The sequence below is a fragment of the Pseudomonas sp. GW822-FHT03F04 genome, assembly GCF_058801405.1.
The window spans coordinates 283,881-397,794 of record NZ_JBXANF010000007.1; the positions used below are offsets into that span (position 1 = coordinate 283,881).

Here is a 113,914-nt window from a genome sequence, read left to right on the forward strand (position 1 = left end):
TTTTAGCCCCGTCTCCGTCATTCGTCCAGTGCCGCGCCGCTCTGCCACCGGGTTATGCCGCAACGCATTGGTCGCTGTCGGGCCTTATTCCCGTGCGCTTCAGCAATTTTTGGGCGCAAGCCTATACTGGCGTCTACCAGAAGTGATTCGGGGGCCTGCCGATGTTCGCTCTCATGCAAAGCACTCGCCTGGAATCGCTGCACCTTAGCGTTGATCCGGTCTCCGGATTGAAGGCGGTCATTGCCATCCATAACAGTCGCCTCGGGCCCGCCCTGGGCGGGTGTCGTTATCTTGCCTACCCGAACGACGAATCCGCTGTCGAGGACGCCATACGCCTGGCCCAGGGCATGAGCTACAAAGCCGCGCTGGCCGGTCTGGCCCAGGGTGGCGGTGTGGCCGTGATCGTGCGCCCGGCCCATGTGGAAAACCGCGCCGCGTTGTTCGAAGCTTTCGGCCGTTGCATCAATCAGCTCGACGGCCGCTACATCACTGCCATCGACAGCGGCACCTCGGTGGCGGACATGGATTGCATCGCCCAGCAGACCCAGCACGTCACCAGCACCACCTCTGCCGGCGACCCTGCGCCACACGCGGCAATGGGTGTGTTCACCGGGATTCGCGCCACCGCCATGGCGCGGTTGGGCAGCGACAACCTCGAAGGCTTGCGCGTGGCGATTCAGGGGCTGGGCAATGTCGGTTATGCCCTGGCCGAACAACTGCACGCCGCTGGCGCCGAACTGCTGGTCAGCGACATCGACCACGGCAAGGTGCAACTGGCGATGGAGCAGCTCAACGCCCACCCGATCGCCAACGACGCATTGCTCAGCACGCCGTGCGACATTCTTGCGCCGTGCGGCCTGGGCGGTGTGCTCAACAGCCACACCGTCACCCAGTTGCGCTGTTCGGCGGTGGCGGGATCGGCCAACAATCAACTGACGCATCTGGATGTGGCCGATCAACTGGAACGGCGCGGCATCCTGTATGCGCCGGATTACGTGATCAATGCCGGTGGCTTGATCTACGTTTCCCTCAAGCACCGTGGCGAAGAGCTGACGACCATCACCGCGCACCTGTCGAAGATCAGTTCGCGGCTGACGGAAGTGTTTGCTCACGCCCAGGCAGAAAAGCGTTCACCCGCGCGGGTGGCGGACGAGTTGGCGGAGAAGGTGTTGTACCGCTGAGGTTTTTCCGGGCATGAAAAAGCCCCTGAGTCTTGCAACTCAGGGGCTATTCAATTCAGGTATCGATTACTTTGCAGCCTTCGCCGCTTTGGCAGGTTTGGCAGGCGCTTCTGCCGCTTCGGCCGCGTCAGCTGTCTCGCTCGCCACAACCGGTTCGGCCGGTGCGTTGATCAGCTCCGACAGGGCATCAGGCTGGCTCTTGAACGCTCGGGCGAACACGTCGCGGTTCTTCGCCATGAAGATCCCGACTTCTTCCACTTGCTGCTCGCTCAACGATGGAACGGCTTTTTCCAGCACTTCGGCCAGCAACTCGGCCAATTCGAGCATTTTGTCATGACGGTCAGCTTCGGCTTTATCCATGAACAAGCGCTCCAGATCTCGGCTGCTGCGGTATACCACTTCGACGGCCATTCACCACCTCACATGCCTTCACATTAAGTTGTCTTTGCGACTACTGTATCTATATACAGCGAAAAGGATAAGCGAATCCCTGCGCTTTGGGTAGTGGCTTTTTAATGTAGACCGGATTCGGGTTTTGTCAGGCCTAATGCGCCGCGCAGGTGCGACCAAACGCCACGGCGCGGGTTTCGCGGCGCCTCGCCATGATGGCGTGGCCTCTTTTCTGCATGCATCCGTGTGCGTGCGCAATAACCGTCACATCCAAGCGTGCAACATCCGCTCGAACCGGGCTAAGGAACCTTCATCGTGAAAATCAACTGGGCCGAGAAACTGCGGCAAAACGTGCACCAACTGGCCGAGTCTCTGGGCAACCTGTTCGTCGAGACCTTCCACTACCTGGCGCTGTTCGCCATTGGCGCGGTGACCGCCTGGGCGGCAGTGATGGAATTTCTCGGGATGCTCGAGGAAGGGCACATCAAGATTGATGACATTCTGTTGCTGTTCATCTATCTGGAACTGGGGGCGATGGTCGGGATTTACTTCAAGACCAACCACATGCCGGTGCGCTTCCTGATCTACGTGGCGATCACCGCACTGACGCGGCTGCTGATCTCCAACGTCTCGCACCACAACCCGCCGGACATGGGCATCATCTACCTGTGCGGCGGGATTCTGTTGCTGGCGTTCTCGATCCTGGTGGTGCGTTACGCCTCGTCGCAATTCCCTTCAGTGAAAATCGAGAAGCCGCAACGCAAGCTCGGTGCGGGCTCCGGTGAACACCCCGAGATCGAGAAGGGCGAGCTCTAAAGACTGATCGATGGCCGGTGCTGGCCCTTGATCTGACGCGGTGGCGGGGCGAGCCCGTCGCCGCGGGTCATGGCTTCCAGGATCGCCATGGCGCTGTGGCCCTGTTCAATGGCGATGCCGAACTGAATGCTTTGCACCAGTCGTTTCAATCGTTTGGGGTCGTTGCGCTGGTCGGCGCTGATCATCCGTTTGGCGACGATTCGGCCGCTGTTGGAAAGGGTCAGCATGATGCTGCCGTCGAGGCCCTGAATGCTCAGGTTGATCTGATAGTCCGGCGCGAAGGCATCGGTAATGATCTGAAAAGGATTGTCCATGATGCGTCACCGCCTGATTGAACGTGCAGTTGTTGACCGGCCTTGATCGGGTTGGTTCGCCAAACCTGACCGTCGGCCATTCCGTGGTCCTGTCTCCTCCAGGGATGTAGCAAGGGACATGCCGGGAATTTTGTCGAACAATGAAATCGGCCAAAAAGAAGGCGAGCTCATGGCTCGCCTTCTTCGTTTGCGGCCCGTTTCAGGGCAGAACCGAGTAGATGATCGCTGACAGTGCAATCAGGCCGATCAGCACCACGAACACGTTCGACACCTGGCCCGAATACTGGCGCAAGGCTGGCACGCGGCGGATCGCGTACATCGGCATCAGGAACAACAGGCAGGCAATCACCGGCCCGCCGAGGGTTTCGATCATGCCCAGGATGCTCGGGTTGAAGGTCGCCACGGCCCAGCAGCTGAGGATCATGAACAACGCGGTCGCACGGTTCAGCCAGCTCGCCGACATCACCCGGCCACGGCCGCGCAGGCTTTTGACGATCATGCCCTGGAAGCCTTCGCTGGCGCCGATGTAGTGGCCGAGGAAAGATTTGGTGATCGCCACCAGCGCAATCAGCGGCGCGGCGTAGGCGATGACCGGGGTCTGGAAGTGGTTGGCCAGGTACGACAGGATCGAAATGTTCTGCGCCTTGGCCGCTGCCAGATCAGCCGGCGACAGTGCCAGCACGCAGCTGAAGCAGAAGAACATCACTGTCACCACCATCATGCCGTGGGCCATCGCGAGGATGCCGCTGCTCTTGCGTTCGGCCTGGTCGCCGTAGCGTTGTTTCTGCTCGACGGCGAACGCGGAAATGATCGGCGAATGGTTGAACGAGAACACCATCACCGGGATTGCCAGCCACAGGGTCTTGAAGAACACCGACATCGGCATCGCTTCCCGGGCGCTGGCGAAGAACGCGCCGTTCCAGTTCGGAATCAGGCTGATACCGAGCAACAGCAACGCGGCGACGAACGGATACACCAGCACGCTCATGGCTTTGACGATCACGCTCTGACCGCAACGCACGATGGCCATCAAACCGAGGATCAACGCCAGCGACAACACCGCGCGCGGCGGCGGGGCGATGTGCAACTGGTGTTCGAGGAAGCTGCTCAGGGTGTTGGTCAGCGCCACGCTGTACACCAGCAGGATCGGGAAGATCGCGAAGAAATACAGCAGCGTGATCAGTTTGCCGGCACCGACGCCGAAGTGTTCTTCCACCACTTCGGTGATGTCACCGGAGCGGCCCGACAGCACGAAGCGGGTCAGGCCCCGGTGCGCGTAGAAGGTCATCGGAAACGCCAGCACCGCCAGGATCAGCAACGGCCAGAAACCGCCGACACCGGCGTTGATCGGCAGGAACAAAGTGCCGGCACCGATGGCCGTGCCGTACAGGCCAAGCATCCAGGTGGTGTCGAATTTGCTCCAGCCCTTGTGGGCGATTTCGCTATTGCGTGTGCGGTCTACAGCGGGGGTTTCGGCAGCAGGTGTGCGTACATCGGTCATCGTTTTTGCCTCGTTATTATTCTTGCTCGGGCTCACGTGTTACAGGCGGTCAGGGAGCGCTCCTCAGCACTCCACCCAGCTCACGGCCAGGCCGCCCCGTGAAGTCTCTTTGTATTTGTCATGCATGTCGGCGCCGGTATCGCGCATGGTGCGGATCACGCGGTCGAGCGAAATGAAGTGTTTGCCGTCACCGCGCAGGGCCATTTGTGTGGCGTTGATCGCCTTCACCGCAGCGATGGCGTTGCGCTCGATGCACGGCACCTGCACGAGTCCGCCGACCGGGTCGCAGGTCAGGCCGAGGTTGTGCTCCAGGCCGATTTCGGCGGCGTTTTCCAGTTGCTCCGGGGTAGCGCCGAGCACGTCGGCGAGACCAGCAGCGGCCATGGCGCAGGCAGAGCCGACTTCACCCTGGCAGCCGACTTCGGCGCCGGAAATCGAGGCGTTTTTCTTGCACAGGATGCCGACCGCTGCCGCGCCCAGAAAGAACGCGACCACGTCATCGTCGGACGCATCCGGATTGAATTTCATGTAGTAGTGCAGGACGGCCGGAATGATCCCGGCGGCACCGTTGGTCGGCGCGGTGACCATGCGCCCGCCGGCGGCGTTTTCTTCGTTGACGGCGAGGGCGAACAGGTTGACCCACTCCATCGCCGACAGGGTCGAACTGATGACGTTCGGTTTGCCGATTTCCAGCAGGCTGCGGTGCAATTTCGCCGCACGACGCGGAACATTCAGACCGCCCGGCAGGACGCCTTCGTGACGCAAACCTTGCTCGACGCATTCGCGCATCACCGACCAGATATGCAGCAGGCCCTGACGTATTTCCGCGTCGCTACGCCAGGCCCGTTCGTTGGCCATCATCAGTTCGGAAACACGCAAGTTGTGTTTGTTGCACAGCGACAGCAGTTCAGCGGCGCTGGAAAAGTCGTACGGCAACACCACGTCGCCGGCCGGTGCTACACCGGATTCGGCTTCGGCCGCTTCGATGATGAAACCGCCGCCGACTGAGTAGTACGTCTGCTCGAACAGTTGCCCGGATGCACCGAAGGCTGTCAGCGACATGGCGTTGGGGTGGTAGGGCAGGCTCTCGTCCAGCAGCAGGAGATCGTCTTGCCAGTTGAAGGCAATCGAGCGTGTACCTGCGAGGGACAGTTGGCCGGTCTCGCGCAGTTGTTGGATGCGCGGTTCGATGGTCGACGGATCGATGCTGTCCGGCCATTCGCCCATCAGGCCCATGACCGTTGCACGGTCAGTGGCGTGACCGACGCCAGTGGCCGAGAGCGAGCCGTACAAACGGATTTCCACCCGCTGTACGTCGAGCAGCAAATGCTGGTCGATCAGGGCTTGGGCGAAGGTCGCGGCGGCGCGCATCGGGCCGACGGTGTGGGAACTGGACGGACCGATGCCGACTTTGAATAGATCGAAAACACTGATAGCCATGCTAAACCCTTACAAGCAATGGAGTAGGAATCGCTGCCATTTTTTGTAGGACAAGCGCAATGTCGGCGATACTGCCTACCTCGCTTCAACGTGACTAACGAAACTTCCTAAGTAAGCCTTTAGCAGGACTAAACCATGAGTCGTCAATTGCATGCCCAGACTTACGTCTGGCTGCAGGTGTTTTCCTGTGCCGCGCGGCACCTGTCATTCACCCGTTGTGCCGAGGAATTGCACATCACGCCGGGGGCGGTGAGCCAGCAAATCCGACAGCTGGAAGAGCGTCTGGGCTTTCGCCTGTTTCACCGTCGCGCCCGGGGCGTGGAGCTGAGTGCGGAAGGGCAGCGACTGGCGATCACGGTCAACGAGGCTTACGGCAGCATCGATGCTGAGCTGCGTCGTCTGGATGCGGGGATGATCAGCGGGACTCTGCGGGTGCGCTCGATTCCGTCGTTCCTCAGCAAATGGCTGACCCCGCGCCTGCCGCGTCTGCAACAGCGTTACCCGGACATCCAGTTGCGACTGGTGGCCGAGGACAGCAGCGTGCCGTTGCATGAAGGGGATTTCGACCTGGCCATCGACTTGAACGACGGCAGTTATCCGGGATTGTTATCCACAGCCTTGCTCGACGAGCAGATTTTCCCGGTGTGCGCGCCGAGCCTGCTGCGTGGACGGCCGCCACTGCACGGGCCGGCGGATCTGGTGCATTTCCCGCTGCTGCACGACATCACGGCCTGGCGCGGCAGTTATGAATACGCGGAGTGGGAGTTTTATCTCAATGCCATCGGATTCGATGGTGCCGACGTACGGCGTGGGCACACGTTCAATCGCAACCACCTGACCATCGAAGCGGCGATTGCCGGCATGGGCGTGGCGATTGCCCGGCGCACGCTGCTCAACGACGAACTGGAGCGGGGGACATTGATCGTGCCGTTCGGGATTTCGGTGCCCAATCACAAGCGCTATGTCTTGCTCTACGCGCCGGGGGCGCTGAGCCATCCGGGTGTGCGCGCAGTGCATGACTGGCTGGTGGAGGAGGCGGAGATTTTCCGTGGCCTGCACCCGTTGAGTGATGGCCAATTGTGAGCAGATTTTGCAGGGAACTGAGGCGACCCAACTCCCGACCTTACCAGCGCTTCACTCGGTTGTCCGGCTTTTTTTGCGTATGAATATTTATCTTTTTTCAGGGGTTGAAATGTTCGTCACACGGGCCGATTGTTGTAATCAAGAGGTCACGAAATCCTGTTCAAGGCCTCTTGCGAGCTAGCTGAAATAAGGGATGAACTATGCAAATCCAAGTCAACAGCGACAACCATATTCAAAGCAGCAAACGACTGGAGGAGTGGGTACGAACCACAATTGAGAGCACGCTCGACCGTTATGAGGAAGACCTGACCCGTGTCGAAGTCCATCTGAGCGACGAGAACGGTGACAAACCGGGTCCCCATGATTTGCGCTGCCAACTGGAAGCGCGGCCAAAAGGCCATCAACCGATTTCCGTCACCCACAAAGCCGATTCGCTGGAACAGGCGATCGATGGTGCAGCCGAAAAACTGGAGCACGCGCTGGAGCACCTGTTTGGCAAACTGCGGGGCAAACCGCGAGCCGCAGTGGTGCCATTTACCAGCAAGGCGAATGACGCGCTGCTGGAGGAAGAATTTCTGGAAAACGAACAGGCAGCGATCAACAGTTGATGCGCTGATTTTATAAGTCACCCAATGAGAACGGGCCTGCAATTGCAGGCCCGTTTCGTTTCTGGTGGGTTTTGTGAGTGGATCAGATATGAAACCCCTCTCCCTTCGGGAGAGGGCTGGATGCATGTAGATCTCAGAAGGCAACGGAAGTCTGCACATACACCGTGCGCGGCTCACCCACGTATTTGCCCTTGTTGTTGTCATCGAACGAACGGGTGAAGTACTGGGTGTTGAAGATGTTCTTCACCCCCACCGCCACGTTCAGGTCCGACAACTGCGGCCCGAAGTCATAACCGGCGCGGCTGCTGAACAGCATGTAGCCCGGAATCTTGCCGGTGCTGCCGTCGGCGCTTTCTTTCGAGGTGTTGGCGTTGTCGGCGAACTGGTCGCTCTGGAAGCTGCTGTCCAGGTTCAGCTTCCACGGCCCTTCGGTGTAACCGACGCCGATCGTGCCTTTGTGTTTCGAGGAGAACGGCACACGATTGCCCTTGTTCGGCCCGTCTTCGCGGATGGTCGCGTCGACATAGGCGTAAGTGGCGTAGACATCGAAGCCGGCCAGCGCCGGGCTCAAGTCATCCAGCGCGTAATTGACGCTGGTCTCGATGCCCTGATGGCGGGTTTCGCCACGGGCGATCACCGAATCGTTGGTCTGATTGCTTTCGTACTGGTTGTCGAAGTTGATCAGGAACGCGCCGATTTCCGCTCGCAGGGCACCGTTGTCGTAACGGGTGCCGAGTTCCCAGGTGCGAGCCTTCTCCGGTTTCACTTCACCGCTGCTCACGCGGTTGGGCATCTGGCTGTATTGCACGCTGCCGAAGGAGCCTTCGGTGTTGGCGTACAGGTTCCAGGTGTCGGTCAGGTGGTACAGCACGTTCAACGCCGGCAGCGCGGTGTTGTAGTCACCCTTGTATTTGACGTTGGTCAGATTGTTGGTCTGCTGCGACTCGATCATCTCGTAGCGCACGCCCGGGGTGATCGTCCACTTGCCGATGTCGATGCGGTCATCGACGAAGAACGCATTGGCTTCGGTACCGCCACGGGTGTCGCGGTCGTTGCGGCTGTTGGTGGTCGGGTATTCGTTGCTGGCGATCGGGGTGCGATAGCGCAACTCGTGGCCGGCCTCATTGATGTAGCGATAGCCGACGCCAACTTCATGGCTGGTCGAGCCGAGGTCGAAACCTTGAGCGAAACGGGTTTCCAGACCGCGAACCCAGTATTCGCGCGGCGACAGCGACAGGAATGTGCCCTGATCCAGATAACCGCTGCGCAGGGTCTTGGTGAAGAAGGTGTTGGCGGTGAATTCGCGGCGATCTTCCTGATAGCGGTAGCCGAAATTGAACATCGTGCGACGGCCCCAGAACTGGTCTTTCGGTCGGGTCGACTGATACGGATCGGCATCGTAGTCGGCGACGTTCAGGCCGCCGGGCATGTCAGCCTTGCCTTCGTAATACTGGGCCATGGCGTTGAAGCTGTTGGCTTCGTCGAGCTGGTATTTGCCCTTGAGGATCAGGTCGTCGATTTCCGTGTCGCTGTGTTCGCGCCAGTCGCCACCGCGAGTGCCGGAGTACAGCAGCGCGCCGCCCAGACCGTTGGCATTGGTGCCGCCGGCCAGCAGGTTGGCGCTGGTCTTGAAGCCGTCATGGCTGGACGAAGGACTGGTTTCGGTCTGGAAACCGCCCTTGACGGTCGGCTCGTCAGGAATCGCCCGGGTCACGAAGTTGACCACGCCGCCGACGTTCTGCGGGCCGTAACGTACGGCGCCGCCGCCTCGCACGACGTCCACCGCGTCCATGTTGCCCATGCTGATCGGTGCGAACGACAACTGTGGTTGCCCGTAAGGCGCGAAGGGCACCGGGATGCCGTCCATCAACACCGTCGAACGTGCAGCCAGGCGTGGGTTGAGGCCGCGAATGCCGAAGTTCAGCGCCATGTCGTGGCTGCCGGTACCGTTGTTTTCCGGGGCGTTGACCCCGGGAATGCGATTGAGCACATCGCGGGCCTGGGTCGCGCCCTGGCGTTCGAATTCTTCGCGGCGGATCACGTCACGGGCGCCGGGATGTTCGAAGACGTTGACCTGTGCGGCTTCACCCAGCCAGTCGCCGACCACTTTCGAGGTGTCCAGCTCCAGGGCGCTGTCGTTCGACGGTTGCAGGCTGAAGGCATTGCCGCCCTCGGCGCGGGCTTGCAGGCCGGTGCCTTCGAGCAGCGCGTTCAGACCTTGTTCCGCTGTGTAGCTGCCTTCCAGCCCACGGCTTTGCACACCGCTGGTGACCTGCGAGCCAAAGGAAATCAGCACCCCGGCTTCACGGCCGAACTGGTTGAGGGCGTTTTCCAGCGACGACGGGGCGATGTGATAAGCCTTGGTGTCGGCAGCCAGCGCATGGGGCAGGGCGCTGAAGCTCAGGCTGGCGCCGAGGATGAGATTGCGCAGGGTTCGGGCCAACGGCGTGAGGCGGGTGGGGTGCATGGAGGACGGTCCTGAGAAGGTTGAATCAAGGGGGGCTTTCCTTCTCTGTCACGCCAGATCTGAAAAACGGCTCATTTATTTTTACGGTTGATCAAACCTTGGCTTCGACCGTCACCCAGTAGCGAGTAAAACGCTTCACTTTTACCGGCAGGCTGATTTCCAGCAGATCGAGAATCCGCTCGCTGTCGTCCAGTGGATAAGTCCCGGAGATCAGCAAGTCAGCCACTTTTGCATCGCAATTGAGCTGCCCGCGACGGTAGCGACCGAGTTCGTCGAGGAAGTCGCCCAGGCGCATGTGGGCGGCCACGAGCATGCCGTCGGCCCAGGCGCCGCTGTTGGCGTCCAGCGGTTTTGCTTCGCTGATGGAGGTGGCGCTGAAGCTCAATTGTCGGGCGACCGGCAGCAACATCGGCGAGCGACCTTGTGCGTTCAACTCGACCCGACCTTCAAACAGCGCAACCTGCGTGCGGTCGGCAAACTGCCGCACGTTGATCCGCGCACCTTGAGTTTTCAGCACGCCTTGCGCGGTTTGCACTTCGAAGGATTGAGTGGCGGTCAGCAGCATTTCGCCTTCGAGCAGACGGATCAGTCCATCTCCCCGGACATCCGCCGCACTCGCGGTGTTGAGCTGCAACTGGCCACCCGCGCCGAGCGATATCTTGCGGCGCTGACCGATCGGGCTGCGGTAATCGGCCAGCAGCGACGGCAACGGATTGTGCTCGCGCATCCCCCAGGTGACTGCCGAACCGGCGCCGAGAAGCAGCAACAATTTGAGAGCCTGACGCCGACTGCCGGACTTTGGCGCGTTTAACGCGGCATGGGCCAGTGGCGATGACAAACCCCGCAACCGCGAATTGACCCGCTGAATGTGTTCCCAGGCGCGGCGGTGTTCGCTGTGGGCATCGATCCACTGTTGCCAGGCTTGTTGTTGACGCGGATTCAACGGGCCCTGCTGCATTTCCAGCAGCCAGTGCACCGCTTGCTCGGCAACCTGCGCGGAAAAATCCATCGGCGGATTCACAGAGCAAAGTAGCAGCGCATCGCTGCCTTGTTCAGATGACGTTTGACCGTGGCCACGGAGATACCCAGTTCGGCGGCGATCTGCGGATAGGTCAGGCCATCGACCTGCGCCAGCAGAAATGCACGTTTGACCGCACGCGGCAGGCCATCAAGCAACTGATCCAGCTCCATCAGGGTTTGCAGGATGATCGCTTTCTCTTCTTCCGAAGGCGTCACCATTTCTGGCATCTGCGCGAGGGTGTCGAGGTAGGCGCGCTCCAGATCCTGGCGACGGTAATGGTTGAACAACACACGCTTGGCTAGCGTGGTGAGGAACGCCCGAGGCTCGATGATGACCGGCGGTTCTCGTGCGGTCAGCACCCGAATGAACGTGTCCTGGGCCAGATCGGCGGCGCTGTCCGGGCAGCCGAGTTTGCGCCGCAGCCAGCCAGTGAGCCAGCTGTGGTGGGCCTGATACAGCGATTCGACGGGATGGGCGGACGACAACGGCATCACTCCGGGCGCATACGGATGCGTTAGAGAACAAGAATGGTTCGCATTGTAGGGCCGCGAATGCATGCCGGCAATCAGACTCTTTTGCGTATGAGAATATTTATCATTAATATTGCATGCCTGTCGTCTCGGCCTGTTGGCCGGGCGTTAACCGTTTCAGGGTCGAAACATGAAAGCCAAACTCGCCACACTCCCCATGTCCTATCGTCTGGCCGTCACTTCGCGGGTGCTCGCGGCAGTGTTTGGCGGCTATCTGGTCGCGGCGCTGGCCAGTGTCACGCTGACAATGTGGTTGCCGCTGAATCGCGCCGAAGCGGTCATCACCGGCATGACGGTTTCGTTCCTCGTGTATCTGGTGGCCGTGCTCTGGTGCTTCGCCTGCCGTAGTGCCTGGGCGGCGTGGGTCGGTTTGCTGGTGCCGAGCGTGATTCTGGCGACGATCTCCGGCGCCGCTCGGGGTCTGGGTTACGCATGAAAGAGGGTTTCCGGCAGGCGATGGCCTGGCTGCACACCTGGACCGGGCTGGTCTTCGGCTGGCTGCTGTTCGCGATTTTCCTGACCGGGACGCTGGCCTATTTCAAGGACGAGACCAATCACTGGATGCAGCCGGAAGTCCCGTCGCGCCCGCTCGATGCCGAAGCGAGCCTGACGCTGGCGCAAACCTATCTGCAACAGCGCGCGCCCGATGCGCCGAGCTGGCAGATCACGCTTCCCGATGCACGCGAGCCCGGGATCTCTGTCGGTTGGCAAGCCCCGACCCAACCCGGCCAGCGCGGCCGATTCACCGAAAAAATCCTCGACGCCCGGACCGGTGCCGAAGTGCCCGTGCGCAAAAGCTTCGGCGGCGAATTCTTCTACCGCTTCCACTTCCAGCTGCAAATGCCTTATCCGTGGGGCCGCTGGCTGGCGACCAGCGCGGCGATGGTGATGTTCATCGCACTGATTACCGGGATCATCACCCACAAGAAAATCTTCAAGGATTTCTTCACCTTCCGTCCGCGCAAAGGCCAGCGCACCTGGCTCGACGGGCACAATGCGGTGGGCGTGCTGGTGCTGCCTTTTCACCTGATGATCACCTACAGCAGCCTGGTGATCTTCATGGCGATGGTTATGCCGGCGAGCCTTTTGGCGTCCTACGGCAGCGATCGCAGTGCGTTTTACGATGAAGTGTTTCCCGAAACGCCGGCCCCGGAGCGCGCAGGCATACCCACCATGTTGCCGCCGATGGCACCGCTGCTGGCACGTGCAAGCGAGCACTGGGGCGGCGGACATGCCGCGCGGGTGACGGTGAATAATCCCGGCGACGCCAATGCCTCGGTGCAGGTGTCGCGTGCCAGCTCCGACAAGATCACCTACGAATACGGCAGCGACGTGACCTTCAATGGCGTGACTGGGCAAATCCTCGGTGCGACCCCGGCCAAACCGCTGCCGATGACGATTGCCGGCGGTTTCTATGGTCTGCACATCGGCCATTTCGCCGGCCCGGTGCTGCGTTGGCTGTATTTCATTTGCGGCTTGGCCGGCACGGCAATGATCGGCACCGGACTGGTGATCTGGCTTGGCAAACGTCAGCTCAAACATGCCAAGACCGGGGTCATGCCGTTCGAGTTGCGGCTGGTCGAAGTGCTGAACATCGCCAGCATGGCCGGGCTGGTCAGTGCGGTGGCGGCGTTCTTCTGGGCCAACCGTCTGTTGCCACTGAGTCTCGACGGCCGGGCCAAGTGGGAAGTGAACGCGTTCTTCATCGCTTGGGCTTTGAGCCTGGTGCATGCCTTGCTCCGACCCGGTCGCAAAGCCTGGGTCGAACAATTGACACTGGCAGCGCTGCTGTTCACCACGGTGCCGTTGCTCAACGCATTGACCACTGCGCATCACCTCGGCGTCACGCTGGCCCAGGGTGAATGGGCATTGGCCGGTTTCGACCTGACCTGCCTCGGCACCGGTCTGTTCCTGGGGTGGGCCGCCTGGAAAATGCAGCGTGCCGGCCACACCGTCCGCGTGAAAAAGACACCTCGCGAAACGCCCCGGCCGATCACGCTTGAGCAGGGGACGCACTGATGCTGCTGGCGCTGTTGCTGTGTTACGCCGGATTTACTGCGCTGTGTCTGTCGATGCCGCGACATCACGATGAGCTGCTGGGTCACAAGCCTTCAAACCGACGCGCAAAAAGTCTGAAGCTCGCCGGTTGGTTGCTGCTGTGTCTTTCACTCTGGGCCGCCGTGGCTGCCAACGGCTGGGGTTTCGGTCTGGTCGACTGGTTCGCTGTGTTGATGATCAGCGCATTGTTGCTGGTGCTGCTGATGCCCTATCGACCGAAACTGGCAATGGCGATGGCGGCGTTGAGCCTGTTGGCGACGCCGGTCGCCGCATGGGCGTGGTGATGCAATGCTGATCGGTCATCCCCCGGAATCCCGCGACGACGAACCGAGCGGCGCGCGCGCGCATTTTCTTCAGGTGTTCCTCTCGCAGCGCCCGCAAATGGAAGCGCTGGTGAACCGTCGCGTCGGTTGCCGGGCGACGGCAGCGGACCTGGTGCAGGATCTGTTCCTGCGATTCTGGCGCCGGCCGTTGGTACAAGTCGAAGAGCTCAGCACCTACCTGTTGCGCTGTGCCGGCAACATCGCCATCGATCATTTGCGCAGCGAAGGCACGCGGGTTCGGGTCAATGAAGGCTGGCAACCGGATGAACCGGACAGCAGCGCCAGCGAGCCGCAAGCCGCACTCGAAGCAGGCAATGATCTGCGCCACGTCGAAGCGGCGTTGCGTGCATTGCCCGAGCGCACGCGGCAGATCTTTTTGCTCAATCGCATCCACGGGCGCAAGTACGCCGAGATCGCCAAAGCCATGGGCCTGTCCCAAAGCGCTGTGGAAAAACATATGATGCGCGCCCTCGAGGCCTGCAAGGCCAGCCTGCGCGAACCCGCGCCACGCCTGCCAGGGAAAGCACCGTGAATCACACCGACCGCGTCACCCCGACGCCCGCTCAGGAGCAGGCGGCTTTTGCCTGGTTGAGCCTGTTGCACGACCGCCCCAGCACCGGTGACCAACTGACCTTCAGCCAATGGCTGCGAGCCGACCCGGCCCACGCCGAGGCTTACGCCCAGGCGCAAGTCATCTGGGAATTGAGCGAAGGGCCGGCCCGCACTCTGGCGGATGAAGAGTCGTTCGCCTTGCAGGGCTATCTGAATGCGATGGACCGGCCGCGCCGTCCGCAGATTCGACGTTGGGCCGGAGCGCTGGCAATGGCGGCCTGTCTGTTGTTGATGATCAGCCTCGGCACCGGTTGGCAGCCGCAGCGCTGGGTCGATGATCTGGGTGCTGATTATGTTTCGGCCCCCGGTGAAATCCGCACCGTGACTTTGGCCGACCAATCCCAGGTCACGCTGGATGCCGACAGCGCCATCGCCGTGGATTTCAGTCATGGCGAGCGGCATGTTCAGGTACGTCGAGGCGCCGGGTTTTTCAGCGTGACCCACACCGGCGAGCCGTTCGTGGTAGAGGCTGAAAAGGGCCAGGCGCGGGTGCTCGGCACGCAGTTCGAAGTGCGCCTGCAACCGCATGGCGCACAAGTCACCGTGTTGTCCGGGCGCGTTGGCGTGACGGCGGGGCGGGATACCGAACAGCAGATTCTCACCGCCGGCCAGCAAGTGGCGTATGGCGAAGGGACCGCGCAAAAACTGCACGCCGTGGACAGCGAAGCGCAACTGGCCTGGCGTCAGGGCTGGCTGACTTACTACAAGTCGACACTGGCGGATGTGGTGCAGGATCTGCGGCGTTATTACCCGGGACGGATCATGTTGCTCAATGATGAACTCGGCGCGCGCAAGGTCAGCGGAAGCTTTCCGAGCAAGGATCCGCAAGCCGTGCTGAATTCGCTGCAGGGGGTTCTGGGATTCGAGCAGCATCAGGTGCTGGGCAAGCTGATTATCCTGCGCTGAAAATATTTTCAAATTTGTGGTGAGGTAAATCCCGACGCCATCCGTGTAGTGACTGAAACTGCGAGTCATTCGCATCCGTTGCGGTTCTACACAGGTCATGAGCAATGAAGTCCAGGGCAAAATCGGGTTCGGTCAAACAGTGGTTCGGTGCCTCGGCGCTGAGTTTTGCGGCGTTGGCGTTGTTGCCGATGAGCGTGGCGCAGGCCGCCGAAAGCAACAGCAGCCAGCCACAGAAACAGTTCAGTTTTTCCCTGGCCGCCAAACCGCTGCCGCAAGCCTTGAGCGACTTCAGTCGCGTGACCGGCCAGAGCGTGGTCTACACCGTTGAAGCGCCGTACGGCCTCGACGCCCCAGCGGTCAACGGGCAGATGAGCGCGGAACAGGCGTTGCAACGTCTGCTCACCGGATCCGGCCTGACCTTCCGCCGCACCGACAGCCATACCCTGGCACTCGAACCGCAACCGACCGCAGGTGCGTTGAACCTCGGTGCGACCAACATCACCTCGGTTATGGATCAACCGATGAGTTACCAGCCACCGGAAACCAGTTCGGTGATGCGTTCCTCGGCCTCGCTCCAGGAAATTCCGCAGACCGTCAACGTGATCCCGGCCCAGGTCATTCGCGATCAGGCACCGCGCAACCTCGATGATGCGCTGGCCAACGTCAGCGGCATCACCCAGGGCAATACTTTAGGCAGCACCCAGGATTCGGTGATGACCCGTGGCTTCGGCGACAACCGCAATGGTTCGATCATGCGCGACGGCATGCCGGTGGTGCAGGGCCGTGGCATGAACGCGACCGTGGATCGCGTCGAAGTGCTCAAGGGCCCGGCCTCGCTGTTGTACGGGATTCAGGACCCGGGCGGCGTGGTCAACATGGTCAGCAAGAAACCCGAACTGACCCAGTACAACGCCCTGACCCTGCGCGGTTCCACCTACGGCGATGGCAAGAACGGCAGCGGCGGCTCGTTCGACAGCACCGGTGCGTTGGGTGATTCCGGACTGGCCTATCGCATGGTGCTCGATCACGAAGACGAAGATTACTGGCGCAATTTCGGTACCCACCGTGAAAGCCTGATCGCGCCGTCGCTGGCCTGGTACGGCGAGCGCACCAAGCTGTTGTTTGCCTATGAGCATCGGGAATTCCTGACGCCGTTCGACCGTGGCACGCTGATCGATCCACGCACCAACCATCCGCTGGACATCTCGCGCAACGAGCGTCTCGACGAGAAATTCAACGACATGGAAGGGCGCTCGGACCTCTATCACTTCGAGGCCGACCACGAACTCAACGACGACTGGAAAGCCCATTTCGGCTACAGCTGGAACCGCGAAACCTACGACGCCAGCCAGGTCCGCGTGACTGCGATCGACACCAAGAAAGGCACCCTGACCCGCAGCATGGACGGCACCCAGGGCGCGATCAGCACTGACCGTTTCACCACCGCCAGCCTCGAAGGCAAGGTCAACGTACTGGGCATGCAGCATGACCTGGTGTTCGGCGTCGATGACGAGTACCGCAAGATCTACCGCGCCGACCTGATCCGTCAGAAAAGCCTGAGCACCTTCAGCTACGTCAATCCGGTCTACGGCCGCGAAGTCGCCGGCACCACCGTCAGCCCGGCGGACAGTGCGCAGACCGATCTGCTGCGCAGTGACTCGGTGTTCCTGCAGGACTCGATTCACCTCAACGACCAGTGGATTCTGGTGGCCGGCGGGCGCTTCCAGGAGTACGACCAGTACGCCGGCAAAGGCGTGCCGTTCAAGGCCAACACCGACAATAACGGCCAGAAGTGGGTGCCGCGTGCAGGCCTGGTGTATCGCTACACCGACGCGTTGTCGTTCTACGGCAGCTACACCGAGTCGTTCAAACCGAACTCGACCATTGCTCCGCTGAGCGGCAGCAGCACCGTGCTCGACGGCAGCATCGCGCCGGAAGAAGCCAAGTCCTGGGAACTGGGCGCACGCCTCGACATTCCGGGGCGTGTCACCGGCAACATCGCTTTGTTCGACATCAAGAAACGCAACGTGCTGGTGGCCAACGCCGAAGGCCCGACCACGATCTACAGCGCCGCCGGTGAAGTGCGTTCCCGTGGCCTGGAAATGGACCTGACCGGCCAGCTCAGTGATCGCTGGAGCATGATCGGCAGCTACGCCTACACCGACGCCGAGGTTACGGAAGATCCCGACTACAAAGGCAACAAGCTGCAAAACGTGGCGAAGAACACCGGCTCGTTGTCGGCGGTCTACGACTTCGGCAGCGTGATCGGCGGCGATCAACTGCGCGTCGGTGCCGGTGCGCGGTATGTCGGTGAGCGAGCGGGTAACGCGGTGAATGATTTCGAGTTGCCGAGCTACACCGTGGCCGATGCGTTCGCCACGTACGACACCAAAGTCGAAGGGCAGAAGGTCAAGTTCCAGCTCAACGTGAAGAACCTGTTCGACCGCACCTACTACACCTCGGCGGCCAGCCGGTTCTTCGTGTCGATGGGCGATTCGCGGCAGATTTCGTTGTCGAGCACGCTGGAGTTCTGATCAGCGCAAAAACGCCTGGCGATACTCGCCGGGCGTTCCACCCAGCACCTGGCGAAAGCGGTTGGTGAAGTGGCTGGCACTGGCAAATCCACACGCCAGGGCAATCTCCCCCAACGGCAAAACCGTCCCTCGCAACAACTCCCGCGCCCGGCTCAAACGCCGCGCAAGCACATACTGATGCGGTGGCAAGCCGAAGCTCACCCGGAACATCCGCGCAAAGTGGTATTCCGACAACGCACACAACCCGGCCAGTTGCCCGAGGCTGATCGGCTCGGCCAATTGACTGTCGATGAACTCCACCAGTTGCCGGCGCTGGTGCGGCGCCAACCCACCTTTCAGACGCAAACCCTGACGCACGCCGACCTGGCTCAACAGGGTATGGCTGATCAATTCGTGGGCCAGGCTGCTGGTCAGCAAGCGCTCGGCAGGCTCGTCCCAATTCAAGGTGAGTAACTGGCGAAACCGTCGGGCCTGTTGCGGATCTTCGAGAAAAGTCTGTTCGCGCAACTGCATTTCCCGGGGCTCGCGATCCAGCAGGGTGACGCAACCCAGGGCAAATTGTTCGGCGCTGAAATACAGGTGGGCCAGACGAATATCGCCATTGATCACCCAACCCGATTCGTGGTCGGCCGGCAGGATGCACAGCTTGTCCGGGCCGCCCTTGTGGCCGGGTTCGCCACGGCGAAAAGTGCCGGTGCCGCCGGCGATGTAGCAGGAGAGGGTGTGATGGCTAGGCGCTTCGTATTCCTGGGCGTCGTGGTGGTTGGTCCACAAGGCAGCGGACAGGCCGTCACCCAACTCGGCGCTGTGCACAAGGCGTGCATTGGGCGAATTGTTGAGGGCTTGGAAGACTTGCAGGGTATCGATGGCGGCCATGATCGGTTCTCTTCAACGCCTTGCATCCTACTCCGTAGATTTCGCGCTGCCAGCCTGCGGTCCGACAAAAGCGCAAGTTTATGCAAGCGCGGGCAGAGGGGACGGGCGGACACTGAAACCCAATCGAGGAGTGTCTGCCATGAACCTGTCGTTGTATTTGTTGACCGTGCTGATCTGGGGCACCACCTGGATTGCCCTGAAGTGGCAACTGGGCGTGGTGGCGATTCCGGTGTCGATCGTCTATCGCTTCGGTCTCGCGGCGCTGGTGTTGTTTGCGCTGTTGCTGCTCAGCCGTCGTCTGCAACCGATGAACCGGCGCGGGCATCTGATCTGCGTGGCGCAGGGCTTGTGCCTGTTCTGCGTCAACTTCATGTGTTTCCTGACCGCCAGCCAGTGGATTCCCAGCGGTCTGGTGGCGGTGGTGTTTTCTACCGCAACGTTGTGGAACGCGCTGAATGCGCGGGTGTTCTTCGGCCAGCGCATCGCGCGCAATGTGCTGATGGGCGGGGCGCTGGGGCTGGGCGGTCTGGGCCTGTTGTTCTGGCCGGAGCTGGCCGGGCACCACGCCAGTCCGCAAACGCTGCTCGGCCTTGGCCTGGCACTCTGCGGCACCTTGTGTTTCTCGGCGGGCAACATGTTGTCGAGCCTGCAACAGAAGGCCGGCCTCAAACCTCTGACCACCAACGCGTGGGGCATGGCCTACGGCGCGGCGATGCTGTCGGTGTGGTGCCTGGTCAAAGGCATCCCGTTCGAGATGGAATGGACGTCGCGCTATATCGGTGCGCTGTTGTACCTGGTGATCCCCGGTTCGGTCATCGGTTTCACTGCGTACCTGACCCTGGTCGGTCGCATGGGCCCGGAACGCGCAGCGTATTGCACGGTGCTGTTCCCGGTGGTGGCGTTGAACGTTTCGGCGTTTGCCGAAGGTTATCAATGGACGGCGCCGGCGTTGGCGGGGTTGGTGCTGGTGATGCTGGGCAATGTGCTGGTGTTTCGCAAACCAAAACCCGACATTGCAATGGTCGCCAAACCTGCACATTGAATACTAAATGTTCAACTGTCGACTTTCATGACCAGGAATATAAGTGCCGGTAACAGGAAGTCGACAATACTTTGTGCCCACTTCATGGCATTCCAGTCTTTTGATTGATCCATGTCGAACCATTCATTACCAATGACTTGCAGGCAGAAGTAATAAATGAACAGCGCCACGAGAAACCCCAGCACGGCATATTTCTTGGCTTCATGAAACTGCTCGTCTGACGCGTTTATATTCTTTGCGAGTTGATAACCTCCCAGCAGGCAGGCTGAAGTAAATATGGTCTCCAGTGTCATGATCATCCAGTAGATCCGGTGATGCATCATTTCCGAGTTGATCGAGCGGTACATCAAATGGCTGCCTGTCGTATCCATGCTCAGGATGTGGCCAAGGTACACGTAGTTTGAGTTGTAATCGGTGGCATTGCTGAAAACAATCAGAACACCCAGTATTCCTACCATGAAAACGATTGCGACTTTACTTCTTCTGATAAGTTGTGAAGTTGTAAGGTTTGTCATTTGTTAGCTCTCCATGAATTGTATCTGTCCGTTGGCAGATGGTTCACGGGATTCTATAGAGAGTGGAATGAAGTTGGGTGGGGAGTCGTTTTCAAGTTGTGTAGTTTAAAGGGCTGTGAACAACACCAGGCCCTTTTAAAAACAGGTTGAAACAGGCGGGGCTGGAAAACGATGTTCCAGCCCCGAGTCATCAGTTCTTCCAGACTTGCGGATTCACCAGATCCCGAGGCCGTTCACCGAGCAGGGCGCTGCGCAGATTGGCCAGTGCGCGGTTGGCCATGGCTTCACGGGTTTCATTCGTGGCCGAGCCGATGTGCGGCAGGGTGACCGCGTTTTTCAGCTGGAACAGCGGCGATTCCGCCAGCGGTTCCTTTTCGTAAACGTCGAGGCCGGCGCCGCGAATGCGGTTGTTCTGCAAGGCCTCGATCAGTGCCGGTTCGTCGACCACCGGACCGCGGGAGATATTCACCAGAATCGCGTCCGGCTTCATCAGCGCCAGTTCGCGATGACTGATCAGGTGGCGGGTCTTGTCGCTGAGCGGTACCACCAGGCAAACGAAATCGGCTTCGGCCAGCAGTTGGTCAAGGCTGCGGAACTGCGCGCCGAGCTCCTGCTCCAGTTCGGTCTTGCGGCTGTTGCCGCTGTAGAGGATCGGCATGTTGAAACCGAAACGTCCGCGACGGGCAACGGCGGCGCCGATGTTGCCCATGCCGACGATGCCCAGGGTCTTGCCGTGTACGTCGCAACCGAACAGTGGTGCGCCGACGCTGGCCTGCCACTGGCCGGCCTTGGTCCAGGCGTCCAGTTCGGCGACGCGGCGGGCGCTGCTCATGATCAGGGCGAAGGCCAGGTCAGCGGTGCTTTCGGTCAGGACGTCCGGGGTGTTGGTGAGCATGATCCCGCGTTCGTTGAAGTAGGCGAGGTCGTAGTTGTCGTAGCCGACGGAGACGCTGGAGACCACTTCGAGTTTCGCGGCGTTTTCCAGTTGGGCCTTGCCGAGTTTGCGGCCTACGCCGATCAGACCGTGGGCGTGGGGCAGGGCTTCGTTGAACTGGGCGTTGATGTCACCGTTTTTCGGGTTGGGGACGATGACGTCGAAGTCCTGTTGCAGGCGTTCGATCATGGGTGGGGTGATGCGGCTGAAGGCCAAAACTGTTTTTTTCATTGGCTTGGGCTCGGCTGGGCGGCTGATGTGATTGCCAAGCAAGCTAACATTTTCTGTTTGGGGTTGTCTTGGCGGCCTCTGGGCCGACCAGGTTTTGGGTTGTTTTGTGTGAATATCCGTTTCTGCGGGTGCTGCCGCTGGCGGTTCCGCTCTTACAGCGGCTCACTTTTCCAAACGCCGAAAAGTAAGCAAAAGGCTTGGCCTCGGCGTTCGGCACCTCGCTTTGGCTCGGTGTTCCTTCGTTCCGGGATTCATCCGGGGGCATCGCCTACGGTTTGCTTCGCTGCACCTCCTCTCGATGCATGCGGCTGCGCCGCACGGCGCTGCGCGCCCACCCCCGGATGAATCCCTCCACTCAGCCTGCCGATGGGGCCGGCACGTCAAAAGCGGTACTCGAGCTAACGCTCATTGTGTTTAATTCGCCACCCGCGCCCCCGCCAGACTCCCGCTCATCTCATAAGCGGCCAACTCCGCCTGATGCCCCGCCAATATCTCCGGCAACGACCCACGCAGGTACTCGACCCAAGTCTTGATCTTCGCATCCAGATACTGCCGTGACGGGTAGATCGCATACAGGTTCAGTTCCTGCGAGCGGTAGTTCGGCATTACCCGCACCAGTGAGCCGTTGCGCAAGCCTTCGATCGCGGCATACACCGGCAATACACCGACACCCATCCCACTGGTGATCGCGGTTTTCATCGCGTCGGCGGAGTTCACCAGAAAGGGCGAGCTGTTGATGGTGACCATTTCCTGGCCTTCCGGGCCGTCAAAGGCCCATTTTTCCAGGGGGATCACCGGGCTCACCAGGCGCAGGCAGGCGTGGTTCAGCAGGTCGCTGGGTTTTTGTGCGCAGCCGTTGGCTTTCACGTAGGCCGGGGAGGCGCAGACGATGCTGTAGGTGATGCCCAGGCGTTGCGAGACGAAACCCGAATCCGGCAGTTCGCGGGCGAGGACGATGGACACGTCATAGCCTTCGTCGAGCAGGTCCGGCACGCGGTTGGCCATGGTCAGGTCGAAGGTCACGTCCGGGTGGGTCTTGCGATAGCGGGCGATGGCGTCGATCACGAAGTGCTGGCCGATACCGGTCATGGTGTGCACTTTCAGTTGTCCGGCCGGGCGGGCGTGGGCTTCGCTGGCTTCGGCTTCGGCCTCTTCGACGTAGGCGAGGATCTGCTCGCAGCGCAGCAGGTAGCGTTTACCGGCTTCTGTGAGCGCGATGCGCCGGGTCGTGCGGTTGAGCAGGCGGGTTTGCAGATGGGCCTCAAGGTTGGAGACCGCGCGCGAGACGTTGGCGGTGGTGGTGTCGAGTTGCACGGCGGCGGCGGTGAAGCTGCCCGCTTCGGCCACACAACTGAAGGCGCGCATGTTTTGCAAAGTGTCCATGGGGTGCTCTCAAGGGAGATGGCAAATTGTGACACGAAGTTTCAGGGGCTGAGACCCCCGACCAAGGGATTATCTCGTTAACGGTAACAAAGATTCACAGGAATCCCAGCTTATCGCCGTAAGGGCGCCCCCCTAGAATTGCGCCCACCTCGAAACATCCCCCACCTCAGGAATTCGCAGCAGTGCCGCGTCGCATCAACAGAGCGCTTTTGCCGCTCAGTGTTCTGGCTTTTACGTTAGGTCTCAGCGGCTGCATCGGAACCGGAGGCATTGCCCCGCAAGGCAAGGCACTGGAGGCCAATGAACTGGCCACCGACGACGCCATCGCCCACGCCGCCCGTGACGCAAACTGGCCCACCGCCCAATGGTGGCAAGCCTACGGTGACCCGCAACTCAATCGCTGGATCGACCTGGCCGTGCAAGGCAGCCCGACCCTGGCCATGGCCGCCGCGCGAGTGCGTCAGGCCAGGTCGATGGCCGGCGCTGCCGAAGCCGCCGAGTCGTTGCAGATCAATGGCGAGTCGACCCTCAAGCGTCACAACTGGCCGACCGACCAGTTCTACGGCCCCGGTGAACTGGCCAACAGCACCACCTGGGACAACAACGCCGCGCTGGGTTTCAGTTACGCCCTCGACCTCTGGGGCCGTGAAAGCAACAGCACCGAGCGGGCCGTCGATCTGGCGCACATGAGCGCTGCCGAGGCGCGGCAGGCGCAGCTCGAGTTGCAGAACAACATCGTGCGCGCCTACATCGAGCTCTCGCTGCATTACGCCCAGCGCGACATCGTCGCGGCGACGCTCAAGCAGCAACAGCAGATTCTCGAGCTGGCGCAGAAGCGCCTGAACGGCGGGATCGGCACGCACTTCGAAGTCAGCCAGGCCGAAACGCCGCTGCCGGAAACCCATCGGCAACTGGATGCGCTGGACGAAGAAATCGCCCTGAGCCGCAACCAGATCGCTGCACTGGCCGGCAAAGGCCCAGGCGCCGGCGCGCAATTGCAGCGTCCGACCCTGTCCCTCGGCGCGGCGCTGAAGTTGCCGTCGGCATTGCCCGCCGAATTGCTCGGTCAGCGTCCGGACGTCGTCGCCAGTCGCTGGCAAGTGGCGGCGCAGGCGCGCGGGATCGATGTCGCGCATGCCGGGTTCTACCCCAACGTCGATCTGGTCGGCAGCCTCGGCTACATGGCCACCGGCGGCGGGGCGCTGGAGTTCCTGACCGGCAAGAAGCTCAACTACAACGTCGGGCCGGCGATTTCGCTGCCGATCTTCGACGGCGGGCGACTGCGCGCTGAACTCGGTGAAGCCTCGGCGGGTTATGACATCGCCATCGCGCATTACAACCAGACCCTGGTCAATGCGCTGAAGAACATCTCCGACCAGTTGATCCGCCGCGAGTCGATGGACAAACAGCAGACGTTCGCCGCCGAATCGGTGGCCACGGCGCAGAAGACCTACGACATCGCGATGATTGCCTATCAGCGCGGGCTCACCGATTACCTCAACGTACTCAACGCCCAGACCTTGTTGTTCAAACAGCAACAGGTTCAGCAGCAGGTGCAGGCGGCGCGGTTGAGTGCCCACGCGGAACTGGTGACAGCATTGGGTGGTGGTCTTGGCGCGGGTAAAGACGTACCGACCGCCGAGCAGACCGCCGCACCGAAAACCCCGGCCCTTCTTCAAGCCCTCGACCACTGAGCAAGATTCAATGACTCCCTTGCCCGCACCTTTGCGCTGGCTCTACTCCCTGGAATGGCGCCGGGGTTTCTTCGACTGGGCACGTAGCGACGGCGTGACCTGGGTCTACATCTTCAAGGTGTTGATCGCCGCATTCCTGACTCTGTGGCTGGCGATGCGCCTGGAACTGCCGCAACCGCGCACGGCGATGATCACCGTGTTCATCGTCATGCAGCCGCAGAGCGGTCAGGTGTTCGCCAAGAGTTTCTATCGCTTCCTCGGCACCCTGGCCGGGTCGGCGATGATGGTCACGCTGATTTCACTGTTCGCCCAGAACACCGAACTGTTCCTCGGTTCGCTGGCGATCTGGGTCGGCATCTGCTCGGCCGGCGCCGCCCGTTGCCGCAACTTCCGCGCCTACGGTTTTGTGCTGGCCGGCTACACCGCCGCGATGGTCGGCCTGCCGGCGCTCGCCCATCCCGATGGCGCGTTCATGGCGGCGGTGTGGCGGGTGCTGGAAATCTCGCTGGGGATTCTCTGCTCGACGCTGGTCAGCGCCGCGATCCTGCCGCAAACCGCCAGCGCCGCGATGCGCAACGCCCTGTATCAGCGCTTCGGTGTGTTCGCCCTGTTCGTCACCGATGGCCTGCGCGGGCGCAGCAAACCGGAGTCGTTCGAGGCCAGCAACGTGCGTTTCATCGCCGAAGCGGTGGGGCTGGAAGGGCTGCGCAGCGTGACCGTGTTCGAAGACCCGCACATGCGGCGACGCAACGGTCGGCTCAGTCGCCTGAACAGCGAGTTCATGGGCATCACCACCCGTTTCAACGCCTTGCACCAGTTGCTTGAACGCCTGCGCCGCAACGGCGCCGATCATGTGGAAGCGGCGATCAAACCGGGCCTGCAAGATCTGGCCGAAGTGCTCGACGGCTTCAGCGGCCGCGCCCTGACCAGCCCGGATGCGGCGCGTCTGGTGCCGGCGCTGACGGCGTACAAGGAAGGCTTGCCGGCGCGGGTGCGCAGCCTGCGGGCGATCTTCCAGGAGAGCGAGCCGAGCGACGCCGAGCAACTGGATTTCCACACCGCGTATGAGCTGCTCTATCGCTTCGTCGATGACCTGCACAGTTATGCACAGACCCACGCCTCGCTGGCCGATCACAGCCACGAACGTGAGCGCTGGGACGAGCCGTTTACCCCGCAAACCAGTTGGTGGGCGGCGGCGGCTTCGGGGATTCGTGCCACGTTCATCCTGGTCGTGCTCGGCAGTTACTGGGTCGCCACGGCGTGGCCGAGCGGTGCGACCATGACCCTGATTGCCGCTGCCACCGTGGGCTTGTCGGCGGCGACACCGAACCCGAAACGCATGGCGTTCCAGATGGCGTGCGGCACGTTCCTCGGGGCGTTGATCGGCTTCGTCGAGATGTTTTTCATCTTCCCGTGGATCGACGGTTTTCCGCTGCTGTGCGTGATGCTCGCGCCGGTGATCGTGCTCGGCTCGTTCCTCGCATCGCGGCCGCAATACGCCGGCGTCGGCCTCGGTCTGCTGATCTTTTTCAGCACCGGTTCCGTGCCGGACAACCTGACGATCTACAACCCCTACACCTTCATCAACGACTACATCGCCATGGTCATGGGCATGCTGGTCTGCGCGGCAGCGGGCGCGATCATTCTGCCGCCGAACAGTCGCTGGTTGTGGCGACGCCTGGAGCAGGACCTGCGCGGGCAAGTGGTGTACGCGATCAGCGGCAAACTCAAGGGCCTGGCGTCGAGTTTCGAAAGCCGAACCCGCGACTTGATGCATCAGGCTTACGGTCTGGCGGCCGGTCAGCCACTGGTGCAGAAAAACCTGCTGCGCTGGATGTTCGTGGTGCTGGAAGTCGGCCACGCGATCATCGAGTTGCGCAAGGAGCAGGCGATCCTGCCGGTGCACCCGGCGTATGCCGAATCCCAGCCGTGGCGTCAGGCTATCCGGGTCATGGGGCGTTCGCTGGTGCGGCTGTTCCTGCAGCCGAATTCGAGCAATCTGGAACGCGCATTGGTCGCGGTCGATCATGCGATCAGCCGTGTCGCCGCCACCGATGAGCCGTTCGCGCCGCACTTCGATACCTCGGCGCTGCGTCGGGTGAAAAGCTACCTGCACTTCATCCGCACCTCGCTGCTCGACCCGCAATCGCCACTCGCTGCCTACGCCATCGCCAAGCCCGAAGGACTTGCCCATGCCTCGTGAAATCGCCTTCCACGGCGTGTACATGCCGACCATGACCCTGATGTTTTTTGTCGCCGCAGCACTGGCCTGGGCGCTGGACCGGTTCCTGTCGGGGTTCGATCTTTACCGTTTCTTCTGGCACCCGGCGCTGCTGCGCCTGAGCCTGTTTACCTGTCTGTTCGGCGCGATGGCGCTGACTGTCTACCGTTGAGTCTGAGAATTGTCCCGATGAAAAAGTTTTTCAGCCTGCTCGCGACCCTGCTGGTGCTGGCCCTGGCGCTGTGGATCGGCCGCACGTTGTGGGAGCACTACATGAACACCCCGTGGACCCGCGACGGTCGGGTGCGCGCCGATATCATCAACGTCGCTGCCGACGTCACCGGTGAAGTGGTCGACGTGCCAGTGCGCGACAACCAATTGGTGAAGAAGGGTGATCTGCTGATGCAGATCGACCCCGAGCACTACCGCCTGGCGGTGAAGCAGGCGCAGTCGCTGGTGGCTTCGCGCAAGGCCACGTGGGAGATGCGCAGGGTCAACGCCCACCGCCGCGCCGATATGGACGCCTTGGTGATTTCCAAGGAAAACCGCGACGACGCCAGCAACATCGCCGACTCGGCACTGGCCGATTACCAACAGGCCCAGGCGCAACTGGAAGCCGCCGAACTCAACCTCAAACGCACCGAAGTGCGGGCGGCGGTGGACGGTTACGTGACCAACCTCAACGTGCATCGTGGCGATTACGCCCGGATCGGCGAAGCGAAAATGGCCGTGGTCGACATGAACTCGTTCTGGGTCTACGGCTTCTTCGAAGAAACCAAGCTGCCCCACGTGCGCGTCGGTGACAAAGCCGACATGCAACTGATGAGCGGCGAAGTCCTCAAGGGCCATGTGGAGAGCATTTCCCGCGGCATCTACGACCGTGACAACCCGGAAAGCCGCGAGCTGATCGCCGATGTGAACCCGACCTTCAACTGGGTGCGCCTGGCCCAGCGAGTGCCGGTGCGGATTCATATCGATGAAGTGCCGGAGGGTGTGCTGCTGGCGGCGGGGATTACCTGCACCGTGGTGGTGAAGCAGGACGCTGTCGAGTAACCCTTGTGGCGAGGGAGGATGCTCCCTCGCCGGATAGGCTCGTTGTCAGCTCTGGCAAAACGTCTCGTGCAGATGCCGCCAGATCACCCGCCCGGATTCGGTTTTTTCAAACACCACGGTTGAACGCCGATCCGTGTGCAACCCGCTCGCATCGGTCTGCTGTTCGCGATAACTCACCGTCGCACCGCGTTCATGCAAGGCAATCCCTTGAAGCTCGCCGAGCTCGATCCTGAACCCGCTCTTCTTCCCGCCTGCCATTTGAAACAGCGCACGTAACGCCTCGAAGTCCAGCACACGCCCCAACGGCGTCACCATGGAGAACCGTGGCGAAAAACGCGTCAGCAATCGTTCCAGCGCAGCTTCTTCTTCCTCCACCGCAAACCATCGTTCGATGGCCTCGTGAGCCTGGATCACTTCGTCAAAGTAGTCGGTGTAGTCAGTCATGTGGATTGTTCCTGAAGGGCAGGTGAGCTCAGCAGAGCGAGTACTTTTGTCGAGTCGAAACGCAGCACGGCGGCCATCGGCAACAGCGTCAGCAACGCGGCGGCGAGAAAGCAGTATTTGAAACCGTTGGCGCCCAACGCGCCCAGCAATGAACTGAGCAGTGCCGCACCGAGGCAGAAGCCGAGTTGCCGGTTGATGTTCCACAAGGCGCTGGAGTGGCCCATTTTCTCTGGCGTGATGCCGACAAATGCCAGGGTCTGCGCGGTGACGCTGCACAGACTGCCGCCCAGCCCCATCAAGGCGTAAGCGAGGATCAACGGGACGCTTGCGGGCTGGTCGAGCTGCATCAGCACGACGATGCCAAGGCATTGCAACAGCATGCCGGCGATCAGCAATGGTTTGGGACCGATCCGGTTGAAACGGCGTTTGCCAAGCATGATCGCCACGCCCGAGGCGGCCGCCCAGGACAGCATCAGCGCCCCGGTGTGTGCTGCGCCGAAACCGAGGTCATGCAGGTACAACACGGCAATCATGTTGGTGCCGGTGAAGATGCCGGGCACAAACAGGTAGATCAGCATTGCCAGGCGCAGGGACGGGTTTCTGGTCAGTTGCAGATCCAGGACTGCACCCGGTTTGCCCCAGCCATCGCGCAGGTAGATCCACAGGGTCACGGCGCTGAGCAACAACACACCGCCTGCGAGGTGACGGGTTTCGGGTTCACTCGCCAGGCTGACGGCAATCAACAACAGACTCAGGGCCGACACCGCCAGCAGCAGGCCACATGCGTCCAGTGTCGGGCGTTCGCTCGTTGGCTGATTCGCTTTCAACCAGAGCAGGCCCAGACCGAAAGCAAAAAGCGCCACCGGCATGTTCAGGTAGAAAATCCAGCGCCACGACAACGCTTCAACGATCAAACCGCCCGCCGCCGGCGACAGGGCCGGCACCATTAGCGCCACCAGCAAAACCACACCCGTGAAGTGCGCGCGCTGAGTCGCTGGAAACTCTCGATAGGCCAGCGCCTGACCGACCGGCAGCAACAATCCGCCACCCAGCCCTTGCAGCAGTCGCCAGCCGATCAGGCTTTCAATCGAACTGGCCTGAGCGATGAGCCCGGAGGCGATCCCGAACACCAGCAACGAACCAAGGATCAGCCGCCGCTCGCCAACCTTTGCCGCCAGCCAAACGCTCATCGGAATGATCAGCGTCAGTCCGAGCATGTAGGCATTGGTGATCCACGCCAGTTGCGTCACCGAGGCGTGCAACTGCGCGGCGATGTCCGGGTAGGCGATGCTCGCGGCGAACATGTTCAGCAGGTCGAGGGCGAACCCCAACAGATACACCAGCGCGACTTTCGAGCGATAGGCCATGGCAGCTTCCCTGTGATGAGGCGTGCAGGGTAGGGCGCTTGTGGCGATAGAAATACGCTGGTTTGGCTGCTAGTTTGTCAAAATTATTTTGACAGTGGGCGCAGCGAATATGGTCAGCCTGGATCGATTCGATACTTTCAAAGCTGTGGTCGAGGCCGGCTCTCTGACCGCGGCCGCCGATACGCTGGGACAGACGCGTGCGGTGGTGAGCTTCAACCTCAAACGTCTTGAGGAAGAGTTGGGCGTCACCTTGCTCACTCGCAACACCCGGCAATTGGCTTTGACCGATGCTGGCGAACGTTTTTACCGACGCTGTCTGCGCACCCTGGACGAAGCGCGGTTGGCGATCGAGGAAGCACGTTCGGAGCACTCGCAGCTCAAGGGCACGTTGCGCATCACCACGACCGTGGAGTTTGCCCTGGCTCAGGTGGTGCCGGCGCTGGAAGTGTTTCGACAACAGCAGCCGCAACTGAATATCCACCTGTCCACGTCTTCGACCCATGCCGATCTGATCTCCGAACGCTTTGACATGGCGATCCGCCTGGGCCGCATGCACGACTCCAATCTGCGCGCGGTGCAGTTGTCGACGTTCGAGGTGTTTGCCGTGGCGGCGCCGGGGCTGGTCGAGGGTTTTACTCCGGTAAACACCTTGGCGGTGCTGGAGTCGATGCCGACACTGGGACATGGGCGAGTGCCGGAAATGACGGTCACCGACCCGGCCGGCACCGAGCATCTCTACCAGCCGAAACCGGGAACCACAGCCATTGTTGCCGACAACTCGGCGACCCTGCGTGCCTTTGCGCTGACCGGGCAAGGCGTGGCGATTCTGCCGCAATGGTTGATTCAGGAAGACCTCGACGCCGGGCGATTACAGCGTCTGTTGCCGGATTACCGTTTCGCCCAGCAAGGGGTTTATGCGTTGTACCCGGACACCCGGCACCTGCCGCTGAAGGTGCGGGCGTTCATTGATTTCATGAAAGGGTGGGGCTGACTCGATTTCAGAGTTGCCCGCGTAACCCGAAGCGCTTCATCAACGTCGACTCCAGCAACCCTTTCGGCAGCAAGGTCGCCAGCAATGGCAACGCCCGGCTGCCATTGCCGATGCGGATCAGTCGTGGCGGCTTGCTGTGTTGCACAGCCTTGAGCAACTCGGCGGCAAATTCGCTGGCCGGTGTTGGTTTGTCCTGGGACGCCTTGGCCCGTGCTCGAATGCCTTCGCGCAGGGGAAACCACGGCGATTGTTCGTTGATCAGTTGTTCGGCCTCATGGCCGGCATTCTTGGCGAAGCTCGATTGAATCGCCCCCGGCTGCACTTCCATCACGCGAATGCCGAACGGTGCGAGTTCCATGCGCAACGCATCGCTCAGCGCATGCACTGCCGCTTTCGACGCGCAATACGCACCAGCGAACGGTGTGACCAGAACCCCGGAAACACTGCCGATATTCACCACCAGGCCTTTCGCCCGGCGCAGCACCGGGAACAGCGCACGAGTCACGCCGACAATCGAAAACACGTTGGTTTCGAACTGGCGCTGCATGGCCGGAACACCGCCGTCGAGCAGCGGGCCCATGGCGCCGTAACCGGCGTTGTTGATCAGCACGTCGAGGCCGCCGTGTTGCTGGTTGATACGCTCGGCGAGTTGTTCCAGCGCTGCGTTGTCATTGACGTCGAGCTGCACGGCGGTGAATCCGGCGATGGCGAGTGCGGTGACATCTTCAGCCCTGCGCGCACTGGCCCAGACCTCAAAACCGGCCGACTTGAATGCATCGGCGAGGGCGCGGCCGATGCCGCTGGAACAACCGGTAATCAACGCAACGGGCATGGCGCATTCCTTGTGCAAAAGGGTGGGAGAGGTGATCAGTCGGAGAAACTACCCTGCAATCGCTCGGCGCGAAACTCCAGGGTTTGCGGGCGATAACCGGGACGTAGCGGCGGCATCGGCAAGCAGTCTTCCCAATTGCCGCCGGCCTGCAGTTCGCCGGGGCCGCGATAGCGTGGGGCGGCGTATTGATTGTCGGCCAGATTCACGGTGTCGCCCGGCGCGTACGCAGCAATGCGCCAGCGCAGTTCGGTCAAAGGCACGTCGTTGCCGTTGTTCATCTTCAATTGCAACGGGCGATCCGCCGGGCACTGCTCAGGTGCATAGGTGATACGCAACTCAAGCCGCGCCAGTTGCTTGATCTCGCGGTTGTCCAACCACACCACCCACATCGCCACCAGCCCGAGCCCGACAGCGGCGGCCATGGACACCGGCAAGGCCTTGGCCGGGTAGCGCAACAGCAGGATCAGCCAGGTGATGACCAGCAAGACGCCGATGAACATGTTCGAACGCTCCTTGAACTCGTGATGACCATCCTACCGAAGGGGCGCGGGAATGGACATTCGTGGATTGAGCGAAGGCGCCGTTGGTCGGGACTGTAATTTCTGACAGTAGCCGAAACAGCGCTGAGCTTGCTCAGATGCCAGAGTTATAACGAATGTCGGTCGCGCGGGGAGCGCGCTTCATGAGCTTGCACATCAATACGCCAAGGATGTCTGTGTTCGAGCCGCGCGGCTTGCCGGTTCGCACGGTCGACTATTGTCGAACCGTCGAGGGCGCCCCCGTCGAGTCCCGGATCAACCGCACGCTTCACGATCCGGCAGGGAATGCGGTGAAACAGTGGGATCCGCGGCTTTGGCTGTCACAAGTCGGCGACCCGCTGGCGCCGGCCAACCTGACGCAGGTGTTTGCTTTGGACGCCACGGTCATACGTTCGGACAGCGTTGATGCCGGTACGGAAACCAGAATGATGGGGCTCGCCACGCAAACGGTGTTCAGTTGGGACAGCCGTCAGACGCAGCGCGAGATCAAGCACGACAATTTGTTGCGCCCCGTCGCGATATTCGAAGAAGGAACAGGTGAGCCACGGCGTTGTGTCGAGCGCCTGACCTACGGTCATCCAGGCAGCGGGGATCAGTCGCGTAACCAGTACGGTCAGCTGATTCGTCATGACCATCCGGCCGGCAGCGTGCTGTTCAACACGTTTGCAATCAGCGGTCAGTGCACCGAGGACACCCGCTACTTCACGCTGGACCCGCTGACACCCGACTGGCCGGAGCGGGAGGCGGATCGTCAGCGGCTGTTGGAACCCGGCGTCGGTGCAACATCGCAGTGGCGCTATGGTGCGCTGGGCGATGTGCTGGAACAGACGGATGCCCGAAACAACCGGCATACATTTGCGCTGACCGTCGATGGCCGCTTGCACGAGCGCCGATTGCAGTTGAGGGGTGAGCCTGAACAGATCCTGATCAGCGATATTCACTACAACGCTTACGGCAGTATCGAGCAGGAAACCGCCGGCAACGGTGTGCAAATTACCCGCGCATACCGGCCCGAAGACGGTCGCCTGATGGTCCGTCTGGACGAAGACAATCACGGTGGAGTGCTGCAACACCTGAGTTATGAATACGACAGGATGGGCAATGTGCTGAGTATCGAAGACAAGGCATTGCCGATCCGTTACTTCGCCAACCAGCGCATCGAGCAGGTCAGCCGCTTTGTCTACGACAGCCTTTACCAGTTGATCATGGCGTCCGGCTGGGAAGCCGGCACTGTCAATCAGAGCCCACAATCGATGGGGCGCATCGATCCGATGGCGGTCAGCAACTATCAGCAGACTTACGAATATGATCCCGGTGGCAACCTGCGCAGGCTGACTCATGTCGGCGCACAAAGTCATGGGCGAAAACTGAAACCGGCGAGTTACAGCAACCGCGCTCTACCTTATGACGACACACCTCCCGACGACGCTCAAATCGAAGCCGCATACGACCGCAGAGGTAACCTGTTGCAGCTGGAACCGGGGCGGCTGCTGAGCTGGAACCTGCGCAACCAACTGCAATCAGTCAGCCCGGTGCAACGCGCCTCCGGGCTCAACGACCAGGAGGCCTATCTCTACGAGTCTGGCGGTCAGCGAGTACGCAAGATCCGCTCATTACGAACCAACGCCCGCACCCTGATTGCCGATGTGCGCTATTTGCCTGGACTGGAATTGCGCACCGACAACGGTACCGGCGAACGGTTGCAGGTCATCATTGCCGACAACGCTCAAGTACAGCATTGGGAAAACCCGCCGCCTTCGGGAATCAACAATCGGTATCGATATCAACATGTCGATCACCTGGGGTCAGTCAGCCTGGAAACCGCCGATGACGGTGCGGTGATCAGCCGCGAAACGTTTCACCCTTTCGGCACCAGCGCCTGGCAGGACGGCGAATTCAGCTACAAATTCGTCCGTTACTCGGGCAAGGAGCGCGATGCCACCGGGCTCGACTACTTCGGGCTGCGTTATTACATCTCGTGGTTGCTGCGCTGGGCCAGTGCCGATCCTGCGGAGTATGCCGACGGGGTGAATCTCTTTCGAATGGTTCACAACAACCCGCTTACCTTCATCGACGACGAGGGAGCGGTTACCCGCAAGAAACTGGCCAACGGTTTATGGCAACCAGTGATCGCCACGGGGACCGCTCGTGAGATTGCTGGCGCTGTGCAAGTCGACCGGGGCAATCCGCTGCGCAGCGTTCCCGCGACAGGCAAGCCCGGCAATATCCAGAAGGCGCTGGAGGTTGGCGAACTCGGCAAGATCGAGATCAGTACTCAGTTTCTTGATCCGGCGCCTGGCCGCTATTCAAGCGGCACGGTGGCTCAATTGACGCGTAAGGACGGCAAGGGCGAGTTGATCTTCAGCCTGGACCGAATCGCTTATTCGGGCACCAGCAAAGGCGAGTTCAATGCATTGAGAATTGTCGATATCGGCAAGGGCGAGATGCCCGACAAGCACAATGCAGTCTCGGGGTTCTGGGCGCCTCAGGGTGGCTATGTCGATATCCCGCTGCATCCGTCGGGAACGCAACCGGACCATGTATTTACCCCCGGTTTCAGTGGTTGCTCACTGACGGTGGATCAACTGAACGACAACGTGCTTCGTGTCCGGCATGTGGAGGGCGGAAAGGAAAATGCGCAATACAACGACCTTTCCGAAGGCAACGGGATGGGCCAGGCCGCTGCCATGGAGTATCAGGATTACGGCTATGCACCCGACGATCAGGGTCGTCAGGAAAACCTCACGACCGGTTTCGCCTTCATGAAATACGACCGCAAGCAGCAACACTGGAACATCCATTACCAGACCATTCAGGGCGCCAGCGGGATCGAGCGTTACAGCCCGGGCAGCACCGGTTTTTTCAAGAAAACCAATGCAACGGTTTCGGTTTATCCACAGACGCGCGTCAGGAAAACCATGAGCCGGGCGGTCATACCGAGCAACGGGCGAAAGACCGGTTAAAAAAAGCCCCCGCCCAACCCACTGCGGATAGGGGACGCAGCGGGCCGGGCGGGGGCTTTTAATTACAGAGCGATCACTGCGCGATGGTTTTCACCGACACGCCGCGTTCGATCGGGGTGGAGCGACCGTAGATATCTTCGAAGCGCTCGATATCGTCTTCGCCCAGGTACGAACCCGACTGCACTTCGATGATTTCCAGCGGGATCTTGCCCGGGTTGCGCAGGCGATGGACCGAGGCGATCGGGATGTAGGTCGACTGGTTTTCGCAGAGCAGGAACACGTTCTCGTCGCAGGTCACTTCGGCGGTACCGCTGACCACGATCCAGTGTTCGGCGCGGTGGTGGTGCATCTGCAGCGACAGGCATGCGCCCGGTTTGACCGAGATGTGCTTGACCTGGAAGCGCCCGCCCATGTCCACCGAGTCGTAGGAGCCCCACGGACGGTAGACCTCGCAGTGGTTCTGGGTTTCGCTGCGGCCCTGCTCGTTGAGGGTGTTGACCATCTGCTTGACGCCCTGAACCTTGTCCTTGTGGGCGATCATCATGGCGTCCTTGGTTTCGACCACCACGATGTTTTCCAGACCGATCACCGACACCAGTTTTCCGTTGCCGTGGATCATGCAGTTCTTGCTGTCCTGGATCACCACATCGCCCTTGCTGACGTTGCCGTTGGCGTCCTTCTCGTTGACTTCCCACAGCGACGACCAGCAACCGACATCGCTCCAGCCGGCGGTCAGCGGCACCACGCAGGCGCGCTGGGTCTTTTCCATCACGGAATAGTCGATGGAGTTGTCCGGGCAGCAGGCGAAGGTGGCTTCGTCGAAGGTGATGGTGTCGGCGTCCTGCTGGCTGCGCTCGAGGGTCAGCAGGCAAGTGTCGTAGATGTCCGGATCGTGCTTTTTCAGCTCTTCGAGGAAGCGGCTGGCACGGAACAGGAACATGCCGCTGTTCCAGTAGTAACCGCCGGACTCGACGTACTCGGTCGCGCGTTTGACGTCGGGTTTTTCCACGAAGTGCGAGACACGGCTCACGCCCTCGGGCAGCAGTGAATCGCCGGTGGACTTGATGTAGCCGTAACCGGTTTCCGGTTTGGTGGCCGGTACGCCGAACAAAACCATTTCGCCGTTTTCGGCGGCGACGGTGGCCAGGGCCAGCGCGCGTTGCAGGGCTTTCTGGTCTTCGAGGACGTGGTCGGCCGGCAGCACCAGCATCAGTTCGTCGCGACCTTCATTGACCAGCATCATCGCGGTCAGCGCCACGGCCGGCGCGGTGTTGCGGCCGAACGGTTCCATCAGGATGCGCTGGCATTCCAGCTTGCGATTGGCCAACTGCTCGTTGACGATAAAACGGTGATCCTTGTTGCAGACCACGATCGGGGTGTCCATGCCTTCGAACACCAGACGCTCGAGGGTTTGCTGGAACAGCGTGTGTTCGCCGGTCAGGGCGAGGAACTGCTTGGGAAACTGCTTGCGCGAAAGCGGCCAAAGACGTGAGCCGCTACCACCTGACAAGATCACCGGAATCATATTGTTTACTCCATAAAATCGATTGGGTCAGAGCCACGAACGTTGTGTCGTTTCACTCTTGTTGTTATTCCGTACCGGGCAGCGACGGCTGCCCGGTTTCATGTGCTTAGCGGGTCGATACCGGGCGTTTCACCCAGACTGGCGACAGGTTGCTGCCGTTGCCGGTGACGTACAGCACTGCGGCTTCACCGCGTTCCAGGGCGACCGGTTTCACGTCGCCGACTTTCTTGTCGCCCTCGTACAGCGCGAGGCTGACTTTCACCGGGTTGATTTCACGCTCGCCACGGCCCTTGGCGGCCACGTTCGGCACCACGTCGGTCTTGCCGTCGGCGGTCTTCAGGGTCAGCGGCTTGTCGCTGAGGTTCTGCACGCGCACCAGGGATTTCTGCTTGTTCTTGAACGGCGGTTCTTCGATCAGTTGCGGCGCGCCGGACGCGTTGTTGACCAGGGTGTAGTAGTGATCACCGGCGAGTTTCACCGGCAGGGTCTGGCTGCCGACCTTGGCGCTGTAGTCGCCGCCCGGCATGAAGCTGAAGTCGCTGCTGGCCAGTGGCGCGACGTCGCTCAGATTAGTGCTGCCGACAGTGGCGCTGACTTCAGCGTTGCTGGCGTTGTAGACGCGCACGAAGGTCGAGCCTTTCGGTGCGGTCGGGCCGTACAGTGCAGCGTCGCCACCGGCGAAGGCCTGGACCGACAGCACGCTGAGGCCAGCGACCAGTGCGAAGCGTTTTGCGAGACGACGAGGAGTAGTAGTGAAAGTCATGGTGTACCTCTCTTTCAGTTTTGCGCCCGATCGGGCGTCTCGGATTTAGTGTTGATTGCTACGTTTTGTTGGCGCGCGCCGGCTTGTTTGAGCTCTGCGACCCACTGCGGGTCGGCGTCGCCGATTTCGTTGTTCACAGGCAGATATCGTTCGGGAAACTCCCAGATCAGCACCTGTGGCGGGCTGTTCTTGAAGTCATCGCTTTTCAGGTAGCTGAGCATCGGCAGGATCGGGCCGTGGCCGTCCTCGGCGTAGTTGACGACGTCGCTGTGCAGCGCTTGCTTGAGCGCACCGACGAAGTTCCAGTTGGGGTTGGCGCTGTAGCTGGTGCCGATCAGCGCGACCGGCACTTCGCTGTTGGCGAACAGCGCGTCGTCACCGGCAGGCTGCTCGGCGGCGGCCACGGTGTTGCGCTTTTGCAGCGGCTCTTGCGCCGGCATCAGGTTTTCGAACAGCGGATCCAGCGGCAGGAACAGACGCAGGTCGCCCTTGTGCGTGACCTTCTCGGCAGGTGTGGTGACGAAACGCTGCGGCTCGCCGCTGAGCGGGAACTTGTCGGCGATGGTCTTGGCCAGGGTGTTGGCGGCGATTTCCGCGCCTTCCGGGGTCCAGTGGGTGTCAGTGCGCAGGAACACTTGCTGACCGTCCTGCTTGGCCTTTTGCAGCGGGCCGAGCAGGTCCGGGGCGAGGATCTTGTCCGCCGCGACACGGGCGTGGAAGTCCTGATAGAGGTTGGCGTGAATGCTCGCCGGTTTCACTTCACCCAGGTGTTCCGGGTACAGGCGAACCTTGGCCGGCACGATCGCCATCACCAGTTTCACGCCTTTCTCCTTCAGGGTCTGGCGCACGCCTTCGACCAGCGCGTAGTTGCCTTGCAGGTTCAGCTCTTCGTTGACGATCGGGTTGAATTCCTCATCGCTGTACAACCACTGATCGCGGCCGAGCACCACGCCCGGACGACCTTCGTTGAACAGTTTGAAATCCAGCGCGGCCCAGAGGTTGGTGCCTAGACGCTTGATCGGAAATTCATCGTCGTAGTGGGTTTCCACGGCTTTGGTCCAGCGGCCGTTGAGCACCGTCGCGTCGGCATTGGTGCTGAAGCCGAAGAAGCTGCGCACCGACCACAGACCGAGCACCAGCAGGGTCACCAGAAACAGCGCGATGTAGAAGATGCGTAATGAGCGGGTCATGTCAGATCCCTCAGAACTGGAAGTAAAGGAACGGCGAGAAGCTTTGCGCCGAGAGTTTGAGAATCGAGGCGATGAACAGCAGCAGGATCAGCCCGCGCATCACGTAGCGCGACCAGTCCGCCGTCCAGTACGCCGGTTGCACCTGGGCGTCGACGCCGACGGTGTAGCCAGGTTCGTGGATGCTGGCCGGGTTTTCTCCCGGAGCAGCCTTGATCAGGCCTGGTTGTGCGCCGGCAGGGCCGTCGCTTTCGACGTTCACCACAGGTTTGGTCTTGGCCGGAGGTTGATTGGTGTACAGATCACGCAGGCCGAAGAACGCCAGGGTCATGTAAGCCACCACCAGAGTCGCGACTTGCAGACCGGTGAGGCTGGCCTGGTTGAGTTCCGACAGCGACCAGTCGCCGAAGCTGAACATCGCACCGTACATGCGACCGGCAACGTGCAGGTTCTCGGCGCGGAAGATCACCCAGCCCATGACCACCAGCAGGAAGGTCAGCGCCCAGCGGATCGGATTGAGGCTGCGCGGCGAGGTGTTGAGGCCGAGCATTTTCTCGATCGCCAGCCACATGCCGTGCCACGCACCCCAGACGATGTAGGTGATGTTCGCGCCGTGCCACAGACCACCGAGCAGCATGGTCAGGAACAGGTTGCGATAGGTCATCAGCGTGCCTTTGCGGTTGCCGCCGAGGGTGATGTAGAGGTAGTCACGCAACCAGGTCGACAGGCTGATGTGCCAGCGGCGCCAGAACTCGGTGATCGACTGGCTGATGTAAGGCTGCTTGAAGTTTTCCATGAAACGGAAACCCATCATCAGGCCCAGGCCGATGGCCATGTCGCTGTAACCGGAGAAGTCGAAATACAGCTGCGCGGTGTAAGCCAGCGCGCCGAGCCAGGCATCGCCCGTGGTCGGGTTTTGCAGGGCGAAGCAATGGTCGGCCACAACAGCGAGGGTGTCGGCGATGAAGACTTTCTTGATGAAACCCTGCATGAACCGCGTACAGCCCTCGGAGAACTTGTCGAGGGTGTGGGTGCGGTTGTTGAACTGGTCGGCCAGGTCGCGGAAGCGCAGAACCGGACCGGCGATCAGGTGCGGGAAGATCGCTACGAACGCCGCGAAGTCGATCAGGTTGCGGGTGGCCGGGGTGTCGCCGCGGTAGACGTCGATGATGTAGCTGATCGACTCGAAGATGTAGAACGAGATACCGATCGGCAGCAGTACGTGGGTCAGGATGAACGGCTCAAGACCGACCGACGTCATCATCGCGTTGATGCTGTCGACGCCGAAGTTGGCGTACTTGAAGTAGCCGAGGATGCACAGATCCACCGCCACGCCGAGCAACAGCCAGCGCTGGGCCGGTTGGGTCCGCACACCGGCGGCGCCGACTTTCAGGCCGATCCAGTAGTTCCACAGGGTGACGCCAGCGAACAGCGCCAGGAAGTCCACCCGCCACCACGCGTAGAACACGTAGCTGGCGATCAGCAGCAGCAGGTTGCGATAGCGTTGCCCGCTCAGGTAGTACAAGCCGAGAAAGATCGGCAAGAACAGAAACAGGAACACGTTGGATGAAAATACCATCCCGATCTCTCCATGTTTGAACCAACAGTCAAGGGCCAAAGCCCCCCCAACCCCCCCGTGGAATTGGAGGGGTGAAACGATCAGCGACTAACTGCCCTTGTTGCCTTTCTCGTGGGACGGGTCGTAGACCTTGGTCAGGTCGCCGCCGAGGCGGAAGGTCTTGAACGGCTGCATGCCGTGCTTCTTCTCCAGCACATCCGGCGAACAGGTGTAGAGCGTGCAAAACGGCTCAAGCCAGGCGAATTTCATGTCCTCTTTCAGATCGGTCATGTCCTGTTCCTTGCCATTCTTCTTCTCGAAGTCCTCGGGATCTTTCACCCCGGCCAGCACCCGATCACCCAGGCGTTTCAGCGCGCCGTTGTTTTCCTGACGCAAGTCGACACCGTTGACCTGCGCAAAACTGGCGATCATCGCCAGCGGCGGCAGGGCGTAGTTGTGATAGGCGAGGGCGCGTTGCTGGCGCTTGAGTTCGTTCGGCAGGTAGCCGTCGGCGTCGATCTGATTGGCACCGACCTTGTATTCCTTGACCGCCCAATCGAACAGGTCGCGGCGGTTGGTGGCGATGGACGTCGCCATCACCGACCAGGCGGCCCAGTACGAGTGGTTGTTGGTTTTTTCCAGCGGCAGGTTGTCCCAGTCGCTGACCACCTGATCGGCCATCTTGCTGAACCAGGCTTCGATCAGTTGGGCTTCCTGCTGGTGCTGGGCCAGCGGATGGGAGTCGGAGAACTTCAGGCGAATGTACGAAGAGGCCATGCTGCCCAGCGCCCATTTGCGCATCGACTTGCCGGTGTGGTTGAAGTCCTTGGACATCAACGCGTCTGCCTTGGCCCACGCGGTGAGCCAGTTGAGCGTGCAATCGAGCTGCTCCGGACGACCGTCGCGCATGAACTGCATCACCCGTTTGGCAGTGCCGCGTTCCAGGGTGGTGATGTCTTTGGTGGTATCGCGAAAGGCTTTTTCCGACTGCACGTTCAGCGTCGCGCGGGCCTTGTCCGAGCCTTCGTACTTGCTGCGAAATTGCAGCGGCCCGGTGTACGGTGCCGGCATCGCATCGCAGCCTTCGCTCTTGTCGCCGGTCTTGAATTTATCCACAGGCGCGAAATAGCCCTGTGGCGGACGCAGTGGTGCAGCGGCCTGCGCGGTGCCGGCGAAGATCGCCAGCCCGAGCAGCGTCGGCGCTAAAAGAGTTTTCAGTTTCGGATTTCGCATAGCAGACCTCATTGCCCGACCTGAGCCGTTTGTTGCCCAGCGCCCGGGAATACGTTGCGTTTGCAGATTTTCGCTTCGACTTTCTGTGGCGCGGTGCCCGCTTCCGGGCCCTGGACTTCGACGGCCAGCAGATTCTGCGATGCCCAGTCTTCGTCCGTGCGCAACTCAAAGGCGAAACGACCGTCGGTGTCGGAGGTTTCCGGTTTCTCGATCTTGATGTCCTCGTGGCGACCGTTCATGTACCAGAGGGTGGCTTGCAGTTTTTTCACCGAGGGGTCGGCGAAGCGGATGTCGACCTGATGGCTGCTGTTCTGCAGGTTCAGGTTCTTGCTGTTGACCAGCAGTTCCTGTTTGCCGCCGGGTTTGAGCGTGGTGCTGGTGGACATTTGTGCGTCTTTGCCTTCGCAGCCGTTGTCGAGCAGGGACATCATCTGGCGATAGATGGTTTCCTGGTCGAGGCGGTACAGCGGCGAGAACTCCCAGATGAGAATCTTCGGCGGCGTCTTCTGGAATTCGTCGCTGCCCAGGTACTGCAACATCGAACCTTCCAGACCACCGCCGGGGAACGCGACGTTGAGAATGTCGGCGCCGATGGCTTCTTCGAGGAACCCGGCGAAGTTGTAGTTCTTGCCGCTGTGAGAGGTGCCGACCAGGGTGATCTGCGGGTTGCCGGAATCGCCGAACAGATCGCCGTCACCGGCTTCGCCTTTAGGCTCGGTGGTGAACTGGTCCATGTACTGGATCGCGTAACTGGTGCCGCACAGTTGCCCGGCCATGTTGTGCAGGGTGCCGGTCTTGCCCATGCGCCCGGAGCGTTTGGTTTCGAATTCACGCTTGGGAATGTCGGCGAAGGCCGGGATCTGCTTGACCTTCTCGGCGACGATTTTCGCCGTGCGCTGCGCACCGTAAGGCGTCCAGTGCTGGTCGCCACGGAAGTAGAAATCGTGAGCGGGCAGGGTGTCGGGCAGCGACTCGTTGGTCAGCGGCGACAGGTCCGGCACCACGTAACCCATCTGCGCGAAACGGCCGAGCATGGTCTTGTAGTTGCCCAGCGCTTTCTCGTAATCGAACGCGGCTTTTTCCTGCGGGTTGAGCTTGTTGCGGTTCACCAGACCACGGGTGGGCTGGTAGACAATCACCAGTTCGACGCCTTTGGCCTTGAACGCGTCGTGCAGCTGTTGCAGGCGCTTGTAGCCGGCCGGGGTGGTGTTGAACTCGGTGCGCAAATCTTCCTGGGTCCGGAACAACCAGTCGCCCTGCGCCTGCACCAGGGTGGTGAAGTTCTGCTGGTAACGGGTGGTGTAGTTCTTCGCGTCATGCGCCGCCGGGCACAGGCTGCAGCACGGTTCGGCGGTGAACTCGGGGGCTTTCACTTCGTCCGCACGGGCGCCGTTGCTGGCCGCCAGAATGCCCACGGTCAGGGCCGACAGGCTGAGTAACTTGATCAGGTGTGGGTGCATAAAATTGTCCTCAGTCCCGCATTTCGGTCTGGCGTTCGACAGGGTCGATCAGCACGGCTTTCTGCTGGCGCACCAGCAGGTCGAGAATTTCATCCTGGCGCTCGCCAAGGATGCCGTTGAAGCTGATGCCGCTGGATTTGGTCGGCGCCAGCATCGACACGCGATACAACTCGACACTCAAGGGCGAATCGATCGACAGCGGGCCGCTGCCGTTGGCGGCCAGCTCACCGCCGACCACGATCAGCGAAACCTGAGCGTCGAACGGGTCGAGCTTGATGTCACGGTCGGTGTCGGTCAGGTCCTTGATGTGGCCGTAGACGCCGGTCAGGCCGTTGGCCATGGCGACGTTTTCGTAGAGGCGGATGTTCACGCTGTTACGAATGCGGATGCCGTGGCGCTTGTTGCTGATGACCTTGTTGCCCCACAGCAGGTTGTCAGCGGACTCGTAGAGGGTGATGCCGTCGGTGTGGTTCTTGTAGATCTCGTTGTAGGCAATGATGTTGTTGACGCTGTTACGGTCGATCACCAGGCCCGAGAGGTGGTTGTCGAAACTCTTGTTGTTGAAGATGAAGCTGTCGTTCACCTCACGGGAAATGATGATCCCGTGCTTCTTCTTCGTGCCGTACACCGTGTTCTCGGCAATGATCAGACCGTGGGAACGGTCGTGGGGGTCGATGCCGTAGACGATGTTGTCCTTGTAGGTGTTGCCCTTGACCACGAAGTCGCGGGTCTCGTAGCAGTAGAAGCCGTACCACATGTCCGAGAACTCGGAGCCGACGATCCAGCCGGTCGGCTCGGGACGCTTGAGCACCTTGGCCATGTTCGGCGTGTACTGGGAAATACTCACGCCGTAGGACTTACTGTTGGCGTAGCCGAAGCTGGCCATCTTGCTGTTGACGATATAGGTCTCGGTGCCACCCCAGGCCAGCAGGAACGGGCGGAATTCCTTCGGCGAACGGAACGTCGCCGGGCCGTTTTCCTTCTCGCGCCAGCCGGTGACTTTGGTGTCACGCACGAACAACTGACCGTCGTTGACCAGGAACGAACCGGCCTCCTGGGACAGGCGCAATTCCTGGGTCTGGCCATCGATTTCGAGGATGCCTTTGCGGCCGACCACGATCGGCAGCTTGGCCAGGTAAACGCCCGGCGAGGTTTCGCTGAAATACTGCTTGGGCAGTTTCTGCGCCAGCTCTTTCAGGTTCAGGTAGCCGTCGTCGACGAAGATCGCCTGTGGGATGCCGTGCTGACGCACCACCCATTCGGCCATCTTGTTGTCGCCGCCGATGAAGTCCTTCAGGGCGTCTTCCTGCATCATCCGGCGTACGCTGATCTTGCCCGGTTTGCTGCGCACGATTTTCGCGGCGGCGGCTTCGGCGGTGAAACCGGAGAGGTCGGGCAATTTCGGCTTGGCCAGTTCCAGCGCTTCGGTCGGGGCGCTGCTGACGGTGTAGGTCTTGGCCTGTTGCAGCTCTTTCGCCGTGGTCACAGGCTTGCCTTGTTGAGGGGCAGCCGGCTCCACGTTGGCGAAGGCCCCAGCCGAGGCCAGCAGCAGGGCGCCGGCCAACAGGCTGAGCGAGCCTTTCCTTGGGTTGTTCATGTCGGGCACTCCCTTCGCGGTTTGCATCAGAAGCGCCAGATCACGTCGATGAACGCGCGGTGCATGTACGAATCGACCTGGCTGCCATAGGCATCACCCGGCTTGAACACGCCGCCACGGAACCGCACCAGTGCCGCAGGCTCGTCGATCGACTGGCTCAGCGCTGCCGGCAGCAGGCCTTGCTTGAAGTACTTGGTGACCACCAGATCCATTTCCTGGCCGAGGTCTTTCTTGCCATCGTCCAGTGGCAGGGAGGTGCTGGAAAGGATCGCGCCGGTGACGTCGTCGGTGTTGTTTTCCACGGCGTTGATGCCGTTGCTGCCCACCGGTTTGTTGCCGTCCACACGCCAGAACTTGTGGTAGATCAGACTGGCGTCGTACTGGTCGTTGAGCATCCACGAACCGAACAGCGTGGCGGTCTGCATGTTGTTCATTTCGCCACGGAAAGCCTCGCCGAAACGGTGAACGCGGGAGCGGGTACCGGTGTAGTTCGAGCGGTTGCTTTCCAGGCCGTTCTGTTCGTAATCGGCGCTGGCACGGGCATACGCCGCACCGACCTGCCACTGCGGATCGAGGCGCAGACGCACGCCGATGTCGGTGGCCCAGCCGTTGATGTCTTCACTGCGCTTGGCTTGTGCCGGACGGCTGCCATCGGCGTTCAGCGGGTTGACCGTGTCGCGGTCGCCGCTCATGCCGGTGATGCTGCCCCAGTAGTTGACCGTGTTGGTGTTGCGCCAGTTGTACGCGTCGCTGTCGGCGGTCAGGCCGAGCCAGCTGATGTCGCCGTTCTGGGTTTTGTCGAGGGTGTCGCGGGGCACACCCGGTTCGGCGTAATCGAGCTTGCCGTCATCATGGGTGTGGTGACCGCGAATGCCGACCCAGTTGCCCGGCGTCCACTGATAGGCAGCGTCGGCGTAGGCGTGCAGGCGGTCCTTGTCTTTCGGCGCCAGCTCTTTGAGGTCGGTGCGGTATTCGCTGAAGCGTTCGGCAACACCGGCGTTGGCGCGCAGCAGGGTGGTGTCGAAGGTCCAGTTCAGCGCTTCGATGTTGGTGTCGCGCCACTGGCCGTCGTCGTTGCGCAGGCGCTGGCGACCGAACTTGAGGATCTCGCCGGGGTAGGGCGTGAAGCCGCTGTAGCCGACCCAGAACTCGCGCATCGCCAGGTAGTTCTTCTTGGTCTTGCGATCACCGCTGTCGGTGTTTTCGGCACCGTCGGACTGCTGCAGGGTGTCGGTTTCGATGATGTCGCTCGAGGCGACCGCCTGACCCATGGCGTAGGCGCTCCACGCACCACTTTCGCCGTAGACCCACGGGCGCAGGTCGAGGCCGACGCCGTTGACGTCGCCACCCTTGGCAGTGCCGAGGTCGCGGTCGTCTTCGGACTGGCCGGTGATTTTCACTTCGAGGCCGAAGTTCTTGGTTTCAGTGATCGCGGCCAGTGTCGGGCAAGACCAGATCAGCGCGAACGAAAGGCCAAGGCCGGCCTTCACGAATGGATTCAGCTTCATAATTTTTCCTCGCCGTCTTCTTCTTGCAGGGCGTGCAGTTGCAGCGTGTTCTGGTTCAGGGCGCCTCGGCTGGCTTGTTCCTGCTGCAACAGACGCTGGGCTTCGGCCAGGCGCTCGGGCGGCAATTGCGCCGCGAGGGTGGTCGCCAGCTCATCGGCTTGCGGGGTGTTCTGCGCCTTGGCCAACTGGCTGAATACGTAGGCGTTGAGTGGGTCGGGTTTGGTGCCCTTGCCTTGGGAGAACAGCTGGGCGATGGCGAAGTCGGCGCTGTTCTGGCCGTTGCGCGCAGCAGTCAGCAGATGGTCGAGAGCCTTCTGCGGATAGACTTTGCCGAGATAGCCACGGCGGTAGATCTGGCCGAGGTAGTAGTCGGCGGCGACTTCGCGGCCGACGGCTTTCTGGAAATGTTCCTCGGCGACTTTCGCATCGGCCGGCACCTGTTTGCCTTCGTAGTAGAGCTTGCCCAGCAACAGTTCGGCGCGCGGCTGGTCAGCGGCGCGGCCGTTGTCCAGGTACTTCATCATCTGGTCGGTGTCGCCGAGTTCCGGGAAGTCGTAGAGCAATTGCGCAAGGGTGACCCACGACGCCGGGTAGCCCGGAGCGATCGGCTCGAGCAGCGACTGCGCGGTTTTTTCGTCGGTCTTGCCCAGGGTCGAATCGGCGAGCACACGGGCAACGGAATCCACGCGCTGGGCGCTGACGCTGCCACGGCTGTGAGCAGCCTGCAGTTGTTTGATCAGCTCGGCCTGTTGCTCCGGCGCACCACGTTTCTGATAGACCGTGGCCAGTTCGACGTAGCAGATGTCGGTGGTGTTGAGCGCGGCCTTGCAGATCTTTTCCACTTCATCCAGATGCTGGTCGTAAGTACCCTGGGTGCGATACAGCAACACCTGCGCCAGACCGGCTTCCGGGTAGCCGGATTTGCGCCACTGGTCGATCTGCTGCTGGGCGTTGATGTTCGGGAAGCTGTGCGGGTATTGCAGGTACAGCATCGCCAGCGGGATCAGCGTGTTGCCTTCGCCGTTGGCGGCGGCTTTCTTCAGCAGGGTTTCGGCTTCCTGATGCTCGGCCTCGGTGGCGCCGGGCTTGGCCACCAGCAAGCGACCGAGACGGGCCTGGGCGCGCGGCGAAACATCGGCCGCTGCGCGGTAGGTCGCCTCAGCCTGTTTGATCTGCGCGGGGTCACGGCTGTCGACCTGAATGTCGGCCAACCCGACCTGAGCTTCGCTGTAACCCAGGTCGGCCAGTGCACGGTAGTTCTGCGCGGCGGTCGCGGTGTCACCGCGCTTGAGCGCTTCGTTGGCCAGACGCTGGTCGGGCAGGCCGGCGCAACCGGCCAGGGCGATTGCCATGGCCATGGCCAGGCTCAGCGGGGCCGGCGGGATTCTGATAGGGCTCGTCATAGGCATGTCCTCGACTTAAAGACCGGCAGCCATGGCTTTGTCGATCAGCCAGTTCAGGTTCGGACCACGGTCGCTGTTCACTTCCACCGGGCGGCCGGCGAAGCTGCTGTCCAGCGGCTCGTCAGGCTGGATCTGCACACGGATGTCGGAGGACAGGTCGGCGCTTTTCAGGCTGGTGCTGCTGACGATCTTGCCGGTGCGGGTCTTGTCTTCGCCGGCGATCTGGAAGCTCACCGGGGTGCCCGGGCGCACGTCGCCGAACTGGCGATAGGAGAAGCGTGCATCGACGGTGGCCAGGGTGTTGCGTGGTACCAGCGAGAAGATCACATCACCTTTGCTTGCGTATTGACCGTCAGCCACCAGTTGCTGAGCCACGGTGCAGTCGCAAGGCGAGGTGAGGGTGCCGGTCATTTGCTTGCCGAACAGTTCTTCAACCTTGGCCGGTTGCAACTGGTCTTCGTCCAGATGTCCCTTGAGCACGTCGAGCATGCTGGTGCTGAACGTCGCCAGCGGTGCGCCCTTGGCGGCGACGCCGTCGGATTTCACCAGGCTCTGTACGGTGCCGTCGCGCGGCATGGTGATGTTCATGCCCGGCACGCTGACCAGACCGGCCTGTGCGTGGCTGACGAAATACATGCTGTACACCGATTTGAAGACGAAACCCGCTGCCACGAGGCCGATCGCGAAAATGCCGGCGCTGAAGGTCACGGCTTTCAGGCGCCCGAACGGGGTCATGCCGTGGCCGCCGTCCTTGACCTTGCGCGCCTTGGTGAAGTTGTCGCGCTGCAGGGTTGCCAGCACTTCGCCGATGCTGACGATGTCGCCGGCCAGGTGCGAAGTGATCAGGTGGCGCAGGGTCGAAATGTCCTGCGGTTCGAGGTTCTGGAACTGGCAACCGGCGCGGCCGGTCTGGCGGTCGTATGAGCGCACTTGCAGTTCAACGTCCATGGCAATGCCGAGGTTGTCGATGACGAATTGCAGACGTGCCTTGCGCACCTCGCCAATGGTCAGCGGCAATTGACCGGCATTGAACGCCAGACCACCGGCAGACAGGTCGATGACCCGTGCTTCGACCGGTGTCCGGTCGGGACCGAAGAACCGCAGCTTGGCCGGGATTTTCACCCGGGCGTGTTGGCGCTGGGCTTCGGATTCATGCACTACGTTGGCGTTGACGGCGGTATTCATAGGGGCGATTTCCTTGTTAATTCAAGAGGGGCGGGTCAGACCATCATCAGCAGCACGGCGACGAAAATGCTGCCGGCGGAGAAGGTCATGGTCCGAGACGACCAGGTGTTGAACCAACGTTGAAAGCTGGCGAGGTCACGGGTCAGGGAAGTGGGCTGGCGAGTCCAGGATTGTTGGTCGAGACGGAAGAACACGTAGATCTTCACCAGCGCACCGACGATCTGGTTGTAATAGAGAATCACCGGGTACGCCGGGCCGATGCGGTGGCCGGAGCACGACAGCAGCAGCGTCAGAATCAGGCGGGTGATGCCGATCCACAGCAGGTACGCGAGGATGAACGCGCCGCCGTATTTGAAGCTGGCGATGATTGCCACGGTCAGGCCGAGCAGCGAGGTCCACATCGATACGCGCTGGTCGAACAGCACCACCGAGGTGAAGGCGCCGAGGCGTTTCACACCCAGGCCCAGCGCCCGGGAGTTCTGTCGCAGGTTGTTGCCGTACCAGCGGAACATCAGTTTGCGACTGGCCTTGATGAAGCTCTTTTCCGGCGGATGTTCAACGGTGTTGATCGCGGCGTCCGGTACGTAGAAGGTGTCGTAGCCCAGACGCATCAGGCTGAACCAGCTCGACTTGTCGTCGCCGGTCAAGAATTTGAAACGGCCCAGACGCCAGTGTTGCAGTGAGTCGCTTTCAACGTCGGCGATAAATTCCGGGTTGGTGACCACGGTGGCGCGGAACACCGACATCCGGCCGGTCATGGTCAGCACGCGCTTGGACAGGGCCATCGAGCACATGTTGATGTGGCGCTGGGCGAAGCGCAGCTTGTGCCACTCGCTCATGATGTAGCCGCCGCGCACTTCGCAGAATTCGTTGGTGGTCAGGCCGCCGACGTTGCCGAACAGCTGGAACCACGGCACGGTCTTGCGCACGGTGCCTTCGCCGAGCACGGTGTCGCCATCGATCACGGCCACCACGGCACGGTCGTCCGGCAGGTGACGGGAGATCGCGCGGAAACCATAAGCCAGGCCGTCGCGCTTGCCGGTGCCGGGAATGCGCACGAAGTCGAGCTTCACCCGCTCTGGCGGATTCATCCGCGCCCACAGCGCCTTGACCAGCAGCTCATCGGACATTTCGACGATGGAGCAGACCACTGTGGTCGGCAGTTCGCAGTCGATGGCTTCGCGGATCACCGAGCTGTAGACCTGCGCGGTGGTCAACGCGTCGATACGGAAGCTGGTGACCATCAGAAACACATGCGACGGGTCCGCCGCCTTACCCAGCTTGCGAACCTTGCGGCGCAGGTGCGGGTAGACGATGTAGAGAAAAATCATGCCGCGCACAAAGTGCGTGGCACCCATCGAGTAGCGCCAGATACCCACGGCGCCAATCAGGAAAATGAAGTCCTTCGACTCGGAGTCGAACGTGGACGTGGGCAGCATCAGGGCCAGGCCCATCAGCAGGCTCAGAAACAAAAGCCAGCCGGCGGATTGCAGAAAAAAATGTTTGAGCTTGGACATGACCGTCATCCGAAGGTGATGGGGGCTTCAAGCCGCCTGCCGATTCACGGCATGCGGCTTGAAGCTCGAGGCTTGCTGCTGCGTTACCAGCAGATGCCTTCGGTGCGGGTGCCGGCATCGGTGGCCTTGGCCATGAAGCCGACCAGGTCGATGACCTGTTTGCCGTGCGGGGCCTGCTGGGCCAGCGCGCGGAACTTCTCGTCGCGGTTGCCGAGGATGATCACGTCGGAGTTGTCGATCACCGAATCGAAGTCCGCATTGAGCAGGGACGACACGTGGGGGATCTTCGACTCGATGTAATCCTTGTTCGCGCCGTGGACACGGGCGTACTGGACGTTGCTGTCGTAGATGCTCAGGTCGTAACCCTTGCCGATCAGCATTTCGGCCAGTTCCACCAGCGGGCTTTCGCGCAGGTCATCGGTGCCGGCCTTGAAGCTCAGGCCGAGCAGGGCGACTTTGCGTTTGTCGTGGCTTTCAACGATGTCGAAGGCGTTCTGCACTTGCGATTCGTTACTGCGCATCAGCGAGTTGAGCAGCGGCGCTTCGACGTCCAGGGAACCGGCACGGTAAGTCAGGGCGCGCACGTCTTTCGGCAGGCACGAACCGCCGAAGGCGAAGCCCGGGCGCATGTAGTACTGGGACAGGTTGAGGGTCTTGTCCTGGCAGACCACGTCCATCACTTCGCGGCCATCGACGCCCACCGCTTTGGCGATGTTGCCGATCTCGTTGGCGAAGGTCACTTTGGTCGCGTGCCAGACGTTGCAGGTGTACTTGATCATCTCGGCGACGGCGATGTCCTTGCGGATGATCGGGGCGTCGAGTTCTTCGTAGAGCGATTGCAGAACGTCGCCCGAAGCCTTGTCGAACTCGCCGATGACGGTCATCGGTGGCAGGTCGTAGTCGGCGATCGCGGTGGATTCACGCAGGAACTCAGGGTTCACGGCTACACCGAAATCAACGCCGGCTTTCTTGCCGGAGCAGTCTTCGAGGATCGGGATCACCACGTTGGCCACGGTGCCCGGCAGCACGGTGCTGCGCACGACGATGGTGTGGCGGGTGGATTTTTCACGCAGGACAAAACCGATCTCGCGGCACACGGCTTCGATGTAGTTCAGTTCCAGGTCGCCGTTCTTCTTGCTCGGCGTGCCGACGCAAATCATCGACAAATCGGTGTCACGAATCGCCTCGGCGAAGTTGGTCGTACCGCGCAGACGACCGGTCTCGATCCCTTGCGCCAGTAACTCGCCCAGGCCCGGTTCGACAATGGGGGATTTGCCCGCGTTGATCATATCGATCTTGTCTTTGGCAACATCGACGCCAACCACGTCATGGCCCCGTGCAGACAGGCAACCGGCACACACTGCGCCGACGTAACCCAAACCAAATATGCTGATGCGCATCGCAATTACCTCTGTATATATCAGGCCGTTAAAGGGCCGGAGTTAATGGTGTTCAGCGGTCTTAGTGCACTCGAAAGTGTGACTTGCAGGCGCCACAATGCCGTGTGCAGGCATACTAAGTTTCGAGTGTCTAAATAAGTGCACTCAAGATGTGCGCAACCAGGCCTTATTGTTGTGACGTGCCCTGTTATGCAGCTGATCCTCTGGCAAGAGGGCTCTTGTGCAATCTCGTATTGCGCGCTCGATGTCAGGCGCAGGCCTGTGGATCGGGCGGTTGGGTGCTCAGGCGAGCACGTTTATAAGGGCGCGGCCTTGGCCTTGTAGGGGATATTGATGGTGCGTATCTCCTGTCCTTCGATAGTTGTCCAGAGTTGTTATCCATTCAGGCAAGTTGCTGTGACAACTTGGTTACATGGTTTTGATCTCTGCGTAAGTTATCTCGTACATGTTCGGCGAGAATCGTTACCGGTGGTATGAGCTATGCATTTGGACATAGTTCCAGTCCGCCCATCGCCAAATCTGAAATTTCTTGAAATATTGAGAAAGATGGCACTGCTCTCATATTGATAGCACTTTCGATTTCGCCCTTTATTGATAGGCAGATAATCGCGTTAGATGGTTTTGTGCCACTACCGGTAAAAAATTTACGTGCCACTACTGAAAAAAATGACAACTGTCGAGTGAAAGAAAAGATAGAAATCGAGGCGATGTTTTTATGGCGCCAATAAATCGGCGAAAAGAGGGGAGGTTTTTTTGACGTCGTGCGAGCTGCACGACTCTCACTATAAAGAGTCGTGCAATGAGCATGCTTTATTCCGGGGCGTGGTCGCGCAGAAACACCAGATTGTCCGGTTTCGACTGTTCGGCACTGTAGCGATAACCCTGAGCATCGAACTGTTTGAGAGCGGCCGGATCGTTGATGCGCTCCTGGATCACGAAGCGACTCATCAGGCCGCGGGCCTTCTTGGCGTAGAAGCTGATGATCTTGTACTGGCCGTTCTTCAGGTCCTTGAACTCGGTGTTGATGATCCGCGCGTTCAGGGCCGTGCGCTTGACCGCCGAGAAGTACTCGTTGGAGGCCAGGTTCAGCAGCACGTCATCGCCCTGATCGACCAGCGCTTCGTTCAGCCATTCGCTGATGCGCGTGCCCCAGAATGCGTACAAGTCCTTGCCCCGGGCATTGGCCAGTTTGGTGCCCATTTCCAGACGATACGGCTGCATCAGGTCGAGCGGGCGCAGCAGGCCGTAGAGGCCGGAGAGCATGCGCAGGTGCTGTTGCGCGTAATCGAAATCGGCTTCGCTGAAGCTCTGGGCGTCGAGCCCGGTGTAGACGTCGCCCTTGAAGGCCAGCAGCGCCTGTTTGGCATTCTCGGGGGTGAACGCCGGTGTCCAGCTGCCGAAACGCGCGGCGTTGAGGCCGCCGATCTTGTCGGAGACGTGCATCAGTTCGCTGATCTGCGCAGGCGTCAGCTCGCGCAATTGCTGGATCAGCTCCTGGGAATGGTCGAGGTATTGCGGCTGGGTAAAGCGCTGGGTCGCCGGCGGTGTTTCGTAATCGAGAGTCTTGGCGGGGGAAATCACCATCAGCATGAAGTCGTCTCCTTTAATCGTGGGGGCGATTCTAGGGGGTTGAGGCGGATGACTCCAGCTATCAGGTCCATAGGTGATCGGCGGTTTGCGGGCCGGATCGGCTATAGTGCCGCGCGGGTTTTGTTATGGAGACACCCCTTTGCGCATTGTTCTTTTATTCACCGTGTGGCTGTTGAGCTTCGGGGCCGTTGCGGCACCGGGCGATATCGCCACGCTCGATCGCAGCACCTGGCCGGAGAAACTCGACAACCCGACCCTGTTCGACGTCGCCTCGCGGGCAGAAATCCTGATGTTCGCCCGGGGCCTGCTGGGCAGCGAGTCGCTGGATGAGGCCGCGCTGGCCCAGCGTCTGGGGCTGCGCACGGTCAATCTGGAGGCGATCAACAGCCTGCGTGAGCGTCTGTGGCAGCGGCTGCTCGCCAATTACAACTTCGCCCAACAGAGCTGCGATCAGGATGCCTCGTTCTGCTTCCTTGTCGAAGACCTGCCGACCCTGCGCGAGCAGGCGACCAAGTTCGTGGTCAGCGACGAAAGCTATTACACCCAGTGGGCCGAGCCGAGCCGGATCTTCCATCTGCAGTACCTGGACGAACTGATGCGCAAGGCGGCGCTGTCGCCGCAGACCACCAGCGAAGTCGATCATTTCGGTGACTACGAGCGCAACGGCGACGAGATGCACGACCGATTGTTCCTGCTCAGTTTCGACAGCGCTGCGAACCTGCAGCCGGACAATACCGACTGGATCGCCGACTACCTGCGCAAATCCAGTCTGAGCGGCACCTTCTTTTTGCTGGGCAAGGATGTGCAGGCGCGGCTGGCGGATCGCTCGGTGAATAACCTGCAATCGGAATTCTCGAAACTCTGCGTGGGCGTGCAGGGTTGGGAGTTCCGTTCCCACAGCCACTGGCAGGACTGGCAGGACTCGGTGCGCCGCAGCAGCGATCTGGTGAAGAACAAGCTGCCGGAGAACTACGTGCCGCTGTTCCGTCCACCGGATGGCCAGCGCCGCAGCGATGCCGGCAGTTTCTTCCGCAATCAGGGCCTGCAAGTGGCGCTGTGGGACATCGACGCCCAGGACGGTGCCGGCAAGCTCAAGGGCAATCCGAGCGCACAGCGGGTGCTGACCCTGATGCTGTTGTGGCGCCACGGGGTGATCAATTTCAACATGAAGCAGGATGCGGTGAAGACGGCGTTGCCGTGGCTGATCACGCAAACCGCGCAAAGCGGCATCGGCTGGGAAGACTGTCAGGACGCTTTTCGCTGACAAGCGGCGAGAGCCCGGAAACATTGGGCTTGGGGTGAATTTTTTGCAAAATTCGATGCAGGCGGACTTCCGACTCTAACGGGGGCGGGGCGGTCCGCCAAGGGCTTTTCGTCACTTTGCAAAATAAACTTCAAAAAAGCGTCAAAGTGCTTTTTTCTGTCACGGGTTTTGGAGTATTACGAAGTCAGACCGCCGAAACCTGCAACACAGGTGGCGTCTTCCAAGACCCATTTTGTGTGCGGTTCACCTGCTATCCCGACAAAAGCTGTGCAGGTGGATTCGGCAGTCACTTCGAGGCGCAGCACCGTCCAGGTATTGCGTCGAATGGCTCCCACAAAGGTGACCGAGTATGGATGATCACGGACGTAGCCCTTCCTCCAACCAGCCAATCCTTTATGTACTCGATACCAACGTACTGATTCACGATCCAAACGCCCTGCTGAATTTCGAAGAACACCACGTCGCGATCCCGATGACCGTGCTTGAAGAGCTGGACAAGCTCAAGAGCGGGCATCACAGCGTGGCCGCCGAATGCCGCCAGGCCATCCGGCTGATCGACAAGACGCTGGGCGATGCCTCGCCCGAAGACGTCGAGCAAGGGGTGCCGATCCAGCGCGGAAAGAGCGGGCCGAAGGGGTTGCTGTCAATTCTGATGAGCAAGCAGGCGGAGTCGAACCTGATTCTGCCCGAGCACCTGAACGACAACAAAATCATCAACCAGTTGATCGATCTGCACACCCGCGACCCGAAGAAGCCGGTGGTGCTGGTCACCAAAGACATCAACATGCGCCTCAAGGCGCGCGCCTGCGGGATTGCGGCCGAGGACTACAGCACCGACCAGTTGGTCGACGACGTGTCCCTGCTGCCCAACGGCTACCACAACATGACCGGCTCCTTCTGGGACCGCGTGAGCAAGGTCGAAACCCGTCAGGACCATGGCCGCACCTGGCACCAGGTGCAATTGATCGACAACCTGCCGGCCGTGCACATCAACGAGTTCATCATCGATGAGCAGGGGTTCGTCGGCTGGATCAAGGAGATTGAAGAAGACCGGCTGCTGATTCTCGATCTGCACCAGGAACCGCTGCTGCATCAGGAAGCCTGGGGCCTCAAGCCGCGTGACATCTATCAGAGCCTGGCGCTGTACGCCTTGCTCGACCCTGACATTCATCTGGTCAACCTGTCCGGCGCCGCCGGTTCCGGCAAGACCATCCTGGCGCTGGCCGCTGCGATCGAGCAGACCATGGTCAGCAAGCGTTATCGCCGCATCATCGCCACCCGCAGCGTGCAGGGCCTGGACCAGGAAATCGGCTTCCTGCCCGGCACCGAAGCGGAAAAAATGGAGCCCTGGCTGGGGGCCATCACCGACAACCTCGAAGCCTTGCACATGGATGACGAAAACACCCATGGCAGCGTCGACTACATCCTCAGCAAAGTGCCGTTGCAGTTCAAATCGCTCAACTACATTCGCGGTCGCAGCTTCCAGCAAAGCCTGATCCTGATCGACGAATGCCAGAACCTCACGCCGCACCAGATGAAAACCATCATCACCCGGGCCGGCGCCGGTTCCAAAGTGGTGTGCCTGGGCAACCTGGCACAGATCGACACCCCTTACCTGTCCGCGACCAGTTCCGGGCTGACCTACCTGACCGAACGTTTCAAAGACTTCCCCAACGGTGTGCACATCACCCTGCAAGGGGTGCCGCGTTCGATTCTGGCCGAATACGCCGAATCGCATCTGTAACCCTTACAAAGGAACCGGGCGACTGCAAAGTCGCCCGGTTTTTTATGTGCGGAAATTTGACCCGCAGGTTTACAATCGGTGCTCCTGATCAGGAGTAATCCCGTGCTGACTCATCTCGATTCCCAAGGTCGCGCCAACATGGTCGACGTCACCGAAAAAGCCGTGACGTTCCGCGAGGCGACGGCCCAAGCGCTGGTGCGCATGCTGCCCGACACCCTGCAGATGATCGTCAGCGGCGGCCATCCCAAAGGCGACGTGTTCGCCGTGGCGCGCATTGCCGGCATTCAGGCAGCGAAGAAAACCAGTGATCTGATTCCCCTCTGCCATCCGCTGATGCTGACCGGCGTCAAGGTCGAACTCAGCGCCGAAGGCGACGACGCCGTGCGCATCGTGGCTCGCTGCAAACTGTCCGGGCAGACCGGCGTCGAGATGGAAGCGTTGACCGCCGCCAGCGTCGCCGCCCTGACCATCTACGACATGTGCAAGGCCGTGGATCGCGGCATGACCATCGAAAGCGTGCGTCTGCTGGAGAAAGTCGGCGGCAAGAGCGGGCATTTCCAGGCGGAGCAGCCATGAACCTGACCGTGAAGTTTTTTGCCCGTTACCGTGAGGCGCTGGGCGTGGATTCGGTGAAGGTCGAGGGCGATTTCGCGACGGTCGACGATGTGCGCGCATTGCTCGCCAAGCGTGACGGCGCCGAGGTGCTGAGTGAACAGAACCTGATGTGCGCGCGCAACGAAGACCTTTGCCAGCTCGACGAGCCGGTGGTCGATGGCGACGAAGTGGCGTTTTTCCCCACCGTGACCGGAGGCTGAGACATGGCGATTCGTGTGCAGTCCACGGCGTTCGATCCCGGCGCTGAAGTCAACGCGATGCACGCGGCCAATGTCGGCGTCGGCGCGGTGGTGAGTTTTGTCGGCTACGTGCGCGACTTCAACGATGGCCTCGATGTTGCCGGAATGTTTCTGGAGCACTATCCGGGCATGACCGAAAAGGCCCTGGGCAAGATTGCCGTCGAGGCCGAACAGCGCTGGCCACTGTTGAAGCTGGAAGTGCTGCACCGCATCGGCGCGCTGGAGCCGGGTGAGCCGATCGTGTTCGTCGGCGCCGCAAGTGCCCATCGTCAGGCGGCATTCGACGCCTGCGCCTTCGTCATGGATTACCTGAAAACCCGCGCGCCGTTCTGGAAGAAAGAGAACACCAGCGACGGCCCGCGTTGGGTCGAAGGTCGTGACAGCGATCATGCGGCGGCGGATCGCTGGAAGCAGTAATTCCTCTCCTCAATCAATCTCCCCTCGACTCCCGACCATCGGCTGACGCCGATGGCGTTTGTCCAATTGACGGCTTGTACGTAAAAGTCCAGTATGGATTTACAAGTACAAATAAAGCTTTTCCCTGTTTCAGCTCTTTCTTCTGTCTTGCCAAACCAACAACAACCCGCGAGAGAACGAACATGAAGAAATTCCCCCTCATCACCGGTCTGGCGCTGAGCCTGTTGGCGTGCAGTAGCGTGTTTGCCGCCGAGAAAACCCTGCGCATCGGTATCGAAGCGGCGTATCCGCCCTTCGCCTCAAAGACCGACCAGGGTGAAATTGTCGGTTTCGACTACGACATCGGCAACGCCCTGTGTGCGCAGATGCAGGTCAAGTGCGTGTGGGTCGAGGGCGAGTTCGACGGTCTGATTCCTTCCCTGAAAGTGAAGAAAATCGACATGGCGCTGTCGTCCATGACCATCAACGAAGATCGCAAGAAGTCGGTGGACTTCACCCACAAGTACTATTTCACCTCGTCGCGGCTGGTAATGAAGGAAGGCGCGACCGTCGATGACCAGTACGCCAGCCTCAAGGGCAAGACGGTCGGCGTGCAGCGTGCGACCACCACCGATCGTTACGCCACCGAGGTGTTCGAGCCCAAGGGCATCAACGTCAAGCGCTATGGCAACAACGAAGAAATCTACATGGACCTGGCGGCCGGGCGTCTCGACGCGATTTTCGCCGACACCATTCCACTGACCGACTTCCTGTCGATGCCGCGCGGCAAGGGTTACGCGTTTGTCGGGCCGGAACTGAAGGATCCGAAGTACGTGGGCGAGGGCGCCGGGATTGCGGTGCGCAAGGGCAACGCTGAACTGGTCAGCCAGTTGAATACCGCCATCGACGGCATTCGTGCCAGTGGTGAGTACCAGAAGATTTCCGAGAAGTACTTCAAGTCGGACATCTACGGCGACTGATGTTGAAAACCGTGCGGCCTTTGCAGGCTGCACGGTTTCAGCCCTTCAATTCCTTCAAATGCTTGTACACCGTCGCCCGCCCCATGTTCAGCACATTGGCCACATAGTTCGAGGCACTCTTGCCCTTGAACGCCCCCTCGGCGTGCAGCGCCAGTACCAGCTCACGTTTGTGGTCGCGGGTCAGCAGATTCAGGCTCAGTTGCCGCTCGCGCAGCCAGGCGTGCAGGAAGGTGTTGATGCGCTCCTGCCAGTCATCGCGAAACAGTGAGTCCGGTTGCGGGATCAGCTTGCTCGGCGAGAGGAACAGGTCCAGCGCAGCCTTGGCGTTCTCGAACAGCGAAATATTCAGGTTGATGCACAGCACCGCCAGCGGATGCCCTTCGCTGTCCCGCAGCACAGTGCTCAGGCTGCGAATCTTCTGACCGTCCCAGTTGAGCTTTTCGTACGGGCCTATGTTCCGTTCGCTGACGTCTTCGCTGAGCATATCTTCCAGCGACGATTCATCACCGACCACCCGTTTCGACAGGTTGTTGGCGATGTAGTCGACCTTCTGTGTGCGCAGGTCATGCAACACCACTTCGGCATGTGGAAAGAACAGCGTGGCAATGGCGTCGGCGATGGCGTGGTAGTTATCCAGCGCGGCGTCATTCAGCTCGGGAGATTGTTCGGGGGTGGTCATTACTGTGGAGCTCCAGGCAACGTCAACGCCCCCGTGGTCCGGGGGCGTTGCGAGTGTGCCGCAATCCGTTGGGCGCGTCATCCGGGGGCAATCAGGCCAGGCGGGCGGGGGAGAGCATGGCGGCGGACAGACCGAACTGCTTGAGGTGCTCGGGCAGCGACTCACCGCGCACCAGCGCCGCGCTGGCCTGGCCCATCGCCGGCGAAGTCTGGATGCCGTAACCGCCCTGGGCCGCGACCCAGAACAGTCCTGGCACCTGCGGATCGAACCCGGACAACAAATCCCCATCGGCGACGAAACTGCGCAGGCCGGCCCAAGTGCGCGTCGGGCGGCGGATGGTCAGGGTCGTCGCTTCTTCGATCTGGTAGATGCCCATGGCGATATCCAGTTCTTCCGGCTGCACGTCGTGCGGCTCGACCGGGTCGGCGTTGGCCGGCGAGCCGAGGAACATGCCGGCGTCGGGCTTCATGTAGAACGATTCGTCGAGGCTGACCAGCATCGGCCAGTGGTGAATGTCCACGCCTTCGGGGCCGGCAAAGATGAACGCGGCACGGCGTTTTGGTTGCAGGCCCAGCGGCCGGGCGCCGGCCAGGGCACCGATCTTGTCGGCCCAGGCGCCTGCCGCGTTGATCACGATGGGCGCGCTGAAGGTCTGGCCGTTGGTCTGCACTTGCCAGACGCCGTCGGCATCACGGCTCAGCCCGAGCACTTCGCAATCGGTCAGGACTTGCCCGTTGTTGCGACGGATACCACGCAGATAGCCTTGGTGCAGAGCGTCGGTGTCGATGTCGCTGGCGGTCGGGTCGTAGATTGCGCCGTGGACCCTTTCCTGGCGCAGGATCGGCAGCCGCGCGCACGCTTCTTCCGCGCTGAGCAGTTGCATCTCCGGCACCGTGGCCTTGGCGCTGAGGTATTGATTGTTCAGTTCGGCGGCGTCACCGGTGAAGTCCACAGTCATTTCGCCGCGCGGAGTCAGTAGCGGGTGTTCACAGAAGCCGCTGGGCGGGTGATCGAAAAACGCTCGGCTGGCCTGGGTCAGCGCCCGAACCTGCGGGGTTCCATAAGCGGCGGTGAACAGCGCAGCCGAACGTCCCGTTGAGTGATAGGCAGGGTGCGACTCGCGCTCCAGCACCACGACCTTGCCATGTTGCGACAGCCAGAAACCGGTGGACGCGCCGGCAATTCCGCCGCCGATGATGATGAAATCTGCATGACTCATGAAAATCTCCGGTGTCAGCGCTGCAATTGATAAACGGCGTTGGCCAGGGCGATGTCTTCCAGACCCAGACCGATGGAGCGGAAGAACACGTGACGGTCGTAACCCGGACGCTGCACTTTCTCGCTGAGCAGATCCGCGAGGTCACCGATGATCGCGCTGTTGTCCCAGCCATGCTGTTCGGTGGCGATCAGCATCTCGCCGGCCGAACCCGGCGTGGTCAGACGATAGTCGCAGAACACCTGCATGTCGTTGAGGCTCTGCGGCGGCACTTCGTGGGCGCGCGGTGCGTTGGTGCTGATCGAGGTGATCAGCGCCGGTTTGTTCAAGGTTGCCGGGTCGATCACAGGTCCTGCGGACGAGGTGCAGAGCATGATCACGTCTGCGTCGGCAATGGCGGCCTCGCGGCTGTCAGCGATGCTCACGCGCGGATCGAGGGTTTGCAGCAGGCGGGCGGTTGCCGGGTCTTCATTCAAGGTGGGCGAGTACACGCGGATGCTCTGCCATTCGCGCAACGTCTTGACGTAATGCAGGTGCGCCTGGGCGACCTTGCCGCTGCCGATGATCGCCAGGCGCGAGGCTTTCAAAGGGGCGAGGGCGTCGACGGCGACAGCTGTGGTTGCCGCCGTGCGTGCGGTGGTCAGTTCGCTGGCATCGCAGAGCAACAGCGGCTGGCCGGTCTGCATCGACATCAGCAGCGTCCACGCCGTCACCAGCGGGCCCTGTTCGCGAACGATGTAGGGCGAAGTCTTGACCCCGTACACGCCGTCTTCGGCCAGCACGCCCAGATAGTTGATGAAGTCCCCGGCGCCCTGGGGGAATTCCACCAGTTGCTGCGCCGGTTGCACCGCATGCCCGGCCGCCAGATCGCGGAACAGCTTGCGCAGGATCTGCGGCACATCGATCCGGGCCAGAAGCTCACGGGCCTGGGTTTGATCAATCACGTACGGCGTGCTGGACATGTCGGACTCCGGAGATTGTTTTTAAACTAATTTGTCCATTATGGACTTTTAGTTTTATTGAACAATATCCGGGCGAAAAAAAAGCGCAGTCCGTTGCCGGCTGCGCTTCTCTTTTTGGCGTCGCTTACTGTGGGCGCTTGCGCTCAACCGCCCGCAACAGATGGGTCGGTGGTGTTTCACAGCTGATCTTGCGACCGAGTTTTTCTTCGATGGACGGCAACTGATAGGAGTCGTCTTCACCGGCGAAGCTGATCGACACGCCGTCGGCGCCAGCACGACCGGTACGGCCGATGCGGTGTACGTAGTCGTCCGGGACTTCCGGCAGGGTGAAGTTGATCACGTGGCTGATGCCGTCGATGTGAATGCCGCGACCGGCCACGTCGGTGGCAACCAGAACGCGGATCTTGCCTTCGCGGAAGCCTTCCAGCGTCTTGATCCGCTTGTGCTGCGGCACGTCGCCGGACAGTTGCGCGGCGTTGATGCCGTCGCGTACCAGGCGTTCTTCGATGCGCCGCACTTCATCCTTGCGGTTGGCGAACACGATGACCCGCTCCCAGCCGTTGTCGTTGACCAGGTTGAAGAGCAGTTTGTATTTGTCAGCCCCGGCCACCGCGTAGATGTGCTGTTCGACGTTCTCGTTGGCCACGTTGGTGACTTCGATTTCGACGATGGCAGGGTCGGTGGTCCACTGCTTGGCGAGGTTCATCACGTCTTCGGTGAAGGTCGCGGAGAACAGCAGGGTCTGGCGTTCGCTTTTCGGCGGGGTCTGGCGAATGATCTGACGCACTTGCGGGATGAAGCCCATGTCGAGCATGCGGTCGGCTTCGTCCAGCACCATCACTTCGACCATGTCCAGGTGCACGTCGCCACGCTGGTTGAAGTCGAGCAGACGGCCCGGGGTGGCGACGAGGATGTCACAGTGGCGGGCTTCGAGGTGCTTGAGCTGCTTGTCGAAGTCCATGCCGCCGACGAACGTCATGACGTTGAGGCCGGTGTACTTGGTCAGGTCGGCGGCGTCTTTGGCGATCTGCACTACCAGTTCACGGGTCGGCGCGATGATCAGCGCCCGTGGCTCGCCCATGTAGCGCTCTTTCGGCGGCGGGGTCTGCAACAGCTGGGTGATGATCGAGATCAGGAACGCGGCCGTCTTGCCGGTACCGGTCTGGGCGCGGCCGATGGCGTCTTTGCCGGCGAGGGTGAAACCCAGCACCTGCGCCTGGATCGGCGTGCAATACGGGAAACCCAGGTCCTGGATGGCGTGCATCAGTTCCGGGGCGAGTTTGAAATCGTGGAAACGGGTCTTGCCTTCCTGTGGCTCGACGACGAAGTCTTCGAGTTTCCAGGGAATGACCGGGGCCTTGGGCTTCGGTTCGCGGCGTGGTTTGGCCGGTTTGGGTGTTTCGCTGCGGGCGCTTTCTGGAGCGGGAGCGGAAACAGCAGCGGGTGCCGGTTCGCGTTTCGGTGTGGCTACGGGAGCCTGGCGGTCCGCCGGTTTGGCATCGCTGCGATGACCGGGGGCGTGCGACGGCGCACTGGGAGCTGGCGCGAGCTGCTCAGCCTCGCTTTTTCCGAACATCTTTTTGAGTGCTTTGAGCACGGTCATCTCATCAATTGGTTAAGGAATGTACGCCGGCCAGTGTAATGCAAGAAACGGGCGCGGCGTAGTGGGATGATCAAAGGGGCCCGACCACTGGAAAATCGAGCCCCGGACGATCAGCGCAGGCGTTCGCTCAGCCACACGCCGATGTCGCGAATTTCTTCGGGTAACACTTCGTGCTCCATTGGGTATTCCTGCCATGTCACGGTGACACCATGGGCCTTGAGATACTCATACGCCGTGCGGCCCATGGAGTTCTGCACCACGTTGTCGAACTGGCCGTGCAGCGCCAGCACCGGAATCCGTTGCTGGCTGGCGGACAACTCCAGTTCGTCGCTGAACGTTGGCGCGTAGGTCGACAACGCCAACACGCCACCCAACGGCCCCTGCCATTTCAGAAACGCGGTGTGATAGACCACGGCACCGCCCTGGGAAAATCCGGCAAGGAAAATCCGCGAAGCGTCTATTCCGCTGGCGCGCTGTTGTTCGATCAATTCGATGACGTGATCGGCGGACGCTTCCAGCTCATCGCGGTCGATGGCACGAGCCGGGCTCATCGCCTTGATGTCGTACCAGCTCGGCATGGCATAACCGCCATTTATTGTCACCGGACGGGTCGGTGCCTGGGGCAAAACGAAGCGCGTGCTCAGCAGGCTTTCCTGCAAGGCCTCGGCCACCGGCAGAAAGTCATAGCGGTCGGCGCCGAGGCCGTGCAGCCAGATCACGCAGGCGTCGGCTGCCTTAACAGGCTGAAGAATCAAGGGCTCGGTCATGGCTGCTCCAAAAATGTGCGGGCGCTCTCATTAAGTGCGTGATTGGGGTGCGCGCCCGGTTGATCCGTTAAGAAGATGTCGCAAGGCTACAAGTTTTGCTATTGACCTGTCGCTCAATCGCTTCAGCGAGCGGTGTGGTACGGGCTTTGCTATGAGGTAGTCGTGCAATCGATCTCGCGCCTGGCGGTAACACTATCAGTGAACGCCCGGCGACGGGATAGCAAAGAATCCGGTGATGGATGTTCGCCAATGGCCGCAATGGGCTTCGCGAACGTGAAAGGGCTACAGCCCGTTCGGCCGACTGGTGAGAAGTGAGTTGTCCATGATGTGGATTTTCTCCTACTAGACTCATAGCGAAGGTCCTGCGTCGGTTGACCCCATAAAAAGCCAACACGGGTCAACAACGCCTCAAAAGGGTGCGACTGGACTCAAGCTCCGACACAACAAGAGCAAAACTGGAGGTTTGAATGAAGATGTTGAAATCCACTCTGGCGGTCGTGACTGCTGCAGCAGTCCTCGGCGTCAGCGGGTTCGCTCAGGCGGGTGCAACCCTGGATGCGGTACAGAAGAAAGGTTTCGTGCAGTGTGGCGTCAGCGACGGTCTGCCGGGCTTCTCCGTACCGGATTCGACCGGCAAGATCCTCGGCATCGACGCCGACGTCTGCCGTGCCGTGGCCGCTGCCGTGTTCGGCGATGCGACCAAGGTCAAGTTCAGTCAGTTGAACGCCAAGGAGCGCTTCACTGCTCTGCAGTCCGGCGAGATCGACATCCTGTCGCGCAACACCACCATGACCAGCTCCCGTGACGCGGGCATGGGCCTGAAATTCCCTGGCTTCATCACTTACTACGACGGCGTGGGCTTCCTGGCCAACAACAAGCTGGGCGTGAAAAGTGCCAAGGAACTCGACGGCGCGACCATCTGCATTCAAGCCGGTACCACCACCGAGCTGAACGTGTCCGACTACTTCCGCGCCAACGGCCTGAAGTACACCCCGATCACTTTCGACACCTCCGATGAAAGCGCCAAGTCGCTGGAATCCGGTCGTTGCGACGTGCTGACCTCCGACAAGTCCCAACTCTTCGCCCAGCGCAGCAAGCTGGCCTCGCCGAAGGACTACGTGGTTCTGCCGGAAACCATTTCCAAGGAACCTCTGGGCCCGGTCGTGCGTAACGGCGACGACGAGTGGCTGGCCATCGTGCGCTGGGTCGGCTACGCGCTGCTCAACGCTGAAGAAGCCGGCATCACTTCGAAAAACGTACTCGAAGAAGCCAAATCCACCAAGAACCCGGACGTTGCCCGTCTGCTGGGTGGCGACGGCGAGTACGGCAAGGATCTGAAACTGCCGAAGGACTGGGTCGTGAAAATCGTTTCCCAGGTGGGTAACTACGGCGAAATCTTCGAGAAAAACCTCGGCAAGAGCACTCCGCTGGAAATCGACCGTGGCCTGAACGCGCTGTGGAACAACGGCGGCATTCAGTACGCACCACCAGTGCGCTAATGGTTCTATCACCCGGCGGGCCAACCGCCGGGTGATGTTCTGTTCCATTTCTTGCGGGGCACTTCATGCAAAATTCAATCGGCGCACCAAAGCAGAGGTTCAGCCTCAGCGATCCACGTGTGCGTGCGTGGCTATTCCAGATCATCACCGTTGTGGCGGTGGTCGCCATGGGCTGGTATCTGTTCGACAACACCCAGACCAACCTTCAGCACCGGGGCATCACGTCCGGGTTCAGCTTTCTGGAGCGCAGTGCCGGGTTCGGCATCGCTCAACACCTGATCTCCTACACCGAAGCGGACAGCTATGCCCGCGTGTTCGTGATCGGCCTGCTCAACACCTTGCTGGTGACCTTCATCGGCGTGATCCTGGCGACCCTGCTGGGCTTCATCATCGGTGTGGCGCGGCTGTCGCCGAACTGGATCATCAGCAAGCTGGCGACCGTGTATGTGGAAGTCTTCCGCAACATTCCGCCGCTGCTGCAAATCCTGTTCTGGTATTTCGCGGTGTTCCTGACCATGCCGGGGCCGCGTAACAGCCACAACTTCGGCGACACTTTCTTCGTCAGCAGCCGTGGCCTGAACATGCCGGCCGCGCAGATGGCCGACGGCTTCTGGGCGTTCGTGGTCAGTGTCGTGGTGGCTATCGTCGGCATCGTGCTGATGAGCCGCTGGGCCAACAAGCGCTTCGAGGAAACCGGCGAGCCGTTCCACAAGTTCTGGGTCGGCCTGGGAATCCTGCTGGTCATTCCGACGCTGTGTGCGCTGATCTTCGGCGCGCCGCTGCATTGGGAAATGCCGAAGCTGCAAGGCTTCAACTTCGTCGGCGGCTGGGTACTGATCCCGGAACTGCTGGCCCTGACCCTGGCCCTGACCGTGTACACCGCGGCGTTCATCGCCGAGATCGTGCGTTCGGGGATCAAGTCGGTCAGCCACGGCCAGACCGAAGCGGCCCGTTCCCTCGGCCTGCGCAACGGCCCGACCTTGCGCAAGGTGATCATTCCGCAAGCGCTGCGCGTGATCATTCCGCCGCTGACCAGCCAATACCTGAACCTGGCGAAGAACTCCTCGCTGGCGGCCGGTATCGGTTACCCGGAAATGGTTTCGCTGTTCGCCGGCACCGTGCTGAACCAGACCGGTCAGGCGATCGAAGTCATTGCCATCACCATGAGCGTGTACCTGGCGATCAGTATCAGCATTTCCCTGCTGATGAACTGGTACAACAAGCGCATTGCGCTGATCGAGCGGTAAGGAATAGCGCATGAGTACTCATACTTTCAAACCCGACATGCCACCGCCGGCCAAGGTCTTCGGCCCGATGGCGTGGATACGCGCGAACATGTTCTCCAGCTGGCTCAACACCCTGCTGACCCTGTTTGCGTTCTACCTGATCTACCTGGTGATTCCGCCGTTGCTCAGCTGGGCGATCTTCGATGCCAACTGGGTCGGCACTACCCGCGCCGACTGCACCAAGGCGGGCGCTTGCTGGGTGTTCATCGAACAGCGTTTCGGTCAGTTCATGTACGGCTACTATCCGGCGGATCTGCGCTGGCGCGTGGACCTGACCGTGTGGCTGGCGGTCATCGGTGTGGCCCCGCTGTTCATCAAGCGCGTGCCGCGTAAAGCGGTATACGGGCTGAGCTTCCTGGTGGTGTATCCGATTGTTGCCTGGTGCCTGCTGCATGGCGGCGTGTTCGGTCTGAGCGCCGTTGCCACCAGCCAGTGGGGCGGCCTGATGCTGACCCTGGTGATCGCCACCGTCGGCATCGCCGGCGCGTTGCCGCTGGGGATCATGCTGGCGCTGGGACGGCGTTCGAACATGCCGGCCATTCGTGTGGTCTGCGTGACGTTCATCGAGTTCTGGCGCGGCGTGCCGCTGATCACTGTGCTGTTCATGTCTTCGGTGATGCTGCCGCTGTTCCTGCCTGAAGGCATGAACTTCGACAAGCTGCTGCGGGCGCTGATCGGCGTGATCCTGTTCCAGTCGGCCTACGTCGCCGAAGTGGTGCGCGGCGGTCTGCAAGCGATCCCCAAAGGTCAGTACGAAGCCGCTGCCGCGATGGGCCTCGGTTACTGGCGCGCCATGGGCCTGGTGATTCTGCCGCAAGCCCTGAAGCTGGTGATTCCCGGCATCGTCAACACCTTCATCGCGCTGTTCAAGGACACCAGCCTTGTGATCATCATCGGCCTCTTTGACCTGCTCAACAGCGTCAAACAAGCCGCTGCCGATCCGAAATGGCTGGGCATGGCCACCGAAGGCTACGTGTTCGCCGCCCTGGTGTTCTGGATTTTCTGTTTTGGTATGTCGCGCTATTCCATGCATCTGGAACGCAAGCTCGACACTGGCCACAAGCGTTAGGAGTTTTTTCGATGAGCGAAGCAATCAAAAAGCCAGTGGGCCCTGAAGGCATCATTCAGATGCAGGGCGTGAACAAGTGGTACGGCCAGTTCCACGTGCTGAAAGACATCAACCTCAACGTCAAGCAGGGCGAGCGTATCGTGCTGTGCGGCCCGTCGGGTTCCGGCAAGTCCACCACCATCCGCTGCCTGAACCGTCTGGAAGAACACCAGCAGGGCCGCATCGTGGTCGATGGCGTCGAGCTGACCAACGATCTCAAGCAGATTGAAGCGATCCGTCGTGAAGTCGGCATGGTGTTCCAGCACTTCAACCTGTTCCCGCACCTGACCATTCTGCAGAACTGCACCCTGGCGCCGATGTGGGTGCGCAAGATGCCCAAGCGCAAGGCCGAGGAAATCGCCATGCATTATCTGGAACGCGTACGCATTCCGGAGCAGGCGCACAAGTTCCCCGGGCAACTGTCCGGCGGTCAGCAACAGCGTGTGGCGATTGCTCGCGCGCTGTGCATGAAACCGAAAATCATGCTGTTCGACGAACCGACCTCGGCGCTCGACCCGGAGATGGTGAAAGAAGTTCTGGACACCATGATCGGCCTGGCCGAAGACGGCATGACGATGCTCTGCGTGACCCACGAAATGGGTTTCGCCCGCACCGTGGCCAACCGCGTGATCTTCATGGACAAAGGCGAAATCGTCGAGCAGGCGGCACCGAACGACTTCTTCGACAATCCGCAGAATGAGCGGACCAAGTTGTTCCTGAGTCAGATTCTGCATTGATATCAGATGGGTAAAACAAACCCGGCCTTGTGCCGGGTTTGTTTTTTGAGGGATCAGGACATGGTGAGGGTTTCGTGTTCTTTGTGCTCGGCATACTTGAAGGCGTTCCTCAGATCCGCCCCTTCACCCAAGGCTTTCGCATCGGCAAGCAAGTGCGGATAGCGATCGAGCAGGCGCATCAGCAACATCAACGCCTTCGGCGGAAGCACTTCGCCGCGCTCATAGCGGGAAAATGCGTTGTGTCCGCCACCTGACAGCAGTTGCACCGTTTCTTTTTGCGTCAGGTGCAATTTGCGCCGGATGCGCTTCATTTCGTTACCGATCATTTGTCGGGCAGCGATCACCAGATCATCACCGGCTTGCGTGTAGCGTTCTGCACTATCGGTATCGGCGTCCCACTCGACCTCACCGCATTTCCGACATTCCCAGCCAGCAAGATCATCGATACGACGTTCCATGCCTTTGACACTGATGGTTTCGCCGCGGCCCTCGAAATGTGTCATTCCCTCACGTGCACCGCAGCTGAAACATTGCCGGGTCTTCATTGGTTTTTCTCCTTGAAGGAGATTATCGGTGGGCCACCTTCGGGGCGGTATGTCACCTTGATGTAAATCTCCAGATCGTGTGAGTGGATGTGATACACGTCTTGCCAGACTCGATGATCGTCATAGGTGGTCATTGACTTGTACAACATCCTGTTCTGCAATTCGAAAACGATCTCTTGCATCTCCAGGATGCTGAAACCGAGATCCAGTCCGGTTTTTTCTGCGCTCTTGGTGAATGCCTGTCTTCCACGTCGTCTGACCTCAGCCTTGATCACCGCCAAGTCGTAATGGGGTGTGTTCTTTTCCATAAGAAACCAAAACCCTGTCCCTGAAATTACCCTTAAAGGGTAATTTTGACCAATCGAAAATCCCGCTTCATTTGCCTCCTAATCAACCTAGGTGGTTGCCGTCCTACATGGAGCTGACTAACATGTCAGAAAATTCATCCCATGATTGGATGAAAGGGCGAATCCTATGTCAGACATTTCTCCACTCATTAAGCGATCCCTGGTCGATCAGGCCCTGGATCTATTGCGACAGCGCATCACCGACGGCACCTGGCAGGTCGGTCAGCGCTTGCCGACCGAGCCTGAGCTGTGCGCCGAACTCGGTATCAGCCGTAACACCGTGCGCGAGGCGATGCGGGTGCTGGCGTTCTCCGGATTGATCGAGATCCGTCAGGGCGATGGCAGTTATCTGCGGGCGGTGGTCGATCCGATGGACACGCTCAAGGCGCTGTCCAAGTGCTCACTGGATCAGGCTCGGGAAACCCGGCACATCCTTGAAGTCGAAGCCATCGGCCTGGCGGCGTTGCGCCGTACCGATGAGGATCTGGCGGGCCTGCGCGAGGCGCTTGGCGTTGCCGGCAGCCACTATCACGGCGATCTCGACAGTTACATTGCCTGTGACCTGGTGTTTCACCGCCGCCTGGTGGATGCCGCGCACAACCCGACGCTCAGCGAGCTGTATCGCTATTTCTCCAGCATCGTCGGCGCGCAATTGCGCCAGACCCTGAACATCGTCCCTCGTCGACAGGAAGTCTTCGATTTGCACATCGCCCTGTTCGAAGCCGTCGAACAGCGTGATCCGGAACGGGCCAAAGCCCTGTCGAGGCAACTGATCAATGAACCCTGAAACCGAGAAAACCATGTCCCGCCCTGAAGCCGTCAACGCCCCGAAGCGCACCGCCGAACTGGAGGAGTTGCTGATCGATGCCGAGGCCGACGACGAGCAGGTGCAGCAAAGTCATCCGCTGGTACGTCGCCCATGGCTGTTGCTGTTGGGCCTGATTCTGGTGGCGCTGAACTTGCGTCCGGCGCTGTCGAGCATGGCGCCGCTGCTCAGTGAAGTGTCGAAAAGCCTTGGCTTGTCCGCCGCTCAGGCGGGGTTGCTGACGACGTTGCCGGTGTTGTGCCTCGGTCTGTTCGCCCCTTTGGCTCCGGTGCTGGCGCGACGTTTCGGTGCCGAGCGGGTGGTGCTGGGGATTCTTCTGACACTGGCCGGCGGCATCATCCTGCGCAGCAACTTCGGTGAAATCGGTCTGTTCGCCGGCAGCGTTCTGGGTGGCGCGAGTATCGGCATCATCGGCGTCTTGCTGCCCGGTATCGTCAAACGCGACTTCGCCAAACACGCCGGCACCATGACCGGCGTCTACACCATGGCCCTGTGCCTGGGCGCGGCGATGGCGGCGGGTTCGAGCGTGCCGTTGAGCGAACACTTCGACCACAGCTGGGCCATGGGCCTGGGTTTCTGGGTGATTCCGGCGCTGGTTGCTGCGGTGTTCTGGCTGCCACAAATCGGTCAGAAGCATGGTGCACACAATGTCGCCTACCGGGTGCGCGGCTTGCTGCGTGATCCGCTCGCCTGGCAGGTGACCTTGTACATGGGTCTGCAATCGTCGCTGGCCTATATCGTGTTTGGCTGGTTGCCGTCGATTCTGATTGGACGCGGGCTGACGCCGACTCAGGCCGGTCTGGTGTTGTCCGGTTCGGTGATCATTCAGCTCGCCAGTTCTCTGGCAGCGCCGTGGCTGGCTACGCGTGGCAAGGATCAGCGGCTGGCAATCGTGGTGGTGATGGCGCTGACCCTCGGCGGTCTGTTCGGTTGCCTGTATGCGCCGATCGAAGGGCTGTGGGGCTGGGCGATTCTGCTGGGCCTGGGGCAGGGCGGGACGTTCAGTCTGGCGTTGACCCTGATCGTGCTGCGCTCGCGCGATTCCCATGTCGCGGCGAACCTGTCGAGCATGTCCCAGGGTTTTGGCTACACCCTCGCGTCCATGGGGCCGTTCGCGGTCGGCGTGGTGCATGACTGGACCGGCGGCTGGAACGCCGTGGGCTGGATCTTTGGCATCGTCGGTGCGGGTGCGATCCTTGCCGGTCTCGGTGCCGGGCGCGCGCTTTACGTGCAGGTCGAAAGCGAAAAGGTCTGACGCGCACACACTGTCGGTATTCGGAATGCGAATGCCGATAGTGTTTCGGGCGTTTGCGGATTATCGTGCTGGCAATCTGTACCTTTCCTGGAGATTGCCCATGAGTGAAGAAGCCCACAGCGCGTTGATCACCCGTTTCTATCAGGCTTTCCAACGCCTCGACGCCGAGGCCATGGCCTCCTGCTACACCGACGACGTGGTGTTCAGCGATCCGGCCTTCGGCGAACTGCGCGGCCGCGATGCCGGCGACATGTGGCGCATGCTCACCACTCGGGCCAAGGACTTCTCCCTGACTTTCGACAACGTCCGCGCCGACGAGCGCAGCGGCGGCGCCCACTGGGTGGCGACTTACCTGTTCAGTCAGACCGGCAACATCGTGATCAACGACATCCAGGCACGCTTCGTCTTTCGCGACGGCAAGATCTGCGAACATCACGACCACTTTGATCTGTGGCGCTGGTCTCGCCAGGCACTGGGCTTCAAGGGCTTGCTGCTGGGCTGGACGCCGCTGGTGCGCAACGCCGTCCGCGCCCAGGCGCTGAAAGGGCTGAAGGCATTTCAGGCGAGTCGCTGATAAGATCGCGGCCTGTTCTTCACACGCCTTTATTGCCCAGTGACCAGCCTCAGCGAAAATCCTCTCGAAGCCGACGTTCCAGTGAGCAAATCCTGGTTCGTCTACCTCGTGCGCGCCGCCAATGGTTCGCTGTACTGCGGGATCAGCGATGATCCCGTGCGTCGCTTTGCCAAGCATCAGAGCGGCAAGGGCGCGCGGTTCTTTCTTTCAAGCCCGGCGATGGCGCTGGTTTACACCGAGCTGTGCCGCGACAAGGGCGATGCATTGCGCCAGGAACGGTTGATCAAGAAGCTCAGGAAGAGTGCGAAAGAATGCCTGGTGGCGTCTTATCGGCCTGATTGATCTGGTGTTTGCGAGCGGTAGAAATCACTGCACGTTGAAGCGGTGTCCTCAGACAAACGACAGGCGAAAAAAAACCGCCTTTGCGGGGCGGTTTTTTCTGTAAACCTCGGTTTGCGGCCGGGTTTACTGCGTCTCACTGGACACACTAGCGTGGACGAAGATTATTCGTCTTTATGCCATCGAGCAAGTCTAAAAGCACTCGTTCAGAAAAATGCGGTTTTTGATTCATTTGTTTAAGCAGTGTGTCAGAAACCCGATTACGATCTGTCCGCTCGCATGACAGTGCAACCATTGAGGTCTGGCCGATTGGCGTAACGGTTTCATGCCCTCTGACACGGAGTTGCTCCCGTGCCGGAATGATTTTTCAGGGGGTATCACAACCGGCCGCCTCACTGGACACACTAGCGTGTCTTCCGAAGGCGTACGTGGTCCGGTAAGCGCGCTGGAGGTTTGGCCCCCAACCGGAGGCCAAAACGTATGAAGCTTTTGCTACGTACTCTGAGCCTCGTATGGAGGTCGTTCAAAGCGTTTCGCTTTTACGAGTTCCTGCGAGATCACTTCGATGACCTGATGTAAGGATTGTCGATGTGAGAACAACCGTCTCGGTTTCGGCTGAGGCGGTTTTTTCATTCTGGAGTTTTCGGTCGTCTTATCAACCTGACTGATCGGTTCCCATCAGCCGGATCCGTAGGCCGCCAACGAATTGCGCGCTAAGCTGCTGATTCACTTTCTGTGCGGCGGAGCCGAGCATGTCCGAGTTGATTCTGCATCATTACCCGACCTCTCCATTCGCCGAAAAGGCCCGGCTGCTGTTGGGTTTCAAGGGTTTGTCCTGGCGTTCGGTGCACATCTCGCCGGTGATGCCGAAACCGGACCTGACTGCCCTGACCGGCGGCTACCGCAAGACCCCGGTGCTGCAGATCGGCGCCGACATCTATTGCGACACCGCGCTGATCGCCCGTCGCCTCGAGCAGGAGAAGGCCCAGCCTTCGTTCTTCCCTGAAGGTCAGGAAATGATCGCCGCCAGTTTCGCTGCCTGGGCCGATTCGGTGGTGTTCCAGCATGCGGTGAGCCTGGTGTTTCAGCCGGAGTCGGTAGCGGTGCGTTTCGGCAAGTTGCCGCCGGAAGCGATCAAGGCGTTTCTGGCCGATCGTGCCGGGCTGTTCAGCGGTGGCAGCGCGACCAGACTGTCGGCCGAGCAGGCCAAACATCAATGGCCGACCATCATGGCGCGCCTGGAGCAGCAGTTGCAGCGCGAGGACGGAGACTTCCTGTTCGGCGAGCCATCGATTGCCGACTTCGCCATGGCGCATCCGCTGTGGTTCCTCAAGGCTACGCACGTTACCGCACCGCTGGTGGATGACTACCCTGCAGTGTCCGCGTGGCTCGGGCGGGTGCTGGGCTTCGGTCACGGTGCAGCCAGCGCCATGAGTTCCGAAGAAGCGCTGGAGGTTGCGCGCCATTCGACGCCGGCAGCGTTGCCTGATGAGCAGTTTGTTGATCCGAACGGATTTGCAGCGGGTCAGCAGGTCGTGATCGCGGCTACTGATTACGGCGTTGATCCGGTTGCTGGGGAATTGGTGTTTGCCGGTCGCGAAGAGCTGATCCTGCGCCGTGAAGACGAACGCGGTGGTGTGGTGCATGTGCACTTCCCGCGTTTCGGTTTCCGTATCGAGAAACGCTGAAACAAATGAGGAAGCTCAATGGCTCCCTCGTTCATTTCAGTGCAGCAAGAATTTCGTCCGGATCAAACCCGCGAATCAACGTGCCATTGACGTCGATCAGCGGAATCCCGCGCCCGCCCAGCGCTTCGTACGCCTTGCGCGCCTCGGCGTCCTTCTCGATATCGAATTCCTTGAACGCAATCCCTTTCTGATCGAGAAAGCGCTTGGTCTGCTTGCAGTACCCGCACCAGTCCGTGGTGTACAGCACGACCTTGGCGTTGGCGCGGACCTGCTCCGATGCCATCTGCGACGGGTTGAACACCCGCTCGATCTTGCCCCAGTTCTGATAGACCACGACCACCAGCAGAACCAGTGCGACCTTTTTCAGCACATTGCCGAGCATCAGTTGCGGCGCTTCAACTGATCGGTGAGCGAGGTTGGCAGGCCTTTGATGACCAGCGTGCCAGCTTCTTCGTCGTATTCGATCTTCGAGCCCAGCAGGTGCGCCTCGAAGCTGATCGACAGGCCTTCGGCGCGGCCGGTGAAGCGCCGGAACTGGTTGAGCGTGCGCTTATCCGCCGGGATCTCCGGCGACAGGCCGTAATCCTTGTTGCGGATGTGGTCGTAGAAGGCCTTCGGGCGTTCTTCGTCGATCAGCTCCGAGAGTTCTTCCAGGCCCATCGGCTCGCCGAGCTTGGCCTGGCTGCTGGCGTAGTCGACCAGGGTCTTGGTCTTCTCGCGGGCGGAATCTTCCGGCAGATCTTCGCTCTCGACGAAGTCGCTGAAAGCCTTGAGCAGCGTGCGGGTCTCGCCCGGGCCGTCGACGCCTTCCTGGCAGCCGATGAAGTCGCGGAAGTATTCCGAGACCTTCTTGCCGTTCTTGCCCTTGATGAACGAAATGTACTGCTTGGACTGCTTGTTGTTCTGCCACTCGGAGACGTTGATCCGCGCCGCCAGGTGCAGTTGACCGAGGTCGAGGTGGCGCGACGGGGTCACGTCCAGTTGATCGGTCACGGCCACGCCTTCACTGTGGTGCAGCAGAGCGATGGCCAGGTAATCGGTCATACCTTGCTGGTAGTGGGCGAATAGTACGTGGCCGCCGACGGAGAGGTTCGACTCTTCCATCAGCTTTTGCAGATGCTCGACCGCGACTTTGCTGAACGCGGTGAAGTCCTTGCCGCCTTCCATGTATTCCTTCAGCCAGCCGCTGAACGGAAACGCACCGGACTCCGGATGAAACAACCCCCAGGCTTTGCCCTGTTTGGCGTTATAGCTCTCGTTGAGGTCGGCGAGCATGTTCTCGATGGCGGCGGATTCGGCCAGTTCAGAGTCACGGGCGTGCAGAACGGCGGGCGTGCCATCGGGTTTTTTGTCGATCAGGTGGACGATGCAATGACGGATCGGCATGGGCTTCTCGGCAAGTGGAAGGGAGGAGGGCGGGCTCCCCCGAAAAAGCGCCCAGTGTACCGCAACCACTGGTTTTGGCGCGGGCTGAAGGGCAATTCGGGGTCATGGGGTGGCGCTTATGCATTTATTTACCGATTTAGCGCAATAAACCTGACCATTTGGCTAGCTAGAGGCGGATATTTCCTTGTCTCTGTGCTAGTTTTGCCCGGTCTTACGCGTAGTCACTGCGTTAAGCGTGCATTCAGCATTTGTCAGGTCGAACCAAACCCTGATTTCGGCATCTATAACCCCGACTCGTCGTGGTTATCGCCGAGGGTGCCAGATCCAGAAGATCGGGCTCGATGGCTGACACTGCACTCTGCAATCCATATGAATTTGATAGGGAAGGAACACTACATGGCTCTTACTAAAGACCAACTGATCGCCGACATCGCTGAAGCTATCGACGCGCCGAAAACCACCGCGCGTAACGCTCTGGACCAACTGGGCCAAATCGTTGCTGATCAGCTGGAAAACGGCGGCGAAATCACCTTGCCAGGTATCGGCAAGCTGAAAGTGACCGAGCGTCCTGCCCGCACTGGCCGTAACCCATCGACTGGCGCTGCCATCGAAATCCCTGCCAAGAAAGTGATCAAGCTGGTTGTGGCCAAAGGCCTGACCGACGCTGTGAACAAGTAAGACGCAGCGATAAAAAAAACCGTGCGCCGGAGTGATCCGAGCACGGTTTTTTTGTGCCTGCCGATTGTGTTTCAGCAGAAGTGGCGGCTGCTTTGCGATCAAGCGCCGCCCCAGTTGAAACGTATTACTTGCGAACCCAGCGTTCGCGACGCCAGATCTGCTGCTCGGACTTGGTCTGGAAGGTCCAGGCGACGAAGCGGCTCTGCTTCTGGCCCTGGGACATTTCCACTACCTGGCTTTCCAGCGCGCCGACCTTTTTCAGCGCGGTTTCGATGGCAGGCAGGTTCGAGGCTTTCGAGACCAGGGTGCTGAACCACAATACCTTGTGCGCAAAGTTCGCACTTTCGGCGATCAGTTGCGTCACGAAGCGCGCTTCGCCGCCTTCACACCACAACTCGGCTGATTGACCGCCAAAGTTCAGCACCGGCAATTTGCGTTTCGGATCGGCCTTGCCGAGGGCGCGCCACTTACGCTCGCTGCCCTTGGTGGCCTCTTCCATCGACGCGTGGAACGGCGGGTTGCACATGGTCAGGTCAAAACGCTCGCCAGGTTCCAGCAGGCCGATCAGGATGTGCTTGCGGTTCTCTTGCTGGCGCAGCTTGATGACCTTGTTCAGATCGTTGGACTGGACGATGGCTGTTGCGGCAGCCACGGCCGTCGGGTCGATTTCCGAGCCCAGGAAGTGCCAGCGGTATTCGCTGTTGCCGATCAGCGGATACACGCAGTTGGCGCCCATGCCGATGTCCAGCACGTTGACGATGGCGCCGCGCGGAACCACGCCGTCGTTGTTGCTGGCCAGCAGGTCAGCCAGGAAGTGCACGTAATCGGCACGACCCGGTACTGGCGGGCAAAGGTAATCGGCCGGGATATCCCAATGCTGGATGCCGTAGAACGACTTGAGCAACGCCCGGTTGAACACGCGCACCGCGTCGGGGCTGGCGAAGTCGATGCTTTCCTTGCCGTACGGGTTGGTGATCACGAACTTCGCCAGCTCCGGCGTAGTCTTGATCAGCGCCGGGAAGTCGTAACGACCCTGATGGCGATTGCGCGGGTGCAGGCTGGCCTCTTTGCGCGGCTCCACGGGCTTGGCCGGGGTAGCGGAGTCAGGCTTCTTGCGCGCGGGGCGAGGTGTGCGGGGGGCGTTCATGGGCGTGGTCGATTCGGGTATGGCTGAAAGTGGCGGCTATTGTCCCACAGGGAACCGGGTTGTAGGCCGGAAAAGTGCCGGGCACAAAAAAGGGAGGCCGCATGGCCTCCCTTTTTCAGTGCGATTTGCCGTTACAGGCTGGCAATCCGCGCGTGCTGCTCGGCCAGTTTGCCCAGGGCCTGTTCGGCCTCGGCCAGCTTGGCGCGTTCCTTCTCGATGACTTCGGCCGGAGCCTTGTCAACGAAACCGGCGTTGGACAGCTTGCCGCCGACACGCTGGACTTCGCCCTGCAGACGCAGGATTTCCTTGTCCAGACGCGCCAGTTCGGCGTTCTTGTCGATCAGACCGGCCATCGGCACCAGCACTTCCATCTCGCCAACCAGTGCGGTGGCGGACAGTGGCGCTTCTTCGCCGGCCGCCAGTACGGTGATCGATTCCAGACGCGCCAGCTTCTTCAGCAGCGCTTCGTTCTCGGTCAGGCGGCGCTGGTCTTCAGCGGTGACGTTTTTCAGGTAAATCGGCAGCGGTTTGCCCGGGCCGATGTTCATTTCGCCACGGATGTTACGCGTGCCGAGCATCAGGCCCTTGAGCCATTCGATGTCGTCTTCGGCTGCCGGATCGATGCGCTCTTCGTTGGCCACCGGCCAGGCTTGCAGCATGATCGTCTTGCCCTGAATGCCGGCCAGCGGCGCGATGCGCTGCCAGATTTCTTCAGTGATGAACGGCATGAACGGATGCGCCAGGCGCAGCGCCACTTCCAGTACGCGAACCAGCGTGCGGCGAGTGCCGCGCTGACGCTCGACCGGCGCGTTTTCGTCCCACAGCACAGGCTTGGACAGTTCCAGGTACCAGTCGCAGTACTGGTTCCAGATGAACTCGTACAGCGCTTGTGCCGCCAGGTCGAAACGGAACTGATCCAGTTGGCGGGTCACTTCGGCTTCGGTGCGTTGCAGCTGCGAGATGATCCAGCGATCCGCCAGCGACAGCTCGTAAGCTTCGCCGTTCTGGCCGCAGTCTTCGCCCTTGTCCAGAACATAGCGCGCAGCGTTCCAGATCTTGTTGCAGAAGTTGCGATAGCCTTCGACGCGGCCCATGTCGAACTTGATGTCGCGACCGGTGGACGCCAGCGAGCAGAACGTGAAGCGCAGGGCGTCGGTGCCGTAGCTGGCGATGCCGTCGGCGAACTCGTCGCGGGTCTGCTTCTCGATCTTCTTCGCCAGTTTCGGCTGCATCAGACCGGAGGTGCGTTTCTGCACCAGGGTTTCGAGCTCGATACCGTCGATGATGTCCAGCGGGTCCAGGACGTTGCCCTTGGACTTGGACATCTTCTGGCCCTGACCATCACGCACCAGGCCGTGCACGTAAACGGTCTTGAACGGAACCTGCGGCGTGCCGTCCTCGTTCTTGATCAGGTGCATGGTCAGCATGATCATCCGGGCGACCCAGAAGAAAATGATGTCGAAACCGGTGACCAGAACGTCGGTGGAGTGGAATTTCTTCAGGAACTCGGTCTTTTCCGGCCAGCCCAGGGTGGAGAAGGTCCACAGGCCCGAACTGAACCAGGTGTCGAGAACGTCGTTGTCTTGTTGCAGCGCAACGTCCGGGCCGAGGTTGTGCTTGGCACGCACTTCGGCTTCGTCGCGACCGACGTAGACCTTGCCCGACTCGTCGTACCAGGCCGGAATCCGGTGGCCCCACCACAGTTGACGGCTGATGCACCAATCCTGGATGTCGCGCATCCACGAGAAGTACATGTTTTCGTACTGCTTCGGCACGAACTGGATACGGCCGTCTTCAACGGCAGCAATCGCAGGCTCGGCCAGCGGCTTGGTGGACACGTACCACTGGTCGGTCAGCCACGGCTCGATGACGGTGCCGGAGCGGTCGCCTTTCGGCACTTTCAGGTTGTGGTCGTCGACGCTGACCAGCAGGCCGGCGGCGTCGAACGCAGCCACGATCTGCTTGCGCGCTTCGAAACGCTCGAGACCGGCGTACTCGGCCGGAATCTTGCCGTCGATGCTGTCGTTCAGCGTGCCGTCGAGGTTGAACACCTGCGCTGCCGGCAGCACGTTGGCGTTCTTGTCGAAGATGTTCAGCAGCGGCAGGTTGTGGCGCTTGCCGACTTCGTAGTCGTTGAAATCGTGGGCCGGGGTGATTTTCACGCAGCCGGTGCCGAATTCAGGATCGCAGTAATCGTCGGCGATGATCGGAATGCGGCGGCCGACCAGCGGCAGCTCGACGAATTTGCCGATCAGGGCTTTGTAGCGCTCGTCGTTCGGATTCACCGCGACGGCGGAGTCGCCGAGCATGGTTTCCGGACGGGTGGTCGCGACGATCAGGAAATCGTTGCCTTCAGCAGTTTTTGCGCCGTCGGCCAGCGGGTATTTCAGGTTCCACAGGAAACCTTTCTCGTCGTGGTTTTCCACTTCGAGGTCGGAAATCGCCGTGTGCAGCTTGGTGTCCCAGTTGACCAGGCGCTTGCCGCGATAGATCAGACCGTCTTCGTGCAGGCGCACGAACGCTTCTTTAACGGCTTCCGAGAGGCCGTCGTCCATGGTGAAGCGCTCGCGGCTCCAGTCCACGGACGAGCCGAGGCGGCGGATCTGACGGCTGATGTTGCCGCCGGACTGTTCCTTCCACTCCCAGACTTTCTCGAGGAATTTTTCGCGGCCCAGATCGTGGCGATTCTGGCCCTGGGCTTCGAGTTGACGCTCCACCAGCATCTGCGTGGCGATACCGGCGTGGTCGGTGCCCGGTTGCCACAGGGTGTTGCGACCCTGCATGCGGCGGAAACGGATCAGGGCGTCCATGATCGCGTTGTTGAAACCGTGACCCATGTGCAGGCTGCCGGTGACGTTCGGCGGCGGGATCATGATGGTGTAGGAGTCGCCCGCGCCTTGCGGGGCGAAGTAGTTCTCGGACTCCCAGGTGTTGTACCAGGAAGTTTCAATGGCGTGCGGCTGGTAGGTCTTATCCATGCGCGGCGGGACCCTATTGGCATTTATTCAGGAAAAGCCGGGAAGTATAGCGGGGCATGGGGCGCAGGGCGAGCGGGGCGGGCCGGGTGGGGATCTAAAAGTGGGAGCAACCGTGCGACGGCTCCCACCGTCGATTATTCGTACTGGCTCAGAAGCCGTTCCATCCGTGCCTCGAGGCGACGTTTGATTTCGGTTTCGATGTGCGGGGCGAAGTCGTCGATCACGTCTTGCATGATCAGTTGCGCAGCGGCGCGCAGTTCGCTGTCCAGGTGCAGCAGCGCGTCGGGGCCTTTGTCCACAGGTGCGACGGGCGCGGTGGCGGGTTTCGCGACGGTAGCAGGTGGCGGTTCGACGGCGGGTGGCTCAGTGGCGACCGAGTCGAACAGCATCGGAATCTGTTCCTGTTCGCCATCATCGACCGTATCGGTCAAAAGCGGCGGTTGCAGGTTGTCATCGCCCAGCAACTGGCGGATCGACTCGAGGTCATCCAGCAAGTGCGCGGGTTTTTGCAGCGGTTTTGGAGTGTCCATCGGCGTACTCAGAGTCGCTGTAAACGGTGGTCTTGCAGAGGATAGCCCTGTTCCCGGTAGAAACGGAAACTCTCCCGCGCAGCCGCACGGATCGCCGGATCTTCCACCACCACTTCCGCCACTCGGGCGAACTTGTTGGCGAAGGCCGGGACCTTCAGGTCGAGGTTGACCAGCAAGTCCGCGTGCTGGCCGCAGTCATCGCCCAATCCCAACACAATCAAACCTTCCGGTTCGCTCTCGGCCGGGCCATGGGGCACGAAGGTTTCGCCCTTGAACGCCCACAGTCGCGCATCGAGGTCTTCGCGTTGGGCGGCATCGCTGCAATGCAGGTAGATGCGGTGGCCCATGCGCCAGGCTTTCTCGGTGAGCTTGCAGGCAAAATCCAGACGCGCCGAAGGATCGGCACTGGGCAGGATGTAGAAGTCGACTTTGGTCATTGCGGTTCCTGAGCTGAAAGCGGCGCCCCTCGAAAGAGGCGCCGCTCGCAGTCATCGGTTTCAGGCTTTGGCGCGATCCAGCAGGTACTGGGTCAGCAGGGGAACCGGACGGCCGGTGGCACCCTTGTCCTTGCCGCCGCTGGTCCACGCGGTGCCCGCGATGTCCAGGTGCGCCCAGTTCAGGTTCTTGGTGAAGCGCGACAGGAAGCACGCGGCGGTGATGGTGCCGGCCTTCGGCCCGCCAATGTTGGCGATGTCGGCGAATGGGCTGTCCAGTTGCTCCTGGTACTCATCGAACAGCGGCAGTTGCCAGGCGCGGTCGTCGGCAGCCTTGCCGGCGCTCAGCAGTTGGCCGATCAGTTCGTCGTTATTGCCCAGCAGGCCGGAGGTGTGCGCACCCAGGGCAACCACGCAGGCGCCGGTCAGGGTGGCGATGTCGATCACCGCTTGCGGCTTGAAGCGCTCGGAGTAGGTCAGTGCGTCGCACAGCACCAGACGGCCTTCGGCGTCGGTGTTGAGGATTTCCACGGTCTGGCCGCTCATGGTGGTCACGATGTCGCCCGGACGCGAAGCGGTGCCGCTCGGCATGTTCTCGGCGCAGGCCAGGATGCACACCAGGTTGATTGGCAGCTTCAGTTCCAGCACGGCGCGCAGGGTACCGAACACGCTGGCGGCGCCGCCCATGTCGTACTTCATCTCGTCCATGCCGGCGCCCGGTTTCAGGCTGATGCCGCCGGTGTCGAAGGTGATGCCTTTACCGACCAGTGCGTACGGCTTCTCGGATTTCTTGCCGCCGTTGTATTGCATGACGATCAGGCGCGGCGGCTGGGCGCTGCCCTGACCGACGGCGTAGAACGAACCCATGCCCAGGGATTTGATTTTCTTCTCGTCGAGCACTTCGACTTTCAGATCCTTGAACTCTTTGCCCAGGTCCTTGGCTTGCTCGCCGAGGAAGGTCGGGTGGCAGATGTTCGGCGGCAGGTTGCCCAGGTTGCGGGTGAACGCCATGCCGTTGGCGATCGCGGTGGCGTGATTCACGGCGCGTTGCACTTCGGCTTGAGCGGCCTTGATGGTCAGCAGGGAGATTTTCTTCAGAGCGCGCGGTTCGGCTTTCTGGCTCTTGAACTGGTCGAAGGTGTATTCGCCGTCGACCAGGGTTTCGGCCAACAGGCGAGTCTTGCCGTAGCTGTCACGGCCCTTGACGATGATTTCATCCAGCGCCAGCACGGCATCGCTGCCGCCCAGACCCTTGAGGGTGTTGAGGATGCCGGCAACGATCTTGCGGAACGGGCGGTCGCCCAGTTCTTCATCCTTGCCCACGCCGACCAGCAGCACGCGTTCGGCTTTCAGGTTCGGAAGGCTGTGCAGCAACAGGCTCTGACCGACTTTGCCGGCCAGATCGCCACGCTTGAGGACAGCGCTGATGGCGCCGCCGCTCAGTTCGTCGACCTGCTTGGCGGCGACGCCGAGTTTGCGGCCTTCACCGACGGCAACCACCAGGGTGGCGGTTTTCAACGTTTCTGGGCTAACGCTTTTTACAACCAGTTCCATGTCCGGATCCCTGAATGAATGGTCAACACGCAGGCGTTCGGCGGTGTCCGCAGTCGCCTGCTTATAGAGAGAAAAGGCGCAGGCCAGCGCCTGCGACAAGGGCCGCAGTTTGAACCTCGCTCACTGCGCCTGACAACCCTCCTCGGAACGATCTTCAACCGATTGCACGCTTGCGTGAGTGTGCGCAGTGACAGGCGCCCTCAATCACAGGATAATGCCGCATCTTTTTTCGACGGCTCTGCCTGGCGGGCCTGTCGATACGTTTGCTTGTTTGGCCGCCTTAGCCTGACAACCCTGGAGTGTCTGGTTTGATCGTCTTCCGTTATCTGTCCCGCGAAGTCCTGTTGACCCTGAGTGCGGTGAGTGCCGTACTGCTGGTCATCATCATGAGCGGTCGCTTCATCAAATACCTTGCCCAGGCCGCTGCAGGCCAGCTCGATCCGGGATCGCTGTTCCTGATCATGGGCTACCGTCTGCCGGGCTTCATGCAGTTGATTCTGCCGCTGGGTCTGTTCCTCGGGATCCTGCTGGCGTACGGCCGGTTGTATCTGGAAAGCGAAATGACCGTGCTGTCGGCCACTGGCATGAGCCAGCAGCGCCTGTTCCGCATGACCCTGTTCCCGGCCACGCTGGTGGCACTGGTGGTGGCATGGCTGAGCCTGAGTCTGGCCCCGCAAGGTGCCAACCAGTTCCAGCTGCTGCTGAACAAGCAGGACGCCCTGACCGAATTCGACACCCTTGAGCCGGGCCGCTTCCAGGCGTTGCGCGATGGCACGCGGGTGACCTACACCGAAAACCTGAGCGACGACCGGGTCAACCTGGGCAGCGTGTTCATCTCGCAGAAAAACCTCGGTGCCAACCAGGCGGATCGCGGGATTTCCGTGCTGGTGGCCGAGAAAGGCCGGCAGGAAGTCCGTCCTGACGGTAACCGTTACCTGATCCTGCACAACGGCTACCGCTACGACGGCAGCCCGGGACTGGCCAACTACCGCGCCATCCACTACGAAACCTACGGTGTTCTGCTGCCCAAGCCCGATGTCAGCGAGGAAGTCACCGACCGTGACGCCATGCCGACTTCGACACTGATGGCCAGCGATGACATCCGCGCCAAGACCGAACTGCAATGGCGCCTGTCGCTGCCGCTGCTGGTATTTATCGTGACTCTGATGGCGGTGCCGCTGTCGCGGGTCAATCCGCGCCAGGGGCGCTTCCTCAAGCTGCTGCCGGCGATTCTTCTTTATATGGCTTACCTGACCATCCTGATTGCCGCTCGCGGCGCCCTCGAAAAAGGCAAGATCCCGGCGAGCCTGGGTCTGTGGTGGGTACACGGGATCTTCCTGGTCATCGGCATCGGCCTGCTGTACTGGGAACCGCTGCGCCTGAAAATGGCCAGCCGTCGCAGCGCTGCGCTGGAGGTGGCTCGTGGTTAAACTCGACCGCTACATCGGCAGCAGCGTGTTCATGGCGATCATCGCAGTGCTGGCGATCATCCTTGGCCTGGCTACGTTGTTTGCCTTCATCGACGAGATGAGCGACGTCAGCGATACCTACACCCTGGCTGATGTGCTGAGTTTTGTACTGCTGACCGCACCGCGCCGGCTTTATGACATGTTGCCGATGGCAGCACTGATCGGCTGTCTGATCGGCCTCGGCAGTCTGGCGAGCAGCAGTGAGCTGACGGTGATGCGTGCGGCGGGTGTGTCCATCGGGCGCATCGTCTGGGCGGTCATGAAGCCGATGCTGGTGCTGATGCTGGCCGGCGTGCTGATCGGCGAGTACGTTGCGCCGGCTACCGAGAGCATGGCTCAGGCCAATCGTTCGCTGGCTCAAGGCAGTGGCGACGCGCAAAGCGCCAAGCACGGTATGTGGCACCGTCAGGGCGAGGAATTCATCCATATCAACGCCGTTCAACCCGATGGCCTGTTGTATGGCGTGACCCGCTATCACTTCGACAAGGAACGCCACCTGCTGAGCTCGAGCTTCGCCAAGCGCGCCGAGTTCGATGGCACTCGCTGGCAGCTCACCGACGTGACCACCACGTTGTTCCATGAGCGCAGCACCGAAGTCGTCAACAAGCCGACCGAAGACTGGGATGTGTCCATCAGTCCGCAGCTACTGAACACCGTGGTCATGGCACCGGAAGCGCTCTCGATTACCGGGCTGTGGGGGTACATCCACTACCTGGCCGATCAAGGTCTGAGCAACGGCCGTTACTGGCTGGCCTTTTGGGTCAAGGTGTTGCAGCCGCTGGTGACCGCCGCGCTGGTGCTGATGGCGATCTCCTTCATTTTCGGCCCGCTGCGCTCGGTAACCCTCGGTCAGCGGGTGTTTACCGGTGTGCTGGTGGGGTTCACCTTCCGCATCGTCCAGGATCTGCTCGGTCCGTCCAGTCTGGTATTCGGCTTCTCGCCGCTGTTCGCAGTGCTGGTGCCGGCAGGCGTCTGTGCCCTGGCGGGTGTCTGGTTGCTGCGTCGAGCCGGTTGATGAACAAGGTTTCACCCTTGCTCCAGCCTTGAAAACGCCCCGGTCGCAAGACCGGGGCGTTTTTGCATGCAATCCGGGTGACAGGCGAACGTGACGCTTGCGCCGTGTATCAGGTACAATTCCCGGCTATTTTTCGGCGGGCCAAGCCTGCAGCCTTTTTGAGTGTTGATCCGTGAGTGATTTGAGTCATATCCGCAATTTCTCCATCATCGCCCACATTGACCATGGCAAGTCGACGCTGGCTGACCGTTTCATCCAGATGTGCGGTGGCCTGGCCGAGCGTGAAATGGAAGCCCAGGTACTGGATTCCATGGATCTGGAGCGCGAACGCGGGATCACCATCAAGGCCCACAGCGTTACCCTCTATTACAAAGCCAAAGACGGCGTCACCTACCAGCTGAACTTCATTGACACCCCGGGCCACGTCGACTTCACCTACGAAGTCAGCCGTTCCCTGGCCGCGTGTGAAGGTGCCTTGCTGGTGGTCGACGCGGGTCAGGGTGTTGAAGCCCAGTCCGTGGCCAACTGCTACACCGCCATCGAGCAGGGCCTCGAGGTCATGCCGGTACTGAACAAGATCGACCTGCCGCAGGCCGAGCCCGACCGCGTCAAGGACGAGATCGAGAAGATCATCGGCATCGACGCCACCGACGCCGTCACCTGCAGCGCCAAGACCGGCCTGGGTGTCGACGAAGTGCTCGAGCGTCTGGTCGCGACCATTCCTGCGCCGACCGGCAACATCGAAGATCCGCTGCAAGCGTTGATCATCGACTCCTGGTTCGATAACTACCTGGGCGTTGTCTCCCTGGTGCGCGTGCGTCATGGCCGCGTGAAGAAGGGCGACAAGATCCTGGTGAAATCCACCGGCAAGGTCCACCTGGTCGACAGCGTCGGTGTTTTCAACCCGAAACACACCGCCACCGCAGACCTGAAGGCCGGCGAAGTGGGCTTCATCATCGCCAGCATCAAGGACATTCACGGTGCACCGGTCGGTGACACCCTGACCTTGAGCTCGACGCCGGATGTTCCGGTACTGCCGGGTTTCAAACGCATTCAGCCACAGGTTTACGCCGGTCTGTTCCCGGTCAGCTCCGACGACTTCGAGGACTTCCGCGAAGCGCTGCAGAAGCTGACCCTGAACGATTCGTCGCTGCAGTACACCCCGGAAAGCTCCGACGCCCTGGGCTTCGGCTTCCGTTGCGGCTTCCTCGGCATGCTGCACATGGAGATCATCCAGGAGCGCCTGGAGCGCGAATACGACCTGGACCTGATCACCACGGCACCGACCGTAATCTTCGAACTGGTGCTGAAAACCGGTGAAACGATTTACGTCGACAACCCGTCGAAGCTGCCGGACGTGTCCGCGATCGAAGACATGCGCGAGCCAATCGTGCGTGCCAACATCCTGGTACCGCAGGAGCACCTGGGCAACGTCATCACCCTGTGCATCGAAAAACGCGGTGTGCAGGTCGACATGCTGTTCCTCGGCAACCAGGTCCAGGTGACCTACGACCTGCCGATGAACGAAGTGGTCCTGGATTTCTTCGACCGTCTGAAATCCACCAGCCGCGGCTATGCTTCGCTGGACTACCATTTCGATCGTTACCAATCGGCTAATCTGGTGAAACTGGACGTGCTGATCAACGGCGACAAGGTCGACGCCCTGGCGCTGATCGTGCACCGTGACAATTCGCACTTCAAAGGTCGCCAGTTGACCGAGAAGATGAAAGAACTGATTCCTCGTCAGATGTTCGACGTGGCCATCCAGGCTGCCATTGGCGGTCAGATCGTCGCCCGGACAACCGTCAAGGCGCTCAGAAAGAACGTATTGGCCAAATGCTACGGCGGTGACGTCAGTCGTAAGAAGAAACTGCTCGAGAAGCAAAAGGCCGGTAAGAAACGCATGAAGCAGGTCGGCAACGTGGAAATTCCACAAGAAGCCTTCCTTGCCGTGCTCAGGTTGGAATAGTCAGGTCCTATGTCACTAAATTTCCCGCTGTTGCTGGTTATCGCCGTGTTCGTCTGCGGCCTGTTGGCGTTGCTCGATCTGTTGATCCTGGCACCGCGTCGGCGCGCCGCCATCACTTCCTATCAGGGCAGCGTCAGCCAGCCTGACGTGGTGGTGGTCGAGAAGCTGAACAAGGAACCGCTGCTGGTCGAATACGGCAAGTCGTTCTTCCCGGTGCTGTTCATCGTGCTGGTGCTGCGTTCGTTCCTGGTGGAGCCGTTCCAGATTCCGTCCGGTTCGATGAAGCCGACCCTGGACGTTGGCGACTTCATTCTGGTGAACAAGTTTTCTTACGGGATCCGCCTGCCGGTGATCGACAAGAAAGTCATCGAAGTCGGTGATCCGCAACGCGGCGATGTGATGGTGTTCCGCTACCCGAGCGACCCGAACGTCAACTACATCAAGCGTGTGGTGGGTCTGCCGGGTGACACGGTGCGTTACACCGCCGACAAGCGTCTGTTCGTCAATGGCGAGTCGATTGCCGAGCAACTGGTCGGTTCCGAACCGGGCACCCTTGGCAGCGCTGAGCTCTACAAGGAAAAACTCGGCGCCGCCGAGCACCTGATCCGCAAGGAAATGAGCCGCTACCGCGCCACGCCGGACCATACCTGGACCGTGCCGGCCGGGCACTACTTCATGATGGGCGACAACCGCGACAACTCGAACGACAGTCGCTACTGGGATGATCCGAACATTCCCAAGGATCTGCTGGGCATGGTTCCCGACCAGAACATCGTCGGCAAGGCCTTCGCGGTCTGGATGAGCTGGCCGGAACCGAAACTCAGCCACCTGCCGAATTTCTCGCGGGTCGGCCTGATCAAGTAAACAATCACGGCGCTGTTGACCACAGCGCCGAATGCATTTCTGGCGTCGGCACAACCGGCTCCGGGGCATGAAGCCACGATATTCAGGACGTCATTTTTGAACACAGCGTTAATTGTCCCAGGCCTGCGCCGTATCCCGGCGATGGCAGTGGAATCCAGCCACGAACTCAGCGTGGGTAAACCGTGAGCGTTTCTCTAAGCCGTCTCGAGCGTCAGCTCGGTTACACCTTCAAGGACCAGGAACTGATGGTCCTGGCCCTCACGCACCGCAGCTTTGCCGGACGCAACAACGAGCGTCTGGAATTCCTCGGCGATGCGATCCTCAACTTCGTCGCCGGCGAGGCACTCTTCGACCGCTTCCCGCTGGCCCGCGAAGGCCAGTTGTCGCGTTTGCGTGCACGTCTGGTGAAAGGTGAGACCCTGGCGGTATTGGCCCGTGGTTTCGATCTGGGCGAATACCTGCGCCTGGGTTCCGGTGAGCTGAAAAGCGGCGGTTTCCGTCGCGAATCGATTCTGGCCGATGCCCTCGAAGCGCTGATTGGCGCGATCTACCTCGACGCCGGCATGGAAGTCGCCCGCGAGCGCGTTCTGGCCTGGCTGGCTGGCGAGTTCGAAGGTCTGACACTGGTCGACACCAACAAGGATCCGAAGACCCGCCTGCAGGAATTCCTGCAATCGCGCGGTTGCGACCTGCCACGCTATGAAGTGGTGGATATCCAGGGTGAGCCGCACTGCCGTACCTTCTTCGTCGAGTGCGAAGTTGTCCTATTGAATGAAAAAAGCCGGGGTCAAGGTGTGAGCCGTCGCATTGCCGAACAGGTAGCGGCCGCCGCAGCACTGATTGCCCTGGGTGTGGAGAATGGCAATGACTGATACAAACGCAACTCGCTGTGGCTATGTTGCCATCGTCGGCCGTCCCAACGTGGGCAAGTCCACGCTGCTGAACCACATCCTCGGCCAGAAGCTCGCGATCACCTCGCGCAAGCCGCAGACCACTCGCCACAACATGCTCGGGATCAAGACCGAGGGCGACGTGCAGGCGATCTATGTCGACACCCCGGGCATGCACAAGGGTGGCGAAAAGGCCCTGAACCGTTACATGAACAAGACCGCTTCGGCGGCGTTGAAAGACGTCGACGTGGTGATCTTCGTGGTCGACCGCACCAAGTGGACCGAAGAAGACCAGATGGTGCTGGAGCGTGTGCAGTACGTGACCGGCCCGCTGATTGTCGCGCTGAACAAGACCGACCGCATCGAGGACAAGGCCGAGCTGATGCCGCACCTGTCCTGGTTGCAGGAACAGCTGCCGAATGCGCAGATCATTCCGATCTCGGCGCAACACGGGCATAACCTCGATGCACTGGAAAAGGTCATCGCTGACCATCTGCCGGAGAACGATCACTTCTTCCCGGAAGACCAGATCACCGACCGCAGCAGCCGTTTCCTCGCCGCCGAACTGGTGCGCGAGAAAATCATGCGCCAGATGGGCGCCGAGCTGCCGTACCAGATCACCGTGGAAATCGAAGAGTTCAAGCAACAGGGCAAGACTCTGCACATCCACGCGCTGATTCTCGTTGAGCGTGACGGCCAGAAGAAAATCATCATTGGCGACAAGGGCGAGCGCATCAAGCGCATCGGCACCGAGGCGCGCAAGGACATGGAGCTGCTGTTCGACTCCAAGATCATGCTCAACCTGTGGGTGAAGGTGAAGGGCGGCTGGTCCGACGACGAGCGTGCGCTGCGTTCGCTGGGTTACGGCGACCTGTAAAGCGTCTGGCATTACATCGATCCATTGTGGGAGCGAGCGTGCTCGCGAAGACGATGTAACATTCAGCATTGATGTTGACTGTTGCACCGCTTTCGCGAGCAAGCTCGCTCCCACATTGGTTTTGGGTGATGAGTAAAACCGCGTTTCCCTCAACGAGAAATCCATGTCTCAAACGCCTCCCGCCCAACCCGCCTACGTCCTGCACTCCCGCGCCTATCGCGAAACCAGCGCGTTGGTGGACTTCCTCACGCCGCAAGGTCGGCTGCGGGCGGTGTTGCGCAGCGCGCGGGGCAAGGCCGGGACGCTGGCTCGTCCGTTCGTGCCACTGGAAGTCGAGTTCCGGGGCAAGGGTGAGTTGAAGAATGTCGGGCGAATGGAAAGTGCCGGCAATGCGACGTGGATGGTCGGCGAGGCACTGTTCAGTGGCCTCTATCTCAACGAGTTGCTGATCCGCCTGCTGCCAGCCGAAGACCCGCACCCCGCGGTGTTCGATCATTACGCGGCCACCTTGCTGGCCTTGGCTGAAGGCCGGCCACTGGAACCGTTGCTGCGTTCCTTCGAATGGCGCCTGCTTGACGACCTCGGTTACGGCTTCTCCCTGAACACCGACATCAATGACGAGCCCATTGCTCCGGATGGCCTCTATCGCTTGCAGGTGGATGCCGGACTTGAGCGGGTCTACCTGCTGCAACCCGGTCTGTTCAACGGCACCGAGCTGCTGGCCATGGCCGAAGCGGACTGGTCGGCCCCAGGCGCGTTGTCCGCCGCCAAACGCTTGATGCGTCAGGCACTGGCTGTTCACCTGGGCGGTCGTCCCCTTGTCAGTCGCGAGCTGTTTCGCAAGCCCTAAGGGTCTGTTGACGTCTGGGCACGGCGCGACGGGCGCTCACTGCGCCCAGGGCTGCGTTGCTCGGAACTCATTTGGGGAAACCAAACTTCGTTCCTCGCGCCTTGCCCTGTGCTCAGTGAGCATCCCGTCGCCGCCGCGCCCAGACGTCAACAGACCCTTCACCGTGTATGCTGTGCGCCGAATCTTTCCCTTCAGGAGCGCATCCGTGACCACCAGCAATCGCATTCTTCTTGGCGTGAACATCGACCACGTCGCCACCCTGCGTCAGGCTCGGGGCACGCGCTATCCGGATCCGGTCAAGGCCGCGCTGGACGCGGAAGAGGCGGGCGCCGACGGCATCACCGTGCACCTGCGCGAGGACCGTCGCCACATTCAGGAGCGCGACGTACTGTTGCTCAAGGATGTGCTGCAAACCCGCATGAACTTCGAAATGGGCGTCACCGAAGAAATGATGGCGTTCGCCGAGCGCATCCGTCCGGCCCACATCTGTCTGGTGCCGGAGACGCGTCAGGAACTGACCACCGAAGGCGGTCTGGACGTGGCGGGGCAGGAAGAGCGCATCAGGGCGGCGGTGGAGCGTCTGTCGAAGATCGGCAGCGAAGTGTCGCTGTTCATCGACGCTGACGAGCGGCAGATCGCTGCTTCGAAACGAGTCGGCGCACCGGCCATCGAGCTGCACACCGGGCGCTACGCCGATGCCGAAACACCGACCGAAGTGGCTGAAGAGCTCAAGCGTGTGGCGGACGGCGTGGCATTCGGTCTGGCCCAGGGCCTGATCGTCAATGCCGGTCACGGTCTGCACTACCACAACGTTGAAGCTGTGGCGGCGATCAAGGGCATCAACGAACTGAACATTGGTCATGCGCTGGTGGCGCATGCGTTGTTCGTCGGCTTCAAGTCGGCAGTATCGGAGATGAAGGCGCTGATCCTGGCGGCTGCAAAGGCCTAAGCATCAACACAGATACTGTGGGAGCTCGCTCCCACAGTATTTATCAGAGCGGCGGGTTTTCCTGCGCCGGTTTGGATTTGTCGATCCCCGGCACATGCAGATTGCCTTCGGCGACCTGATCGCCCTCGAGTTGCGGCTGGGTCACCCAGGTCAGGATGTCGTAGTAGCGACGGATGTTGGCCACGAAATGCACCGGTTCGCCGCCACGGGCGTAGCCATAGCGGGTCTTGCTGTACCACTGCTTCTGCGACAGGCGCGGCAGCATCTTCTTCACATCCAGCCACTTGTCCGGGTTCAGGCCTTCCCGGGACGCCAGTTTGCGCGCGTCATCCAGGTGGCCGCTGCCAACGTTGTAGGCGGCCAGTGCAAACCACGTACGATCCGGCTCCTGGATCGAATCGTCGAGCTGATCCTTCATGTAAGCCAGGTACTTCGCACCGCCCATGATGCTTTGCTTCGGATCGAGGCGGTTGGACACGCCCATGGCCTGGGCGGTGTTCTGGGTCAGCATCATCAGGCCGCGCACGCCGGTCTTCGAGGTGACGGCCGGTTGCCACAGCGATTCCTGATAACCGATGGCCGCGAGCAGGCGCCAGTCGACTTTCTCTTTCTTGGCGTAAGTCTTGAAGTGCTGTTCGTATTTGGGCAACCGCTGCTGCAAATGCTGGGCGAAGGTGGTGGCGCCCATGTAGCCGAGGACGTCGACGTGGCCGTAGTAGCGGTCTTTCAGGCGTTGCAGGGTGCCGTTCTTCTGCACCTTGTCCAGATAACTGTTGATCTCGTTGAGCAGGCTGTTGTCTTCACCGGCGGCCACTGCCCAGCTCTGGCTGCGCGCATCGCCGAGGTCAAAGGCCACGCGGATATTGGTGAAGTACACCTGGTTCATCGCCACTTCGTTGGAGTCGACCAGGGTCAGGTCGATCTGGCCTTCATCGACCATGCGCAGCAGGTCGACCACTTCAACGGCGTCGGATTCTTCGTATTCGATCCCGGGATATTTCTGTTTCAGCTCGGCGAGTTGCTCGGCGTGGGTGCTGCCCTTGAGCACCATGATCTTCTTGCCGACCAGTTCACTGGCGTCGGTCGGGCGGGACTGACCGTTGCGATAGATGATCTGCGGGGTGACTTCGAGATAGGCGTGGGAGAACCGAACCTGCTTCTTGCGCTGATCGCTGCTGACCAGGCCGGCGGCGGCCAGTACCGGACCGTTGGGTTTGCCGACCTGGTCGAACAGGTCGTCGAGGTTGTCGGCGGTCTCGATCTTCAGCTCCACCCCCAAATCGTCGGCGAAGCGCTTCACCAGCTCGTATTCGAAGCCGGTTTCGCCGCTGCGATCCTGAAAGTAGGTGGCGGGGCTGTTACGGGTGATCACCCGCAGCACACCATCCTCCTTTACGCGCTCGAGGGTGTTGGGTTTATCAACACAGCCACTGAGCATCAGGAAGAGTCCGGTTGCGATCAGCCATTTGGCGTACCGCGGACGCAAAGCCGTTGGGGAAAACATGTGCGCAGTATACGCAAAGGACAACGGGCGCCATATCTCGACAGTCGAGGGCTTGTCTGCTAGGGATCACAAAACCGCTCGAAACCCCGCAGGAATGGGCCCGAAAGGCATTTTGTGACAGAAAAAATAACCCGCGTTCCAACACCCGATAAATTTGACCTTCGAGGCAAGAACACCACTCGACATCCGGGTGCAACCGTGCGTAGCGTTTCGGGTGATGTTGAGGGCGGTTTAGGCTAGAATGCACGGCCTCAAAGCACACCCCTTCCCGAGGCTGTCCCGAAGATGTTGATCCTGCGCGGCGCTCCTGCCCTTTCTGCCTTTCGCCACAGCAAACTCCTTGAGCAACTGAGCCAGAAGGTTTCGGCTGTCAGTGGCTTGTATGCTGAATTCGCTCACTTCGCCGAAGTCACCGGCGTCCTGACCGGCGACGAACAGCAGGTGCTTGCGCGCCTTCTGAAGTACGGTCCAAGCGTTCCGGTTCAAGAGCCGACCGGTCGTCTATTCCTGGTGTTGCCGCGTTTCGGCACCATCTCGCCATGGTCGAGCAAGGCCAGCGACATCGCCCGCAACTGCGGCCTGAGCAAGATCCAGCGCCTGGAGCGCGGCATCGCGTTCTACGTGGCCGGTCAGTTCAGCGAAGCCGAAGCACAGCAGGTTGCCGATGTACTGCATGACCGCATGACGCAGATCGTTCTGGCCAACCTCGAGCAGGCCGCCGGTCTGTTCAGTCACGCCGAACCGAAGCCGCTGACCGCCATCGACATCCTCGGCGGTGGTCGCGCCGCGCTGGAAAAGGCCAACGTCGAGCTGGGCCTGGCCCTGGCCGAAGACGAGATCGATTACCTGGTCAACGCCTTCAACGGTCTCAAGCGCAACCCGCACGACATCGAACTGATGATGTTCGCCCAGGCCAACTCCGAGCACTGCCGCCACAAGATCTTCAACGCCAGTTGGGATATTGACGGCGAGAGCCAGGAAAAAAGCCTGTTCGGCATGATCAAGAACACCTATCAGATGCACAGCGAAGGCGTGCTGTCCGCTTATAAGGACAACGCTTCGGTGATCGTCGGCAACGTCGCCGGCCGCTTCTTCCCGGATCCGGAAACCCGCCAGTACGGCGCGGTGCAGGAGCCGGTGCACATCCTGATGAAGGTTGAAACCCACAACCACCCGACCGCGATCGCACCGTTCCCGGGCGCATCTACCGGTTCCGGTGGCGAGATCCGCGACGAAGGCGCGACCGGCCGTGGCGCCAAGCCGAAGGCCGGCCTGACCGGTTTCACCGTGTCGAACCTGCAGATCCCGGGCTTCGAACAGCCGTGGGAAGTGCCGTACGGCAAGCCTGAGCGCATCGTCACCGCGCTGGACATCATGATCGAAGGCCCGCTGGGCGGCGCTGCGTTCAACAACGAATTCGGTCGTCCGGCCCTGACCGGTTACTTCCGTACCTTCGAACAATCGATCACCACCCCGCACGGTGACGAAGTTCGCGGCTACCACAAGCCGATCATGCTCGCTGGCGGCATGGGCAACATCCGTGAAGAGCACGTCAAGAAAGGCGAGATTCTGGTCGGCTCGAAGCTGATCGTCCTCGGCGGCCCGGCGATGCTGATCGGTCTGGGTGGCGGTGCAGCGTCCTCAATGGCGACCGGCACCAGCTCGGCGGATCTGGACTTCGCATCGGTTCAGCGCGAAAACCCTGAAATGGAACGTCGCTGCCAGGAAGTCATCGACCGTTGCTGGCAGCTGGGTGACAAGAACCCGATCAGCTTCATCCACGACGTGGGTGCGGGCGGTCTGTCCAACGCCTTCCCGGAACTGGTCAACGACGGCGACCGCGGTGGCCGTTTCGAACTGCGCAACATTCCAAACGACGAGCCGGGCATGGCCCCGCACGAAATCTGGTCCAACGAATCCCAGGAACGTTACGTTCTGGCAGTCGGCCCGGCCGACTTCGAGCGCTTCAAGGCCATCTGTGAACGTGAGCGTTGCCCGTTCGCCGTTGTCGGTGAAGCCACCGCCGAGCCTCAACTGACCGTGACCGACAGCCACTTCGGCAACAACCCGGTGGACATGCCACTGGAAGTGTTGCTGGGCAAGGCACCGCGCATGCACCGTTCGGTGGTTCGCGAAGCCGAGCTGGGCGATGACTTCGATCCGTCGAACCTCGACATCAGCGAAAGCATCGAACGCGTTCTGCACCACCCGGCCGTGGCGAGCAAAAGCTTCCTGATCACCATCGGCGACCGCACCATCACCGGCCTCGTGGCCCGTGACCAAATGGTCGGCCCATGGCAGGTTCCGGTGGCCGACGTGGCCGTCACCGCCACCAGTTTCGACGTCTACACCGGTGAAGCGATGGCAATGGGCGAGCGTACTCCGCTGGCGCTGCTGGACGCTCCGGCGTCGGGCCGCATGGCCATCGGTGAAACCCTGACCAACATTGCCGCTTCGCGCATCAACAAGCTCTCCGACATCAAACTGTCGGCGAACTGGATGTCCGCTGCCGGCCACCCGGGCGAAGACGCGCGTCTGTACGACACCGTGAAAGCGGTGGGTATGGAACTGTGCCCTGAGCTGGGCATCACCATCCCGGTGGGCAAGGACTCGATGTCCATGGCCACCCGCTGGAACGACAACGGCGAAGACAAGACCGTCACCTCGCCGATGTCGCTGATCGTGACCGGTTTCGCGCCAGTGGCTGACATCCGTCAGACCCTGACCCCGGAACTGCGCATGGACAAAGGCACCACCGATCTGATCCTGATCGATCTCGGTCGCGGCCAGAACCGCATGGGCGCCTCGATCCTGGCTCAGGTTCACGGCAAGCTCGGCAAGCAGGCTCCGGACGTCGATGACGCCGAAGACCTGAAAGCCTTCTTCGCGGTGATCCAGGGCCTCAACGCCGACGGTCACCTGCTGGCGTACCACGACCGTTCCGACGGTGGTCTGCTGACCTCCGTGGTGGAAATGGCCTTCGCCGGCCACTGCGGTCTGAGCCTGAACCTAGACAGCGTTGCCGAAAGCTCCGCTGAAATCGCCGCCATCCTGTTCAACGAAGAACTGGGTGCCGTGATCCAGGTTCGCCAGGACGCCACCCCGGACATCCTCGCGCAATTCAGCGCGGCCGGTCTGGGCGACTGCGTTTCGGTGATTGGTCAGCCGATCAACAACGGCCAGATCAACATCACCTTCAACGGTGACACCGTGTTCGAAGGTCAGCGTCGTCTGCTGCAACGTCAGTGGGCCGAGACCAGCTACCAGATCCAGCGTCTGCGTGACAACGCCGACTGCGCCCAGCAGGAATTCGACGTCCTGCTGGAAGAAGACAATCCGGGCCTGAGCGTCAAGCTGAGCTACGACGTCAACCAGGACATCGCCGCGCCTTACATCAAGAAAGGCATTCGCCCACAGGTTGCCGTGCTGCGTGAGCAGGGCGTCAACGGTCAGGTGGAAATGGCGGCGGCGTTCGACCGCGCCGGTTTCAACGCGATCGACGTGCACATGAGCGACATTCTGGCCGGCCGTGTCGACCTGAACGAGTTCAAAGGTCTGGTGGCCTGCGGTGGTTTCTCCTACGGCGACGTACTCGGCGCCGGTGAAGGCTGGGCCAAGTCCGCACTGTTCAACAGCCGTGCCCGCGATGCGTTCCAGGGTTTCTTCGAGCGTAACGACAGCTTCACCCTCGGCGTGTGCAACGGTTGCCAGATGATGTCCAACCTCCACGAACTGATCCCGGGCAGCGAGTTCTGGCCGCACTTCGTGCGCAACCGCTCCGAGCAGTTCGAAGCGCGCGTGGCGATGGTTCAGGTTCAGGAATCGAACTCGATCTTCCTGCAGGGCATGGCCGGTTCGCGCATGCCGATCGCCATCGCTCACGGTGAAGGCCATGCCGAATTCGAAAGCGAAGAGGCACTGCTCGAAGCCGATCTGTCCGGTTGCGTGGCGATGCGTTTCGTCGACAACCACGGCAAGGTCACCGAAGCCTATCCGGCCAACCCGAACGGCTCGCCGCGCGGGATCACCGGCCTCACCAGCCGCGACGGTCGCGTAACGATCATGATGCCGCACCCGGAGCGTGTGTTCCGCGCCGTGCAGAACTCGTGGCGTTCGGAAGAGTGGAACGAAGACGCTCCTTGGATGCGTATGTTCCGTAACGCTCGTGTGTGGGTGAACTAAGCGCTGTGTACAAGCTCGCGTTTTTTGTTCCCGACAGCCATGTCGAGGTGGTCAAGGACGCTGTATTCGCTGCCGGTGGCGGGCGGATCGGTGACTATGACCACTGTGCGTGGCAGGTGCTTGGTACTGGTCAGTTTCGGCCTTTGGACGGCAGTCAGCCGTTCATTGGTGAGGCGGGGCAGGTTGAGCGGGTCGAGGAGTGGAAGGTCGAGCTTGTTGTTGGCGATGAGTTGATTCGCGCGGTAGTGGCGGCTCTTAAGTTGAGCCATCCCTACGAGACGCCGGCTTATGAAGTGTGGCGGTTGGAGGATTTTTGATCTTCTGATTGCAGTTATGGAAAACCCGCTGAGAGTGATTTCAGCGGGTTTTTTGTTGTTCTCGGTTTGGGTTGGGTGAATATCCGTTGCTGCGGTAACGGCGGCTTATGGTTTCGCCCTTACGGCGAGTCCCTTTTGGCAAACGCCGGAATGCCGGCCCAGCCCAAAGGAACCAAAAGGTCTTGGCCCCGGCGTTCGGCACCTCGCTTTGGCTCGGTGTTCCTTCGTTCCGGGATTCATCCGGGGGCATCGCCTACGGTTTGCTTCGCTGCACCTCCTCTCGATGCATGCGGCTGCGCCGCACGGTCGCTGCGCTCCCACCCCCGGATGAATCCCTCCACTCAGCCTGCCGATGGGGCCGGCACGTCAAAAGCGGTACTCGAGCTAACGCTCATCGTGTTGAGTGGTGGTCCTAAACCTTGGCACTCACCTCACTCCGATTAACCAACCCCTCCAGCGCCGCACTCAAACTCTGCGCCCGATCCCCCACCAGCAAGTGCCACACGCCATCTTCCAATGCGCTCACGCCCAGGCAGCCCAGTTCTTTCAATCGGCTTTCCGACAGCGCTTTGCCATCGGCCAGTTGCAGGCGAATCCGGCTCATGGCGATGCAATCAAGTTGTAGCACATTGTCGCTGCCGCCCAGGGCAGTCAGCCATTGCTGTGCCAGCGGTGCAGCGACTGCAACCGGTTCACTGGTTTCGATGACGGCGACAGGTGCAACCACGACGGCACGTCCCAATGCGGGCATCGCCAGGCGAATCTCATCGGCAATGCTGTCGGCCATCGGCCCTACAACCACCTGCAAACTCCCGCCCTTGCCCGGACGCACAACGGCCATCGCACCCAGCGCTTTCAAATCCGCATCCGAAGCTTTGTTGCGATCGACCATTTCCAGTCGCAGCCGCGTGGTGCACGCGCCAACCGTGACCAGATTCTCCGCACCACCGAGTGCCTTGATGTAAGCCCCGGCGCGTTCGTTTTCGGTCAGAACCGCTTTGTCGGCGGTGGCGACGTCTTCACGCCCCGGCGTCTTCAGGTTGAAGCGACGGATACAGAAATCGAACACCACGTAATAGATGACCGCATAGGCCAGGCCCACCGGGATCACCAGCCAGCCATTGGTGGACTTGCCCCAGCCGAGCACCATGTCGATGAAGCCACCGGAGAAGGTGAAACCCAGATGAATGTTCAGCGCATTGGTGATCGCCATCGACAGCCCGGTCAGCAGCGCATGCACCAGATACAGCAGCGGTGCGAGGAACATGAAGGCGAATTCGATCGGTTCGGTTACCCCGGTCAAGAACGAGGTCAGGGCCATCGACAGGAAGATCCCGCCCATCACTTTGCGTCGTTCCGGCAGGGCGTTGCGGTACATCGCCAGGCACGCCGCGGGCAGGCCGAAGATCATCATCGGGAACATGCCGGTCATGAACTGGCCGCCCTTCGGATCGCCAGCGAAGTAACGCGACAGGTCGCCGGTGACCAGGGCGCCGGTGGTCGGGTCGGTGAAGTTGCCGAACACGAACCACGCCATGTTGTTGAGGATGTGGTGCAGGCCGGTGACGATCAGCAGGCGGTTGAACACGCCGAAGACGAAGGCGCCGAAGCTGCCGCTTTCCATCATCAGGCTGCCGAAGCTGTTGATGCCGTGCTGGATCGGCGGCCAGATGTAGCCGAACACCACGCCCAATCCCACCGCCGCAAAACCGGTCACGATCGGTACGAAACGCCGGCCGCCGAAGAACGCCAGATACTCTGGCAACTTGATGTCCTTGAAGCGGTTGTACAGCGCGCCGGCCATCAGGCCGCTGACGATCCCGGCGAGCATGCCCATGTTGATGCTCGCGTCGAGCACCTTCAGCGTGGAGATCATCACCAGGTAACCGATCACCCCGGCGAGGCCGGCGGTGCCGTTGTTGTCCTTGGCGAAACCGACCGCGATGCCGATGGCGAAGATCATCGCCAGGTTGGCGAAGATCACCTGACCGGCGTCGTGGATGATCGCGATGTTCAAGAGGTCGGTGTCGCCCAGGCGCAGTAGCAGGCCGGCGATCGGCAGGATCGCGATCGGCAGCATCAGCGCTCGGCCGAGGCGTTGCAGGCCTTCGATGAAGAGTTGGTACATGGCGTTTGTCCTTGTTGTTTTTGTTAGCGCAGAGGCCAATGTTGATGACAGGCATGACGCACCGCGGCGGCGCTGCTCAGCTTGAGCAAGTCCCGGGCGAGGCGTTGGCATTCGGCTTCGTGCACCTGGCGCACGCGATCCTTGATTTCACTAATCTGTACCGGGCTCACCGACAGTTCGGTCACGCCCAGGCCGATCAACACCGGCGTCGCCAGCGGATCGGAAGCCAGGGCGCCGCACACGCCGACCCAGCGTTTATGCACCGCCGCGCCTTCGCAGGTCATGGCGATCAGGCGCAGCAGTGCCGGGTGCAAGGCATCGACCCGTGCGGCGAGGCCGGCGTGGTCGCGGTCCATGGCCAGGGTGTATTGCGACAGGTCGTTGGTGCCGATGGACAGGAAGTCCGCGTGCTCGGCCAGTTGCTCGGCCTGCAAGGCGGCGGCCGGGACTTCGATCATCACGCCGATTTCCGGACGTAGGCTGATGCCCAGTTCCAGGCACAGCGCATCGACCCGTTGGCGGATGTGCAGCAGTTCGTCGACTTCGGTGACCATCGGCAGCAGGATCCGGCAGCGTTGCAACGGGCTGACTTGCAGCAGGGCGCGCAGTTGCTGATCGAGGATTTCCGGGCGGGCCTGAGCCAGACGAATACCGCGCAGACCCAACACCGGGTTGGCTTCCACTGGCAGCGGCAGGTAATCGAGTTGTTTGTCGCCGCCGACGTCGATGGTGCGGATGATCACCGACTTGTCGCCCATGGCATCGATCACCGCTTGGTAGGCGGTGCGCTGTTCTTCGACGTCCGGCGCGGTGTGGCGATCGACAAACAGGAACTCGGTGCGCAACAGGCCGACGCCATCGGCGCCATTGGCAAACGCATCGGCCGCTTCATGGCTGGAGGCGACGTTGGCGACCACTTCGATGGCCACGCCGTTGCGGGTTTCCGCCGGCAGATGGGCTTGGGCTTGCTGGGCTTCGCGACGTTGTTGGCGGTCGATCTGGGCTTGCCGGACTTCGGCCAGTCTTTCGCCATTTGGCGTCAGTTCGAGGCGCCCGCCGTCGGCATCGAGGACCACCGATTGGCCTTGCGCTTGATCCAGCAAAGCCGAGCCCAGTGCGACCATGCACGGCAGGCCTTTGCCCCGGGCCAGAATCGCCACGTGGGAAGTTGCGCCCCCTTCGGCCATGCACAACCCGGCGACACCTTGCGCGCTCAGTTGCAGCAAGTCCGAAGGCGTCAGTTCGTGGGCGGCGACGATGGCGCCGGCCGGCACGTCGTAATGCCAGGCTTCGCCGAGCAGGGCACGCAGCACCCGTTGTTTCAAGTCGCGCAGATCGTTGGCACGTTCGGCCAATAGCGCGCTGCCGGTGTTCTGCAGCACCTCGCATTGCACATCGATCGACTGACTCCAGGCGTGAGTCGCCGCAGTACCGGTTTCGATCGATTGCTGCGCGGCATCTAGTAGTGCTGGGTCTTCCAGCAATGCCAGATGCGCGGCGAAGATCGCTTCTTCGTCGGCATTACGCTGTTTTTTCGCCTGGGCGAGGGTGCCGTTGATTTCGCTGCGAACCTGATTCAGTGCCGCGTCGAGGATCTGCAATTGGTGTTCGGGCTGATGATTGCCAGCGTCCGCCGGCAGGCTGATCGCGTTCAAGCGAAACAGCGGCCCGCCGACCAGACCCGGTGCGGCGCACACACCGTGCAACACGCCGGCCTCGGCCGGGCGATTGCGTGGTGCAGAAACAACCGGTGCTGTGGCGTGATGATCGTCGGGCAGAGCGGTGGCCAAGGCCGTGAGCAAGGCTTGCAGCGCCGCTTGCGCATCGGAGCCCTGGCAGCTGACTTGCACTTCGTCCTGCTCGCTAATCGCCAGGCCCATCAAGCCGATGAGGCTGTTGCACGGCGCCGACTTGCCGGCGAAATGCAGCTGTGACTGGCTCTTGAAACCCTGCGCCGTCTGGCGGATCAACGCGGCCGGGCGTGCATGCAGGCCACCGCGATGGGCGACCCGCACGTGACCGTGAACTTCAGGGCCGCCGGTTTCTTCTGCATTCGCCGCCGTGCTGTGACGAGCAACTATGTGCAGCAGCGGTTCGCCAACCTTCACCGTTTTCAGGGTGATGGGGCGCGCCTGAAAGTCCTGGCTGTTGGTCAGGATCAGCAGGCTGACCAGGCTTTTGCACTGGCGGCCGACCTTGTCCAGGTCATAGCGCAGCAACGGCTGGCCACTGCTGACCCGAGTGCCTTCCTTGACCAGCATCGAGAAACCTTCGCCCTGCAACTCGACCGTGTCGAGTCCCAGGTGCAGGAGGATTTCCGCGCCGTTGTCGGCACGCACGGTCAGCGCGTGGCCGGTGCGGGCAACGTGGATCACCACCCCGGCGCAGGGCGAATACAAGGTGTCGTTCAGCGGATCGATGGCAATGCCGTCGCCCATCGCGCCGCTGGCGAACACCGCGTCCGGAACTTTGGCGAGCGTGAGCACCGGGCCGCTGAGCGGGGCGCTTAAAGTCAGCTCTTTATTGTTGTTGTGCATGGCTCGGTCTCATCAGGAAAACGTTCGGTTCGGACTCAGTGCGTACGAGTGACTTTGCTCAGGTGTCGCGGCTGATCCGGGTCCATGCCACGGGCCACGGCCAGACCGGCCGCCATCACGTAGAAACTCTGGATCGCCAGGATCGGGTCGAGCGCCGGATGCTCCGCGCGGCTCAAGGTCAGGTCGCGTTCGCTCACGTCATCCGGTGCGGCCAGCAGCACGCGGGCGCCGCGTTGGCGCATTTCGGCCGCCAGGCTCAGCAGACCGGCCTGTTCGGCACCGCGCGGGGCGAACACCAGCAGCGGATAGTGTTCGTCGATCAGGGCCATCGGGCCATGACGGACTTCGGCGCTGCTGAAGGCTTCGGCCTGGATCGCCGAGGTTTCCTTGAATTTCAGCGCGGCTTCCTGGGCGATGGCGAAACCGGCACCACGGCCGATCACCATCAGGCGTTCGCAATCGCGCAGGGCGTCGATGGCCAGGCTCCAGTCCTGTTGCGCGGCGTCGCGCAAGCCTTCGGGCAAGGCGTTGTGTGCTTCCAGCAATTCGCTGTCTTCTTTCCAGTGCGCGATCAGACGGGCGCTGGCACTGAGGGTGGCAATGAAGCTCTTGGTCGCGGCGACGCTGCTTTCGGTGCCGGCCAGCAGCGGCAGGCTGAATTCACACGCGGCCTCCAGCGGCGAGTCGGCGGCGTTGACCATCGACACGCTCAGGGCACCGCGCTTGCGCAGCAGACGCAGGCTGTTGACCAGATCCGGGCTCTGGCCCGACTGGGAAAACGCGAACGCGACCTGACCGCTGACTTTCAACGGCGCCTGTTGCATGGTCACCACCGACATCGGCAGCGACGCCACCGGAATGCCCAGTTGCTGCATGGTCAGGTAGGCGAAGTAGCTCGCCGCATGATCGGAACTGCCACGGGCGACGGTCATCGCCACTTGCGGCGGCTGACGGCGCAGGCGCCCGGCGATCTCGATCATCGAGCCATCGAGCTGTTGCAGTTGGGCTTGCACGGCCTCGAACGAGGACAGCGCCTCCTCAAGCATTTTTGAAGTCAATGTCTTCTCCTTCGACCATGACGGCGGTCAGTGTGAGTGAGCGATCCAGCCGCACGCAGTCGGCCCAGGCGCCCGGTTGCAGGCGCCCGCGTTCGGTGATGCCGAGGTAGTCGGCGGGGAATTGCGAAAGACGTTGCGAGGCCTCGGCGATCGGCAGACCGATCTTCACCAGATTGCGCAAAGCCTGATCCATGGTCAGGGTGCTGCCGGCCAGCGTGCCGTCCGGCAGGCGCACGCCGCCCAGGCATTTGGTGACGGTGTGGCTGCCGAGCTTGTACTCGCCGTCGGGCATGCCGGCGGCGGCGGTCGAATCGGTGACGCAATACAGGCAAGGAATCGAGCGCAGGGCCACGCGGATCGCACCGGGGTGCACGTGCAGCAAGTCCGGGATCAACTCGGCGAATTTGGCGTGGGCGAGGGCGGCGCCGACGATGCCCGGTTCGCGGTGATGCAGCGGGCTCATGGCGTTGTACAAGTGCGTGAAACTGGTGGCGCCGGCTTCGAGGGCGGCGACACCTTCCTCGTAACTGCCGAGGGTGTGGCCGATCTGCATGCGGATGCCACGGCGGCTCAGTTCACGAATCAAGCCGTCGTGGCCGGCGATTTCCGGGGCGATGGTGATCACACGGATCGGCGCGAGTGCCAGATACTCTTCGACTTCGGCCATCAGCGCGGTGTGGGCAAAGTTCGGTTGCGCGCCGAGTTTGCCGGGATTGATGTACGGACCTTCGAGGTGAACACCGAGGACCCGGGCGGCGCCTTTCGGACGCTGCTCGCAGAATTCGCCGACATCCTTGAGCACGCTGGAGATCTCGGCACTCGGCGCGGTCATCGTGGTGGCCAGCAGCGAGGTGGTGCCGAAACGCACGTGGGTCTTGGTGATGGTCTCGAAGGCGCTGGTGCCTTCCATGATGTCCTTGCCGCCACCGCCGTGGACGTGCAGATCGATGAAGCCCGGCAGCAGATAAGGCAGGTCGTTGTCCGCCGGCTCGCAAGGCACGCCTTCGATGGACACGACTCTGCCGTGTTCGTGGATCAGCCGGCCGCGAATCCAGCCGTCAGCGGTAAGGATGTTGTCTTCGGACATTTCGCTTCTCTCGTTTGGCCTGGCTGCTGATCAGCGGCGAAGCTCTGCAACAAAGTCGTAGTAGTCGTTGCGGCAATAGGTGTCGGTGACTTCGATCGGCGTGTTGTCTTCCAGGTAGCCGACCCGGGTCATCAGCAGCATCGCGGTGCCGGGGGCGATGCCGACCAGCGCGGCGAACTCGTCCGAGGCGTTGATCGCCTGGATGTGCTGCAAGGCGCGCACGATCGGTTTGCCGATGCTGTCGAGGTGTTCGTAGAGCGAATCGCCCACAACCTGCGGCTTGGGCATGATCGAGGCGGGCAGGGTGCTCATCTCGATGGCCATCACCGTGTCGTCGGCTTTGCGCAGGCGTTTCATGCGCGCGACCTTGTCGTTCGGCGACAGGCCGAGGCGGATCAGTTCTTCGTGGGTTGGCAGGGTGATTTCCCGCTCGAGCCATTGCGAGCTGGGCACGAAGCCCTTGAGACGGAGCATTTCGCTGAAACCCGACAGGCGCGACAGCGGTTGTTCAAGGCGTGGGGTGATGAAGGTGCCGGAACCTTGCAGGCGGCGGATCAATCCTTGATCGAGCAAGACTTCCAGCGCCTTGCGGGCGGTAACCCGAGAAATCCCCAGCATTTCGCTGAGATTGCGCTCCGACGGCATCGCCTGTTCGGCTTTCCACTGGCCGGCATGGATCGCGGCTTCCAGGTTGCGCGCCAGTTGCAGGTACAGCGGCGTCGGCTGGGAGTCGTCAGGGCGCAGGGCGTGTAGATCATTCATACAGGCATTTCCGGAGCTGATATTGGATTGTTGTCGCTCGCTGTTTCGGCGAAAACTAATACCACTTGCATACCATGTCAACGCGGCGGAAAGGCCTGTAGTCCTTTGGAATCGGGTGTTTCAGGGTGGGTGGTTTCAAGTGGTATTAGAGGTGGGCTCTGGAATGCAAAAGATCGCAGTCTGCGGCAGTTCTGGCGGGTGAAAGTGGTATCACCGTTCAGACGTTGCCGCAGGCTGCGATCTTTTGAATTTATTTTTTGCGGGCGACCAATGGTCAGAGGGAAGGGCCGCTTCGCGGCCCGGAGAGAGCAGGCGCCCTGGTGACAGAATCAGGGGCGGATTTCGATCATCGTGCCGTCTGGCACCAGGTTCCAGACTTCGCGCATGTCGACGTTGCGCATGGCGATGCAGCCGTCGGTCCAGTCCAGGGTGTGGAACAGGTTTTCCGGGTTGTCTTCGGAATCCGGCGTGCCGTGGATCATGATCATGCCGCCAGGCTCGACGCCTTCGCGCCGGGCGCGGGCGGAGTCGCTGATGTTCGGGTAGGAGATGTGCATCGACAGGTTGAATTTGTCGCTGGTCTTGCGCCAGTCGATCCAATAGAAACCTTCAGGTGTGCGTTTGTCGCCTTCAATCAGTTTCGGCCCTTTTTTCGCGCCCTTGCCCAGGGAAATGCGATAGCTCTTGAGCGGCTTGCCATCGGCGATCAACTGCAGTTGATGAGCTGATTTGAGCACCAGTATTTTTTCGATGAGCGGGGTGTTCGAAGGCGTCACGGTGGTCACGAACGACGCTTGGGAGACGGTGACGAACGACAGGCAAAACAGGGCAAGCAACCAGCGCATTGAAACGATTCCCCAGAAGGTGATGCAGATAATTTATTTATAGATCTTATGCAGGCGCTGTCGCGGGCTGCGCACGCGGGTTATCGGCCGGCTGGCGCTGAAATCAAGTGATGGCCGGTTGAGCGAGCGGCGGGATCGATTCCGAGCGCACCGGGTAAGTCTCGGTGCGGCGGTCAGCGAAGAAGCATTCTAAGGTACGGCCCACTGTGCGGAAAGCCAGCTCGTCCCATGGAATCTGCGCTTCGTCGAACAGTTGCACTTCGAGGCTCTCGGGGCCGGCGGAAAAGTCCAGGTCCGCCAGCTCTGCGCGAAAGAACACATGCACCTGACTGATGTGCGGCACGTCGATCAGGGTGTAGATGCTCAGGTTACGCACCCGGGCGCAGGCTTCCTCGGCGGTTTCGCGGATGGCGGCCTGCTCGATGGTCTCGCCGTTCTCCATGAAGCCGGCGGGCAGCGTCCAGTAACCGAGGCGCGGCTCGATGGCACGGCGGCAGAGCAGGACTTTGCTGCCCCAGGTCGCCACGCATCCGGCCACGATATTGGGGTTCTGGTAGTGAATGGTCTGACAGCTGTCGCAGACAAATCGCAGCCGCGAGTCGCCTTCGGGAATGCGCTGGGTCACCGGGTTGCCGCACTGGCTGCAAAATTTCATGCTGGGGTTCCTGAATGCTGCGCCTATCTTGGCGTGCAGCGGTGTCAGTCGGCAAGTTGTCGTTTCGCGACATGACCCTTGTTCGGGGCTTGGGCGGTCGCATTGATTGGTGCATGATGCAGGGCAAGGCACAGATCGAGAACACTTATGCTGGACGAGCTACTGCACCGGGTAAGCAATCACACGCCGCGCACGCTGGAGACCGATACGCGTTTCCCCGAGGCCGCCGTCCTGGTGCCGATTACTCGCAGTGACGAACCCGAGCTTGTCCTGACCTTGCGCGCCAGCGGGCTCTCGACCCACGGTGGCGAAGTCGCTTTTCCCGGCGGTCGACGGGATCCGGAGGATCCGGACCTGATCTTTACCGCGCTGCGTGAAGCCGAAGAAGAAATCGGCCTGCCGCCCGGCCTGGTCGAAGTGATCGGCCCGCTCAGCCCATTGATCTCCCTGCATGGCATCAAGGTCACACCGTATGTCGGGGTGATTCCCGATTTCGTCGAATACCAGGCCAATGATGCCGAGATCGCTGCGGTGTTCAGTGTGCCGCTGGAATTCTTCCGCAAGGATCCGCGCGAACACACCCATCGCATCGACTATCAGGGTCGCAGTTGGTACGTGCCGAGCTATCGTTATGGCGAATACAAGATCTGGGGGCTGACGGCGATCATGATCGTCGAGTTGATCAACCTGCTCTATGACGCCAAAATCAGCCTGCATCAGCCGCCCAAAAGCTTTATCAACACCTGAAGCCATCGTTCGAATGGCCAGCCATCGTGAGCCCTGAGGAAAACAAGATGAAATACCGCCTGGGCGACGCCCGTGTCGAGACCCATCCGCAGAGCTGGGTCGCCCCCAATGCCGTGCTGGTGGGCAAGGTCAGACTGGAAGAGGGCGCCAACGTCTGGTTCAACGCCGTGTTGCGCGGCGACAACGAACTGATCCTGATCGGCAAGAACAGCAACGTGCAGGACGGCACCGTGATGCACACCGACATGGGCTACCCGCTGACCATCGGCACCGGCGTGACCATCGGCCACAACGCCATGCTCCACGGCTGCACGGTCGGCGACTACAGCCTGATCGGCATCAACGCGGTCATTCTCAACGGCGCGAAAATCGGTAAAAACTGCATCATCGGCGCCAATTCGCTGATTGGCGAAGGCAAGGAAATTCCCGACGGTTCGCTGGTGATGGGCTCGCCGGGCAAAGTGGTGCGTGAGTTGACCGAACAACAGAAGAAGATGCTCGAAGCCAGCGCCGCCCACTATGTACATAACTCGCAGCGCTATGCGCGCGATCTGGTCGAGCAGGAAGAATGAATACGGTTGAGCGGCCGGTGGCCTCGCCCTGCGTGAATATTTGCGCGTTGGATGACGATGACATTTGCACCGGTTGCCAGCGAACGGTCGAGGAAATCACCCGCTGGAGCCGGATGACCAACGACGAGCGGCGGGCGGTGCTGGGGTTGTGTCATGAGCGGGCGAAGTCTAGTGGGCTGGTCTGGATGATCGGCAAAACGCCTGGGCAATAGCCGATTTGATTGGCGTCCTCGAAGGGCTGAAGTAACCTGTGCGCCAAATTGACAGGTCACGCCCATGATTTTCCTCATCGCTTACATCAGCAGTGTCGTGCTGATCAATTTCGCCTTCTCCACCGCGCCGCACCTGGACATCATCTGGTCGGCCTGGGGCGGGCTGGTGTTCGTGTTGCGCGACATGGTGCAGATCCGGTTCGGCCACGGTGCGATTGCGGCGATGCTGGCGGCGCTGGTGCTGTCCTATGTCACCTCCGATCCATCGATTGCGCTGGCCAGCGCCACGGCGTTCGCGGTGTCCGAGTGCATCGACTGGCTGGTGTTCACCGTCACCAAGCGGCCGTTGCGTGACCGCCTGTGGATCAGTTCGGCGCTGAGCATTCCCCTCGATACCTTCATCTTTTTCGGCATGATCGACCTGCTGACGCCACCGGTGATCATCACTGCTCTGGCCTCGAAGTTCGTCGGTGTCACCGCCGTCTGGCTGATCATGGCTTGGCGCGAGCGTAAACAGGCTGTCGCCGGCTGAAGCCAAACCCTCAGGTTCATGTAAAATGCCGCGCTTTCTCCCCATGGAAAGCGCGTCTGGCGTTGCTTTCCTCGATGATCCGCTTCTTTGAGGACCTGAGATGACCCGTATCGGAACTCCATTGTCGCCGACCGCGACCCGCGTATTGCTGTGTGGCTGTGGTGAGTTGGGCAAGGAAGTGGTGATCGAGCTGCAACGCCTGGGCGTTGAAGTGATCGCCGTTGACCGTTACGCCAATGCGCCGGCCATGCAGGTTGCTCATCGCAGCCACGTGATCAACATGCTCGATGGCGCAGCCCTGCGTGCGGTGATCGAAGCCGAGAAGCCGCACTTCATCGTGCCGGAAATCGAAGCCATCGCCACCGCTACCCTGGTCGAGCTGGAAGCTGAAGGTTTCACCGTGATCCCGACTGCTCGCGCCGCTCAACTGACCATGAACCGCGAAGGCATCCGTCGTCTGGCCGCCGAAGAGCTGGATCTGCCGACTTCGCCGTACCACTTCGCCGATACCTTCGAGGACTACAGCAAAGCCGTTGAAGACCTGGGTTTCCCGTGCGTCGTCAAACCGGTGATGAGTTCGTCGGGCAAGGGCCAGAGCCTGCTGCGCAGCGTCGATGACGTGCAGAAAGCCTGGGATTACGCGCAAGAGGGCGGTCGCGCTGGCAAAGGTCGGGTGATCATCGAAGGTTTCATCGATTTCGACTACGAAATCACCCTGCTGACCGTTCGTCATATCGGTGGCACCACGTTCTGTGCGCCGGTCGGCCACCGTCAGGAGAAAGGCGACTACCAGGAATCCTGGCAGCCACAGGCCATGAGCCCGATTGCACTGGCTGAATCCGAGCGCGTTGCCAAAGCGGTAACTGAAGCCTTGGGTGGTCGTGGCCTGTTTGGCGTCGAATTGTTCATCAAGGGCGATCAGGTGTGGTTCAGTGAAGTGTCGCCGCGCCCGCACGACACCGGTCTGGTGACCCTGATTTCCCAGGACCTGTCGCAGTTCGCCCTGCACGCCCGGGCGATCCTCGGCCTGCCTGTACCGCTGATCCGTCAGTTCGGCCCATCGGCTTCGGCGGTGATTCTGGTGGAAGGTCAGTCGACCCAGACCGCATTCGCCAACCTCGGCGCTGCACTGAGCGAGCCGGATACCGCGCTGCGTCTGTTCGGCAAGCCTGAGGTCAATGGCCAGCGTCGCATGGGCGTGGCCCTGGCGCGTGACGAGTCGATCGAGGCCGCTCGTGCCAAGGCGACCCGTGCTTCTCAGGCAGTCGTTGTAGAGCTGTAATCTCGCTATCTGATCGCTCCCGCCTGTGCGGGAGCGATCATTGCGCTTACGACACCTGATTCAGGTCGTTATGGCGCGTCTCCTTCAGGCACAGCACAGCGATCAAGCTGAGCACCGCGGCCGCAGACACATACCCGCCGACATAACTCAAACCACCCATCGCCACCAGTTTCTGCGCGAAGAACGGTGCCGCCGAGGCCCCGACAATCCCGCCGAGGTTGTAGGCCGCCGATGCGCCGGTATAGCGGACGTGCGTCGGAAACAGTTCCGGCAGCAGCGCGCCCATCGGGGCGAACGTCACACCCATCAGGAACAGCTCGATGCACAGGAACAGCGCCACGCCCCAGGTCGAGCCCTGAGTCAGCAACGGCTCCATCAGAAACCCGGAAAGAACTGCCAGCACCCCACCGACGATCAGCACCGGTTTGCGCCCGTAACGATCGCTTGCCCAGGCAGACAACGGCGTGGCGGCCGCCATGAACAGCACTGCGAAGCACAGCAGCCCGAGGAATGTCTCGCGGCTGTAGCCCAGCGTCGACACGCCGTAGCTCAGGGAAAACACCGTCGAGATGTAGAACAGCGCGTAGCACACCACCATGGCGGCAGCGCCCAGCAACGTCGGTGCCCAGTATTGGCTGAACAGCTCGACCAGCGGCACTTTCACCCGCTCCTGACGGGCAATGGCGTTGGCGAACACTGGCGTTTCGTGAAGTTTGAGGCGCACATACAGCCCGACCATCACCAGCACCGCGCTGAGCAGGAACGGAATCCGCCAGCCCCAACTGCGGAACTGTTCGTCATTGAGCGTCATGGCCAGGGTCAGGAACAGGCCGTTGGCCGCCAGAAAACCGATCGAAGGGCCCAACTGCGGGAACATGCCGAACCACGCGCGTTTGCCTTTCGGTGCGTTTTCGGTCGCCAGCAGCGCCGCCCCGCCCCATTCACCACCCAATCCCAGGCCCTGGCCGAAGCGCAGCACACACAACAGGATCGGCGCCCACGCCCCGATGCTGTCGTAACCCGGCAGCACGCCGATCAGCGTGGTGCAGACACCCATCAGCAGCAGGGAAGCCACCAGTGTTGATTTGCGTCCGATACGGTCGCCGAAGTGGCCGAACAGTGCCGAACCCAGCGGGCGGGCGAGGAAAGCGATACCGAAAGTGAGGAATGCCGAGAGCATCTGCGCAGTGCCGGATGTCTGCGGAAAGAATACCGGCCCGATCACCAGTGCAGCAGCAGTGGCGTAGACGTAAAAATCGTAGAACTCGATGGCCGTGCCGATGAAACTCGCGGTAGCCACGCGGGTGGCGGAGTTGGTCGGTTGGGCAGGCGCGGTGTCGCTGTAAGCGGTACTGGTCGTCATGCGGTGATCCCTGACAGTCATGAGCTCCGTTGGAGCGAATTATTATGGTCGAACACCCAGGGATGTGGGATGAGGCACGAGCGCTGTTTCGAGTAGGAACAGTCGTCGGTGTGATGCGGAAAGCGGCGATGAACCGGCCGGAACCAGTCGGGTGCGGGGTAAGCACGCGGTTCGGCGGGGCTTGGGTAAGCGCCCCGATTATAGGAAGGTGGCTAACGATTGAACAAGGGGCGAGCTAGCGGACGGGTGTGAGTGCCGGTGCCGAGCTGGTGTGCCAGATGAGCACTTTGCTTACGCGGTTCTCCTCGGTTTCGAGGATCTCCAGGCGATAGCGCCCGATCTTCAGGCAGACCGCGCTTTCCGGGATGGTTTCCAGAGCTTCTGTCACCAGACCGTTGAGAGTCCGGGGGCCGTCGCTGGGCAGGTGCCAGCCCAGGCATTTGTTCAGCTCGCGGATCGAGGCGGCGCCGTCGATCACCATGCGACCATCGGCCTGCGGATGAATATGCGGGTTGTCGAGGCTGTGCTCGCTTTCGAATTCGCCAACGATTTCTTCGAGAATGTCTTCCAGGGTGACGATCCCCAACACTTCGCCGTACTCGTCCACCACCATGCCCAGGCGCCGCTGCTGCTTGTGGAAGTTCAGCAACTGCAGTTGCAGAGGCGTGCTTTCTGGGACGAAATACGGCTCGTAGCTGGCGGCGAGGAGCGCTTCGCGGGTCAGGGCGTGATTGTCCAGCAAGTGGCGGATCTGCCGGGTGTTGAGGACGGCCTCGACCTGGTTGATGTCGCTGTGGAAAACCGGCAGGCGCGTGCGCTTGTTGTGGCGCAATTGCTCGATGATCTCTTCGATCGGGTCATCAAGATTGATGCCGTCGACGTCACTGCGAGGCACCAGGATGTCGTTGACCGTGATGTTGTCCAGCGCATGGATGCCGGAAACCGGGTGCGGGCGAGACGAGTGCTCCGGGTCGTCATGGCGATCAGCGGGGACGTCGTCTTCGCTCTGCTGCACGACCTGAGGCTTGCGCACCAGCGGACGCAACAGCAAACCACTGATGCTGCTCAGCAGCCATGCGAGCGGATAGATCACTTTCAGCGGAACAGCCAGCAACGAATTGCCGAATGACAGCACGGCGTCCGGATAACGTTGGGCGAGGGTGCGCGGGAAATAGTCGGCAAATACCAGCAATACGGCGCTGGCGCCCAGGCAGGCTGCCCAGGGACCGTTCTCTTCACAGAGGAAAATCGCCAGTAGCGTGGCAAGCACCACGGCGAGAGCGCGGCACAGGGTGTTGCACAGGATCAGGCTGTCGAGCGGGAAGCTGAGTTTTGCCAGTGGTTTGTCACTGGCGCGCGACGCGGTGCGTTGCGCCAGCAGATGCTGTTGCGCCACTTCGATGGCGGTAAACAATCCCGACCAGAGAATCAGCAGGACAAATACCGCGAGCATCGGCCCTATGGGCAAACCGTCCATTTATGCCGCCCGTCAGATGTGCAGGATGTATTCACGGACCAGTTTGCTGCCGAAATACGCCAACATCAGCAGGCAGAAACCGGCGAGGGTCCAGCGGATCGCTTTGTGGCCGCGCCAGCCCAGGCGGTTGCGGCCCCACAACAGCACGCTGAACACGACCCAGGCCAGGCAGGCCAGCAGGGTCTTGTGCACCAGGTGCTGGGCAAACAGGTTTTCGACGAACAGCCAGCCGGAAATCAGCGACAGCGACAGCAGCGTCCAGCCGGCCCAGAGGAAGCCGAACAGCAGGCTTTCCATGGTTTGCAGCGGCGGGAAGTTCTTGATCAGCCCGGACGGGTGCTTGTTCTTGAGCTGGTGATCCTGCACCAGCAGCAGCAACGCCTGGAACACGGCGATGGTGAACATGCCGTAGGCGAGGATCGACAGCAGGATATGCGCGAGGATGCCCGGCTCTTCGTCGATGATCTGCACGGTGCCGGTGGGTGCGAACTGCGCCAGCAACACGGTGATCGCACCCAGCGGGAACAGCAGGACCAGCAGGTTTTCCACCGGGATCCGCGAACAGGCCAGCAGGGTCAGGGCAATGACTGCCGCGGCAATCAGGCTCGAAGCGCTGAAGAAGTCCAGGCCCAGACCGATCGGCGTCAGCAGGTGAGTCAGCAGGCTGGCACTGTGGGCCAGCACGGCGAGCACGCCGAGCGTGACCAGCAGGCGCTTGTTGGCCTTGGCGCCAGTGGCCAGGCGGGTGCCCTGATAGAGGGTCGCAGCGGCATATAGAAGGGCGGCGGCGAGGGTGGTCAGCAAACTCGGTGACAAGGGGAGCATAAATCCTGTTAGGCAAGCCCGAAAGGCGCTGAGTTTGGCATAGAACCGCCATGGCACGAAAGACTCAGCAAGCTGACAGCGAGGTGTCCGCCAGACGCAGTCTTCGCTATAATCCGCGACCTGCCCACGCCGCAGGCTCGCCGAGCACATGTTGATTCCGGTCTGGGCCGCCATTATCCCGGTCTACACAGGGCCTGAAAGGATCGCGCAATGTTTGAAAACTTAACCGACCGTCTCTCGCAGACGCTGCGCCATGTCACTGGCAAGGCGAAGCTGACCGAAGACAACATCAAAGACACCCTGCGCGAAGTGCGCATGGCGTTGCTCGAAGCCGACGTCGCCCTGCCGGTGGTCAAGGACTTCGTCAATTCGGTCAAGGAGCGCGCTGTCGGCACCGAGGTGTCGCGCAGCCTGACGCCGGGCCAGGCGTTCGTGAAGATCGTCCAGGCCGAGCTCGAAAGCCTGATGGGCGCGGCCAACGAAGATTTGAACCTGAGTGCCGTGCCGCCAGCCGTCGTATTGATGGCCGGTCTGCAGGGTGCCGGTAAAACCACTACCGCCGGCAAGCTGGCGCGCTTCCTTAAAGAGCGCAAGAAGAAGTCGGTCATGGTCGTGTCGGCGGACGTCTATCGTCCTGCGGCGATCAAACAGCTGGAAACCCTGGCCAACGACATCGGCGTGACGTTCTTCCCGTCCGACCTGAGCCAGAAGCCGGTCGACATCGCCAACGCGGCTATTAAAGAAGCAAAACTGAAATTCATCGACGTGGTCATCG

General features: G+C 61.0%; 101 protein-coding genes and 1 pseudogene (1 of these 102 running past the window's edge). 49 read left to right on the top strand and 53 right to left on the bottom strand.

Annotated elements, in window-relative coordinates; translation table 11 throughout:
* Window positions 1–161: 161 nt before the first annotated feature.
* Window positions 162–1,181: a Glu/Leu/Phe/Val dehydrogenase family protein gene (locus AC1RMX_RS18560; RefSeq protein WP_096819082.1), complete on the top strand. Its 1,020-nt coding sequence runs from the start codon at window positions 162–164 to the stop codon at window positions 1,179–1,181.
* Window positions 1,182–1,337: 156 nt separating this feature from the next.
* Here the strand turns inward: AC1RMX_RS18560 and AC1RMX_RS18565 are convergent.
* Window positions 1,338–1,592, bottom strand: a pseudogene (locus tag AC1RMX_RS18565) (YebG family protein); the annotation flags it as partial.
* A gap of 294 nt (window positions 1,593–1,886) precedes the next feature.
* Here AC1RMX_RS18565 and AC1RMX_RS18570 point away from each other — a divergent pair.
* A complete protein-coding gene (locus AC1RMX_RS18570; RefSeq protein WP_003221775.1) occupies window positions 1,887–2,387 on the top strand; it encodes a phosphate-starvation-inducible protein PsiE in 501 nt (166 codons plus the stop codon).
* On the opposite strand, the gene AC1RMX_RS18575 is transcribed toward AC1RMX_RS18570, so the two are convergent.
* From AC1RMX_RS18575 to AC1RMX_RS18585, 3 genes are all read right to left on the bottom strand, one after another.
* On the bottom strand, window positions 2,384–2,701 hold the full coding sequence (locus AC1RMX_RS18575; RefSeq protein WP_493072694.1) for a DUF3509 domain-containing protein: 318 nt from the start codon (window positions 2,699–2,701) through the stop codon (window positions 2,384–2,386). The two genes, AC1RMX_RS18570 and AC1RMX_RS18575, sit on opposite strands and share 4 nt — an antisense overlap.
* Window positions 2,702–2,900: 199 nt before the next feature.
* Window positions 2,901–4,202, bottom strand: a complete 1,302-nt coding sequence (locus tag AC1RMX_RS18580) for an HAAAP family serine/threonine permease (protein WP_493072695.1) — start codon at window positions 4,200–4,202, stop codon at window positions 2,901–2,903.
* Window positions 4,203–4,265: 63 nt separating this feature from the next.
* The gene (locus AC1RMX_RS18585; RefSeq protein WP_102619473.1) at window positions 4,266–5,642 is read right to left on the bottom strand and encodes an L-serine ammonia-lyase; all 1,377 of its coding nucleotides are present in this window, start codon (window positions 5,640–5,642) and stop codon (window positions 4,266–4,268) included.
* A gap of 135 nt (window positions 5,643–5,777) precedes the next feature.
* On the opposite strand from AC1RMX_RS18585, the gene AC1RMX_RS18590 reads away from it, so the two are divergent.
* Together AC1RMX_RS18590 and AC1RMX_RS18595 are read left to right on the top strand one after the other, a co-directional pair.
* A complete protein-coding gene (locus tag AC1RMX_RS18590; protein ID WP_096819091.1) occupies window positions 5,778–6,725 on the top strand; it encodes a LysR substrate-binding domain-containing protein in 948 nt (315 codons plus the stop codon).
* Between the two features lie 200 nt (window positions 6,726–6,925).
* Entirely contained in the window at window positions 6,926–7,333 is a 408-nt protein-coding gene (locus AC1RMX_RS18595) for an HPF/RaiA family ribosome-associated protein (protein WP_096819094.1), read from the top strand.
* A gap of 133 nt (window positions 7,334–7,466) precedes the next feature.
* Here the strand turns inward: AC1RMX_RS18595 and fecA are convergent, their stop codons facing one another.
* From fecA to AC1RMX_RS18610, 3 genes are all read right to left on the bottom strand, one after another.
* A complete protein-coding gene (fecA, locus tag AC1RMX_RS18600) occupies window positions 7,467–9,800 on the bottom strand; it encodes a TonB-dependent Fe(3+) dicitrate receptor FecA (protein WP_096819096.1) in 2,334 nt (777 codons plus the stop codon).
* A 91-nt stretch (window positions 9,801–9,891) separates the two neighbouring features.
* Window positions 9,892–10,821 carry a DUF4880 domain-containing protein gene (locus AC1RMX_RS18605; protein WP_096819103.1) on the bottom strand — a complete coding sequence of 310 codons (930 nt, stop codon included), beginning with the start codon at window positions 10,819–10,821 and terminating at the stop codon, window positions 9,892–9,894.
* On the bottom strand, window positions 10,818–11,306 hold the full coding sequence (locus AC1RMX_RS18610; RefSeq protein ID WP_493065534.1) for a sigma-70 family RNA polymerase sigma factor: 489 nt from the start codon (window positions 11,304–11,306) through the stop codon (window positions 10,818–10,820). Before AC1RMX_RS18610 ends, AC1RMX_RS18605 begins: the two co-directional genes overlap by 4 nt.
* 175 nt (window positions 11,307–11,481) lie before the next feature.
* Here AC1RMX_RS18610 and AC1RMX_RS18615 point away from each other — a divergent pair, with 175 nt between their 5' ends.
* The 6 genes from AC1RMX_RS18615 (at window position 11,482) to AC1RMX_RS18640 (ending at window position 17,784) form a co-directional block, all read left to right on the top strand.
* Entirely contained in the window at window positions 11,482–11,787 is a 306-nt protein-coding gene (locus AC1RMX_RS18615; protein ID WP_102619477.1) for a DUF3649 domain-containing protein, read from the top strand.
* The gene (locus tag AC1RMX_RS18620) at window positions 11,784–13,370 is read left to right on the top strand and encodes a PepSY-associated TM helix domain-containing protein (RefSeq protein ID WP_493072696.1); all 1,587 of its coding nucleotides are present in this window, start codon (window positions 11,784–11,786) and stop codon (window positions 13,368–13,370) included. The genes AC1RMX_RS18615 and AC1RMX_RS18620 overlap by 4 nt, the downstream gene beginning before the upstream one ends.
* Complete coding sequence (locus AC1RMX_RS18625) at window positions 13,370–13,693, top strand: DUF3325 domain-containing protein (protein ID WP_192559821.1); 324 nt, start codon at window positions 13,370–13,372, stop codon at window positions 13,691–13,693. The genes AC1RMX_RS18620 and AC1RMX_RS18625 overlap by 1 nt, the downstream gene beginning before the upstream one ends.
* Window positions 13,694–13,697: 4 nt before the next feature.
* On the top strand, window positions 13,698–14,264 hold the full coding sequence (locus AC1RMX_RS18630) for an RNA polymerase sigma factor (RefSeq protein ID WP_096819110.1): 567 nt from the start codon (window positions 13,698–13,700) through the stop codon (window positions 14,262–14,264).
* Window positions 14,261–15,250: a FecR family protein gene (locus AC1RMX_RS18635; RefSeq protein WP_493072697.1), complete on the top strand. Its 990-nt coding sequence runs from the start codon at window positions 14,261–14,263 to the stop codon at window positions 15,248–15,250. The genes AC1RMX_RS18630 and AC1RMX_RS18635 overlap by 4 nt, the downstream gene beginning before the upstream one ends.
* A 104-nt stretch (window positions 15,251–15,354) precedes the next feature.
* Complete coding sequence (locus tag AC1RMX_RS18640; protein ID WP_493072698.1) at window positions 15,355–17,784, top strand: TonB-dependent siderophore receptor; 2,430 nt, start codon at window positions 15,355–15,357, stop codon at window positions 17,782–17,784.
* Here the strand turns inward: AC1RMX_RS18640 and AC1RMX_RS18645 are convergent, their stop codons facing one another.
* Window positions 17,785–18,660 carry an AraC family transcriptional regulator gene (locus AC1RMX_RS18645; protein WP_192559824.1) on the bottom strand — a complete coding sequence of 292 codons (876 nt, stop codon included), beginning with the start codon at window positions 18,658–18,660 and terminating at the stop codon, window positions 17,785–17,787. It lies immediately after the preceding gene.
* A gap of 139 nt (window positions 18,661–18,799) precedes the next feature.
* Between AC1RMX_RS18645 and AC1RMX_RS18650 the strand changes: the two genes are divergently transcribed.
* Complete coding sequence (locus tag AC1RMX_RS18650) at window positions 18,800–19,702, top strand: DMT family transporter (RefSeq protein WP_096819118.1); 903 nt, start codon at window positions 18,800–18,802, stop codon at window positions 19,700–19,702.
* Between the two features lie 11 nt (window positions 19,703–19,713).
* Here AC1RMX_RS18650 and AC1RMX_RS18655 read toward each other — a convergent pair whose 3' ends face one another.
* The 3 genes from AC1RMX_RS18655 to AC1RMX_RS18665 all read right to left on the bottom strand — a co-directional run bounded on the left by AC1RMX_RS18655 (window position 19,714) and on the right by AC1RMX_RS18665 (window position 22,765).
* The gene (locus AC1RMX_RS18655) at window positions 19,714–20,217 is read right to left on the bottom strand and encodes a DUF2165 family protein (protein ID WP_493072699.1); all 504 of its coding nucleotides are present in this window, start codon (window positions 20,215–20,217) and stop codon (window positions 19,714–19,716) included.
* Between the two features lie 190 nt (window positions 20,218–20,407).
* Window positions 20,408–21,382, bottom strand: a complete 975-nt coding sequence (locus AC1RMX_RS18660) for a 2-hydroxyacid dehydrogenase (protein ID WP_096819122.1) — start codon at window positions 21,380–21,382, stop codon at window positions 20,408–20,410.
* A 414-nt stretch (window positions 21,383–21,796) separates the two neighbouring features.
* Window positions 21,797–22,765, bottom strand: a complete 969-nt coding sequence (locus tag AC1RMX_RS18665; protein ID WP_096819124.1) for a LysR family transcriptional regulator — start codon at window positions 22,763–22,765, stop codon at window positions 21,797–21,799.
* Window positions 22,766–22,947: 182 nt separating this feature from the next.
* On the opposite strand from AC1RMX_RS18665, the gene AC1RMX_RS18670 reads away from it, so the two are divergent.
* The 4 genes from AC1RMX_RS18670 to AC1RMX_RS18685 are packed head-to-tail and all read left to right on the top strand — an operon-like array spanning window position 22,948 to window position 27,733.
* On the top strand, window positions 22,948–24,459 hold the full coding sequence (locus tag AC1RMX_RS18670; protein WP_493072700.1) for an efflux transporter outer membrane subunit: 1,512 nt from the start codon (window positions 22,948–22,950) through the stop codon (window positions 24,457–24,459).
* Between the two features lie 10 nt (window positions 24,460–24,469).
* Entirely contained in the window at window positions 24,470–26,662 is a 2,193-nt protein-coding gene (locus AC1RMX_RS18675; RefSeq protein WP_493072701.1) for an FUSC family protein, read from the top strand.
* On the top strand, window positions 26,652–26,852 hold the full coding sequence (locus AC1RMX_RS18680; protein ID WP_003221811.1) for a DUF1656 domain-containing protein: 201 nt from the start codon (window positions 26,652–26,654) through the stop codon (window positions 26,850–26,852). Before AC1RMX_RS18675 ends, AC1RMX_RS18680 begins: the two co-directional genes overlap by 11 nt.
* A 17-nt stretch (window positions 26,853–26,869) precedes the next feature.
* On the top strand, window positions 26,870–27,733 hold the full coding sequence (locus tag AC1RMX_RS18685) for an efflux RND transporter periplasmic adaptor subunit (RefSeq protein ID WP_096819130.1): 864 nt from the start codon (window positions 26,870–26,872) through the stop codon (window positions 27,731–27,733).
* A gap of 45 nt (window positions 27,734–27,778) precedes the next feature.
* On the opposite strand, the gene AC1RMX_RS18690 is transcribed toward AC1RMX_RS18685, so the two are convergent.
* Together AC1RMX_RS18690 and AC1RMX_RS18695 are read right to left on the bottom strand one after the other, a co-directional pair.
* The gene (locus AC1RMX_RS18690; RefSeq protein ID WP_493072702.1) at window positions 27,779–28,177 is read right to left on the bottom strand and encodes a DUF4440 domain-containing protein; all 399 of its coding nucleotides are present in this window, start codon (window positions 28,175–28,177) and stop codon (window positions 27,779–27,781) included.
* Window positions 28,174–29,544 (bottom strand): MFS transporter, encoded by a 1,371-nt coding sequence (locus tag AC1RMX_RS18695; protein ID WP_493072703.1) that lies wholly within the window; start codon window positions 29,542–29,544, stop codon window positions 28,174–28,176. Before AC1RMX_RS18695 ends, AC1RMX_RS18690 begins: the two co-directional genes overlap by 4 nt.
* A 109-nt stretch (window positions 29,545–29,653) precedes the next feature.
* Here AC1RMX_RS18695 and AC1RMX_RS18700 point away from each other — a divergent pair, with 109 nt between their 5' ends.
* Window positions 29,654–30,535, top strand: a complete 882-nt coding sequence (locus AC1RMX_RS18700) for a LysR family transcriptional regulator (protein WP_493072704.1) — start codon at window positions 29,654–29,656, stop codon at window positions 30,533–30,535.
* 7 nt (window positions 30,536–30,542) lie between these two features.
* Here AC1RMX_RS18700 and AC1RMX_RS18705 read toward each other — a convergent pair whose 3' ends face one another.
* Window positions 30,543–31,367 carry an SDR family oxidoreductase gene (locus AC1RMX_RS18705; protein WP_493072705.1) on the bottom strand — a complete coding sequence of 275 codons (825 nt, stop codon included), beginning with the start codon at window positions 31,365–31,367 and terminating at the stop codon, window positions 30,543–30,545.
* Between the two features lie 35 nt (window positions 31,368–31,402).
* Window positions 31,403–31,867, bottom strand: coding sequence for a multidrug transporter (locus AC1RMX_RS18710; RefSeq protein ID WP_096819139.1), 465 nt, complete (start codon window positions 31,865–31,867; stop codon window positions 31,403–31,405).
* 182 nt (window positions 31,868–32,049) lie between these two features.
* Here AC1RMX_RS18710 and AC1RMX_RS18715 point away from each other — a divergent pair, with 182 nt between their 5' ends.
* Entirely contained in the window at window positions 32,050–34,869 is a 2,820-nt protein-coding gene (locus AC1RMX_RS18715) for an RHS repeat domain-containing protein (RefSeq protein WP_493072706.1), read from the top strand.
* Window positions 34,870–34,942: 73 nt separating this feature from the next.
* Here AC1RMX_RS18715 and AC1RMX_RS18720 read toward each other — a convergent pair whose 3' ends face one another.
* The 13 genes from AC1RMX_RS18720 to yaaA form a co-directional block, all read right to left on the bottom strand.
* Window positions 34,943–36,394: a mannose-1-phosphate guanylyltransferase/mannose-6-phosphate isomerase gene (locus AC1RMX_RS18720; protein ID WP_096819141.1), complete on the bottom strand. Its 1,452-nt coding sequence runs from the start codon at window positions 36,392–36,394 to the stop codon at window positions 34,943–34,945.
* A gap of 106 nt (window positions 36,395–36,500) precedes the next feature.
* Entirely contained in the window at window positions 36,501–37,157 is a 657-nt protein-coding gene (locus AC1RMX_RS18725) for an alginate O-acetyltransferase AlgF (RefSeq protein WP_085608134.1), read from the bottom strand.
* 14 nt (window positions 37,158–37,171) lie between these two features.
* Window positions 37,172–38,347, bottom strand: a complete 1,176-nt coding sequence (locus AC1RMX_RS18730) for an alginate O-acetyltransferase (protein ID WP_096819143.1) — start codon at window positions 38,345–38,347, stop codon at window positions 37,172–37,174.
* A gap of 10 nt (window positions 38,348–38,357) precedes the next feature.
* Window positions 38,358–39,923 (bottom strand): MBOAT family O-acyltransferase, encoded by a 1,566-nt coding sequence (locus tag AC1RMX_RS18735; RefSeq protein ID WP_096819145.1) that lies wholly within the window; start codon window positions 39,921–39,923, stop codon window positions 38,358–38,360.
* Window positions 39,924–40,010: 87 nt separating this feature from the next.
* The gene (locus AC1RMX_RS18740) at window positions 40,011–41,135 is read right to left on the bottom strand and encodes a mannuronate-specific alginate lyase (RefSeq protein WP_096819147.1); all 1,125 of its coding nucleotides are present in this window, start codon (window positions 41,133–41,135) and stop codon (window positions 40,011–40,013) included.
* A gap of 8 nt (window positions 41,136–41,143) precedes the next feature.
* On the bottom strand, window positions 41,144–42,595 hold the full coding sequence (locus AC1RMX_RS18745) for an alginate O-acetyltransferase (RefSeq protein WP_493072707.1): 1,452 nt from the start codon (window positions 42,593–42,595) through the stop codon (window positions 41,144–41,146).
* A 10-nt stretch (window positions 42,596–42,605) separates the two neighbouring features.
* Window positions 42,606–44,192 carry a mannuronan 5-epimerase AlgG gene (algG, locus tag AC1RMX_RS18750; RefSeq protein WP_096819150.1) on the bottom strand — a complete coding sequence of 529 codons (1,587 nt, stop codon included), beginning with the start codon at window positions 44,190–44,192 and terminating at the stop codon, window positions 42,606–42,608.
* A gap of 26 nt (window positions 44,193–44,218) precedes the next feature.
* Window positions 44,219–45,700, bottom strand: a complete 1,482-nt coding sequence (locus tag AC1RMX_RS18755) for an alginate export family protein (RefSeq protein WP_096819152.1) — start codon at window positions 45,698–45,700, stop codon at window positions 44,219–44,221.
* Complete coding sequence (algK, locus tag AC1RMX_RS18760; protein WP_096819154.1) at window positions 45,697–47,109, bottom strand: alginate biosynthesis TPR repeat lipoprotein AlgK; 1,413 nt, start codon at window positions 47,107–47,109, stop codon at window positions 45,697–45,699. The genes AC1RMX_RS18755 and algK overlap by 4 nt, the downstream gene beginning before the upstream one ends.
* Before the next feature lie 9 nt (window positions 47,110–47,118).
* A complete protein-coding gene (locus AC1RMX_RS18765; protein WP_096819156.1) occupies window positions 47,119–48,288 on the bottom strand; it encodes an alginate biosynthesis protein Alg44 in 1,170 nt (389 codons plus the stop codon).
* Window positions 48,289–48,323: 35 nt separating this feature from the next.
* On the bottom strand, window positions 48,324–49,805 hold the full coding sequence (alg8, locus tag AC1RMX_RS18770) for a mannuronan synthase (protein ID WP_249485406.1): 1,482 nt from the start codon (window positions 49,803–49,805) through the stop codon (window positions 48,324–48,326).
* Between the two features lie 83 nt (window positions 49,806–49,888).
* Window positions 49,889–51,205: a nucleotide sugar dehydrogenase gene (locus tag AC1RMX_RS18775; protein ID WP_096819160.1), complete on the bottom strand. Its 1,317-nt coding sequence runs from the start codon at window positions 51,203–51,205 to the stop codon at window positions 49,889–49,891.
* 810 nt (window positions 51,206–52,015) lie between these two features.
* Window positions 52,016–52,795, bottom strand: coding sequence for a peroxide stress protein YaaA (yaaA, locus tag AC1RMX_RS18780; protein ID WP_096819162.1), 780 nt, complete (start codon window positions 52,793–52,795; stop codon window positions 52,016–52,018).
* Window positions 52,796–52,934: 139 nt separating this feature from the next.
* Between yaaA and AC1RMX_RS18785 the strand changes: the two genes are divergently transcribed.
* The 6 genes from AC1RMX_RS18785 to AC1RMX_RS18810 all read left to right on the top strand — a co-directional run bounded on the left by AC1RMX_RS18785 (window position 52,935) and on the right by AC1RMX_RS18810 (window position 58,033).
* Entirely contained in the window at window positions 52,935–54,059 is a 1,125-nt protein-coding gene (locus AC1RMX_RS18785) for a polysaccharide deacetylase family protein (RefSeq protein WP_096819164.1), read from the top strand.
* Window positions 54,060–54,408: 349 nt separating this feature from the next.
* On the top strand, window positions 54,409–55,803 hold the full coding sequence (locus AC1RMX_RS18790) for a PhoH family protein (protein WP_096819166.1): 1,395 nt from the start codon (window positions 54,409–54,411) through the stop codon (window positions 55,801–55,803).
* Between the two features lie 102 nt (window positions 55,804–55,905).
* Entirely contained in the window at window positions 55,906–56,379 is a 474-nt protein-coding gene (gene moaC, locus AC1RMX_RS18795; RefSeq protein WP_007957321.1) for a cyclic pyranopterin monophosphate synthase MoaC, read from the top strand.
* A complete protein-coding gene (moaD, locus tag AC1RMX_RS18800) occupies window positions 56,376–56,618 on the top strand; it encodes a molybdopterin converting factor subunit 1 (RefSeq protein ID WP_096819168.1) in 243 nt (80 codons plus the stop codon). The genes moaC and moaD overlap by 4 nt, the downstream gene beginning before the upstream one ends.
* A gap of 3 nt (window positions 56,619–56,621) precedes the next feature.
* Complete coding sequence (gene moaE, locus AC1RMX_RS18805) at window positions 56,622–57,074, top strand: molybdopterin synthase catalytic subunit MoaE (protein WP_085711692.1); 453 nt, start codon at window positions 56,622–56,624, stop codon at window positions 57,072–57,074.
* A gap of 182 nt (window positions 57,075–57,256) precedes the next feature.
* Window positions 57,257–58,033: an ABC transporter substrate-binding protein gene (locus tag AC1RMX_RS18810; RefSeq protein WP_096819170.1), complete on the top strand. Its 777-nt coding sequence runs from the start codon at window positions 57,257–57,259 to the stop codon at window positions 58,031–58,033.
* 37 nt (window positions 58,034–58,070) lie between these two features.
* Here AC1RMX_RS18810 and AC1RMX_RS18815 read toward each other — a convergent pair whose 3' ends face one another.
* The 5 genes from AC1RMX_RS18815 to AC1RMX_RS18835 form a co-directional block, all read right to left on the bottom strand.
* Window positions 58,071–58,712, bottom strand: a complete 642-nt coding sequence (locus tag AC1RMX_RS18815) for a helix-turn-helix transcriptional regulator (protein ID WP_096819172.1) — start codon at window positions 58,710–58,712, stop codon at window positions 58,071–58,073.
* A 91-nt stretch (window positions 58,713–58,803) separates the two neighbouring features.
* On the bottom strand, window positions 58,804–59,931 hold the full coding sequence (locus tag AC1RMX_RS18820) for an NAD(P)/FAD-dependent oxidoreductase (RefSeq protein WP_493072708.1): 1,128 nt from the start codon (window positions 59,929–59,931) through the stop codon (window positions 58,804–58,806).
* Between the two features lie 14 nt (window positions 59,932–59,945).
* Window positions 59,946–60,890: an ornithine cyclodeaminase family protein gene (locus AC1RMX_RS18825; protein ID WP_493072709.1), complete on the bottom strand. Its 945-nt coding sequence runs from the start codon at window positions 60,888–60,890 to the stop codon at window positions 59,946–59,948.
* Between the two features lie 124 nt (window positions 60,891–61,014).
* Complete coding sequence (gene rhlB, locus AC1RMX_RS18830; RefSeq protein ID WP_096819178.1) at window positions 61,015–62,493, bottom strand: ATP-dependent RNA helicase RhlB; 1,479 nt, start codon at window positions 62,491–62,493, stop codon at window positions 61,015–61,017.
* Between the two features lie 110 nt (window positions 62,494–62,603).
* Window positions 62,604–63,260: an alpha/beta hydrolase gene (locus AC1RMX_RS18835; protein ID WP_192559848.1), complete on the bottom strand. Its 657-nt coding sequence runs from the start codon at window positions 63,258–63,260 to the stop codon at window positions 62,604–62,606.
* A 467-nt stretch (window positions 63,261–63,727) separates the two neighbouring features.
* Between AC1RMX_RS18835 and AC1RMX_RS18840 the strand changes: the two genes are divergently transcribed.
* From AC1RMX_RS18840 to AC1RMX_RS18855, 4 genes are all read left to right on the top strand, one after another.
* Entirely contained in the window at window positions 63,728–64,759 is a 1,032-nt protein-coding gene (locus AC1RMX_RS18840; protein ID WP_096819182.1) for an amino acid ABC transporter substrate-binding protein, read from the top strand.
* A gap of 65 nt (window positions 64,760–64,824) precedes the next feature.
* Window positions 64,825–66,006 carry an amino acid ABC transporter permease gene (locus AC1RMX_RS18845; protein ID WP_102619510.1) on the top strand — a complete coding sequence of 394 codons (1,182 nt, stop codon included), beginning with the start codon at window positions 64,825–64,827 and terminating at the stop codon, window positions 66,004–66,006.
* 10 nt (window positions 66,007–66,016) lie between these two features.
* Window positions 66,017–67,114 (top strand): amino acid ABC transporter permease, encoded by a 1,098-nt coding sequence (locus AC1RMX_RS18850; protein ID WP_096819186.1) that lies wholly within the window; start codon window positions 66,017–66,019, stop codon window positions 67,112–67,114.
* Between the two features lie 11 nt (window positions 67,115–67,125).
* Complete coding sequence (locus tag AC1RMX_RS18855; RefSeq protein ID WP_008080191.1) at window positions 67,126–67,890, top strand: amino acid ABC transporter ATP-binding protein; 765 nt, start codon at window positions 67,126–67,128, stop codon at window positions 67,888–67,890.
* Between the two features lie 53 nt (window positions 67,891–67,943).
* Here AC1RMX_RS18855 and AC1RMX_RS18860 read toward each other — a convergent pair whose 3' ends face one another.
* Window positions 67,944–68,435 carry a type II TA system antitoxin MqsA family protein gene (locus tag AC1RMX_RS18860; protein ID WP_096819188.1) on the bottom strand — a complete coding sequence of 164 codons (492 nt, stop codon included), beginning with the start codon at window positions 68,433–68,435 and terminating at the stop codon, window positions 67,944–67,946.
* Window positions 68,432–68,743 (bottom strand): type II toxin-antitoxin system MqsR family toxin, encoded by a 312-nt coding sequence (locus AC1RMX_RS18865; RefSeq protein ID WP_493072710.1) that lies wholly within the window; start codon window positions 68,741–68,743, stop codon window positions 68,432–68,434. The genes AC1RMX_RS18860 and AC1RMX_RS18865 overlap by 4 nt, the downstream gene beginning before the upstream one ends.
* A 166-nt stretch (window positions 68,744–68,909) precedes the next feature.
* On the opposite strand from AC1RMX_RS18865, the gene AC1RMX_RS18870 reads away from it, so the two are divergent.
* The 5 genes from AC1RMX_RS18870 to AC1RMX_RS18890 all read left to right on the top strand — a co-directional run bounded on the left by AC1RMX_RS18870 (window position 68,910) and on the right by AC1RMX_RS18890 (window position 73,464).
* Complete coding sequence (locus tag AC1RMX_RS18870; RefSeq protein ID WP_096819192.1) at window positions 68,910–69,569, top strand: FadR/GntR family transcriptional regulator; 660 nt, start codon at window positions 68,910–68,912, stop codon at window positions 69,567–69,569.
* Window positions 69,559–70,863 carry a CynX/NimT family MFS transporter gene (locus tag AC1RMX_RS18875; RefSeq protein ID WP_096819194.1) on the top strand — a complete coding sequence of 435 codons (1,305 nt, stop codon included), beginning with the start codon at window positions 69,559–69,561 and terminating at the stop codon, window positions 70,861–70,863. Before AC1RMX_RS18870 ends, AC1RMX_RS18875 begins: the two co-directional genes overlap by 11 nt.
* A gap of 100 nt (window positions 70,864–70,963) precedes the next feature.
* On the top strand, window positions 70,964–71,437 hold the full coding sequence (locus AC1RMX_RS18880; protein ID WP_493072711.1) for a nuclear transport factor 2 family protein: 474 nt from the start codon (window positions 70,964–70,966) through the stop codon (window positions 71,435–71,437).
* A gap of 39 nt (window positions 71,438–71,476) precedes the next feature.
* The gene (locus AC1RMX_RS18885) at window positions 71,477–71,779 is read left to right on the top strand and encodes a GIY-YIG nuclease family protein (protein ID WP_493072712.1); all 303 of its coding nucleotides are present in this window, start codon (window positions 71,477–71,479) and stop codon (window positions 71,777–71,779) included.
* 749 nt (window positions 71,780–72,528) lie between these two features.
* Window positions 72,529–73,464 (top strand): glutathione S-transferase family protein, encoded by a 936-nt coding sequence (locus AC1RMX_RS18890; protein ID WP_493072713.1) that lies wholly within the window; start codon window positions 72,529–72,531, stop codon window positions 73,462–73,464.
* Between the two features lie 31 nt (window positions 73,465–73,495).
* On the opposite strand, the gene AC1RMX_RS18895 is transcribed toward AC1RMX_RS18890, so the two are convergent.
* Together AC1RMX_RS18895 and yejK are read right to left on the bottom strand one after the other, a co-directional pair.
* Entirely contained in the window at window positions 73,496–73,846 is a 351-nt protein-coding gene (locus AC1RMX_RS18895) for a glutaredoxin family protein (protein ID WP_192559851.1), read from the bottom strand.
* The gene (yejK, locus tag AC1RMX_RS18900) at window positions 73,846–74,850 is read right to left on the bottom strand and encodes a nucleoid-associated protein YejK (RefSeq protein ID WP_007957356.1); all 1,005 of its coding nucleotides are present in this window, start codon (window positions 74,848–74,850) and stop codon (window positions 73,846–73,848) included. Before yejK ends, AC1RMX_RS18895 begins: the two co-directional genes overlap by 1 nt.
* 396 nt (window positions 74,851–75,246) lie before the next feature.
* Between yejK and AC1RMX_RS18905 the strand changes: the two genes are divergently transcribed.
* Window positions 75,247–75,528 carry an HU family DNA-binding protein gene (locus tag AC1RMX_RS18905; RefSeq protein ID WP_003221909.1) on the top strand — a complete coding sequence of 94 codons (282 nt, stop codon included), beginning with the start codon at window positions 75,247–75,249 and terminating at the stop codon, window positions 75,526–75,528.
* A 124-nt stretch (window positions 75,529–75,652) separates the two neighbouring features.
* Here AC1RMX_RS18905 and rlmF read toward each other — a convergent pair whose 3' ends face one another.
* From rlmF to AC1RMX_RS18930, 5 genes are all read right to left on the bottom strand, one after another.
* Window positions 75,653–76,675, bottom strand: a complete 1,023-nt coding sequence (gene rlmF, locus AC1RMX_RS18910) for a 23S rRNA (adenine(1618)-N(6))-methyltransferase RlmF (RefSeq protein WP_096819200.1) — start codon at window positions 76,673–76,675, stop codon at window positions 75,653–75,655.
* Between the two features lie 131 nt (window positions 76,676–76,806).
* A complete protein-coding gene (locus AC1RMX_RS18915; RefSeq protein ID WP_096819202.1) occupies window positions 76,807–79,653 on the bottom strand; it encodes a valine--tRNA ligase in 2,847 nt (948 codons plus the stop codon).
* Between the two features lie 134 nt (window positions 79,654–79,787).
* On the bottom strand, window positions 79,788–80,183 hold the full coding sequence (locus AC1RMX_RS18920) for a DNA polymerase III subunit chi (RefSeq protein WP_192559852.1): 396 nt from the start codon (window positions 80,181–80,183) through the stop codon (window positions 79,788–79,790).
* 8 nt (window positions 80,184–80,191) lie between these two features.
* Window positions 80,192–80,620, bottom strand: coding sequence for a DNA polymerase III subunit chi (locus tag AC1RMX_RS18925; protein WP_493072714.1), 429 nt, complete (start codon window positions 80,618–80,620; stop codon window positions 80,192–80,194).
* Between the two features lie 60 nt (window positions 80,621–80,680).
* Window positions 80,681–82,171, bottom strand: coding sequence for a leucyl aminopeptidase (locus AC1RMX_RS18930; protein ID WP_493072715.1), 1,491 nt, complete (start codon window positions 82,169–82,171; stop codon window positions 80,681–80,683).
* Between the two features lie 308 nt (window positions 82,172–82,479).
* Here AC1RMX_RS18930 and lptF point away from each other — a divergent pair, with 308 nt between their 5' ends.
* The 8 genes from lptF (at window position 82,480) to pdxJ (ending at window position 91,054) form a co-directional block, all read left to right on the top strand.
* A complete protein-coding gene (lptF, locus tag AC1RMX_RS18935; protein ID WP_096819209.1) occupies window positions 82,480–83,601 on the top strand; it encodes an LPS export ABC transporter permease LptF in 1,122 nt (373 codons plus the stop codon).
* Window positions 83,594–84,655 carry an LPS export ABC transporter permease LptG gene (gene lptG, locus AC1RMX_RS18940; RefSeq protein WP_096819211.1) on the top strand — a complete coding sequence of 354 codons (1,062 nt, stop codon included), beginning with the start codon at window positions 83,594–83,596 and terminating at the stop codon, window positions 84,653–84,655. The genes lptF and lptG overlap by 8 nt, the downstream gene beginning before the upstream one ends.
* A 172-nt stretch (window positions 84,656–84,827) precedes the next feature.
* A complete protein-coding gene (gene lepA, locus AC1RMX_RS18945) occupies window positions 84,828–86,624 on the top strand; it encodes a translation elongation factor 4 (RefSeq protein WP_085608162.1) in 1,797 nt (598 codons plus the stop codon).
* 9 nt (window positions 86,625–86,633) lie between these two features.
* Complete coding sequence (gene lepB, locus AC1RMX_RS18950) at window positions 86,634–87,488, top strand: signal peptidase I (RefSeq protein ID WP_096819213.1); 855 nt, start codon at window positions 86,634–86,636, stop codon at window positions 87,486–87,488.
* A gap of 182 nt (window positions 87,489–87,670) precedes the next feature.
* Window positions 87,671–88,360 (top strand): ribonuclease III, encoded by a 690-nt coding sequence (rnc, locus tag AC1RMX_RS18955; RefSeq protein WP_096819215.1) that lies wholly within the window; start codon window positions 87,671–87,673, stop codon window positions 88,358–88,360.
* Window positions 88,353–89,255, top strand: coding sequence for a GTPase Era (era, locus tag AC1RMX_RS18960; RefSeq protein WP_003221935.1), 903 nt, complete (start codon window positions 88,353–88,355; stop codon window positions 89,253–89,255). The genes rnc and era overlap by 8 nt, the downstream gene beginning before the upstream one ends.
* Window positions 89,256–89,418: 163 nt before the next feature.
* Entirely contained in the window at window positions 89,419–90,105 is a 687-nt protein-coding gene (gene recO, locus AC1RMX_RS18965; RefSeq protein ID WP_085729730.1) for a DNA repair protein RecO, read from the top strand.
* A gap of 205 nt (window positions 90,106–90,310) precedes the next feature.
* Window positions 90,311–91,054: a pyridoxine 5'-phosphate synthase gene (pdxJ, locus tag AC1RMX_RS18970; protein ID WP_007957371.1), complete on the top strand. Its 744-nt coding sequence runs from the start codon at window positions 90,311–90,313 to the stop codon at window positions 91,052–91,054.
* 43 nt (window positions 91,055–91,097) lie between these two features.
* Here pdxJ and mltF read toward each other — a convergent pair whose 3' ends face one another.
* Window positions 91,098–92,558: a membrane-bound lytic murein transglycosylase MltF gene (gene mltF / locus AC1RMX_RS18975; RefSeq protein WP_096819217.1), complete on the bottom strand. Its 1,461-nt coding sequence runs from the start codon at window positions 92,556–92,558 to the stop codon at window positions 91,098–91,100.
* A 285-nt stretch (window positions 92,559–92,843) separates the two neighbouring features.
* On the opposite strand from mltF, the gene purL reads away from it, so the two are divergent.
* Together purL and AC1RMX_RS18985 are read left to right on the top strand one after the other, a co-directional pair.
* The gene (gene purL / locus AC1RMX_RS18980) at window positions 92,844–96,740 is read left to right on the top strand and encodes a phosphoribosylformylglycinamidine synthase (protein WP_493072716.1); all 3,897 of its coding nucleotides are present in this window, start codon (window positions 92,844–92,846) and stop codon (window positions 96,738–96,740) included.
* A 5-nt stretch (window positions 96,741–96,745) separates the two neighbouring features.
* A complete protein-coding gene (locus AC1RMX_RS18985) occupies window positions 96,746–97,057 on the top strand; it encodes an NGG1p interacting factor NIF3 (RefSeq protein WP_493072717.1) in 312 nt (103 codons plus the stop codon).
* A gap of 412 nt (window positions 97,058–97,469) precedes the next feature.
* Here AC1RMX_RS18985 and nagE read toward each other — a convergent pair whose 3' ends face one another.
* From nagE to AC1RMX_RS19020, 7 genes are all read right to left on the bottom strand, one after another.
* On the bottom strand, window positions 97,470–99,185 hold the full coding sequence (nagE, locus tag AC1RMX_RS18990; RefSeq protein WP_493072718.1) for an N-acetylglucosamine-specific PTS transporter subunit IIBC: 1,716 nt from the start codon (window positions 99,183–99,185) through the stop codon (window positions 97,470–97,472).
* A gap of 23 nt (window positions 99,186–99,208) precedes the next feature.
* A complete protein-coding gene (gene ptsP / locus AC1RMX_RS18995) occupies window positions 99,209–101,722 on the bottom strand; it encodes a phosphoenolpyruvate--protein phosphotransferase (RefSeq protein WP_493072719.1) in 2,514 nt (837 codons plus the stop codon).
* Window positions 101,723–101,757: 35 nt separating this feature from the next.
* The gene (locus tag AC1RMX_RS19000; RefSeq protein WP_096819227.1) at window positions 101,758–102,780 is read right to left on the bottom strand and encodes an SIS domain-containing protein; all 1,023 of its coding nucleotides are present in this window, start codon (window positions 102,778–102,780) and stop codon (window positions 101,758–101,760) included.
* On the bottom strand, window positions 102,761–103,867 hold the full coding sequence (nagA, locus tag AC1RMX_RS19005) for an N-acetylglucosamine-6-phosphate deacetylase (RefSeq protein WP_493072720.1): 1,107 nt from the start codon (window positions 103,865–103,867) through the stop codon (window positions 102,761–102,763). Before nagA ends, AC1RMX_RS19000 begins: the two co-directional genes overlap by 20 nt.
* A 30-nt stretch (window positions 103,868–103,897) precedes the next feature.
* Window positions 103,898–104,629: a GntR family transcriptional regulator gene (locus tag AC1RMX_RS19010; protein WP_007954613.1), complete on the bottom strand. Its 732-nt coding sequence runs from the start codon at window positions 104,627–104,629 to the stop codon at window positions 103,898–103,900.
* A gap of 329 nt (window positions 104,630–104,958) precedes the next feature.
* The gene (locus tag AC1RMX_RS19015) at window positions 104,959–105,474 is read right to left on the bottom strand and encodes a L,D-transpeptidase family protein (RefSeq protein WP_096819231.1); all 516 of its coding nucleotides are present in this window, start codon (window positions 105,472–105,474) and stop codon (window positions 104,959–104,961) included.
* 103 nt (window positions 105,475–105,577) lie between these two features.
* Window positions 105,578–106,129: an NUDIX hydrolase gene (locus AC1RMX_RS19020; RefSeq protein WP_493072721.1), complete on the bottom strand. Its 552-nt coding sequence runs from the start codon at window positions 106,127–106,129 to the stop codon at window positions 105,578–105,580.
* Between the two features lie 147 nt (window positions 106,130–106,276).
* On the opposite strand from AC1RMX_RS19020, the gene AC1RMX_RS19025 reads away from it, so the two are divergent.
* From AC1RMX_RS19025 to purT, 5 genes are all read left to right on the top strand, one after another.
* Window positions 106,277–106,876 carry a CoA pyrophosphatase gene (locus AC1RMX_RS19025; protein ID WP_085608172.1) on the top strand — a complete coding sequence of 200 codons (600 nt, stop codon included), beginning with the start codon at window positions 106,277–106,279 and terminating at the stop codon, window positions 106,874–106,876.
* 47 nt (window positions 106,877–106,923) lie between these two features.
* A complete protein-coding gene (locus AC1RMX_RS19030; RefSeq protein WP_011332606.1) occupies window positions 106,924–107,448 on the top strand; it encodes a gamma carbonic anhydrase family protein in 525 nt (174 codons plus the stop codon).
* A complete protein-coding gene (locus AC1RMX_RS19035; RefSeq protein WP_096819234.1) occupies window positions 107,445–107,660 on the top strand; it encodes a DUF1289 domain-containing protein in 216 nt (71 codons plus the stop codon). The genes AC1RMX_RS19030 and AC1RMX_RS19035 overlap by 4 nt, the downstream gene beginning before the upstream one ends.
* Before the next feature lie 64 nt (window positions 107,661–107,724).
* A complete protein-coding gene (locus AC1RMX_RS19040; protein ID WP_493072722.1) occupies window positions 107,725–108,192 on the top strand; it encodes a preQ0 transporter in 468 nt (155 codons plus the stop codon).
* Window positions 108,193–108,292: 100 nt separating this feature from the next.
* Window positions 108,293–109,474 (top strand): formate-dependent phosphoribosylglycinamide formyltransferase, encoded by a 1,182-nt coding sequence (gene purT, locus AC1RMX_RS19045; protein WP_102619525.1) that lies wholly within the window; start codon window positions 108,293–108,295, stop codon window positions 109,472–109,474.
* A gap of 46 nt (window positions 109,475–109,520) precedes the next feature.
* Here the strand turns inward: purT and AC1RMX_RS19050 are convergent, their stop codons facing one another.
* From AC1RMX_RS19050 to AC1RMX_RS19060, 3 genes are all read right to left on the bottom strand, one after another.
* Window positions 109,521–110,837: an MFS transporter gene (locus tag AC1RMX_RS19050; RefSeq protein WP_096819238.1), complete on the bottom strand. Its 1,317-nt coding sequence runs from the start codon at window positions 110,835–110,837 to the stop codon at window positions 109,521–109,523.
* Window positions 110,838–111,072: 235 nt separating this feature from the next.
* The gene (locus AC1RMX_RS19055; RefSeq protein WP_096819242.1) at window positions 111,073–112,314 is read right to left on the bottom strand and encodes a transporter associated domain-containing protein; all 1,242 of its coding nucleotides are present in this window, start codon (window positions 112,312–112,314) and stop codon (window positions 111,073–111,075) included.
* A 12-nt stretch (window positions 112,315–112,326) separates the two neighbouring features.
* The gene (locus AC1RMX_RS19060; protein WP_096819244.1) at window positions 112,327–113,139 is read right to left on the bottom strand and encodes a cytochrome C assembly family protein; all 813 of its coding nucleotides are present in this window, start codon (window positions 113,137–113,139) and stop codon (window positions 112,327–112,329) included.
* A gap of 210 nt (window positions 113,140–113,349) precedes the next feature.
* On the opposite strand from AC1RMX_RS19060, the gene ffh reads away from it, so the two are divergent.
* On the top strand, window positions 113,350–113,914 hold the beginning of the coding sequence (gene ffh, locus AC1RMX_RS19065; protein ID WP_096819246.1) for a signal recognition particle protein. 812 nt of this gene lie beyond the right edge of the window; the window shows 565 of its 1,377 coding nt (coding positions 1–565); the start codon lies at window positions 113,350–113,352; the stop codon falls past the right edge of the window.

What these genes read in the sequence shown, in the direction of transcription:
- AC1RMX_RS18735 (WP_096819145.1), bottom strand. Translation starts at nt 39,923, where the DNA reads ATGGTATTTTCATCCAACGTGTTCCTGTTTCTGTTCTTGCCGATCTTT.
- AC1RMX_RS18820 (WP_493072708.1), bottom strand. Translation starts at nt 59,931, where the DNA reads ATGAGTCATGCAGATTTCATCATCATCGGCGGCGGAATTGCCGGCGCG.
- AC1RMX_RS19010 (WP_007954613.1), bottom strand. Translation starts at nt 104,629, where the DNA reads ATGAATGATCTACACGCCCTGCGCCCTGACGACTCCCAGCCGACGCCG.
- alg8 (WP_249485406.1), bottom strand. Translation starts at nt 49,805, where the DNA reads ATGTCCAAGCTCAAACATTTTTTTCTGCAATCCGCCGGCTGGCTTTTG.
- AC1RMX_RS18925 (WP_493072714.1), bottom strand. Translation starts at nt 80,620, where the DNA reads ATGACCAAAGTCGACTTCTACATCCTGCCCAGTGCCGATCCTTCGGCG.
- AC1RMX_RS18710 (WP_096819139.1), bottom strand. Translation starts at nt 31,867, where the DNA reads ATGTTCATCGGCGTCTTGCTGGTCATCACCTGGCTGATCCTGCTGTTG.
- AC1RMX_RS18595 (WP_096819094.1), top strand. Translation starts at nt 6,926, where the DNA reads ATGCAAATCCAAGTCAACAGCGACAACCATATTCAAAGCAGCAAACGA.
- AC1RMX_RS18850 (WP_096819186.1), top strand. Translation starts at nt 66,017, where the DNA reads ATGAGTACTCATACTTTCAAACCCGACATGCCACCGCCGGCCAAGGTC.
- era (WP_003221935.1), top strand. Translation starts at nt 88,353, where the DNA reads ATGACTGATACAAACGCAACTCGCTGTGGCTATGTTGCCATCGTCGGC.
- rhlB (WP_096819178.1), bottom strand. Translation starts at nt 62,493, where the DNA reads ATGACCGTGCTCAAAGCACTCAAAAAGATGTTCGGAAAAAGCGAGGCT.
- algG (WP_096819150.1), bottom strand. Translation starts at nt 44,192, where the DNA reads ATGAACAACCCAAGGAAAGGCTCGCTCAGCCTGTTGGCCGGCGCCCTG.
- algK (WP_096819154.1), bottom strand. Translation starts at nt 47,109, where the DNA reads ATGCCTATGACGAGCCCTATCAGAATCCCGCCGGCCCCGCTGAGCCTG.
- recO (WP_085729730.1), top strand. Translation starts at nt 89,419, where the DNA reads ATGTCTCAAACGCCTCCCGCCCAACCCGCCTACGTCCTGCACTCCCGC.
- AC1RMX_RS18915 (WP_096819202.1), bottom strand. Translation starts at nt 79,653, where the DNA reads ATGGATAAGACCTACCAGCCGCACGCCATTGAAACTTCCTGGTACAAC.
- AC1RMX_RS18725 (WP_085608134.1), bottom strand. Translation starts at nt 37,157, where the DNA reads ATGACTTTCACTACTACTCCTCGTCGTCTCGCAAAACGCTTCGCACTG.
- AC1RMX_RS18615 (WP_102619477.1), top strand. Translation starts at nt 11,482, where the DNA reads ATGAAAGCCAAACTCGCCACACTCCCCATGTCCTATCGTCTGGCCGTC.
- AC1RMX_RS18860 (WP_096819188.1), bottom strand. Translation starts at nt 68,435, where the DNA reads ATGAAGACCCGGCAATGTTTCAGCTGCGGTGCACGTGAGGGAATGACA.
- AC1RMX_RS18875 (WP_096819194.1), top strand. Translation starts at nt 69,559, where the DNA reads ATGAACCCTGAAACCGAGAAAACCATGTCCCGCCCTGAAGCCGTCAAC.
- AC1RMX_RS19050 (WP_096819238.1), bottom strand. Translation starts at nt 110,837, where the DNA reads ATGACGACCAGTACCGCTTACAGCGACACCGCGCCTGCCCAACCGACC.
- AC1RMX_RS18715 (WP_493072706.1), top strand. Translation starts at nt 32,050, where the DNA reads ATGAGCTTGCACATCAATACGCCAAGGATGTCTGTGTTCGAGCCGCGC.
- AC1RMX_RS18685 (WP_096819130.1), top strand. Translation starts at nt 26,870, where the DNA reads ATGAAAAAGTTTTTCAGCCTGCTCGCGACCCTGCTGGTGCTGGCCCTG.
- AC1RMX_RS18845 (WP_102619510.1), top strand. Translation starts at nt 64,825, where the DNA reads ATGCAAAATTCAATCGGCGCACCAAAGCAGAGGTTCAGCCTCAGCGAT.
- AC1RMX_RS18575 (WP_493072694.1), bottom strand. Translation starts at nt 2,701, where the DNA reads ATGGACAATCCTTTTCAGATCATTACCGATGCCTTCGCGCCGGACTAT.
- AC1RMX_RS18660 (WP_096819122.1), bottom strand. Translation starts at nt 21,382, where the DNA reads ATGAAAAAAACAGTTTTGGCCTTCAGCCGCATCACCCCACCCATGATC.
- AC1RMX_RS18815 (WP_096819172.1), bottom strand. Translation starts at nt 58,712, where the DNA reads ATGACCACCCCCGAACAATCTCCCGAGCTGAATGACGCCGCGCTGGAT.
- purL (WP_493072716.1), top strand. Translation starts at nt 92,844, where the DNA reads ATGTTGATCCTGCGCGGCGCTCCTGCCCTTTCTGCCTTTCGCCACAGC.
- rlmF (WP_096819200.1), bottom strand. Translation starts at nt 76,675, where the DNA reads ATGAACGCCCCCCGCACACCTCGCCCCGCGCGCAAGAAGCCTGACTCC.
- AC1RMX_RS18775 (WP_096819160.1), bottom strand. Translation starts at nt 51,205, where the DNA reads ATGCGCATCAGCATATTTGGTTTGGGTTACGTCGGCGCAGTGTGTGCC.
- AC1RMX_RS18870 (WP_096819192.1), top strand. Translation starts at nt 68,910, where the DNA reads ATGTCAGACATTTCTCCACTCATTAAGCGATCCCTGGTCGATCAGGCC.
- AC1RMX_RS18730 (WP_096819143.1), bottom strand. Translation starts at nt 38,347, where the DNA reads ATGACCCGCTCATTACGCATCTTCTACATCGCGCTGTTTCTGGTGACC.
- AC1RMX_RS18890 (WP_493072713.1), top strand. Translation starts at nt 72,529, where the DNA reads ATGTCCGAGTTGATTCTGCATCATTACCCGACCTCTCCATTCGCCGAA.
- lepB (WP_096819213.1), top strand. Translation starts at nt 86,634, where the DNA reads ATGTCACTAAATTTCCCGCTGTTGCTGGTTATCGCCGTGTTCGTCTGC.
- AC1RMX_RS18720 (WP_096819141.1), bottom strand. Translation starts at nt 36,394, where the DNA reads ATGATTCCGGTGATCTTGTCAGGTGGTAGCGGCTCACGTCTTTGGCCG.
- AC1RMX_RS18855 (WP_008080191.1), top strand. Translation starts at nt 67,126, where the DNA reads ATGAGCGAAGCAATCAAAAAGCCAGTGGGCCCTGAAGGCATCATTCAG.
- AC1RMX_RS18630 (WP_096819110.1), top strand. Translation starts at nt 13,698, where the DNA reads ATGCTGATCGGTCATCCCCCGGAATCCCGCGACGACGAACCGAGCGGC.
- AC1RMX_RS18585 (WP_102619473.1), bottom strand. Translation starts at nt 5,642, where the DNA reads ATGGCTATCAGTGTTTTCGATCTATTCAAAGTCGGCATCGGTCCGTCC.
- AC1RMX_RS18690 (WP_493072702.1), bottom strand. Translation starts at nt 28,177, where the DNA reads ATGACTGACTACACCGACTACTTTGACGAAGTGATCCAGGCTCACGAG.
- AC1RMX_RS18840 (WP_096819182.1), top strand. Translation starts at nt 63,728, where the DNA reads ATGAAGATGTTGAAATCCACTCTGGCGGTCGTGACTGCTGCAGCAGTC.
- AC1RMX_RS18680 (WP_003221811.1), top strand. Translation starts at nt 26,652, where the DNA reads ATGCCTCGTGAAATCGCCTTCCACGGCGTGTACATGCCGACCATGACC.
- moaD (WP_096819168.1), top strand. Translation starts at nt 56,376, where the DNA reads ATGAACCTGACCGTGAAGTTTTTTGCCCGTTACCGTGAGGCGCTGGGC.
- AC1RMX_RS18905 (WP_003221909.1), top strand. Translation starts at nt 75,247, where the DNA reads ATGGCTCTTACTAAAGACCAACTGATCGCCGACATCGCTGAAGCTATC.
- ptsP (WP_493072719.1), bottom strand. Translation starts at nt 101,722, where the DNA reads ATGCACAACAACAATAAAGAGCTGACTTTAAGCGCCCCGCTCAGCGGC.
- AC1RMX_RS18825 (WP_493072709.1), bottom strand. Translation starts at nt 60,890, where the DNA reads ATGTCCAGCACGCCGTACGTGATTGATCAAACCCAGGCCCGTGAGCTT.
- AC1RMX_RS18745 (WP_493072707.1), bottom strand. Translation starts at nt 42,595, where the DNA reads ATGCACCCACACCTGATCAAGTTACTCAGCCTGTCGGCCCTGACCGTG.
- AC1RMX_RS19015 (WP_096819231.1), bottom strand. Translation starts at nt 105,474, where the DNA reads ATGCGCTGGTTGCTTGCCCTGTTTTGCCTGTCGTTCGTCACCGTCTCC.
- AC1RMX_RS18590 (WP_096819091.1), top strand. Translation starts at nt 5,778, where the DNA reads ATGAGTCGTCAATTGCATGCCCAGACTTACGTCTGGCTGCAGGTGTTT.
- AC1RMX_RS18620 (WP_493072696.1), top strand. Translation starts at nt 11,784, where the DNA reads ATGAAAGAGGGTTTCCGGCAGGCGATGGCCTGGCTGCACACCTGGACC.
- AC1RMX_RS18765 (WP_096819156.1), bottom strand. Translation starts at nt 48,288, where the DNA reads ATGAATACCGCCGTCAACGCCAACGTAGTGCATGAATCCGAAGCCCAG.
- AC1RMX_RS18695 (WP_493072703.1), bottom strand. Translation starts at nt 29,544, where the DNA reads ATGGCCTATCGCTCGAAAGTCGCGCTGGTGTATCTGTTGGGGTTCGCC.
- AC1RMX_RS18880 (WP_493072711.1), top strand. Translation starts at nt 70,964, where the DNA reads ATGAGTGAAGAAGCCCACAGCGCGTTGATCACCCGTTTCTATCAGGCT.
- AC1RMX_RS18920 (WP_192559852.1), bottom strand. Translation starts at nt 80,183, where the DNA reads ATGGACACTCCAAAACCGCTGCAAAAACCCGCGCACTTGCTGGATGAC.
- AC1RMX_RS18705 (WP_493072705.1), bottom strand. Translation starts at nt 31,367, where the DNA reads ATGCCCGTTGCGTTGATTACCGGTTGTTCCAGCGGCATCGGCCGCGCC.
- AC1RMX_RS18640 (WP_493072698.1), top strand. Translation starts at nt 15,355, where the DNA reads ATGAAGTCCAGGGCAAAATCGGGTTCGGTCAAACAGTGGTTCGGTGCC.
- AC1RMX_RS18930 (WP_493072715.1), bottom strand. Translation starts at nt 82,171, where the DNA reads ATGGAACTGGTTGTAAAAAGCGTTAGCCCAGAAACGTTGAAAACCGCC.
- AC1RMX_RS18865 (WP_493072710.1), bottom strand. Translation starts at nt 68,743, where the DNA reads ATGGAAAAGAACACACCCCATTACGACTTGGCGGTGATCAAGGCTGAG.
- AC1RMX_RS18560 (WP_096819082.1), top strand. Translation starts at nt 162, where the DNA reads ATGTTCGCTCTCATGCAAAGCACTCGCCTGGAATCGCTGCACCTTAGC.
- AC1RMX_RS18655 (WP_493072699.1), bottom strand. Translation starts at nt 20,217, where the DNA reads ATGACAAACCTTACAACTTCACAACTTATCAGAAGAAGTAAAGTCGCA.
- AC1RMX_RS18675 (WP_493072701.1), top strand. Translation starts at nt 24,470, where the DNA reads ATGACTCCCTTGCCCGCACCTTTGCGCTGGCTCTACTCCCTGGAATGG.
- AC1RMX_RS19030 (WP_011332606.1), top strand. Translation starts at nt 106,924, where the DNA reads ATGAAATACCGCCTGGGCGACGCCCGTGTCGAGACCCATCCGCAGAGC.
- AC1RMX_RS18835 (WP_192559848.1), bottom strand. Translation starts at nt 63,260, where the DNA reads ATGACCGAGCCCTTGATTCTTCAGCCTGTTAAGGCAGCCGACGCCTGC.
- AC1RMX_RS19035 (WP_096819234.1), top strand. Translation starts at nt 107,445, where the DNA reads ATGAATACGGTTGAGCGGCCGGTGGCCTCGCCCTGCGTGAATATTTGC.
- AC1RMX_RS18790 (WP_096819166.1), top strand. Translation starts at nt 54,409, where the DNA reads ATGGATGATCACGGACGTAGCCCTTCCTCCAACCAGCCAATCCTTTAT.
- yejK (WP_007957356.1), bottom strand. Translation starts at nt 74,850, where the DNA reads ATGCCGATCCGTCATTGCATCGTCCACCTGATCGACAAAAAACCCGAT.
- AC1RMX_RS19055 (WP_096819242.1), bottom strand. Translation starts at nt 112,314, where the DNA reads ATGGACGGTTTGCCCATAGGGCCGATGCTCGCGGTATTTGTCCTGCTG.
- AC1RMX_RS18700 (WP_493072704.1), top strand. Translation starts at nt 29,654, where the DNA reads ATGGTCAGCCTGGATCGATTCGATACTTTCAAAGCTGTGGTCGAGGCC.
- AC1RMX_RS19020 (WP_493072721.1), bottom strand. Translation starts at nt 106,129, where the DNA reads ATGAAATTTTGCAGCCAGTGCGGCAACCCGGTGACCCAGCGCATTCCC.
- purT (WP_102619525.1), top strand. Translation starts at nt 108,293, where the DNA reads ATGACCCGTATCGGAACTCCATTGTCGCCGACCGCGACCCGCGTATTG.
- nagA (WP_493072720.1), bottom strand. Translation starts at nt 103,867, where the DNA reads ATGTCCGAAGACAACATCCTTACCGCTGACGGCTGGATTCGCGGCCGG.
- AC1RMX_RS19040 (WP_493072722.1), top strand. Translation starts at nt 107,725, where the DNA reads ATGATTTTCCTCATCGCTTACATCAGCAGTGTCGTGCTGATCAATTTC.
- AC1RMX_RS18895 (WP_192559851.1), bottom strand. Translation starts at nt 73,846, where the DNA reads ATGCTCGGCAATGTGCTGAAAAAGGTCGCACTGGTTCTGCTGGTGGTC.
- AC1RMX_RS18810 (WP_096819170.1), top strand. Translation starts at nt 57,257, where the DNA reads ATGAAGAAATTCCCCCTCATCACCGGTCTGGCGCTGAGCCTGTTGGCG.
- AC1RMX_RS19025 (WP_085608172.1), top strand. Translation starts at nt 106,277, where the DNA reads ATGCTGGACGAGCTACTGCACCGGGTAAGCAATCACACGCCGCGCACG.
- nagE (WP_493072718.1), bottom strand. Translation starts at nt 99,185, where the DNA reads ATGTACCAACTCTTCATCGAAGGCCTGCAACGCCTCGGCCGAGCGCTG.
- AC1RMX_RS18625 (WP_192559821.1), top strand. Translation starts at nt 13,370, where the DNA reads ATGCTGCTGGCGCTGTTGCTGTGTTACGCCGGATTTACTGCGCTGTGT.
- AC1RMX_RS19060 (WP_096819244.1), bottom strand. Translation starts at nt 113,139, where the DNA reads ATGCTCCCCTTGTCACCGAGTTTGCTGACCACCCTCGCCGCCGCCCTT.
- moaE (WP_085711692.1), top strand. Translation starts at nt 56,622, where the DNA reads ATGGCGATTCGTGTGCAGTCCACGGCGTTCGATCCCGGCGCTGAAGTC.
- yaaA (WP_096819162.1), bottom strand. Translation starts at nt 52,795, where the DNA reads ATGCTGATGGTGATTTCCCCCGCCAAGACTCTCGATTACGAAACACCG.
- mltF (WP_096819217.1), bottom strand. Translation starts at nt 92,558, where the DNA reads ATGTTTTCCCCAACGGCTTTGCGTCCGCGGTACGCCAAATGGCTGATC.
- AC1RMX_RS18645 (WP_192559824.1), bottom strand. Translation starts at nt 18,660, where the DNA reads ATGGCCGCCATCGATACCCTGCAAGTCTTCCAAGCCCTCAACAATTCG.
- AC1RMX_RS18665 (WP_096819124.1), bottom strand. Translation starts at nt 22,765, where the DNA reads ATGGACACTTTGCAAAACATGCGCGCCTTCAGTTGTGTGGCCGAAGCG.
- AC1RMX_RS18755 (WP_096819152.1), bottom strand. Translation starts at nt 45,700, where the DNA reads ATGAAGCTGAATCCATTCGTGAAGGCCGGCCTTGGCCTTTCGTTCGCG.
- AC1RMX_RS18740 (WP_096819147.1), bottom strand. Translation starts at nt 41,135, where the DNA reads ATGCGAAATCCGAAACTGAAAACTCTTTTAGCGCCGACGCTGCTCGGG.
- fecA (WP_096819096.1), bottom strand. Translation starts at nt 9,800, where the DNA reads ATGCACCCCACCCGCCTCACGCCGTTGGCCCGAACCCTGCGCAATCTC.
- AC1RMX_RS18580 (WP_493072695.1), bottom strand. Translation starts at nt 4,202, where the DNA reads ATGACCGATGTACGCACACCTGCTGCCGAAACCCCCGCTGTAGACCGC.
- AC1RMX_RS18650 (WP_096819118.1), top strand. Translation starts at nt 18,800, where the DNA reads ATGAACCTGTCGTTGTATTTGTTGACCGTGCTGATCTGGGGCACCACC.